This window comes from Shewanella sp. Shew256 (assembly GCF_002196695.1).
Lineage (GTDB): Bacteria > Pseudomonadota > Gammaproteobacteria > Enterobacterales > Shewanellaceae > Shewanella > Shewanella mangrovisoli.
This window is the reverse complement of the sequence record NZ_NAJR01000007.1, coordinates 57672-173014: the sequence shown is the minus strand read 5'-3', so window position 1 is coordinate 173014 and position 115343 is coordinate 57672. Positions and strand designations below refer to the sequence as shown.

105 protein-coding genes, 1 tRNA gene and 1 pseudogene (2 of these 107 cut by a window edge) are annotated in these 115343 nt (G+C 47.0%); 74 read left to right on the top strand and 33 right to left on the bottom strand.

Features of this window, described 5'->3' with window-relative positions; all coding sequences use genetic code 11:
• The 3 genes from B5P39_RS14830 to hemH all read left to right on the top strand — a co-directional run.
• Positions 1 to 1099 carry the 3' portion of a PilT/PilU family type 4a pilus ATPase gene (locus tag B5P39_RS14830; protein WP_011716283.1) on the top strand. Its footprint begins 14 nt before the window's first position, so the window shows 1099 of its 1113 coding nt (coding positions 15-1113); the start codon falls outside the window, past its left edge; it ends in the stop codon at positions 1097 to 1099.
• A 176-nt stretch (positions 1100 to 1275) separates the two neighbouring features.
• Positions 1276 to 1809, top strand: coding sequence for a glutathione peroxidase (locus tag B5P39_RS14825; RefSeq protein WP_086904528.1), 534 nt, complete (start codon positions 1276 to 1278; stop codon positions 1807 to 1809).
• A 69-nt stretch (positions 1810 to 1878) separates the two neighbouring features.
• Entirely contained in the window at positions 1879 to 2862 is a 984-nt protein-coding gene (gene hemH, locus B5P39_RS14820) for a ferrochelatase (RefSeq protein WP_088212067.1), read from the top strand.
• 61 nt (positions 2863 to 2923) lie between these two features.
• Here the strand turns inward: hemH and ruvX are convergent, their stop codons facing one another.
• From ruvX to B5P39_RS14800, 4 genes are all read right to left on the bottom strand, one after another.
• Positions 2924 to 3349: a Holliday junction resolvase RuvX gene (ruvX, locus tag B5P39_RS14815; RefSeq protein WP_011621986.1), complete on the bottom strand. Its 426-nt coding sequence runs from the start codon at positions 3347 to 3349 to the stop codon at positions 2924 to 2926.
• A gap of 30 nt (positions 3350 to 3379) precedes the next feature.
• A complete protein-coding gene (locus B5P39_RS14810) occupies positions 3380 to 3943 on the bottom strand; it encodes a YqgE/AlgH family protein (protein WP_088212066.1) in 564 nt (187 codons plus the stop codon).
• Positions 3944 to 4011: 68 nt separating this feature from the next.
• Positions 4012 to 4341: a stress response translation initiation inhibitor YciH gene (gene yciH / locus B5P39_RS14805; RefSeq protein WP_011625632.1), complete on the bottom strand. Its 330-nt coding sequence runs from the start codon at positions 4339 to 4341 to the stop codon at positions 4012 to 4014.
• A gap of 149 nt (positions 4342 to 4490) precedes the next feature.
• Positions 4491 to 4805 carry a hypothetical protein gene (locus B5P39_RS14800; RefSeq protein WP_088212065.1) on the bottom strand — a complete coding sequence of 105 codons (315 nt, stop codon included), beginning with the start codon at positions 4803 to 4805 and terminating at the stop codon, positions 4491 to 4493.
• A 179-nt stretch (positions 4806 to 4984) separates the two neighbouring features.
• Between B5P39_RS14800 and B5P39_RS14795 the strand changes: the two genes are divergently transcribed.
• Both B5P39_RS14795 and B5P39_RS14790 read left to right on the top strand, forming a co-directional pair.
• Entirely contained in the window at positions 4985 to 5545 is a 561-nt protein-coding gene (locus tag B5P39_RS14795; RefSeq protein ID WP_011621990.1) for a DUF4136 domain-containing protein, read from the top strand.
• Positions 5546 to 5897: 352 nt separating this feature from the next.
• On the top strand, positions 5898 to 6539 hold the full coding sequence (locus tag B5P39_RS14790; protein WP_023266508.1) for a trimeric intracellular cation channel family protein: 642 nt from the start codon (positions 5898 to 5900) through the stop codon (positions 6537 to 6539).
• A gap of 313 nt (positions 6540 to 6852) precedes the next feature.
• Here the strand turns inward: B5P39_RS14790 and tpx are convergent, their stop codons facing one another.
• From tpx to B5P39_RS14775, 3 genes are all read right to left on the bottom strand, one after another.
• Complete coding sequence (tpx, locus tag B5P39_RS14785) at positions 6853 to 7446, bottom strand: thiol peroxidase (RefSeq protein WP_011716290.1); 594 nt, start codon at positions 7444 to 7446, stop codon at positions 6853 to 6855.
• A 111-nt stretch (positions 7447 to 7557) separates the two neighbouring features.
• Positions 7558 to 8385 carry a mechanosensitive ion channel family protein gene (locus B5P39_RS14780; RefSeq protein WP_088212064.1) on the bottom strand — a complete coding sequence of 276 codons (828 nt, stop codon included), beginning with the start codon at positions 8383 to 8385 and terminating at the stop codon, positions 7558 to 7560.
• Positions 8386 to 8416: 31 nt separating this feature from the next.
• Positions 8417 to 9007, bottom strand: coding sequence for an OmpA family protein (locus tag B5P39_RS14775; protein ID WP_088212063.1), 591 nt, complete (start codon positions 9005 to 9007; stop codon positions 8417 to 8419).
• A gap of 287 nt (positions 9008 to 9294) precedes the next feature.
• Here B5P39_RS14775 and ltaE point away from each other — a divergent pair, with 287 nt between their 5' ends.
• Together ltaE and B5P39_RS14765 are read left to right on the top strand one after the other, a co-directional pair.
• Positions 9295 to 10308, top strand: a complete 1014-nt coding sequence (ltaE, locus tag B5P39_RS14770) for a low-specificity L-threonine aldolase (RefSeq protein WP_088212062.1) — start codon at positions 9295 to 9297, stop codon at positions 10306 to 10308.
• 164 nt (positions 10309 to 10472) lie between these two features.
• Positions 10473 to 11939: an HDOD domain-containing protein gene (locus tag B5P39_RS14765; RefSeq protein ID WP_088212061.1), complete on the top strand. Its 1467-nt coding sequence runs from the start codon at positions 10473 to 10475 to the stop codon at positions 11937 to 11939.
• A gap of 1 nt (position 11940) precedes the next feature.
• Here the strand turns inward: B5P39_RS14765 and B5P39_RS14760 are convergent, their stop codons facing one another.
• The 6 genes from B5P39_RS14760 to B5P39_RS14735 form a co-directional block, all read right to left on the bottom strand.
• Positions 11941 to 12396: a nuclear transport factor 2 family protein gene (locus B5P39_RS14760; protein WP_425383175.1), complete on the bottom strand. Its 456-nt coding sequence runs from the start codon at positions 12394 to 12396 to the stop codon at positions 11941 to 11943.
• 146 nt (positions 12397 to 12542) lie between these two features.
• Complete coding sequence (locus B5P39_RS14755) at positions 12543 to 13367, bottom strand: zinc-dependent peptidase (RefSeq protein ID WP_088212059.1); 825 nt, start codon at positions 13365 to 13367, stop codon at positions 12543 to 12545.
• A 103-nt stretch (positions 13368 to 13470) separates the two neighbouring features.
• Positions 13471 to 15207, bottom strand: coding sequence for a GGDEF domain-containing protein (locus B5P39_RS14750; RefSeq protein ID WP_088212058.1), 1737 nt, complete (start codon positions 15205 to 15207; stop codon positions 13471 to 13473).
• On the bottom strand, positions 15204 to 16697 hold the full coding sequence (locus B5P39_RS14745) for an ABC transporter substrate-binding protein (RefSeq protein ID WP_249554480.1): 1494 nt from the start codon (positions 16695 to 16697) through the stop codon (positions 15204 to 15206). Before B5P39_RS14745 ends, B5P39_RS14750 begins: the two co-directional genes overlap by 4 nt.
• 136 nt (positions 16698 to 16833) lie before the next feature.
• Entirely contained in the window at positions 16834 to 17316 is a 483-nt protein-coding gene (locus B5P39_RS14740) for a CopG family transcriptional regulator (RefSeq protein WP_176399947.1), read from the bottom strand.
• A complete protein-coding gene (locus B5P39_RS14735; protein ID WP_088212055.1) occupies positions 17276 to 18058 on the bottom strand; it encodes an AAA family ATPase in 783 nt (260 codons plus the stop codon). The genes B5P39_RS14740 and B5P39_RS14735 overlap by 41 nt, the downstream gene beginning before the upstream one ends.
• Positions 18059 to 18588: 530 nt before the next feature.
• On the opposite strand from B5P39_RS14735, the pseudogene B5P39_RS14730 reads away from it, so the two are divergent.
• From B5P39_RS14730 to B5P39_RS14710, 5 genes and pseudogenes are all read left to right on the top strand, one after another.
• Positions 18589 to 19046, top strand: a pseudogene (locus B5P39_RS14730) (GNAT family N-acetyltransferase).
• A gap of 147 nt (positions 19047 to 19193) precedes the next feature.
• On the top strand, positions 19194 to 19403 hold the full coding sequence (locus B5P39_RS14725; RefSeq protein WP_088212054.1) for a DUF3820 family protein: 210 nt from the start codon (positions 19194 to 19196) through the stop codon (positions 19401 to 19403).
• Between the two features lie 127 nt (positions 19404 to 19530).
• A complete protein-coding gene (locus B5P39_RS14720; RefSeq protein ID WP_011622005.1) occupies positions 19531 to 19833 on the top strand; it encodes a hypothetical protein in 303 nt (100 codons plus the stop codon).
• Positions 19834 to 19992: 159 nt separating this feature from the next.
• Complete coding sequence (locus tag B5P39_RS14715; protein ID WP_088212053.1) at positions 19993 to 20514, top strand: GNAT family N-acetyltransferase; 522 nt, start codon at positions 19993 to 19995, stop codon at positions 20512 to 20514.
• 63 nt (positions 20515 to 20577) lie between these two features.
• Positions 20578 to 21108, top strand: a complete 531-nt coding sequence (locus B5P39_RS14710) for a GNAT family N-acetyltransferase (RefSeq protein ID WP_088212052.1) — start codon at positions 20578 to 20580, stop codon at positions 21106 to 21108.
• Positions 21109 to 21202: 94 nt separating this feature from the next.
• On the opposite strand, the gene B5P39_RS14705 is transcribed toward B5P39_RS14710, so the two are convergent.
• Together B5P39_RS14705 and B5P39_RS14700 are read right to left on the bottom strand one after the other, a co-directional pair.
• On the bottom strand, positions 21203 to 21898 hold the full coding sequence (locus tag B5P39_RS14705; RefSeq protein ID WP_088212051.1) for a pirin family protein: 696 nt from the start codon (positions 21896 to 21898) through the stop codon (positions 21203 to 21205).
• Positions 21899 to 21908: 10 nt separating this feature from the next.
• Positions 21909 to 22352, bottom strand: a complete 444-nt coding sequence (locus B5P39_RS14700) for a DoxX family protein (RefSeq protein WP_088212050.1) — start codon at positions 22350 to 22352, stop codon at positions 21909 to 21911.
• Between the two features lie 164 nt (positions 22353 to 22516).
• Here B5P39_RS14700 and B5P39_RS14695 point away from each other — a divergent pair, with 164 nt between their 5' ends.
• On the top strand, positions 22517 to 23410 hold the full coding sequence (locus B5P39_RS14695; protein ID WP_088212049.1) for a LysR substrate-binding domain-containing protein: 894 nt from the start codon (positions 22517 to 22519) through the stop codon (positions 23408 to 23410).
• A 120-nt stretch (positions 23411 to 23530) separates the two neighbouring features.
• Here the strand turns inward: B5P39_RS14695 and B5P39_RS14690 are convergent, their stop codons facing one another.
• Both B5P39_RS14690 and B5P39_RS14685 read right to left on the bottom strand, forming a co-directional pair.
• Positions 23531 to 25282 carry a bifunctional metallophosphatase/5'-nucleotidase gene (locus B5P39_RS14690; protein WP_088212048.1) on the bottom strand — a complete coding sequence of 584 codons (1752 nt, stop codon included), beginning with the start codon at positions 25280 to 25282 and terminating at the stop codon, positions 23531 to 23533.
• A 97-nt stretch (positions 25283 to 25379) separates the two neighbouring features.
• On the bottom strand, positions 25380 to 26471 hold the full coding sequence (locus B5P39_RS14685) for a CNNM domain-containing protein (RefSeq protein WP_088212047.1): 1092 nt from the start codon (positions 26469 to 26471) through the stop codon (positions 25380 to 25382).
• 144 nt (positions 26472 to 26615) lie between these two features.
• Here B5P39_RS14685 and B5P39_RS14680 point away from each other — a divergent pair, with 144 nt between their 5' ends.
• From B5P39_RS14680 to der, 8 genes are all read left to right on the top strand, one after another.
• Positions 26616 to 27737: a bifunctional tRNA (adenosine(37)-C2)-methyltransferase TrmG/ribosomal RNA large subunit methyltransferase RlmN gene (locus B5P39_RS14680; RefSeq protein ID WP_011716310.1), complete on the top strand. Its 1122-nt coding sequence runs from the start codon at positions 26616 to 26618 to the stop codon at positions 27735 to 27737.
• A gap of 32 nt (positions 27738 to 27769) precedes the next feature.
• Positions 27770 to 28558, top strand: a complete 789-nt coding sequence (gene pilW / locus B5P39_RS14675) for a type IV pilus biogenesis/stability protein PilW (RefSeq protein ID WP_088212046.1) — start codon at positions 27770 to 27772, stop codon at positions 28556 to 28558.
• The gene (locus B5P39_RS14670; RefSeq protein WP_088212045.1) at positions 28555 to 29682 is read left to right on the top strand and encodes a RodZ domain-containing protein; all 1128 of its coding nucleotides are present in this window, start codon (positions 28555 to 28557) and stop codon (positions 29680 to 29682) included. The genes pilW and B5P39_RS14670 overlap by 4 nt, the downstream gene beginning before the upstream one ends.
• Positions 29683 to 29723: 41 nt before the next feature.
• Positions 29724 to 30839, top strand: a complete 1116-nt coding sequence (ispG, locus tag B5P39_RS14665) for a flavodoxin-dependent (E)-4-hydroxy-3-methylbut-2-enyl-diphosphate synthase (protein ID WP_011622016.1) — start codon at positions 29724 to 29726, stop codon at positions 30837 to 30839.
• 159 nt (positions 30840 to 30998) lie between these two features.
• A complete protein-coding gene (gene hisS / locus B5P39_RS14660) occupies positions 30999 to 32276 on the top strand; it encodes a histidine--tRNA ligase (protein ID WP_088212044.1) in 1278 nt (425 codons plus the stop codon).
• Between the two features lie 12 nt (positions 32277 to 32288).
• Positions 32289 to 32909 carry a tetratricopeptide repeat protein gene (locus B5P39_RS14655; RefSeq protein ID WP_011622018.1) on the top strand — a complete coding sequence of 207 codons (621 nt, stop codon included), beginning with the start codon at positions 32289 to 32291 and terminating at the stop codon, positions 32907 to 32909.
• Between the two features lie 11 nt (positions 32910 to 32920).
• Positions 32921 to 34108 carry an outer membrane protein assembly factor BamB gene (bamB, locus tag B5P39_RS14650; protein WP_088212043.1) on the top strand — a complete coding sequence of 396 codons (1188 nt, stop codon included), beginning with the start codon at positions 32921 to 32923 and terminating at the stop codon, positions 34106 to 34108.
• 79 nt (positions 34109 to 34187) lie between these two features.
• Entirely contained in the window at positions 34188 to 35654 is a 1467-nt protein-coding gene (der, locus tag B5P39_RS14645) for a ribosome biogenesis GTPase Der (RefSeq protein WP_088212042.1), read from the top strand.
• A gap of 156 nt (positions 35655 to 35810) precedes the next feature.
• Here the strand turns inward: der and xseA are convergent, their stop codons facing one another.
• Positions 35811 to 37157 (bottom strand): exodeoxyribonuclease VII large subunit, encoded by a 1347-nt coding sequence (gene xseA, locus B5P39_RS14640; protein ID WP_088212041.1) that lies wholly within the window; start codon positions 37155 to 37157, stop codon positions 35811 to 35813.
• Positions 37158 to 37279: 122 nt separating this feature from the next.
• On the opposite strand from xseA, the gene guaB reads away from it, so the two are divergent.
• Together guaB and guaA are read left to right on the top strand one after the other, a co-directional pair.
• Entirely contained in the window at positions 37280 to 38746 is a 1467-nt protein-coding gene (gene guaB, locus B5P39_RS14635; protein WP_011622022.1) for an IMP dehydrogenase, read from the top strand.
• 116 nt (positions 38747 to 38862) lie between these two features.
• Complete coding sequence (gene guaA / locus B5P39_RS14630) at positions 38863 to 40440, top strand: glutamine-hydrolyzing GMP synthase (RefSeq protein ID WP_011622023.1); 1578 nt, start codon at positions 38863 to 38865, stop codon at positions 40438 to 40440.
• Between the two features lie 71 nt (positions 40441 to 40511).
• Here guaA and B5P39_RS14625 read toward each other — a convergent pair whose 3' ends face one another.
• Positions 40512 to 45086 (bottom strand): hypothetical protein, encoded by a 4575-nt coding sequence (locus tag B5P39_RS14625; RefSeq protein WP_088212040.1) that lies wholly within the window; start codon positions 45084 to 45086, stop codon positions 40512 to 40514.
• Positions 45087 to 45408: 322 nt separating this feature from the next.
• Here B5P39_RS14625 and tadA point away from each other — a divergent pair, with 322 nt between their 5' ends.
• Complete coding sequence (tadA, locus tag B5P39_RS14620) at positions 45409 to 46047, top strand: tRNA adenosine(34) deaminase TadA (protein WP_088212039.1); 639 nt, start codon at positions 45409 to 45411, stop codon at positions 46045 to 46047.
• 440 nt (positions 46048 to 46487) lie between these two features.
• Here the strand turns inward: tadA and mltF are convergent, their stop codons facing one another.
• The gene (gene mltF, locus B5P39_RS14615) at positions 46488 to 47924 is read right to left on the bottom strand and encodes a membrane-bound lytic murein transglycosylase MltF (RefSeq protein ID WP_088212038.1); all 1437 of its coding nucleotides are present in this window, start codon (positions 47922 to 47924) and stop codon (positions 46488 to 46490) included.
• Between the two features lie 279 nt (positions 47925 to 48203).
• Between mltF and purL the strand changes: the two genes are divergently transcribed.
• From purL to cydX, 4 genes are all read left to right on the top strand, one after another.
• Complete coding sequence (purL, locus tag B5P39_RS14610; protein ID WP_088212037.1) at positions 48204 to 52085, top strand: phosphoribosylformylglycinamidine synthase; 3882 nt, start codon at positions 48204 to 48206, stop codon at positions 52083 to 52085.
• Positions 52086 to 53325: 1240 nt separating this feature from the next.
• Positions 53326 to 54882 carry a cytochrome ubiquinol oxidase subunit I gene (locus tag B5P39_RS14605; protein WP_088212036.1) on the top strand — a complete coding sequence of 519 codons (1557 nt, stop codon included), beginning with the start codon at positions 53326 to 53328 and terminating at the stop codon, positions 54880 to 54882.
• Between the two features lie 15 nt (positions 54883 to 54897).
• Positions 54898 to 56037: a cytochrome d ubiquinol oxidase subunit II gene (cydB, locus tag B5P39_RS14600; RefSeq protein ID WP_037420654.1), complete on the top strand. Its 1140-nt coding sequence runs from the start codon at positions 54898 to 54900 to the stop codon at positions 56035 to 56037.
• Between the two features lie 18 nt (positions 56038 to 56055).
• On the top strand, positions 56056 to 56172 hold the full coding sequence (cydX, locus tag B5P39_RS14595; RefSeq protein WP_011622029.1) for a cytochrome bd-I oxidase subunit CydX: 117 nt from the start codon (positions 56056 to 56058) through the stop codon (positions 56170 to 56172).
• A 460-nt stretch (positions 56173 to 56632) separates the two neighbouring features.
• Here cydX and B5P39_RS14590 read toward each other — a convergent pair whose 3' ends face one another.
• Positions 56633 to 58636: a methyl-accepting chemotaxis protein gene (locus B5P39_RS14590; protein WP_088212035.1), complete on the bottom strand. Its 2004-nt coding sequence runs from the start codon at positions 58634 to 58636 to the stop codon at positions 56633 to 56635.
• Positions 58637 to 58894: 258 nt separating this feature from the next.
• On the opposite strand from B5P39_RS14590, the gene B5P39_RS14585 reads away from it, so the two are divergent.
• Positions 58895 to 59128 carry a YdcH family protein gene (locus B5P39_RS14585; RefSeq protein WP_088212034.1) on the top strand — a complete coding sequence of 78 codons (234 nt, stop codon included), beginning with the start codon at positions 58895 to 58897 and terminating at the stop codon, positions 59126 to 59128.
• Here the strand turns inward: B5P39_RS14585 and B5P39_RS14580 are convergent.
• Both B5P39_RS14580 and B5P39_RS14575 read right to left on the bottom strand, forming a co-directional pair.
• A complete protein-coding gene (locus B5P39_RS14580) occupies positions 59125 to 62205 on the bottom strand; it encodes an efflux RND transporter permease subunit (RefSeq protein WP_088212033.1) in 3081 nt (1026 codons plus the stop codon). The two genes, B5P39_RS14585 and B5P39_RS14580, sit on opposite strands and share 4 nt — an antisense overlap.
• Positions 62206 to 62207: 2 nt before the next feature.
• Positions 62208 to 63329, bottom strand: a complete 1122-nt coding sequence (locus B5P39_RS14575) for an efflux RND transporter periplasmic adaptor subunit (protein ID WP_088212032.1) — start codon at positions 63327 to 63329, stop codon at positions 62208 to 62210.
• A 137-nt stretch (positions 63330 to 63466) separates the two neighbouring features.
• Between B5P39_RS14575 and B5P39_RS14570 the strand changes: the two genes are divergently transcribed.
• The gene (locus B5P39_RS14570; protein ID WP_088212031.1) at positions 63467 to 64087 is read left to right on the top strand and encodes a TetR/AcrR family transcriptional regulator; all 621 of its coding nucleotides are present in this window, start codon (positions 63467 to 63469) and stop codon (positions 64085 to 64087) included.
• 178 nt (positions 64088 to 64265) lie between these two features.
• Complete coding sequence (locus B5P39_RS14565) at positions 64266 to 65147, top strand: DUF6268 family outer membrane beta-barrel protein (RefSeq protein ID WP_254915794.1); 882 nt, start codon at positions 64266 to 64268, stop codon at positions 65145 to 65147.
• On the opposite strand, the gene B5P39_RS14560 is transcribed toward B5P39_RS14565, so the two are convergent.
• Positions 65148 to 65708, bottom strand: coding sequence for a chalcone isomerase family protein (locus B5P39_RS14560; protein ID WP_088212029.1), 561 nt, complete (start codon positions 65706 to 65708; stop codon positions 65148 to 65150). It abuts the gene before it with no gap.
• 246 nt (positions 65709 to 65954) lie between these two features.
• Positions 65955 to 66434, bottom strand: a complete 480-nt coding sequence (locus tag B5P39_RS14555; RefSeq protein WP_088212028.1) for a DUF2947 domain-containing protein — start codon at positions 66432 to 66434, stop codon at positions 65955 to 65957.
• Positions 66435 to 66937: 503 nt separating this feature from the next.
• Here B5P39_RS14555 and pseB point away from each other — a divergent pair.
• From pseB to B5P39_RS14520, 7 genes are all read left to right on the top strand, one after another.
• Entirely contained in the window at positions 66938 to 67933 is a 996-nt protein-coding gene (gene pseB, locus B5P39_RS14550; RefSeq protein WP_088212027.1) for a UDP-N-acetylglucosamine 4,6-dehydratase (inverting), read from the top strand.
• Entirely contained in the window at positions 67930 to 69081 is a 1152-nt protein-coding gene (gene pseC, locus B5P39_RS14545) for a UDP-4-amino-4,6-dideoxy-N-acetyl-beta-L-altrosamine transaminase (RefSeq protein ID WP_088212026.1), read from the top strand. The genes pseB and pseC overlap by 4 nt, the downstream gene beginning before the upstream one ends.
• A 291-nt stretch (positions 69082 to 69372) precedes the next feature.
• On the top strand, positions 69373 to 70065 hold the full coding sequence (pseF, locus tag B5P39_RS14540; protein ID WP_088212025.1) for a pseudaminic acid cytidylyltransferase: 693 nt from the start codon (positions 69373 to 69375) through the stop codon (positions 70063 to 70065).
• Positions 70062 to 71582: a UDP-2,4-diacetamido-2,4,6-trideoxy-beta-L-altropyranose hydrolase gene (gene pseG / locus B5P39_RS14535; RefSeq protein ID WP_088212024.1), complete on the top strand. Its 1521-nt coding sequence runs from the start codon at positions 70062 to 70064 to the stop codon at positions 71580 to 71582. Before pseF ends, pseG begins: the two co-directional genes overlap by 4 nt.
• 7 nt (positions 71583 to 71589) lie before the next feature.
• The gene (gene pseI / locus B5P39_RS14530) at positions 71590 to 72639 is read left to right on the top strand and encodes a pseudaminic acid synthase (RefSeq protein WP_088212023.1); all 1050 of its coding nucleotides are present in this window, start codon (positions 71590 to 71592) and stop codon (positions 72637 to 72639) included.
• A gap of 25 nt (positions 72640 to 72664) precedes the next feature.
• The gene (locus B5P39_RS14525; protein ID WP_088212022.1) at positions 72665 to 73297 is read left to right on the top strand and encodes a pseudaminic acid biosynthesis-associated methylase; all 633 of its coding nucleotides are present in this window, start codon (positions 72665 to 72667) and stop codon (positions 73295 to 73297) included.
• A 410-nt stretch (positions 73298 to 73707) separates the two neighbouring features.
• Positions 73708 to 74127 carry a transposase gene (locus B5P39_RS14520; protein ID WP_088212021.1) on the top strand — a complete coding sequence of 140 codons (420 nt, stop codon included), beginning with the start codon at positions 73708 to 73710 and terminating at the stop codon, positions 74125 to 74127.
• A 121-nt stretch (positions 74128 to 74248) separates the two neighbouring features.
• Here the strand turns inward: B5P39_RS14520 and B5P39_RS14515 are convergent, their stop codons facing one another.
• The 5 genes from B5P39_RS14515 to B5P39_RS14495 form a co-directional block, all read right to left on the bottom strand.
• Positions 74249 to 76750 carry a motility associated factor glycosyltransferase family protein gene (locus tag B5P39_RS14515; protein WP_088212020.1) on the bottom strand — a complete coding sequence of 834 codons (2502 nt, stop codon included), beginning with the start codon at positions 76748 to 76750 and terminating at the stop codon, positions 74249 to 74251.
• 55 nt (positions 76751 to 76805) lie between these two features.
• On the bottom strand, positions 76806 to 77057 hold the full coding sequence (locus B5P39_RS14510) for a hypothetical protein (RefSeq protein WP_088212019.1): 252 nt from the start codon (positions 77055 to 77057) through the stop codon (positions 76806 to 76808).
• Entirely contained in the window at positions 77057 to 78346 is a 1290-nt protein-coding gene (locus B5P39_RS14505) for a motility associated factor glycosyltransferase family protein (protein WP_088212018.1), read from the bottom strand. The genes B5P39_RS14510 and B5P39_RS14505 overlap by 1 nt, the downstream gene beginning before the upstream one ends.
• A gap of 48 nt (positions 78347 to 78394) precedes the next feature.
• Positions 78395 to 78470, bottom strand: a tRNA-Arg gene (locus B5P39_RS14500).
• Positions 78471 to 78525: 55 nt separating this feature from the next.
• Positions 78526 to 79692 carry a flagellar assembly protein FlgT gene (locus B5P39_RS14495; RefSeq protein ID WP_088212017.1) on the bottom strand — a complete coding sequence of 389 codons (1167 nt, stop codon included), beginning with the start codon at positions 79690 to 79692 and terminating at the stop codon, positions 78526 to 78528.
• A 239-nt stretch (positions 79693 to 79931) separates the two neighbouring features.
• Between B5P39_RS14495 and B5P39_RS14490 the strand changes: the two genes are divergently transcribed.
• Positions 79932 to 80564 carry a FlgO family outer membrane protein gene (locus B5P39_RS14490; protein WP_088212103.1) on the top strand — a complete coding sequence of 211 codons (633 nt, stop codon included), beginning with the start codon at positions 79932 to 79934 and terminating at the stop codon, positions 80562 to 80564.
• The gene (locus B5P39_RS14485) at positions 80561 to 81010 is read left to right on the top strand and encodes an LPP20 family lipoprotein (protein ID WP_088212016.1); all 450 of its coding nucleotides are present in this window, start codon (positions 80561 to 80563) and stop codon (positions 81008 to 81010) included. The genes B5P39_RS14490 and B5P39_RS14485 overlap by 4 nt, the downstream gene beginning before the upstream one ends.
• A gap of 134 nt (positions 81011 to 81144) precedes the next feature.
• On the opposite strand, the gene B5P39_RS14480 is transcribed toward B5P39_RS14485, so the two are convergent.
• From B5P39_RS14480 to flgA, 3 genes are all read right to left on the bottom strand, one after another.
• A complete protein-coding gene (locus B5P39_RS14480) occupies positions 81145 to 81570 on the bottom strand; it encodes a flagella synthesis protein FlgN (protein WP_088212015.1) in 426 nt (141 codons plus the stop codon).
• 2 nt (positions 81571 to 81572) lie between these two features.
• Entirely contained in the window at positions 81573 to 81899 is a 327-nt protein-coding gene (gene flgM / locus B5P39_RS14475) for a flagellar biosynthesis anti-sigma factor FlgM (protein WP_088212014.1), read from the bottom strand.
• Between the two features lie 76 nt (positions 81900 to 81975).
• Complete coding sequence (gene flgA / locus B5P39_RS14470; protein WP_088212013.1) at positions 81976 to 82683, bottom strand: flagellar basal body P-ring formation chaperone FlgA; 708 nt, start codon at positions 82681 to 82683, stop codon at positions 81976 to 81978.
• A 204-nt stretch (positions 82684 to 82887) separates the two neighbouring features.
• Between flgA and B5P39_RS14465 the strand changes: the two genes are divergently transcribed.
• The 34 genes from B5P39_RS14465 to fliP form a co-directional block, all read left to right on the top strand.
• Positions 82888 to 83808, top strand: coding sequence for a chemotaxis protein CheV (locus B5P39_RS14465; RefSeq protein WP_088212012.1), 921 nt, complete (start codon positions 82888 to 82890; stop codon positions 83806 to 83808).
• Between the two features lie 101 nt (positions 83809 to 83909).
• Positions 83910 to 84749, top strand: a complete 840-nt coding sequence (locus tag B5P39_RS14460) for a CheR family methyltransferase (protein WP_176399945.1) — start codon at positions 83910 to 83912, stop codon at positions 84747 to 84749.
• 144 nt (positions 84750 to 84893) lie between these two features.
• Entirely contained in the window at positions 84894 to 85298 is a 405-nt protein-coding gene (gene flgB / locus B5P39_RS14455) for a flagellar basal body rod protein FlgB (RefSeq protein ID WP_088212011.1), read from the top strand.
• Between the two features lie 2 nt (positions 85299 to 85300).
• Entirely contained in the window at positions 85301 to 85717 is a 417-nt protein-coding gene (flgC, locus tag B5P39_RS14450) for a flagellar basal body rod protein FlgC (protein WP_011622048.1), read from the top strand.
• A 24-nt stretch (positions 85718 to 85741) separates the two neighbouring features.
• On the top strand, positions 85742 to 86521 hold the full coding sequence (gene flgD / locus B5P39_RS14445; RefSeq protein WP_088212010.1) for a flagellar hook assembly protein FlgD: 780 nt from the start codon (positions 85742 to 85744) through the stop codon (positions 86519 to 86521).
• Positions 86522 to 86583: 62 nt separating this feature from the next.
• On the top strand, positions 86584 to 87945 hold the full coding sequence (gene flgE / locus B5P39_RS14440; protein ID WP_088212009.1) for a flagellar hook protein FlgE: 1362 nt from the start codon (positions 86584 to 86586) through the stop codon (positions 87943 to 87945).
• Between the two features lie 172 nt (positions 87946 to 88117).
• A complete protein-coding gene (gene flgF / locus B5P39_RS14435; RefSeq protein ID WP_088212008.1) occupies positions 88118 to 88861 on the top strand; it encodes a flagellar basal-body rod protein FlgF in 744 nt (247 codons plus the stop codon).
• 10 nt (positions 88862 to 88871) lie between these two features.
• On the top strand, positions 88872 to 89660 hold the full coding sequence (gene flgG / locus B5P39_RS14430) for a flagellar basal-body rod protein FlgG (RefSeq protein WP_011625678.1): 789 nt from the start codon (positions 88872 to 88874) through the stop codon (positions 89658 to 89660).
• Positions 89661 to 89672: 12 nt separating this feature from the next.
• The gene (flgH, locus tag B5P39_RS14425; protein WP_088212007.1) at positions 89673 to 90347 is read left to right on the top strand and encodes a flagellar basal body L-ring protein FlgH; all 675 of its coding nucleotides are present in this window, start codon (positions 89673 to 89675) and stop codon (positions 90345 to 90347) included.
• Positions 90348 to 90358: 11 nt separating this feature from the next.
• Entirely contained in the window at positions 90359 to 91450 is a 1092-nt protein-coding gene (locus B5P39_RS14420) for a flagellar basal body P-ring protein FlgI (RefSeq protein ID WP_088212006.1), read from the top strand.
• Positions 91451 to 91467: 17 nt separating this feature from the next.
• Positions 91468 to 92622, top strand: a complete 1155-nt coding sequence (gene flgJ, locus B5P39_RS14415) for a flagellar assembly peptidoglycan hydrolase FlgJ (protein WP_088212005.1) — start codon at positions 91468 to 91470, stop codon at positions 92620 to 92622.
• Between the two features lie 40 nt (positions 92623 to 92662).
• Positions 92663 to 94588 carry a flagellar hook-associated protein FlgK gene (flgK, locus tag B5P39_RS14410; RefSeq protein WP_088212004.1) on the top strand — a complete coding sequence of 642 codons (1926 nt, stop codon included), beginning with the start codon at positions 92663 to 92665 and terminating at the stop codon, positions 94586 to 94588.
• Between the two features lie 11 nt (positions 94589 to 94599).
• Positions 94600 to 95811: a flagellar hook-associated protein FlgL gene (gene flgL / locus B5P39_RS14405; protein WP_088212003.1), complete on the top strand. Its 1212-nt coding sequence runs from the start codon at positions 94600 to 94602 to the stop codon at positions 95809 to 95811.
• Between the two features lie 94 nt (positions 95812 to 95905).
• On the top strand, positions 95906 to 96727 hold the full coding sequence (locus B5P39_RS14400) for a flagellin N-terminal helical domain-containing protein (RefSeq protein ID WP_088212002.1): 822 nt from the start codon (positions 95906 to 95908) through the stop codon (positions 96725 to 96727).
• A gap of 260 nt (positions 96728 to 96987) precedes the next feature.
• Entirely contained in the window at positions 96988 to 97806 is an 819-nt protein-coding gene (locus B5P39_RS14395) for a flagellin N-terminal helical domain-containing protein (protein WP_088212001.1), read from the top strand.
• Between the two features lie 131 nt (positions 97807 to 97937).
• Entirely contained in the window at positions 97938 to 98324 is a 387-nt protein-coding gene (locus B5P39_RS14390) for a flagellar protein FlaG (RefSeq protein WP_088212000.1), read from the top strand.
• A gap of 42 nt (positions 98325 to 98366) precedes the next feature.
• Positions 98367 to 99737: a flagellar filament capping protein FliD gene (fliD, locus tag B5P39_RS14385; RefSeq protein ID WP_088211999.1), complete on the top strand. Its 1371-nt coding sequence runs from the start codon at positions 98367 to 98369 to the stop codon at positions 99735 to 99737.
• Positions 99738 to 99766: 29 nt separating this feature from the next.
• Complete coding sequence (locus B5P39_RS14380; RefSeq protein ID WP_088211998.1) at positions 99767 to 100087, top strand: flagella biosynthesis chaperone for FliD, FliT; 321 nt, start codon at positions 99767 to 99769, stop codon at positions 100085 to 100087.
• Positions 100088 to 100093: 6 nt separating this feature from the next.
• On the top strand, positions 100094 to 100504 hold the full coding sequence (gene fliS / locus B5P39_RS14375; protein ID WP_088211997.1) for a flagellar export chaperone FliS: 411 nt from the start codon (positions 100094 to 100096) through the stop codon (positions 100502 to 100504).
• 288 nt (positions 100505 to 100792) lie between these two features.
• Positions 100793 to 102226 carry a sigma-54 dependent transcriptional regulator gene (locus B5P39_RS14370; protein ID WP_088211996.1) on the top strand — a complete coding sequence of 478 codons (1434 nt, stop codon included), beginning with the start codon at positions 100793 to 100795 and terminating at the stop codon, positions 102224 to 102226.
• 108 nt (positions 102227 to 102334) lie between these two features.
• Complete coding sequence (locus B5P39_RS14365) at positions 102335 to 103417, top strand: sensor histidine kinase (RefSeq protein WP_088211995.1); 1083 nt, start codon at positions 102335 to 102337, stop codon at positions 103415 to 103417.
• A complete protein-coding gene (locus tag B5P39_RS14360; protein WP_088211994.1) occupies positions 103410 to 104750 on the top strand; it encodes a sigma-54-dependent transcriptional regulator in 1341 nt (446 codons plus the stop codon). The genes B5P39_RS14365 and B5P39_RS14360 overlap by 8 nt, the downstream gene beginning before the upstream one ends.
• Positions 104751 to 104927: 177 nt before the next feature.
• The gene (gene fliE / locus B5P39_RS14355; RefSeq protein WP_011625692.1) at positions 104928 to 105266 is read left to right on the top strand and encodes a flagellar hook-basal body complex protein FliE; all 339 of its coding nucleotides are present in this window, start codon (positions 104928 to 104930) and stop codon (positions 105264 to 105266) included.
• A gap of 45 nt (positions 105267 to 105311) precedes the next feature.
• Complete coding sequence (fliF, locus tag B5P39_RS14350) at positions 105312 to 106997, top strand: flagellar basal-body MS-ring/collar protein FliF (protein ID WP_176399950.1); 1686 nt, start codon at positions 105312 to 105314, stop codon at positions 106995 to 106997.
• Positions 106990 to 108036, top strand: a complete 1047-nt coding sequence (gene fliG / locus B5P39_RS14345; protein WP_088211992.1) for a flagellar motor switch protein FliG — start codon at positions 106990 to 106992, stop codon at positions 108034 to 108036. Before fliF ends, fliG begins: the two co-directional genes overlap by 8 nt.
• Positions 108023 to 108970 (top strand): flagellar assembly protein FliH, encoded by a 948-nt coding sequence (gene fliH / locus B5P39_RS14340; RefSeq protein WP_088212101.1) that lies wholly within the window; start codon positions 108023 to 108025, stop codon positions 108968 to 108970. Before fliG ends, fliH begins: the two co-directional genes overlap by 14 nt.
• Positions 108939 to 110276: a flagellar protein export ATPase FliI gene (gene fliI, locus B5P39_RS14335; RefSeq protein WP_088211991.1), complete on the top strand. Its 1338-nt coding sequence runs from the start codon at positions 108939 to 108941 to the stop codon at positions 110274 to 110276. The genes fliH and fliI overlap by 32 nt, the downstream gene beginning before the upstream one ends.
• 11 nt (positions 110277 to 110287) lie before the next feature.
• The gene (gene fliJ / locus B5P39_RS14330; protein ID WP_088211990.1) at positions 110288 to 110734 is read left to right on the top strand and encodes a flagellar export protein FliJ; all 447 of its coding nucleotides are present in this window, start codon (positions 110288 to 110290) and stop codon (positions 110732 to 110734) included.
• Positions 110735 to 110893: 159 nt separating this feature from the next.
• The gene (locus tag B5P39_RS14325; RefSeq protein ID WP_088211989.1) at positions 110894 to 112645 is read left to right on the top strand and encodes a flagellar hook-length control protein FliK; all 1752 of its coding nucleotides are present in this window, start codon (positions 110894 to 110896) and stop codon (positions 112643 to 112645) included.
• A gap of 82 nt (positions 112646 to 112727) precedes the next feature.
• Entirely contained in the window at positions 112728 to 113252 is a 525-nt protein-coding gene (fliL, locus tag B5P39_RS14320) for a flagellar basal body-associated protein FliL (protein ID WP_088211988.1), read from the top strand.
• A 40-nt stretch (positions 113253 to 113292) separates the two neighbouring features.
• Positions 113293 to 114324, top strand: a complete 1032-nt coding sequence (gene fliM, locus B5P39_RS14315; protein WP_011716423.1) for a flagellar motor switch protein FliM — start codon at positions 113293 to 113295, stop codon at positions 114322 to 114324.
• A 12-nt stretch (positions 114325 to 114336) separates the two neighbouring features.
• Entirely contained in the window at positions 114337 to 114711 is a 375-nt protein-coding gene (gene fliN / locus B5P39_RS14310) for a flagellar motor switch protein FliN (protein ID WP_011716424.1), read from the top strand.
• Between the two features lie 33 nt (positions 114712 to 114744).
• Positions 114745 to 115152 (top strand): flagellar biosynthetic protein FliO, encoded by a 408-nt coding sequence (gene fliO / locus B5P39_RS14305; RefSeq protein ID WP_088211987.1) that lies wholly within the window; start codon positions 114745 to 114747, stop codon positions 115150 to 115152.
• On the top strand, positions 115149 to 115343 hold the 5' portion of the coding sequence (gene fliP / locus B5P39_RS14300) for a flagellar type III secretion system pore protein FliP (protein WP_011622079.1). It continues 552 nt past the right edge of the window; 195 of the gene's 747 nt are visible here — the first part of the coding sequence; it begins with the start codon at positions 115149 to 115151; the stop codon falls past the right edge of the window. Before fliO ends, fliP begins: the two co-directional genes overlap by 4 nt.

Below are 115343 nucleotides of genomic sequence, written 5' to 3'. Positions count from 1 at the left end.
GTTTTTAAAAGTCATGGTGGAGCGTAAAGCCTCGGACTTGTTTATTACCGCTGGTTTTCCGCCAAGCGCCAAAATCGATGGCGAGTTACGCCCATTAGCCGAGAGTGCCTTCACGCCCGCGCAGTCTTTGGATTTTGTTGAATCCGTAATGACTGAGGCGCAAAAGAAGGAGTTTCATAGCACTCGCGAGTGTAACTTTGCTTTTGCGGTGAAGGATTTAGGGCGTTTTCGCGTTAGCGCATTCTGGCAGCGTGAATCTCCGGGATGCGTTATGCGCCGGATTGAGACCAAAATCCCAGAGGTGGAAGACTTAAAACTGCCACCGATTTTAAAAGATCTGGTGATGAGTAAACGGGGTCTTATCATCATGGTTGGGGGAACGGGAACCGGTAAGTCGACCTCCTTGGCGGCGTTAGTGGGTTATCGTAATGCCCATGCCCGTGGTCATATCCTCACCATCGAAGACCCGGTGGAATTTGTGCACGACCATCGCAAAAGCATCATCACTCAACGTGAAGTGGGTATAGATACCGAATCCTTTGATGCGGCGCTGAAGAGTTCGCTGCGTCAAGCACCCGATGTGATTTTGATTGGTGAGATCCGTACTCAAGAAACCATGGAGTTTGCGCTTTCTTTCGCCGAAACGGGTCACCTCTGTATGGCGACATTGCACGCGAACAACGCTAACCAAGCGTTAGACCGGATCATGCACTTAGTGCCTGAGAGTAAACACCAGCAGTTGCTATTCGACTTGTCACTCAACCTGCGCGGCATTGTGGCGCAGCAACTGGTGCCCAAAGTCGATGGCACAGGACGACGGGCGGCGATTGAAGTCTTGATCAATACGCCACGTGTCGCGAGTTTGATTGCTAAAAACGAGCTGCATTTGCTCAAAGAAACCATGGCCAAATCGAATGAGCAGGGTATGCAGACCTTCGACCAAGCCTTGCTGCAACTCTATATCGATGGGGAAATCAGCTATGCCGATGCGCTTCACCATGCTGACTCGCCAAACGACTTACGTTTAATGATCAAACTGCAAAATAAAGAGCCTACCAGTTCCAGCTTTATGGAAGGCGTGACCTTGGATATGGATTAATCCTATCTGCGGTGATGTTAAAGCAGCTCCCTTGAGCTGCTTTTTTTATCGCTTAAGCCAATCGATAACTCGCTGTAGCTTTTATTTTTTTATTCAATATGATCTCTATATTAGTGAGTGACGTAATAGAGAATAACGAGTTTGCCAATCTTGGCGCGCCCAATGAGAAGGACATTATGATGAAACTCCCCTTAGTTATCTTTGCTAGCCTGTTAAGCACTAGCGCATTTGCGGCAACTTGCCCGAGTTATCTTGATGTTGAAGTGCGTAAATTGCACTCGGATGAGAAGATTAATCTGTGTGAATTGACTCAGGGCAAGCCAGTGTTACTGGTCAACACCGCGAGTAACTGTGGTTACACTCCGCAATTTAAGGCTCTCGAAGCGCTTCATAAAGAATACAAAGACAAAGGCTTAGTGGTGATTGGTTTCCCTTCCGATGACTTTTTCCAAGAAGAAAATGATGAAAAAGACACGGCTAAGGTGTGCTACATCAACTATGGTGTTACCTTCACTATGCTCGCGACATCGCCCGTGAGAGGCAGCGATGCTAACAGTGTATTCAAATACTTAGGAGATAAAGCAGGCTCGCCTAAGTGGAATTTCTACAAATATGTCGTCAGTGGTGATGGCAATACTGTGCAGCAGTTTAATTCTAAGGTGAAACCCGATAGTGCCGAGCTTAAGCAGGCAATAGAATCAGTGCTTTAATGCCCAATTTATTCATTTTACTCATGTTAAGAGGCTACTTTGGCTAGGTTTTCAGGATTATCAAAAGAGATGGGTCACGCAAAGCGTGGCAAAGTGGGTGTGTTGTTACTTAACCTTGGCACACCCGATGCGCCAACAGCATCGGCGGTGAGGCGTTACCTTGCCGAGTTTTTATCCGATCCTCGGGTGGTCGAAATTCCAAAACTCCTGTGGATGCTAATTTTACATGGCATAGTGCTGCGCGTTCGCCCAGCCAAGTCTGCGGCGCTCTATCAGAAGGTCTGGACTGAAGCGGGTTCACCACTGATGGATATCAGCTTGCGCCAAACCGCTAAATTATCAGAAAAATTAACGGCCGATGGACATCAAGTATCAGTATATTTAGCCATGCGTTATGGCAATCCTTCTGTGGCGAGCACCTTACAAACGATGCATCAACAGGGGATTGATAAGCTGGTGGTGTTACCGCTCTATCCGCAATATGCGGCGCCGACAACCGGCTCGGCTTTTGACGCTATTGCAAGGGAATTAACCCAGTGGCGCTATCTACCATCGCTGCATTTTATTCACACGTATCATGATAACCCCGACTTTATTACCGCATTGGTGAACTCAATTCGTGCCGACTTTGAGCAACAGGGTAAGCCGCAAAAGTTAGTGCTTTCTTACCATGGTATGCCGGAGCGTAATCTGCACTTAGGCGATCCTTATTATTGCTTTTGCATGAAGACCACCCGTCTGGTGGCCGAGCAATTAGGGCTTACAGCGGATGAGTTTGTGATGACTTTCCAATCTCGCTTTGGTAAGGCTAAATGGTTACAACCTTATACGGATGCAACCATGCAGGCGTTACCAAGCGAAGGTGTACGTGACGTGGCGATTGTGTGCCCAGCGTTTAGTGCCGATTGCTTAGAGACCTTAGAAGAGATCGTGGGTGAGAATGGCCATATCTTTGCTAATGCCGGCGGGGAGAAGTTCCGTTACATTCCTGCACTGAACGATAATGATGACCATATCAGCATGATGGCGAACTTAGTTAAGCCTTATCTGTAAGCTTTATAACCGTAGAAATAAAAAAGGATAGCTCAGGCTATCCTTTTGTTTTTATGACTTTTCATTCACCGAAATGATTTTCAAAATAGCTTTCGACAATCAACACGGCAGACACGGCATCGACTTGACCTTTGGTGAGGGCTTTAAAGCCGCCGAGTTCAAATAGCCGAGCTTTTGCATCTGTGGTGGTCAATCTTTCATCCTGAGTGACAATTTTGACCCCAAACTTAGCGTTTAGGCGGTTGGCGAATTTTCTTGCCCTGTGGGTCATCTCTTGCTCTGTACCATCCATATTGAGCGGTAAACCTACGACGACTAAATCGGGTTGCCACTCTTTAATGAGCTTGCCGATTTCATCCCAATTGGGAATACCATCGACGGCTTTTAGGGATAACAGCGGGGTGGCGCTGGCGGTGATTTGTTGCCCTATGGCGACACCAATACTTTTTGTTCCAAAATCAAAACCTAAAACGGTTTTTGCGTTCATCTCTATATTCACTCGTCACAATAAAATCGGCTAGGCGTGGCCCGCCTGTGATGACAATTGCCAAGCATCAAAGCCGAGTGCGCGGCTGGCTTGTTGCCATCTATTCTCGTGTTTGACATCGAAGAGCAGGGCCTGATCGGCAGGGATAGTCAGCCATGAGTTATCGGCCAGTTCTTGCTCCAGCTGGTTTTTGCTCCAACCCGCATAACCTAATGCCACGATAAATTTTTCCGGCGAGCGCTCGCTGCCAATCGCCGTTAATACATCCCTTGAGGTGGTGAGCATGAGGCCAGAGCTTAATTCTGTACTGTTGGCCCAATAAGGCTGGGATGTATGCAGGACAAAGCCTCTATCTTGGGACACGGGGCCGCCCATTAAAACCTGCGCGCCTAATGCTAGGTCGGTAGAAACTTGCTCAGCGGGTAAATCCATCTGCTCGAGCAATGAGTTCACTTCAATGCCCAGCGGTTTATTAATCACGAGTCCCATAGCGCCTTTTTCATCGTGCTCACATAGATAGATGACGGTGCGCTCAAAAAAAGTGTCATCGAGCGACGGCATGGCGATTAAAAAATGGTTCTGCAAACTCTCCATTAAATGCTCCGTTCAGCCCACAGGCGTTGACCAATAGATTAAATCCAGCGGCTTAGGTTGGTGGCGTATCAACCGCCGGCTAATTTGACTTTGTAGTTTTGTTTTTCAAGCAGTAGTTTTAGTTGTTCGCGATTATCGGTTTGCACTTCGATAGTGAAATCTTTGACTGTGCCACCACAACCACATTGTTTTTTAAGGGTTTGTGCCAGGGCTTTTAAGCCCGCTTCATCAAGTCCTAGGCCTGAAATGACCGAGACACCTTTACCTTTGCGGCCTTTGCTGTCTCTGTGAATACGCACAATTCCATCGGATGCGGGGATAGCTTTGGCTTCTGGCTCGGCAGTAATGCGGCCTTTATCTGTGCTGTACACTAAGGAAACGTTGGGATCTACTCTCATAAGTCATCTTTTATCTGAATATACGCCGCTTAAGTTTACCAAACTCAACGTCTTTCGGGGAGGTAAAAAAAGGCCACTGACAGAGACTGAAAGTGGCCGAAGGTCAATGCTAGCTCTTTGCAGGGAAGTAGCATGTTTAAAAAGCAGACTTAGAGATGCTGCAATACCATAGCGATTAATGCCAATGCGGTGAGTAGGGCGCAGGGCATGATAAAACGATGCAATTTAGGCAGGGCGATTAAGCAAGCGGTGGCAACAAACCCAAAGGCGGCAACCGTGGTGTAATTCACCCCGTTCGACACAGTCTCAAACACGAGCCAACTCAATACGACTAAAGGTAAAAACAGCAACATCATGGGGAGATGAGGTGTGAGCTTACTGTTATGGGGATCGGCTGAGACTTTTTGCGGTGCAAACCAGAAAATCGCCGATGCCACAATCAATGCGCTAATGAACCAGTACATGTTATTTATCCCTTAATCGCCTTAAGTGATAATCATTATCATTTAAAGTGATTGCTGAAGTCAAGCTGAATAACACACTGCTTTTTCATCATATTGAGTTGTAGAACCGTCCATTGCTCTGTAAGCTAAATTTATTTTCGGCTTATTTGTGTTCGATAAGAACGACCAAGGAAATCATCATGAAAAATATAATTGTAGGTTTAGCCGTACTGGCACTGAGTGCCTGTAGTTCGCTGAAGTCGGGTTGGGATTTTGACCCTAGCGCCAATTTTACTCAGTACAAGACCTATGCGTGGGTCGCACAAAAGACCGATGCTTCGGGTTACCACCTCGATGGTTTAATGGATCAGCGCGTGCGGGATGCGGTGAACTCACAGCTTTCATCTAAGGGCATGACTTTGGTCGATGCAAAGGATGCCGATGTATTAGTAAACTATCTGACCAAAATCGATAAGAAGATTAATGTCGATACCTTCAATACCAATTTTGGTTATAACCCTTACTATGGCCCAGGTTGGGGCTGGGGCGGTAACATGCAAACCCAGACCACGGTCAGAGAATATGAAGTGGGCACCCTGATCATTGATTTAGTTGATAATAAAACCGCTAAGTTAATTTGGCGCGGCTCAGTGGCAGACACTATCCGTGATAAAAATACCCCTTCGGAAAGAGTGCAGCTTATCAACGAAGCGGTCGGCAGTGTGATGGCGAATTTCCCGCCAAAGCCTGAAAACAAATAATTTACTTTTAGTCTAAAAAAGCGGCCCTTTGGCCGCTTTTTTGTGGCAAAAATTTAGGCTGAGTGGCATTAAGATGAATTTTCTACAAATTTTAAAGTTTTAATTGATTATGCTTTATTAAAACTTATCAAAAAATAAGCTTAATTGAAAATGGGGAATAGCTCGTTATTAGTTAATGTATTGTTATTGAAGGGTTGTGATGTTACGTGGTATTGAAAAGTAGAAATGACTAATGCACAAATGCTTCCAATAGATTAAATATTCTAATGACAGAATTTAAATAATCTCATTATCCAGTCCGTGGATTATCAGGCAAAATCCGTTCTTTATGCATGGGTAATAAGTAGTTTAAATGCAAGAAGCGCAATTTATCGGATTATTATGGCTGATTGGGATTTTAGCCGAAGCCATGACAGGGGCATTAGCGGCGGGTCGTAAGCAGATGGACCTATTCGGCGTGGTTATCATTGGCTGCGCGACGGCGATTGGTGGTGGAACCCTAAGAGACATGCTGCTCGGAAATTACCCTTTGATTTGGGTCGAGAATGTCCATTACCTGCTGGCGATTGCATTTGCGTCTTTATTAACGGTCGCCATTGCGCCTGTGATGCGTTACCTGTCTAAGTTATTCTTGGCCATTGATGCCTTAGGCCTAGCCGTATTCTCGATTGTTGGCGCACAAAAAACGCTAATGTTAGGCTTTAGTCCAACGATTGCGGTGGTGATGGGGCTCGTCACAGGGGTCTTTGGTGGGGTGATCCGCGATATTCTCTGTAATCAAGTGCCTTTGATTTTTAAGAAAGAACTCTATGCGGTGATTTCGCTCTTTACCGCAGGCTTATATATCACCCTCAATGCTTACCAATTGGCTGAGTGGATAAACCTAGTGATCTGTTTAACGCTGGGCTTTAGCTTACGAATGTTAGCGCTGCGTTATCATTGGTCTATGCCGACCTTTGACTATCAAGCCAGCGGCGACCAACATACGCACTAGGGCGTGTTGACGTTTCAGGGTTGTTTTTGCAGCAATGTGGCTGGCTTTTATGCAAGGCAAAGTTCGTGCAGGTGTAGTTATTCTACATAAACGGACGATAACGCGGCAGAAAAGCCAGCCAAATGCTGCCCGAAGGGTTCGTCTCGCAAGCCCTTGCTCTTACTTTCAGTCATAAGAGCCGCTCGTCATTTGAGTAAATTACACATCATTCCTCGTTTCGCGAGCATGTGCTTGCCAGAAAGAACAAAATTTAATCTCGAAACGTCAACACGCCCTAATAAAAATGGGGCATTTAATGCCCCATTTTTTTATGTTATTGCTGTGCTTGAATGGTTTTTAACGCTTCAAGCGCGGCGTCATAATTGGGGTGTTCAGTAATATTGGGGACCAGCTCTTGGTACTTAAGCTGACCTTCGGCATCGATAATAAAGATAGCCCGAGCGAGTAAGCCGTAATCCTCAATCAATAAACCGTATTTCTCGCCAAAATCACGCCACACTGAGTCGGAAAGCACTTTGATTTTGTCGACATTCTCAACCTTACAGAAACGTTTTTGCGCGAAGGGCAAATCTGTACTGATGGTCAACATGACGACATCATCGGAGAAGTGACTGACTTCACTGTTAAAGCGCTTAGTTTGCAGCGCACAGACGCCCGTATCTAAACTGGGCACGGCACTGATCAGCACGGTTTTCCCTTTAAAGTCACTCAGGCTGATAGGGGTAAATTTTTCATCGACAACTTTAAATCGTGGCGCCATTTGCTCAAGCTTGGGTAATTTCCCTGCGAGAGTGACAGTCTTGTCGCCCATCATCACTTGGGTTTTATCATTGGCGATAGCGGTGGGGCTGAGAACCATTAAACTAAAAACACAGCCAGCGGCTAGAAATGAAACATACTTTTGCATTTTCTCTCCCTTACTCAGGTATGTTGTGCACATTGGCTTAAGGTACGACAAAACCTAAACTATCACCATAAAAAAGGCCGGTATTCACCGGCCTTTTAATATGCTTGCTGATTATTTGCTCTCAGGCAATTGCTTCACATGAATATCCATTTGTGGGAATGGAATTTCAATGTTCGCTGCATCGAGTGCATTCTTGATTTGTTCTAAAATTTGGAAACGCGCAGTCCAGTAGTCGGCGGTTTTAACCCAAGGACGAACCACAAAGTTGATTGAAGAATTTGCCAATTCAGAAAGACCTACGGTGTAACCAGGCTCTTTCAGCACGTATTGGTTGTTATCTAAGATATCTGTTAATACTTTTTTGGTTTGCGCAATATCCGCAGAATAAGACACGCCAATCACTAAGTCGATACGACGATTTTCAGAGGCTGAGTAGTTTGTGATAGTACCATTCATGATTGAAGAGTTTGGCGCCACAATCACTTTATTATCTGGGGTGCGTAATTTGGTTGAGAAAATTGTGATTTCATCAACAGTACCGGCAATACCCGCCGCTTCAATATAATCACCTACGCGGCATGGACGGAATAGCACCATTAATACGCCTGAGGCAAAGTTAGACAGAGAACCTTGCAGTGCTAAACCTACGGCTAAACCGGCGGCACCGATAACGGCGACTAAAGAGGCGGTTTGTACGCCAATTTGGCCTAAGGTGGCGATAATAGTGAACACAAACACCACTGCCCAAGCTAAGTTAGCCACAAAAGACACCACAGTTGGGTCAATCTTGCGGCTGTTGAGTACCTTGCGTACTAACTTTTGTGCGACGCCAGAAAAATATTTACCGACGAAGAAAATAATGAGGGCAAATAAGATTTTTAAGCCATAGGTCATGACCAAATCTGGCGCCTGCTTTAATAAACCTTCGAGGTTTTCCATTAAATTACTCCCTAAAAATACGCTAACAAAACTAGTTATTATTGACGATAAATTGTACTCGTCGATTTAATCTGCGACCTTCGCTGGAATGATTATCCGCAACAGGTTCAGATATACCTTTACCGATAACGGTAAAGCGATTTGGATTGAAGCCATAGTCTTCAACCAAAATGCGTTTCACATTTTGAGCCCGTCGTAGTGATAACTGATAATTAAACTCTGGCGTACCGACAATATCCGTATGCCCAACTAGAGTTAATCGAGTCTCAGGATTCGCGTCTAAAAAAGCTTTCACTAAGGCTAAAGCTTTCCATTGCGATAAATCTACTTCGGCAATCGCAAACTCAAAATACACAATCGCGGTCTCAATATTATGACAATCAGCGGCTGAATAAGTACTGGGGTCATTGAGATCACATTGAATACTGCTGGATTTTACTTCGGCTTGGTAAACACAGCCATTGGCCATCACAGTGGTGTTTGCTGGTGTGTTTGGACAGGCATCTTTAATATCCGGGACGCCGTCTTGATCTGTATCTTGCCATGCATACGCGGGCAATATCAGGATTAAGCTCAAGGCTAAACACGTTAATTTAATCCATTGCATTACGGATGTTTTCACCACAAATCACCTTGTATTTTATCTTGAGTAGCTAAAACCACTAAGAGATTTGCACTGCATTAGCATGAGCATCTTAGTCGGGTATTCTATCTTTTTTATCGGCCTAACGCCAAGTTTTGCCCGTTATTTGATGCAAATCAATCGCATCAGCCTAGATAACATTGGCTCCTTGTTGATTTTATCGGCAGACATAAAGGCAAACTATACAAATTTTTCCTTTGAGGCTAGAGTCGCACTTACGCGATGAATATCCGCGTCGGGGATAGGCAGAAGAAGTCGAGGACAAGATGATAGATTTACGCAGTGATACCGTGACCCAGCCAACAGAGGCGATGCGCTTAGCCATGTCGAGGGCTGAAGTGGGTGATGATGTTTATGGTGATGATCCGACCGTCAACAGCTTACAAGATATGGCCGCCGAGATGTTTGGTTTTGAGAGTGCGCTGTTTACGGCATCGGGCACTCAGGCCAATTTACTCGCATTGATGGCACATTGTGAGCGCGGGGATGAATACCTGTGCGGCCAGCAGGCGCATAACTATAAATTTGAGGGCGGTGGCGCTGCGGTTCTCGGCAGCATTCAGCCACAACCGCTGACCAATCAGCTGGATGGCACTATCGCCTTGACCGATATTGAAGCGGCGATTAAACCCGATGATATTCACTTCGCGCGCACGCGCTTATTGAGCCTAGAAAACACTATTGGCGGTAAAGTCTTGCCCCAGACTTATCTTGCCAATGCGCAGGCACTGGCATTTCAGCGTGGCTTAAAAATTCATTTAGATGGCGCTAGGGTTGCTAATGCCGCCGTGGCACAGGGGATAGGGATTGCCGATATTGCGGGGCATTTTGATTCGGTTTCCATCTGTTTATCCAAGGGATTGTGCGCGCCTGTTGGCTCGCTGCTCCTAGGTGATGAACGCCTAATTAAAAAGGCCACGCGCTGGCGTAAAATGCTGGGCGGCGGCATGCGCCAGGCGGGGATTTTAGCGGCGGCGGGTAAATTAGCGCTCACAGAGCAGGTTGAAAGGCTTGAGGAAGACCATGAAAATGCTGCGTATCTTGCCCAGCAATTGAGTCAGTTAAGTGAGTTTGAAATCGATTTAGCCGCCGTTCAAACCAATATGGTATTTGCAACGCTTGCACCCCATGTCGATGAGAAAGCGCTGGCGAAACGTTGCCGTGAGGCGGGCATTCTCATCAGCCCTGGCCGCACGCTACGCTTTGTGACCCATAAAGATGTGTCGCGTCAGGATATTGATAAAGTGCTACAAGTGTTTAAGTTACATCTGCAGGCATAATCGGCTTTGAGCCCAAGTGAAAACTTGGGCTTTTTTATACATCTTACTTACTATATCGCGGATTTTAAAATCAAAAGTCGAATTGTGAGCCAGATGCTAGGCGAATTTTTTTAAGCCTATCTATACTAAAAACAATAAGTTCACATCATTGAGGTCGAGCAGGGTTGAAACCTAACAATAATACTAATAAAGGGGTCGATTATTGGACAAAACGGATCAGTGAATTGGAAATGCCAGCGCTCTGTTCCACCGTCCAGACGTTAGAAAAGCTTGCCAAGGATGACGTATCGTCTCTCGCCTTACTCGGGCGAAGCGTGATGCACGATAACGCCCTCACATCCCGTATCTTACGTGTCGCTAACAGCGCGATTTACCATAAGGGCAGTACCCAAATTTCGACCGTCAGCCGAGCCGCAATAGTGTTAGGGTTTGATGCGGTGCGTAATATCTGCATTACGGCTCAACTGTTATCGAGTTTGTTAGAGAGCAAAAATCTTGCCCCCGCCGTGTATCAGCGCTTAATCAAATTAATGGCGAAGGCATTCCAAGCCGCCATGTTAGCGCGGATGATGCTCAGTGATTACGATGAGGATATTCAGGAAGAAGCCTTTATCGCCTCTTTGCTTTACCACATTGGTGAGAGTGCATTTTGGAGTATTGGCGGTGAGTTTACCGAAACCTTAGACAGCCAATTAACCGAGTGTGAAAATCCCGTCGAAGAGCGTAGTGTTATACGTGAAGCCTTGGGTACCTCATTCTCGCAACTGACGCAGAGTATTGCGCGTCACTGGGGATTAGGGGAGTTATTGATCCAAGCGGTGAATTATCCCGATGATCAACGCCCTGAAATTCGCTCTATTTTTCTCGCCGATAAGCTCTGTGAGATTCTCTCCCAAGAGGTGATTGATAAAACCGAACTGGAAAAGCGTATCAGCCAAGCCGCCAATTTTACTGGGCTGGATGAGAAAGAATTAACCCTGAGAATGCAGCGCTGCACTAAGGCGACCCATAAATTAGCCGAAGCCTATGGCGCTAAAGTGTTGATCGATTATCTGCCCGATCCTAAGCGCATCAATAAGGTTGAGCCCAGCGCACCTGTGGTTGAGCTGCCCGTATTTGAGGCCAACTTGAATGTGCAATTGGCCAAACTGCGCGAGCTCACCGCCTTTGCGATCAATAAAGCCGATTTTAACCAAATTATGCAGACCGTACTCGAAGGGATTTTAGAAGGCGTCGGCGTGGACCGCTGCGGGGTGTTACTCCTATCGCCCAGTCGTAAACAGTTGCAGCCTAGGATTATGCTCGGTCGAGATGCTGAAGAGATGAAGCAACTGTTCATTATCGATCTTGGCGATAGAAAGGGCTTATTTTCACTGGCGATGGAACATAAGGAATGCCAGTGGATTGATAACCCCAATGCTAAAAAGTGGCTCGAGCAATGCAAAGAACTTAAGACTCAGTTGCCAGAGTCGGGTTTTTTGATGGCGCCACTCTTGGTCGATAGTAAAGTGATTGGCTTTTATTATGCTGACCGTGGGCCATCGGAAAGAACCTTTAGCGAAGTGGACTTTCAAGCTTTTATCCACTTCTCGCAGCTGGCCAATGTGTGTTTTACCGTGTCGTTAAAATAGTTTACTGAGCGTTTTTAATTTCAGCGGTAATCTGTTTGGCAATCGAATTTGGGATGGGAAAGCTCAAATGATATTGAGCAATTTTCCATTCCCCATTGGTTTTAATTAGGGTGCCTGTCCCTCGGCTTACGCCATAACTCGGGCTGTTAAGCAGTTCATCAAACAGGATCACATCACCATGCTGCACTAAATGGCGGCTGGTTAAATCGTAGCGCCAACCTTTGGTCGGGCGTGAATAGCGTTCAAACTCGGCCATACCCCAGCGCTCAGTCGCATCCGTTCCAATAAAAATACCATCCTGACGATAGAGGGCAAAATACTTGTCCCAATCGGCACTACTCGAATATTGATTCAATTTATCCAGCACTTGAGCGGCCGCTTGTTCATCGCTAAGCGTGGTTGCTACTTGTTCGTCAGCAATGGCGGTTTGTGGATGAAAGCATAGGGTGCCAAGCATTAACAGGCTGGCGCTGAACAGTGCGAGATGCTGGCGAGTGCGAGCTGAATTGGAGTTGCGCTCCGTGCGAGTGAAAATTGTCATCGTGGATTCCTTATCGTTATGGTTATTCGGTCTGATGGTTTCTAGAACATATGCTAATTAGATCAGTGCCAGTTTATCGGATCGAGTTGATAAAAATGGCTCAACTCGCGATAAAGGGCTGGATGCTCAAGATTAAGTGCTTCTGGCTTTTCAAAAAAGACCTCAGTCACTACGGCAAAAAATTCTGCGGGATTGGTGGCACCATAGTAATTAAACAGGGACGGGCGGCCAAGGGCGGCAGCTTGAACTAACTCATTATAGGCCTGACTAAATACGCTCGACCACGACAGATAATCCTGACGGCGCTGTAAAATCGGCGCGCCATTGGCGTGACCATCCTCTTGATCTAATTGATGGGCAAACTCGTGGATCACTACGTTATTACCATCGTGGGGATTGGCTGCGCCCTCTAAAGTATTTTTCCACGACAGTATCACTTGGCCTTGCTCCCAGGATTCCCCTGCCAGCACATTGCGTTGCTCCCAGATTAAACCCGCGGGATCTTGGCGTTGGCTATCGACAATAAAAGCATCGGGATAGACCAATATCTGTCTCAGATTGGGGTAAAAATCGGTATTGCGGTTTAGCAGAAGCAAGCAGGCTTGGGCGGCGATGGTGACGCGAATTTCGTCGGTTATTTGCAAACCGTCGCAACCGACGAATCGTTTCTCATCCAAAAAGACTTGGATATGGCGTTTGAGTTGCAGCTGAAGATCCGCTGGCAAGGCGTGGAAATAAGGCAATCTTTTCTTCAAAATTGTTCGCCAAGCCTTAGGAAAGGCGCTAGCCATTACGCGTTTACGGTGGAGCGTCTTGCGCCAGCGGCTCGAGGCTAACCAAGCGATTGCACCGAGGCCAAGCGTTAGGGTAATGAAAACTGCGAGCATGAATTCCTCAGTGCACTATTTCCTTAGGTATATTAGCTAATGGGGATTCAGCGAGGCGAACTCAATCCTTTGCTTAAAAATAAAACGCTCTAGGATGTGCTTCTTACGGATAAAGTGAGGGAGCGTTGAGCAAAACTTCGGTGCGGTTTCGGCCATTTTGTTTGGCTTGATAAAGTGCTTCATCGGCCTGGCAAAGGAGTCTATTGGTGTCGATTAATTGTGACGGTTGCCAGCAGGCAACACCTAAGCTGATAGTCACTAATCCCGAATGGGAGGAGTCCTCATGGGGAATATGCAGGGCGATGATGGCTTTGCGCAGACGTTCGGCAATTTTGTAGGCATCCTCTAGATGGCTCGAGGGCAGTAACAGCATAAATTCCTCCCCCCCATAGCGGGCGAGGATATCCGTCGGCCGTTGCAGAATCGATTTGGCGGCATTGACGATTTGCTTTAAGCATTGATCGCCCAGTACATGGCCGTATCTGTCGTTAAATTGCTTAAAGTTATCGATATCGAACATCACTATGCTGAGGGGCATATTATGATCGTTAGCGTAAATCAATTCCTTCTGAATTTGGCTGTCTAAATAGCGGCGATTATAACAGCCGGTTAATCCGTCAGTTTCGGCCATGGCTTTAACCTGAGCCGCATAGGTTTTAAGGGTTTCGAGCGAACTCACCATCTGTTGTAGCTCGAGGTTATCGGTAATGGGCATTTGGGTGTCGAGTTTTTCATTGGCGATGGCATTCATGGCATCACGGGTGGCGATAACAGGCTTAATGATGCCTTTAGCGATAAAATGCCAACTGGTGAGCCAGATAAAGAAACAATAGAGAATGCCGCCACAAAAGATCAAAATCACGAAGGATGTGCTGTCACTCTTCAGATTTGCGCCCGCGAGTTGTATTTCTTCTTCTACATGGTTGACTAATTCTTGGGTAAAGGAGGCGATTTCCTGCGCCGCACCAGCCTGATAGCCAAAATGTGCATTGGCAATTTGGGTGCTTTTTAGCGCGTTGCGGGAGAGGTCAAAAAGGTTGTCTTTACCCACCATGTTTTGCCTGATTTGCGATAACCAGTCGATATAAATCGCGCTGTCTTGATTAAATGAGCGCGAGATGTTGTCCATGGTTATCAGTCGGCGCATCCCATCCCGTTGTAATTGGTTAAGCTCGACTAGGCTTGTCACATTTTTTACGTTGTCGAGGAGCACAAACAGATGCTCGCCCTGATGAAGAAATGCTGAAAGTTTTTGATCTTCAGATAGATTCTCTGCAATTGCATTCAACTGCTTTTGGGCGATTAAGCGGTTATAGTGACCATGAATTTGCTGCAACTGAGTTTGCATGCTATCGGAAAATGCTATTGCCATCCCCGAGAGATTCGCCTGAATATTCTGGGCTTGGAATTTGGCTTGCAGCGCCGTGTCGGTCAAAGTGTTGAGCAGGGGCAACTGCTGCTGATAATAAAGTTGAGTGTCTATGGCATGGTTAAGTGCCTCATGCATATGCGGCGAGGTTTCCATGCTGGCGAGGGTTTTGGTATCCCTAAGCAAATGTTCCCATTGGCTTGTGAGTTCTTGCAACAAGCGTAGGCGCTGCTCCTCGGTATCATAATGGTTTAACTCAGTGGTGATGATTTGCAGTCTTTCACTGTTTTTTGCCAGTTGCAGCGCGGTTGTCACTTTCACTACATCGCTATTAACCAATAGTTCGATTTCCGATCTTAGCTGTTGTGACAATAGGATAGCGATAACGCCATTAAGCAACGCCATGCCCAGAATGATATAAAAGGCCAGCGTAATTTTATGTTTTAGACTGGTGAGTCGTTTAGCATTCATTGGCTATTGTTCTTATCAATTGCAGGCACTTCCCCATAGGTATTCTGCAGATGCTTAATTTTGGCACTCAATTCAATAAAAATATCGGCGCTGTCCGCTTCATGCCGACTTGCGGCGTAACACGCATGGCTTAATTCCGGGTAAATTTGTCCCATTGCGGTCGTGGTAAAGTGCCCGACATCCAAGACTTTAGTTGACCAAAATAAATTTGCGATATGGCTTGCCTCGAATGCGCCAGCAATGGCTCTTTTTGAGGCTTGTTTAAACTCGGGCGCCGTTACTACGTCCATTCGGCAGGGATTGCCGCCACCGAGGGCATAGGCGTATTGGGCTTCATAGGTGCCCATGTATTTAAGTAACCAATAGGCGGCTTGCGGATTTTTGCTGTCGTAGCTCACGGCAAAGGCGTAGGCGCCGTTATAAGGGGTACTGCCTGGCACTTGAGCTACGCCAAGTCGAGCACCTGGCACATTGGCCTCGACTTTAAAGGAGGCCGACCATAGATTGTTGTAGGCAAAAGGCCAAATAGCCACTTGCCCTGAAGCCATTGCATTGGCCGCTTCGTTAAAGGCAAATTTGTCATCGGCAGGGATAGCGTAGGGCATCAGTTTACGGTAAATAATGGCCGCTTTTAGCGCCTCTTGATTGACAGCGGGCACCTCAAAATGCGTCAGCTGTTTTTGTTGATTATAGATGGGCCACATCCAAGCACCACCTAAGCTCCAGATAATGCTAGAAAACTCATCGTTAATATGGGGCTTATTGCCAGACATTAAGGCAAGACCATAAAAGTTGTGACTTAGCGGTTTATCGGCGAGGAGTTCACCAGTCTTTCGAGTAAAAAATACCGCTTGATCCTGCAGTTCATCAAAATTGGTCGCAGGTTTGAGTGGATAACCGAAACGTTGCTCAAAGTGGGTTTGCTCAGTCTTATTTTCAAACAGATCGGCACGGTAGTGGCTGCCCATCACATAGTTATTGTAGGGAATGGCGTGCAACTCTCCGTGATAAGACAAAATGTTAAGAAGTGATGGATAATAAGGTTCGAGATACCTTTCCATCGCTTTTTCGCCATCGGGGTCGTAGAGTTTGGCTAATTCTGGTAGTGGCACTGTATAGCCATTGGCTGCCCACTCTTTTGCCCAACCCGCCTCCATAGTGAGCAAATCGTACTTACCTTCACCTTGCAGCAACGCTTGGGTCTGAAGCTCAAACATGCTCTCAAGCTCGGTGCTAACCACATTGACTTTGACACCGGTTTTTTCGGTGAATTTAGGCAGCATTTCGCGGGTCAGATAGTCGGTCCAAAAGCCTTTTTCGGCGACTAAGGTGATGGGGGTTTTATTCGATAGCGGGGGAATTTGAGCCAAGGAAAATTCCGCTAAAGCGGGTTTTGTTAGCGTTAATCCAAGTCCAATAAATAGGAGCGATAAAGGTCTAAACAAGAATGACTCCTCAGATACAAGGGTTAACATGCTAATAAATAGCATTAATAAACTTAGCTGTACATTAAGGATAGGCTTGATACAAATTATAACTTAATTTTTGTAAGGTTTTTTTGAGGCAAAAAAAACCGGTGACCTAATCAATGTGGATCACCGGAAAAGGGTGGGAGATTGCGCGGTACTAAGATTTTTTTATCTGTTGCTCGCGCATCTGCCGCAAGGCGGTTGGCAAAGCATAGTGTTGTTCAATTAAAAAACGGATCAATTTAGATTTGGAAATGTCACTTTCTTCAGAGAGCTTGGCTAAATGGCTGATTGCCGCTTCACTCAACGAAAACGTGGCTTTACGGTAATGCGGCCGTTCCTCCTCATGGCTTGCATCCAGTTGCATCGATGCCGTTTTAGGACGATGTAAAGTCACCACGTTGGAAGTATCTAATATGACTTCAAGTGGTGCGACTTCAAGTGACGTGACGTCAAGCGGCGCCGCTTGAAGCGGTAATTCTTTCACTAATTCCATCGCTGCCAATGAGCCGCCCGTACTTGGGAGACGGTTTTCTCCCATGGCATAGAGGGTCGCGGCATCAATAAACTCATCGAGGGAGAGGGGCTGTGCGCCTCCCCTAGATGGCATAGCGTTTTTCTTGAGGTCGCTGAGTCCCATATTGTCCTCTCAGATGATTCGGCTGAGGTTGATTCATCGCGGCGCGATGCGCGGCCATTGGTGTACTTGGTCTGAGTAAGGCCATTAATGAGGCGGCGCAGTCCACTTGGAACATTTCACAGGCGATAGCACGGATTTCGGTGGCGGCTTTACCCTTAGGTTCTATCTCGATAACAGATAACCCTGACTCTTCGCTGTCATCATAGATATTACGGCTATAGGTAATCGCATCTAATACATTGATATCGTAGGTTTTGCAGACCTCTTTGGCCTCTAAAATACGGTTCGCTTGATTCGGCAGGTTAGGGCATTGGGTGATAACGAAGGAGGCGTGCAATTTGGGGTTAATCATCTTACAAGTCGCGACGATATCATCCATATGACTCACGGTTTTTAAGTCGCGGCGTTTTGGTCGCAGTGGCATTAAGATATGGGATGCCACCGACATGGTCGCCCTTAACGCTAGGTTGTCTTGGCCGCCACAGTCAACAATCACAAAGTCATAATGCTGCTCTAAGCTCAAGAGATCATTTCGGATTTTTCCATAGAGCTGTACGCAGTTGATGCTGGCAAGTTTGGGGTTGTTGTTTCTGGCTTGGATCCAATCGGATGTGGTTCGCTGTGGATCGCAATCCACCATGATGACAGAGGCACCACATTCAGTGGTAAGAAATACTGCGATATTTTGTGCGAGGCAACTCTTACCGCTGCCGCCTTTTTCGCCGCCGACTAACACTATCATGACGAATTCCTCAATGCTTAGGGTATCACTTGGGCGGCTGTTATATGTGTTGAGCTTTACCGCACCTTGTTGTCATAAATGAATGTAAACCCTATGTTAATTGCGGTCAATTAGCTGATTTTTGACACTTTTTTATAAACTGTCGCACGATTATTATTTGACGTTACAGTGCCGTGTGCCGTTAATTTGACTCTTATCAGACGAAAGAATGAATAAGGCTGATTGTTAGTTAATGTGATGATTTTTAATGTTTTTATGCTTTTTAGGCTTGAAAAATATTGAGGTGAGCTAGGTCAGTTTAGCAGTATTGAGCTATCTGGCTGATGGCCCATATTTCATTTTTGAAGATATTTTTCAATTTTTATTCTTAAATATTATTGAGACGCAGACTCTTGGTTGCTGTTTTTCAGTCGAAAGTTGTCTTGCTGCTGTGCTTTATGTCATCAAATTGCCACCTAATTCGGTTAGGATTTTCCTATTATGCCGTCTAATCACCTTGATTTTTCTACCATTCGTGAAGGGATGCCAAAGTGGATATTAAAATGCTAATGCCTATTGAATTTGAGTTGGTTGAATCTGCGCCTTTATTTCATGAGTTGCTCAATTTACGCGATGCGGCGGGGCATCCTTCTATCGGCGTTGAGATGGCGGATGGGCATCCGTTACAGCCTTTATATTGGGTCTCTATTCGCCTAACGGGTGAGCAACAAAAAATACCTCCGCCTTAGTGGCAGCCGCCTGCGTATATGGTGATAAGGCTAACCATCTGGCGATTGAGGATTTTATTGTCTTACCTGAATATCGCCATGTGGGGCTGGCCAAAATAATGTTAGAGCGAGTCATGGCCTTTGTGGATGAACATGCTAGTCAAGGGACTTGTGTGAGCATTAACGCCCATGGAGAAGAAGAACGGCTTTGTATTGAATATGGTTTTGAGCATTCACATTGTGCCAATCTTGGGCCGAATCTGCGTAAACTCTACGCCTAATGCATTGCCAATAGGGTGAGTCTATGACTTGCACTTATTCTATTTAGCCATCGTCGTACTTCAGGCGACATTAGCCATAGGCATTCATTGGGCAATAGGGTAGCATCCTGCATCTAGTCCACTGTTTAAGTTCAAGCTAATACCTTCATGGATCAACAACAGCTTATCGATGCCATAAATCAGGTCATGCCCTTTGGCAAATATGCTGGCCGCCGCTTACTCGAATTGCCCGAACCCTATTTAGTCTGGTTCCATCAGCAGGGATTTCCAAAGGGAAAATTAGGGGAGCAGTTAGCGCTGATTTATGAGGTAAAACTCAATGGCCTCGAGGGCATGTTAAAACCGCTGTTGAAATGAGTTCCCCTGTGTGCGATAAAAATCCTACTTTTGCGATAAGTGTTGTATTTCGTGATAGAGATTGGCGATTTATTACCTATGGCATGTTTTAATGCCGCATATTAGTAAAACACAAGGAACAAAAGGCATGATGGCAAAATTGGTAAAATTAGCGGCTGTAGCAACATTAGCGTTAGGTATGTCAAGTGCTTGGGCACAGGGCGTCGTTCATGAAGGTACAGTTGTGGATACCATGAATGGTGGCGGCTACACCTATGTTCAAATTAAAGAAGCTGACAACACGTTTTGGGCAGCCGGCCCAGAAGCTGAAGTCAAGAAAGGCGACAAAGTGGCCGTGGTTGAGCAAATGTGGATGAATCAATTCACCAGCAAAACCTTAAACCGCACCTTCGACAAGCTGCTGTTTGTTGGCCAAATCGAGAAGAAATAATCTCGGTCTGCATAGTAGATGACCCAGAATCATTAAACCGCCTCGCCTTGTCGAGGCGGTTTTGTTTTCAGCATTTACTATTCCATACATATCTAGGCTATCACTCGTTGGTAAAGCGCGGCAAAATAGGCTGATAAGTCCAAGCTTGGTCGATAAATCGTGTCCGTTCCTTTACAAGCCAATAAGCAAATTGAAGTTGTGCCTTATCGGCGCCGTTATGCCCGCGCGGTGAGTGAACTCTTTCATCACAGCGTGCATCAAATACAACATGAGCGATATAACGCCGCGCAGCTTAACGCTTGGTCGCAGGCGCCCCGTTCGAGTCAACATTGGCATTTACGCTTAAGTCGTTCCCAAGCTTGGATTATTTTGGTGACAGATGCCGTGAGCTTATCTAAGATTTGTGCAGGTTTTATCAATGTCGAAACGGATTTTCACCATCAAGGATATATAGATAGCCTCTATATTCATCCCGATTGGCAACGGCAAGGGCTGGGGGAGCGAGCTTATCGACAGCTCGAACAGTGGGCAAAAGAGCAGGGCTATTGTCAATTGAGTGCCGATGCGTCTTATCTTTCCCGCGGGCTGTTTATTAAGCTCGGATTTGTCCAACAGCAACGCAGCTACCAACAAAAACTGGGCCAAGTGTTGCCGAGTTTTTATATGACTAAAAAACTGTAACTGAATGGGAATACATTGCCTGTGTGCCCATTGGTCATGATTAACCCATAGGAGTGGACTCCAATGCAGATACGCTTATTTTCTCCTGCGGATGTGGCACAGGTGGCGGCGGTATTTAACGCCAGTGTGATGGAGGGCGCGCAGGAATATTACTCGCTTACCGAACGATTAGCTTGGGCGCAAAACCAAGGTGAGGCACGAAGTGATGCCTACTGGCTGGCTAAGTTAGAAGATACCACCACTTGGGTGGCGCAGGAAGGCAGTAAGTTGGTTGGCTTTACCAACTTAAGGCTATGCTCCGATAAAGAGCTCAATTGTATGGTCGGCGAAGTCGATTGCCTGTTTGTCCACCCAGAATACAGCCGTGCCGGAGTGGCGACGCATCTCTATTTAGCCCTACTCGAAGAGGCAAAAAGCCGTAATCTTAAACGGCTTACCGTTGAAGCCTCCTATCAGGCGCGTCCTTTCTTTGAGAAACAGGGTTTTAATTGCATTCGCCGTAATGAACTACGTCGCTATCTCACTGCCGAAGATAAACAAAACGACAGGGCGCAGGTGTTAGTGAACTTTAGTTTGATTATGTCCTTAACATAGGTTTGCGCTCGAAGGGGATCCCTTTAGGCATACGCAGACCAATAAAAAAACCGCCTCGTTTCCTCGGCGGTTTTTTTATTGGTCACAATATTCATCAGGCTAAGTCAAACACCAGTGCGGTGACATAGCTGTCGGCGACGCTAAATCGAACCACTTCTTCGGCGGTGATATGTGCGCCATCCCCTGGGGTGAGCACTTGGTCATTGACCTTAAGTGTACCTTCCACCAATTGCACATAGAGCTGACGCTGTGGCTTAAGCTGCGGCATATGCACTTGCTCTTGCGGTGCCAGCATTAGGCGATACAGGGTCGCATCCTGCTGTACTTTCAAGGTGCCATTTTCACCCGTTGGGGTGACCACGGCGGTCAGCGCCGAGGTTTGCTCGAAGGCCTTTTGCTGATAACCCGCATCAATCCCTAAGGTGTCTGGTTGGATCCAGATCTGCAAAAAGTGCAGTGACTCAGTGTTTGATGCATTGAACTCGCTGTGGTAAATCCCTTTACCGGCGGACATTAGCTGAAACTCTCCCGCTGGTAAGGTCTTAACATTACCAAAACTGTCCTTATGGGCTATGGTGCCTGAAATCACATAACTGATGATTTCCATGTCTTTATGACCATGGGTTTCAAACCCAGCGCCCGGCGCGACTCTGTCATCGTTAATGACTCGTAGGGAAGACACGCCCATATGCTGCGGATCGTAGTAGCTTGCAAACGAGAAGGTATGTTGGCTCTTTAACCAGCCTAAATCAGCCTGCCCACGGTCCTGCGCTTTACGTATATGGATCATCATTTCCTCCTTATTTTAAGCGTGCGACTAACAGGTTGTCGGCGCTCAGTTTACCTGCACCTGACACGGCCAGAGACACAGTGGCGGCTAACAGGGCTAAACCAAACTCATAACCGTTATTGCTGAGGAATAGACCATTACCAATGTGGACCGAGAAAATCGCGACCACCATAGTAAAGGACAATACCAGTGCCGTTGGGCGAGTCAGTAAACCGATAATGAGCAGCAAACCACCAAAGAATTCGCTTGAGCCTGCCATCAGTGCCATTAAGTAGCCAGGGGTTAAGCCGATGGAGGCCATCCATTGTCCAGTGCCTTCTAGGCCGTAGCCGCCAAACCAGCCGAAGAGTTTTTGTGAACCGTGGGCCATGAGGATGATCCCGATAGGAATACGCAGGGCCAATGGGGCGAAGCTTGGGGCAGAGGTCAGTAATTTTGTGATAAGTGCTTTCATGGGATGTTCCTTAATTCAAATTTTTTAACTATGTCGTTAATGGGTTAATCGGTTGAGGCTTAACGTTAATCTCTCCATTGGTTTAAAGTTTAGTCTTGACCTTGTAGAAAGAAAATCTGAACATTTTCAAATTGTATTTCAAAAAATTTGAACAAGAGGTTGCTATGTTACCTGTGATGAGTCTCGATGGCTTGATAGTGCTCGATGCTATTGATAAAAAAGGCAGTTTTTCGGCAGCAGCCGAATCCTTATTCCGGGTGCCATCGGCGCTGACCTACACAGTGCAGAAATTAGAGAGCGACTTAGGGGTAAAATTATTTGAACGTAAGGGCCAGCGCGCCGAACTGACCTTAGTTGGCCAGATGGTATTACGCCAAGGGCGGGAGATTTTAGCCGCCACCGCAAGGCTTGAAGAGGCGGTTCGGCAACTCGAAACGGGCTGGGAGTCGGCGTTAACCTTAGCTATTGATACTGTGGTGCCCGATTTACCACTGTTAAAACTGATTGCTGAATTTACCGAGTTAGGTAAACAGGTGACTATTAATATCACCGAGGAATCATTGGGTGGCGGTTGGGATGCTCTGTATTCGGGCCGCGCCGATATTGCCATTGGGGTTACGGGAGAGTTGCCTAAGGGACAATATCACTTAGTCGAAATCGGCATGCTTGAATTCGTGTTTGCCCTAGCGCCTCACCATCCCTTAGCGCAGTTTGACCATCCCATCCCGACCGAAGCCTTGTTGCAATTTCCTTCCGTGGTGGTGGCCGATAGCTCGACGGCGCTCGCGCAGCGCTCCAGTGGATTATTTGATAGTCGCCAAGTTATTCGTGTGCCGAACATGCAGACCAAGATTAAAGCCCAGCAACTTGGGCTGGGTGTGGGTTATCTTCCCAAGCATTTGATCCGCGAAGAACTCGCTTCAGGCGCATTAGTCGCGTGTCAGGTTGAGATCCCAAGACCGGCGCAGCCAGTGTTTCTCGCGTGGCGCAAGGGAAATCAAGGCAAAGCGCAGGCGTGGTTTGCCGAACGTTTACCCCATTGCGACTGGTTGTTTTAGTGAGATGTAAAGTGAACGTGCTGCTAGTGGATGGAGTGAATCACAGTACTTAACCCATTGCTAAGTACTGTGATCAATTAAGAGGATAAAGTTTTGAGGCAAATCCCTGACACAGGGCGCTTACACTGAACGCTTCAAATGGCTGGTGTAATGCACATGGGGCGAGAGCAAATCCGCTAAATTGGGGTTGGGCGCCCGATTGAGGAAGCGAATAAAGGCCTGAGGTAGAGTGAGCGTCTCAATCGATTCCTGCCAGCGCGCCTGTAACAGTGGGTGATAACCTTCTTTCCCTGCGGCGGTATAGGAGGTCGAAACTCCCACATAGAGTGCATCGGGTTGCACTGGATACCAGAGTGATAAGCCATCCTGCTGCATCATTTCAAGCTTGAACAAACGCTCCCCCATTGGGCGTCTGCCGTCGTAGTAATAACGCAATCCATAGGTATAAGGGAAGCTGCCCGCCCCCGTGCCGCGCACACTATTGTTTGTCGCGGCGTTAATCGCCGACTCCAGCGCTTGGTATAAATACTGGCCTTGGATTTCGTATTTGACTAATGGCAATTCGAAGGGCAGCAATTGGCCCAACACATCGGCGAGGGTGAGCCTGCCTTGGGCGACCGATTGCCTTACGCCACCCGCGTTATGCAGGGCAAAGTGGATGCGAGGATCTTCAAGTTTGGCCTCTTGGAACATACTGCGGCTCACCCAAGGGGCGATTTCACTGCCATGGGGTAATGCCTTAGACGGCAGTCTGGTATGCACTAGATTCTTAGGCACAAGGGCTAAGACTTTGTTTTCCATCTCGGCAATCGCGGGGCGATAGATATCGTGGATCACGCCATGAATGTCTTCATCGGCATCATCCCACAATACATAGGGATGCTCATTAAAGCGTTGCTGCACGGCTTGATAGTCGGTGTCATCCACTTGCTCACTCGAACTCAACATAAACTGCTTATCGAGCATAAAGTAGTTGCCACCCTTGAGGCTTATCGCGCGGCCAGTTGCATCAAATTCAATCTCGGCCAAGCCTAAGGTTTCGGCGTATTTCCCCGCATGAACGATAGGAGTGCCATGGATGGTTTCACCATAGGGTATATTGCTTAACCCCAAGGCACTAAAATCGCCCTGCAATGTATGGGTATGGCCACCGACGATAAGGCTGATGCCATCGACTTGTTCGGCAAGCCTTCTATCCTGATCTAAACCTAAGTGACTCAGTACGATAATGTGCTTGATGCCTTTGGCATGTAGATGCTCGACGGTGCGCGCCGTGGTGGCAATCGCATCGACAAAGTGGGTATCGGGATCGGGTCTGGCGATGTCTTTCATCTGATCCAGAGTAATGCCGATGACGGCGAGCTTTTTGTCGTAGAAGGGCTTTTCGAGGTAGCTGGCAAGCTGGTTTTTTTCATCATAGGCCAGAATATTCGCCACAGTACGCAGGTTACCTGGCTTGCGGATATCCTCTTGGCTCAAGTCCATATTCCCTGCCAGCAGAGGAAAATCGATTTGCTTGGCAAATTCGGCGAGCCGCGCATTGCCTTCATCAATATCGTGATTACCAATCACCATGGCATCGGGTGCGAGTAAATTTAGCAGATGGGCGTTGGCCTTGCCCTTAAAATGGCTGAAATACAACGTGCCTTGGAAACTGTCGCCCCCATGCAAAAATAAAAACGGCATCTGGCTTTGTGCAGCTCGGTCACGTGCCTGACTGATCTGATACCCCAGGCGCGCATAGCCACCGCTGTGACTGGTGATATCTAAGGCTTTAAGCCCGAGATTGAAAGAAAATTGTACGCGGCTGGGCTCAAAATTCGAATGGGTATCGTTGATGTGCGCGAGTGAGAGTGTGTATCCCTGTGTCATAACCTACCTCTTTTACGGCGGGAGATTATAACCTTCTCCCCAAAAACAAGAAAGGGAGCCAAGCTCCCTTTACTTTAACAATGACTAAATAATGTCATTAACCCGAACGCGCCTCGTCATCTTCGGCGGCGGCTTCGAAGTCGCCATCATCGGAGAGTCGAATGCCTTTTTGCTTCATGCGCTTGGTCCAGAGTTTACGGGCCAATTGCTGCATGTCGGTCGCAGGGTCATTCACATCGACAATCTCAAGGCCAAGTAGCGACTCGATAATGTCTTCTTGGGTCACAATACCTTGGCTACTGCCGTATTCGTCAACCACCATCGCAATTTGGGTATTGCGTTTAATCATCCGCTCGAATAACGGCAGAATTTTAGCCGTCTCGGGCACCACAAATAGGCTACGCTTAAGCTCACCAATCGGTGCATCAGGGGTGTAACGTTCCGCCAGCAACACATCGGTACGGGTGATATAACCGATAATATCGTCGTGGTCCTGATCGTATACCGGAATACGGGTAAAAGGCTTGTCGCGATATTCCTGCACAAACTCATTTTGCGTCAGTGAAACGGGCAGGGAGAACATCACGGTACGCGGCGTCATAATCGCTGTCACGGGCACGTCACGCACCTTGAGCATTTGGGTCAAAATTTTAGACTCTTGCTCGTCTAACTCACCGGATTCTTGACCAATCTTGGCCATGGCGCTCATTTCTTGGCGAATGTACTGACCTTCTTCCCCTTTACCTAGCAGGCGAGTCACCTGTTGCGACATCCAAATCAGCGGCTTAGTGACACGCTTCATCCAAGTGATGGCAATCGATACACTCGGGGCTAAACGGCGCCAGTGATTGGCTCCCACAGATTTCGGAATAATCTCTGAGAAGAATAGGATGATAAAAGTTAACACTCCGGAGAACACGCCGAGCATGTCATCACCAAAGACCTTGGCCGCTTGCGCACCGGCAACGGCGGCACCCACAGTGTGGGCAATGGTGTTTAGGGTCAAAATAGACACGAGAGGCGCTTCGATGTTTTCTTTTAGTTTACGCAACCGGGCGGCCGCGGCACTGTCAGTTTGTTCGAGCGAGGCGATATAACTAGGGGTAACCGAGAGCAACACTGCTTCGAATACACTGCACAGAAAAGAAACTCCGACAGCGACAAGCACTATAATGATGAGGGTTAACATATAGGTGGTATTACAACTCCATAATTTAGGCCAACATTGACCCTCGCCGATTCTAGCATAGGAGTGTGGAGTTGCTGGCTAAAATTTTTCTGCGTCTGTATAATTCGCCGCCCTGTTGCAGGTTTTGGTGTTGAGGTTAGTCCTATGAGTGAAAAAAAGATCAATTTATTAGACCTTGATCGTAAGGCGATGCGCGCATTATTTGCGGATCTGGGTGAGAAGCCTTTCCGTGCCGATCAGCTGATGAAGTGGATCTATCATTTCGGTGTCAGTGACTTCGAAGAGATGACTAACATCAACAAAGTGTTACGCCAAAAGCTGGCGGCGCGCTGTGAGATTGTGGCGCCTGAGATTTCTAGCTATCAAAAATCCACCGATGGCACAATTAAGTTCGCCATCCATGTCGGCGAAGGCCAAGAAGTCGAAACCGTATATATTCCTGAAGATGACCGCGCCACCCTGTGTGTGTCGTCTCAAGTGGGCTGCGCCCTCGAATGTACTTTCTGCTCGACCGCACAGCAAGGCTTTAACCGCAACTTAACTGTCTCTGAAATCGTCGGTCAAATTTGGCGTGTTTCCCACTTCTTAGGGTTCGCCAAAGAAACTGGCGAGCGCCCAATCACCAACGTGGTGATGATGGGCATGGGTGAACCTCTGCTTAATCTTGCCAACGTGATCCCTGCGATGGATATCATGCTGGACGACTTCGGCTTCAGCCTGTCAAAACGCCGTGTGACCCTGTCAACTTCGGGCGTAGTGCCAGCGTTAGATAAACTCGGTGATGCCCTCGATGTGGCGCTGGCTGTGAGTATCCATGCGCCAAACGATGAACTGCGCGATATTCTGGTTCCCGTGAATAAAAAGTATCCATTGCAAGAGTTCCTTGCGGGAATTCGCCGTTATATCGCTAAATCTAATGCTAACCGTGGCCGCGTGACGGTGGAGTATGTGATGCTCGATCACATCAATGACAGCACTGAACAAGCCCATGAATTAGCACAATTAATGAAGGATACGCCCTGCAAGGTTAACCTGATCCCATTCAACCCATACCCAGGCTCGCCCTATGGTCGCTCGTCAAACTCGCGCATCGACCGTTTTTCTAAGGTATTGATGGAATATGGCTTAACTGTGATTGTACGCAAAACCCGTGGTGATGATATTGACGCGGCCTGTGGACAGTTAGCGGGGGATATTCGCGATCGAACCAAGCGTTTAGCAAAAAAACGCATGCAAGAAAATCAGATTTCGGTCACAATGAATTAACTCTTTGTTTGCACAGATTTATAGGCTTGCCCATGAAGCATGGATTGTCAGGGTTATCATTAGCAATTGCCCTGTCATTATTAGTGACAGGATGCGTAACTGAGCGTACCTATTCAGGGACTGATATTCCCGTGTCGGAGCGAAAACTCGATAAAGTTGCCGCCGCACGGGAGCGTATGCAGCTCGGTTTAACCTACCTTAATCGAGGTAACTCGGAACAAGCCAAATACAATCTTGATAAAGCCGTTGAATATGCGCCAGAGCTCGAAGATGTGCATGTGGCCATGGCCTATTACTATCAAACCGTTGGCGATTTAGTACGTACCGAACAGGCGTATCAAGACGCTATCAATACTAAGGACGCCTCTGGCGATTCCATGAATAACTTTGGGGTGTTTTTGTGCCAACAAAAGCGATACGACAAAGCTGAAAAAATGTTTTTGGCCGCGATAGAAATGCCCAAATATACGCGTACCGCGTCCAGTTATGAAAACTTAGGCATTTGCAGCCGAGACGCGGGACAAACAGAAAAGGCACGACAGTATTTTCAGATGGCGTTAAAGTATGACCCGAGACGCTCGGTGTCTTTACTGGAGCTGGCTCAGCTTGGGGTAGATAAAGGTGATTATGTCGATGCGCAAAACCAATTAGCGCGCTATCACCAAGTGGCAGCCCAGACTCCAGAGAGTTTAACGCTCGGAATAAAAATTGAGCAGGCGTTGAATGATGATGCTGCTATGAAGCGATTTGGCATTTTATTGCTCGCCAAATTCCCAGCATCGCCTCAAGCCAAGCAATACAGAGTTAATTTGCATCAATGAAAGATAACGAAATAAACGCGTCAGTAGAACCAGTAGCAGCGAGTGAAGCTGAGTCGACGCCTGATGTAACGCTCGGCACTGTACTCAGAACGGCTCGTGAGCAGATGGGCTTAAGCATTGCGGATACCGCGGTGAAGTTACATCTGCGCCCAGGGATTGTTGAAAATCTTGAAGCCGACGATTTTTCTAATATTTCTTCTTCGACTTATGTTCGCGGATATGTCAAAAACTATGCTCGCATGCTGGGGGTGGATAACGCCCTGATTGAGGCATGCCTAGCGCGGCAGGTGCCGTTAGTGACGCAGCCTGCCATGCAAAGCTTTTCCCGCAAGACGACCTATCAAGCTCGTGACACTAAATTAAAGTGGCTGAGCTTTTTTATTGTCATCGTGTTACTGGGCCTGTTCGTTCTATGGTGGATGCAACGAACCACGCTAGTGACCCATGTTGATGTGTCTCAACCGACGGCGGAAGAGTTAGCGGCGGCGAATCAAACCTTGCCGGGGGATGTGCTGCTAACAGAAACCGATGCTAGTGAACGCTTAAGCGAGATTGCGGTCAATGGTTCAATGGCGACCGATGGTCCGGTAAAAGATACCGACGAGAGCACTATCGACCCGAATATGAACGATACGGCAGCGATGGAAGCGGAACAAACGCCTGCCAATTCGGCTGTGAATCCGAGCGAATCTAACAACGCTCTGACTAGCAATGCTTCGAACACTGCACCGAACTCAGCAGCGAGTAATGTCGTTGGTGTTCCAAGCGCTACGCAAAACGTTGCGACCAATACCGCCCCAGTGCAGAACCCAACCGCATCGAATGCACCCGCAACTAATACTGCTTCGACAGCGCAAGCCATGCCAGTGACCGCAGGGCAGTCGAGCATTACCATTGAGCTCACGGGCGATTGCTGGATCAACATAGTCGATGCCAAGGGCAAAGCGATTGTTGACGGCGTCCGTGGTGCGGGTGCGAATATTCAAGCCAGTGGTGTGCCTCCGTTTAAAGTGATCCTAGGCGCTCCCACTGTCGTGTCCACGTTTACGGTCGATGGTAAAGCCATCAGCCTTGCTGAATTTCCTAAGGGTCGTGTTGCGCGTTTGACTATCCCACAGGTTTAAGTCTGGCGCCTACGCAGAGTACCGAAAAGAGCGTATTGAGTATGTATAACGAAACACCCATAAAGAGACGTCCTTCTACCCGCATTTATGTGGGCAATGTGCCGATTGGTGATGGTGCGCCGATTGCCGTACAGTCGATGACTAACACTAAGACCACAGATGTTGAGGCTACCGTTGCCCAAATCCGTGCCCTAGAGAAAGTGGGTGCCGATATTGTGCGTGTCTCTGTGCCGACGATGGACGCCGCAGAAGCCTTTAAAGTGATTAAGCAATCGGTATCTGTGCCCTTGGTTGCGGATATCCACTTCGATTACCGTATCGCCTTAAAAGTGGCGGAATATGGTGTGGACTGTTTGCGTATCAACCCGGGTAATATCGGTAACGAAGAGCGTATCCGCAGTGTGGTGGAGTGCGCCCGCGATAAAAATATTCCTATCCGTATTGGGGTGAACGGCGGTTCATTAGAAAAAGATCTGATGGACAAATACAAAGAGCCCACGCCAGAAGCCTTACTCGAATCGGCCATGCGCCATGTGGACATTCTCGACCGTTTGAACTTCGACCAGTTTAAGGTCAGCGTAAAAGCCTCCGATGTGTTCTTAGCGGTGGAATCCTATCGTTTATTGGCTAAGCAAATTCGCCAGCCTTTGCATTTAGGCATTACCGAAGCGGGCGGTGCCCGTGCGGGTGCGGTGAAGTCTGCTGTTGGCTTAGGCATGCTGCTTGCCGAAGGCATTGGTGATACCCTGCGTATTTCGTTAGCGGCCGATCCGGTAGAAGAAATCAAAGTTGGCTTTGATATCCTAAAGTCACTGCGTATTCGTAGCCGTGGCATTAACTTTATTGCCTGTCCTTCTTGCTCGCGCCAAGAGTTCGATGTGATCAGCACGGTAAATGAATTAGAGCGCCGCCTCGAAGATGTGACGACTGCGATGGATGTGTCTATCATCGGCTGTGTGGTCAATGGCCCAGGCGAAGCCTTAGTGTCACACATTGGCTTAACCGGTGGACATCGTAAGAGTGGATACTACGATGAAGGCGAGCGTCAAAAAGAGCGTTTCGACAATGATAACCTAGTCGATTCCCTCGAAGCGAAAATTCGCGCTAAGGCGAGCCAAATGGCCAATCGCATCCAAGTGAAAGACACGACTGAGTAATAGACACAGCCGAATCAACCCATAGGTTAAGCGTTATAAAAACACTCAAGCCTTGAGCTAGACCCCGAAACCGACGGGGTCATTTTACGTTTAGTGTTGAACAGCCTATAATGCCTGACATTTTTTATTAATTTAGCGAAAATCGGACGAGTCGATACAGTGGCAAAACAGATCCAAGCGATTCGCGGAATGAACGACATTCTGCCAACTCAAAGTCCTCTATGGCAAAAAGTGGAAGCGGTACTACGTGCGAGCGTGGCTGCTTATGGTTACAGTGAGATCCGCACTCCAATAGTGGAAAATACCGATCTTTTTAAACGCTCTATCGGTGAAGTGACTGATATTGTTGAAAAAGAAATGTATACCTTCGAGGACCGTAACGGTGACAGTTTAACCCTACGTCCAGAAGGCACCGCCTCAACCGTGCGTGCGGGTAATGAGCATGGTCTGCTCTATAACCAAGAACAACGCTTGTGGTACATGGGCCCAATGTTCCGCCACGAACGTCCGCAAAAAGGTCGTTATCGCCAGTTCCACCAGTTTGGTGTGGAAGTCTACGGCATTGGTAGCGCCGATATTGACGCTGAAGTGTTGATGTTATCGGCCCGCCTATGGGAAAAACTCGGCATTAGCGAGCATGTGACGCTTGAGTTGAACACCTTAGGCGACCCCGCTGAGCGCGCCGCTTACCGTGAAGCCTTGATTGCCTTCTTAGAGCAACACAAGGACAAATTAGACGAAGATAGCCAGCGCCGTATGTACAGCAATCCGCTGCGCGTACTGGACTCGAAAGATCCCCAAGTGCAAAGCATTTTAGCTGATGCGCCTGCGCTGATGGATTACTTAGGTGAAGAATCTTCACAACATTTTGCACAATTGCGTGAACTCCTAGACGCGGTTGGCATCCAATACCGAGTTAACCCGCGCTTAGTCCGTGGTTTGGATTACTATAATCGCACGGTTTTTGAATGGGTTACCAATAGCTTAGGCTCTCAAGGCACTGTACTTGCGGGCGGTCGCTACGACGGTTTAGTCGCTCAATTGGGCGGTAAAGATACGCCAGCCGTCGGTTTTGCGATGGGATTAGAGCGCATTGTGTTGCTGCTTGAAACCTTAGAACTGACCCGAGATATCCCTGCGGCTGTCGATGTGTATGTCGCGGCTATGGGGGATAGCTGCTTGGTTGAAGCCATTAAAGTGGCTCAGGAGTTACGCTCAACCTTACCGACTCTGCGTGTTATGAGCCACTGCGGCGGCGGTAACTTCAAGAAGCAAATTAAGCGTGCCGATAAAAGCGGCGCACAAGTAGCCTTACTCATCGGTGAAGAAGAACTCGCCGAAGGTGTGGTTACCGTTAAATATTTACGCAATGACAACGAACAACAACGGGTCGCTCGAAATGCATTAAGCGCATTTTTAGCTGAACTTACCAAATAAGGGGACGTGCGCGTGGAAATTTATAGCACAGAAGAACAACAAGTTGATGCTATCAAGCAGTTCTGGAAAGACTATGGAACCTCGATTGTTATCGGGGCGGTCGTTGGTTTAGGCGGCCTGTACGGTTGGAACTATTACTCCGACATGAAAATCGTGAAGGCCGAAGAAGCATCACAGGCTTTCCAAACCTTAACCACCAAATCAAGTGACGAAGCGGCCATGCTGGCTGGCGTTGCTGAGTTTTCCAAAAATCACGACCAAAAGGGCTATCAAGCACTGCTGGACTTGATCGTTGCGAAAACTGCGGTTGAAGCGAAAGATTTCCCTAAGGCCGAAGAAGCGCTGAAGAAAGTGATTGCCGCTAAGCCGGGCGCCGGATTAGACACAGTGGCAACACTGCGTTTAGCGCGCATTCAAGCAGAGCAAGGCCAAATCGGCACAGCACTCGCTACTTTAGATCAAGTGACTGATAAAGCTTTCTTAGCGCAACGTGAAGAACTCAAAGGCGATTTCTTTGTACGCCAAGGCGAAGCTGATAAAGCGAAAACCGCTTATCAAGCGGCAATGGACAATGGCGGTGTTGTGACCAGCCCTGCACTTAAAATCAAACTTGATAACCTAAATCAAGCATAAGGGACCCCTTGATGAAGTCTTGGTGCAAGAACCTGCTAGCCGCTGGGTTAAGCCTAGCCATGTTATCCGCCTGTTCTTCTAGCGATGTGGAAGAAGAACCGGTAAGTGAGTTAACTGCGATTCAGGCGACAGTGTTTCCTGAAGTAAGTTGGAGCGCCTCTGTAGGTGACGGTGTCGGTGATTATTATTCTCGCCTCACTCCTGCAGTTCGTTACGGTAAAATTTTTGCAGCCGACCGTTACGGCGAAGTCGTGGCCTTTGATGAAGCCACGGGTGAGCGCGTTTGGAAAAAAGATTTTAGTGAAGAGTTTCGTGATAACGCCTTAGCCAAAAACAAGGGCGCACGCTTAGCCGCGGGTGTCACTGCCGCGCGCAATAAAATCTTTGTCGGTGGTGAGAGTGGTCTATTGGCCGCGCTGAATGCCGAAGATGGTCAAGTGCTGTGGCATGTTGTGGCTGGGGGCGAATTACTCTCTAAGCCAACCGTTGCTGACGATGTGGTAGTGGTGAGTACTAGCTCTGGCGCGCTCGAAGCCTTTAACGTCGATACGGGCGCTAAGCTGTGGGCCTATGAGATGCAGTTGCCTAATCTGACCTTACGTGGCACGGGTTCTGCGGCCTATGAGGCGGGTGGTTTCTTTATCGGTACTGCCGATGGCAAAGTCGCCGTTGTGGTGAAAAACAACGGTCAAGCCGCATGGGAACAAGCGATTTATAATCCAACCGGTGGCAATGAGTTTACTCGTATGGCCGATGTGGATATGACGCCGCTGATCTTAGGTGACAACCTGTATGCGGTGAGTTACAACGGTAACTTGGTTTCGATGGAGCTGCGTAGCGGACGTGTGATTTGGACCCGTAAGTACTCCAGCTTCAATGAGCTAGCGTCTGCAGGTTTAAGCTTATTCCTAGTGGATGATCACAGCCGTATCTACTCTGTGGACAGACGTAACGGCTTAGAATTGTGGAGTAACTCTGAGCTGGCGAACCGTACACTCACGTCACCAGCCGTGTATCGCGACTATCTGGTCGTGGGCGATTTTGAAGGTTATCTGCACTTTATTGACCGCAGCACAGGCAGTATTGCCGGTCGTATCCAAGTGGACAGTTCTGGATTATTCAGCCAGCCATTAGTGGTGGATGATAAAATCTACGTGCAAGGTCGCAGCGGAAAGTTAGCTGTTGTAACACTTCCTTAGTTAAAAGTGTTATCCTTGTAGAGCCCCTGGAAGTGTGTTCCGGGGGCTTTTTATTGAAAAGTTTTTTAGAGGCAAAATCATGATCCCTGTAGTGGCCCTTGTTGGTCGGCCGAACGTCGGTAAATCCACCTTATTTAACCGCCTTACGCGTACGCGTGATGCGCTGGTTGCTGACTTTCCTGGCCTAACACGTGACCGTAAATATGGTCGAGCATTCCTATCCGGCTATGAGTTTATCGTGGTGGATACCGGCGGTATCGACGGCACCGAAGAGGGGATCGAAACTAAGATGGCCGAGCAGTCCCTCGCCGCTATCGAAGAAGCCGATGTTGTCTTATTTATGACCGATGCGCGCGCGGGCTTAACCGCCGCAGATTTGTCTATCGCTCAGCATTTGCGTAGCCGCCAAAAAACCACTTTCGTGGTCGCAAACAAGATTGACGGTATCGATGCCGATTCTGCCTGCGCCGAGTTTTGGTCGTTAGGTTTAGGTGAAGTCTATCAAATGGCTGCCGCCCAAGGTCGCGGCGTGACCAACATGATTGAGTACGCCTTAACGCCTTATGCCGAAGCTATGGGCCTTGAACGCCAAGGCGAAGAGGAAGAAGTCGACGAGCGTCAGTACACCGAAGAAGAAGCCGAAGCCGAGCAGAAGCGTCTGCAGGATTTACCGATCAAGCTTGCGATTATCGGTAAGCCGAACGTGGGTAAATCGACACTGACTAACCGTATCTTAGGTGAAGAGCGTGTGGTGGTTTACGATGAGCCGGGCACCACCCGCGACAGTATTTACATTCCGATGGAACGCGATGGCCGCGAATACGTGATTATCGATACTGCTGGTGTGCGTCGCCGCAGTAAAGTCCATGAAGTGATTGAAAAATTCTCGGTGATCAAAACCCTAAAAGCGGTAGAAGATGCCAACGTGGTACTGCTGATCATCGATGCCCGTGAAGGGATTGCCGAGCAGGATTTAGGTCTATTAGGTTTTGCCCTAAACGCGGGCCGCGCCTTAGTCATCGCCGTCAACAAGTGGGACGGTATCGACCAGGGCATTAAAGACCGCGTTAAGAGTGAACTCGACCGCCGCTTAGGCTTCATCGATTTTGCTCGCATTCACTTTATTTCGGCGCTACATGGCACAGGTGTTGGCCATCTGTTTGAGTCGATTGAAGAAGCTTACGACAGTGCGACTCGCCGCGTGAGCACCTCGATGCTGACCCGCATCATGCAAATGTCGCAGGATGACCATCAGCCACCATTGGTGAACGGTCGCCGTGTGAAACTGAAATACGCCCACGCCGGTGGTTATAACCCGCCAATCGTGGTTATTCACGGTAACCAAGTCAGCAAGCTACCGGATTCTTACAAGCGCTACATGATGAACTACTTCCGTCGTTCATTGAAAGTGGTCGGTACGCCAATTCAGCTACGTTTCCAAGAGGGTGATAACCCGTTTGAAAACAAGGTTGAAAAGCTGACCATGAGCCAAGAGCGTCGCCGTAAGCGCGCCCTGAGCCATATTAAAGATCGCAAGACAAAGTAAATCTGCGCTTTGGGCTTAAGCTGAACATAAAAAAGGAACCCTAGGGTTCCTTTTTTGTTGGCGCATTTTAGGGGGAAATCTTAAGTCTTGTTTCGATCAAATGCTTTATTGCTATGGGCTTGAGCGTTGAGTGTTGAGCCTTAAGGCTGTTGTGTCTTAGCTTTCATCTGTTATGTGCGTCACTGTCGACTGCACCTGCCCATGGAGTAGGCGAGTGTTTATCCTATCGCCAATACTCAGCTGAGCGGCATTGTCTATGACTTGGTTATTTGCATCTGTGGTGATGCTGTACCCCCGGCTCAAGGTGGCTAATGGACTGACCGTTTCTAATTGATGGGCGGCATATTTAATTCGCTGCTCACTTTGGTTGAGGGTATCTTGCATAGCGTCCTGCAAACGTGTTGCGAAATAGCTCAACCTATTGGTCTCGAGCGCGAGTTTGTGCTTTGGAGATTGCTGCTCGAGGCGATTTGCCAGTTGCTGCTGACGGCGACTTAAACCGTGCAGTTTGTTAGACAATGCGGCTTCGAGCCGTAATTGCATCTCATCGAAACGCTGCTCGAATTGCTGTAGGGTGCGCTTAGGATCTAAGCGTTGCAGCCTATGCTCGAGCAAACTTAAGCGTCTTTCCTGCTTGAGCTGATAGTGACTCGCGCTCTGTTTGAGGCGTGAGAGTACTGTGGCTAAGCGTTGGCTCTTATTATCGCTATCCTGAGACAGTAGTTCTGCGCCTGCAGAGGGCGTCGGGGCGCGAACGTCGGCCACATAGTCACTGATGGTGGTGTCGACCTCATGGCCTACGGCGCTGACAACGGGTAGGGCACTGTTGTAAATGGTGTGGGCGAGTGCTTCGCTATTAAAACACCATAAATCTTCGAGTGAGCCGCCGCCACGGGTGAGCAGTAATACATCGACCTCGAGCCGTTGGTTGGCGATATTGATGGCTTGGCAGATAGTGAGATCCGCGCTCTCGCCTTGTACCTGAGTGGGATAAATAATCACTTCGATGGAAGGGTCACGGCGGGCAAGCACATGCAACACATCGCGAATAGCCGCGCCCGTAGGGGAGGTGATGACCCCAATACGTTGAATATTTTTCGGTAACTGACGTTTAGTGTCGGCGGCAAATAACCCCTGCGCCGCGAGCTTCATCTTGAGCGCTTCAAATTGTTGTGCCAGTAAGCCATCCCCGGCGGGGAGCATAGACTCAATCAATAGTTGATAGTCGCCTCTAGGCTCGTACACACTAATCGCGCCTTTTACTAGCACTTGCTGACCATTCACTGGTTTAAAGCTCACGCTTTGGTTGCGTCCCTTAAACATGGCGCAGCGAATTTGTGAATAATGATCCTTAAGGGTTAAATACCAATGGCCCGAACTGGGGGCGGAAAAGTTGGAAATTTCACCGTTTAGCCAGACTTTTCCCAGTTGCCCCTCGAGAATTTGCCTGACTTCACCATTAAGGCGTGAGACGGTATAAATATTATTTTTAGGGACTTGCATGTGTTTTCTCGTGCAAATGGGATTTTTTCACTATTTTCCATTTACCGCTCCCCAGATGCAAGGTATAATCCCGCCGCAATATTTCACCTCTAAAATCCTACTCAACTGGGGAGATGTTGCCTATGCTACGTTTAATTAAAGAAGCGCTAACCTTTGACGATGTGTTACTTGTTCCTGCGCATTCGACTGTACTCCCAAATACCGCCATCCTTAAAACTCGCCTGACCAATACCATTGAACTGAATATTCCGCTTGTGTCTGCCGCTATGGACACTGTGACCGAAGCGCGTCTTGCGATCGCCATGGCACAGGAAGGTGGCTTAGGTTTTATTCATAAAAACATGAGCATAGAAAAGCAGGCCGAAGAAGTTCGTAAAGTAAAAATTTACGAAGCGGGTGTGGTTCAACAACCTGTGACGGTAACGCCTTCAACTACGCTGGCGGATCTTAAAGTACTGACCGCGAAGAATGGTTTTGCGGGTTACCCTGTGGTAAACGAAGCCAATGAATTGGTGGGTATTATCACTGGCCGTGACGTACGCTTCGTGACTGATTGGAGCAAAACCGTAGAAGAAGTGATGACGCCAAAGGCGCGTTTAGTCACGGTTGCGGAAGGCACTAAGTTAGATGAAGTGCAAAAATTAATGCACTCAAATCGTATCGAAAAAGTGTTAGTTGTCGATGATAACTTCAAGCTGAAAGGCTTAATCACAGTAAAAGACTTCGAAAAAGCCGAGCGTAAGCCTAATGCCTGTAAAGACGAATTAGGTCGTTTACGTGTAGGCGCCGCCGTGGGTGCAGGTGCCGGTAACGAAGAGCGTGTCGATGCGCTGGTGAAAGCCGGTGTTGACGTGCTGCTGATTGACTCTTCTCACGGCCACTCTGAAGGCGTGTTGCAACGTATCCGTGAAACCCGCGCTAAATACCCAGATTTACAAATCATTGGTGGTAACGTGGCAACAGCTGAAGGCGCATTAGCCCTAGTTGAAGCCGGTGTTAACGCGGTTAAAGTCGGTATTGGCCCTGGTTCTATCTGTACCACACGTATCGTGACGGGTGTGGGCGTGCCACAAATTACCGCAGTGTCTGACGCTGCCGAAGCCGTAAAAGGTTTAGGGATCCCAGTTATTGCCGACGGCGGTGTACGTTTCTCCGGTGACTTAGCCAAAGCCTTAGCCGCAGGTGCATCGTGCATCATGGCGGGTTCAATGTTCGCGGGTACTGACGAAGCGCCGGGCGAAACTGAACTCTACCAAGGCCGTGCCTATAAGTCATACCGCGGTATGGGTTCTTTAGGCGCCATGTCTCAAGGTTCTTCTGACCGTTATTTCCAATCTGACAATGCTGCCGACAAGCTGGTGCCAGAAGGCATCGAAGGCCGTGTACCTTACAAAGGCAAGCTCAAGGAAATCATCCATCAACATATGGGTGGTCTGCGTTCATGCATGGGCCTAACGGGCTGTGCCACGATCCAAGAACTGAACGAAAAAGCGCAATTTGTGAAAGTGACTTCTGCTGGCATGGGCGAGTCCCACGTTCACGATGTGACTATCACTAAAGAAGCGCCAAACTACCGTTCAGGTGCGTAAACGTTTGTGATAACGGGGCGGCGATAGCCGCCCCGTTATTAAGATTTGTATGCCCTCAAGATTGAACCTCGCAGTCTTGAGCTAAGTTAAAACAATAGATGAGATAAAGGTTATCCATGAGCGATATTCATGAGCATAAGATACTGATCCTCGACTTTGGATCTCAGTACACCCAGCTAATTGCCCGTCGTATCCGTGAAATTGGTGTTTACTGTGAGTTATGGGCGTGGGATGTGACCGAAGCCCAAATCCGTGAGTTTGCCCCTAACGGGATTATCCTCGCTGGCGGCCCTGAAAGTGTGACTGCCGACAATTCTCCCCGCGCACCTGAATATGTGTTCAATGCTGGCGTGCCTGTATTAGGGATCTGCTACGGCATGCAAACCATGTCTGAGCAGCTTGGCGGTAAAGTGATTCAAGGCGTTGGCGAAGGCGAGTTCGGCTACGCTCAAATCGAAATGTTAGCGCAATCGGCCCTGTTTAAAGATATCGAAGACGCAGTCAGTGCCGACGGCAAATCTCTGCTCGATGTGTGGATGAGCCATGGCGATAAAGTTTCGGCTATCCCTGAAGGTTTCGTGGCCGTTGCTAAAACTGACACTTGCCCATTTGCGGCCATGTCTTGTGAGGAAAAACGTTTCTACGGCGTGCAGTTCCACCCTGAAGTCACTCATACCCGCCAAGGTATGCGTATGCTGTCGCACTTTGCCTTGGATATCTGCGGCTGTGCGGCTAACTGGAAACCTTCTTCAATCATCGAAGACGCTATCGAACGCTTGAAAAAACAAGTAGGCGACGATGAAGTTATTTTAGGTCTGTCTGGTGGTGTGGATTCATCGGTAGTGGCCATGCTGCTGCACCGCGCCATTGGCAAAAAACTGACCTGCGTATTCGTTGATAACGGCTTACTGCGTTTAAACGAAGCGAAGCAAGTCATGGAAATGTTTGGTGACCATTTCGGTCTGAACATTGTTCACGTCGATGCGGAAAACCGCTTCCTTGACGCGCTGAAAGGCGAAGCCGATCCAGAAGCGAAACGTAAGATCATTGGCCGTGTGTTCGTTGAAATTTTCGACGAAGAAGCCAAGAAATGCGTTAATGCTAAATGGTTAGCCCAAGGCACTATCTACCCAGACGTTATTGAATCTGCGGGTAGCGCGACCGGTAAAGCCCATGTGATTAAGTCGCACCATAACGTTGGCGGTCTGCCAGACGATATGGAGCTAGGTCTGGTTGAGCCACTGCGCGAACTCTTTAAAGACGAAGTGCGTAAGATTGGCCTTGAGCTAGGTCTGCCTTACAACATGCTTTACCGCCACCCGTTCCCAGGCCCTGGCTTAGGCGTGCGTGTACTAGGCGAAGTGAAGAAAGAATACTGTGATTTGCTGCGCCGCGCCGATGCCATTTTCATCGAAGAGCTGCACAAAGCTGATCTTTATAACAAAGTCAGCCAAGCCTTTACCGTGTTCTTACCGGTTCGTTCTGTAGGTGTGATGGGCGATGGCCGTAAATACGATTGGGTGGTGTCACTACGCGCCGTTGAAACCATCGACTTTATGACCGCTCACTGGGCACACTTGCCATACGATTTCTTAGGTCGTGTGTCTAACCGTATCATCAACGAAATCGACGGTATCTCCCGCGTGGTTTACGATATTTCAGGTAAGCCACCTGCAACTATCGAGTGGGAATAAGTTAATTACGGCTCATCGATTCGATGAAGGGCCCCGCCAAAAGGCGGGGTTCTTGTTTATGGAGGTAATGCTTAAAATATTTTTTCTACAGAAGTGACAAAGATTGGATCAGGCTTTTCCTGTCCAACAAGTCTCTTCTTACGTTCCTTGTCTCTTTCTTTGATGGCTTTTTCCCTTGCTTGGTTAAACACAGAGGAATAATGTGACCATTTACAAGCTATCGGAGGTTGTGTACTAATGCGTGCATCCATGCAGGTTTTGGCAATGATTAGATTTAGCCAGAATTCGTCTTGTGTTGGTGCGTCCCACATATTTTGAACCCATTTTTGTGCCCATAGAGCATTCTCATATTCTGTAAATGCATGTTTAGCTGCTTTGGCACACATACCTTTACCATTGATGTGTTTATCAATTATGCCAACGAGTTTATCAGACTGAGTCGAGTATCCTGCAATCGTTATGGCGTATGCTTGATCTAAACTATCTTCGCTGGAAGCAAATTTTTGAATCAATGATGTAATAAAGTCAGCCGCACCAAAACGCTCTGCTGCGAGTATTTCTCGGGCAAGAACAGCGTCATTTTCGGCACCTAACAGTCTTTGATACCACAACTTTTCTATTGGTTTAGACACTTTGCTTCCCCAAATGGCTTGATGCTCAAGGGTAAGTTCGTCTCCCAAAACAAGTGTTACGAAACCTTGTGACGTTACTGCTCGGTTTAGCAGGAGGGCAGCTTTTTCTGGATGTTTCGAAGAAAGCAGGTTCGCAACGGCAAAGGCCAAGTTCTGGAGCCAAACGAATTTAGTGTCGCCTGTTTGCTCTATAATGCTGTACAGTTCATCGAGCAAAGAGGGCACTTCAAAAACTAGGCGTTGGAGATTGTCTATAGTAATTTCTTTAACTAAGAGTTCAGCATCAGAGCCTTTCAGTTTTGCGAAAAAAGCCTCTGCTACTGCATTGAGTCTGCTTTGTTTTTTGTCGAAATAATCATCGTTATTTAGAATTTCCTTTAAGCTCTTTTGCTTGGGGAAGCGTCCATCTTCTCGAGCTGTATCTTCAATAGATATGAAGGCAAATGGAGCTGGTTCAGTTCTTGACAGTTCAAAGTCTGCAAGTGGAAGTTGTATCCTACTGGTGGCAGTAATCCCGCAACTAAGTCGTTGTACAAAGCAATCTATCATTGGTTTAGCAAATGATTTTCCTAATCTATCTGCAGATGCGAACCAAGTCTTATGGCTGATCCGATTTAGAAGATCTTCAATCGATAATTCCTTTCGAAAGCATGCCTCAACCAACAGCATAGAGCCGAACCACTCCTCATAGGTTTTCTGATTTATTGAAGTTGCGTTCCATTGTTCTACCGTATGGACTTGCCGAACACGCTTCAAATCATTGAACACTGCTAATTGGTAGATAATTGCGCGAATCATAGAGGAATCATAAATAAAACACTTTAATATCAGATCTTCGAGTTCACTATTTATCTCGGTATGCCCATATAGTGCAGCTGCAAGAGTTCCATAAACAGCTTCTTCATCGTTAATTTCGAGTGATTTTTGAAGTGCTGTGACGATTGCTTCTGTTGGTTGGCGTTTAAGGCTTGGGATGGTTTTTAGTAAATATTTTGTCCCTACGATTTTGCTCGTCATGCATTTGAGCTGTTCTTCTGCTGAAATTTGTGCGGCTGCATAGTAAAACACAAACATCTTACAAATCTCCCGATCATTTTCTGGCAGTGTCTCAAAGGCATCGCTTTCTACCATTCTATTGAGCATGCCTTTTGCCAAGTCAGGGGTGACCAATGGCATGTCATGTTCACAGTTCAGAATGACCTGCCGCAGAGGAAGTCCTGTTCTTGTCAACAACCCTGTAAGAAGACTTCGAGTTTTTTTAATAGCGACTGTGGGTTCAAATCGGCATGCAACTGGCAGGAATTGTATGAAGCTGTGGTCTTCGCTGCTTTGCCCCATCATTGTCTGTAACATCATATCGGGAGCAAGAGCTGTGAATTGTTGGATTCCTTGCTCCATATCTGTTGGTCGAGCTGCATCAGGATTTGCCACTTTAACTTGACGCCATTTGTAGGGTGATGGTTGGTCAAAGCGATACCAATCTTTTCGTAGTTCTTCTGCAATGGCATTTGCTTCTGCTGCATTTGTTTCTTCACCGGTTGCATTAAGCATTCGAACAACCGTCCACTTAGCTCCTTTCGAAGTAGTATTATTACGTAGTGGCTCAATCGCTCTAAGGAAGGAATGTCTGGTTGCGGCGCGCTCCACCCTATTAAATGTCGTAAGTTGCTGAAATGCTTTTTGTGCAAAAGAGATATCTTTATTCAATGAAAAAGCTAAGCCCATTGCAACAAAGCTATCAGCGAAGTCAACGAGGGAGCGTCCCGCCAGTAGCCGAAGTGCAAATGTAAATAACTCGTCAGGCGAGCCTGATACTTCGGTCATCTGCGTCAGTAGTTGCTTTTCAAAAGAGGATAAAGAAGACAAGGTCTCTTCAATTTCAGATTTCTTTCTCTCAAGCTGTTTTTCGTACTCTGAGTCATTTCGCCTGTGATAACGATTAGTCTGCTCAACAGGATCTTTGTTGTAGCAGTGAAGCCACTGATGTATGGCTGCTTCTACTGTTTGCCACCCAGATTCAGAACGTCCAACCTCAAGTGCGGCCTGGGTTAACCAGTCTTGATTGATTCTCCTTCCATTTTCGAGACAATGAATCTTTAAAACATCGAAAAGCGTTTCTGGTTGAAGCTTGACGATCTCAACGAATTCTTCAAATCGACAGTCGTCCACGTTTTGAAGGTTGGCAAACTCATTTAGTAGACCTGATAAGATTTTATTATCAAATCTAATGTCGTCGTCGAGTGCGCAGATCATTAAAGATGCAAAGAGCACATCAGCGGTTCGGTCCATAGCCTGTATCGGCTCGATAAGCTGGCATATCCGAGTGGCTAAATTCTGTTTTGCCCGAAGCGTTTGCCAAAGTTGGTCAACCAGCGTGAAGCCGAGTGCGAGAGTCAAACCCTCTTCACGTAGTTCGTATTGATCACCTGGCCCAGGGAGAGTTAGGAAGAAACGTGTCTCAATGACGGCGCTGGAGTCTGCCTGAAAATTCTGAGGTGGTTCGTTTATAGATGCCTGCACTCGTTTTAACACCTCTGCAGCGTGCTGACTGAGGCGGTTGGTCAAATCCGCGAAGGTTTCGTTTTCGTAGTTTTCAAGCTGTGACGCGCGAAGGTGCTCCATTAGCAACCTATCGGTTGTCAACCCTTTCCAAGCCATTGCCTCCTTATGAGGAAGTATCGCAATGGCAATGCTGAGTAACCTTGGATTTTGGAGTGTTGTCAGTGTTTGTTGGTCGAGCCAATCAAGAGAAATGCCATGGTATGTAAGCAGCGTATCGCGCTCTACTGATGACCATTCAGGGACTTCAATGACTGTGGGGGTAAATGCTATTCCTCTTGCTATTATTTTCCGCCAAAAGTGAGGCCTGACAGTCACAATTAGCCTACCTCCAATTTGGGATAGTTGGGATTGTATAGCGTTAATCAGCTTGTCCCAGCGGAGGTTTTGACGTTGGTTTAAACCATCAATAACGACTAAAAATTGAGCTTTTGGTGGTGTAATCCTCCAAGCCTGAAGGCGACGTCTCCATCGACTCTTAAGTGCTTCAGTAGCCACTTCATTGGTTTGCTTAATCAAAATTTCAATAAGGAAGTCATCAAGTTCTTCTACTGACGTTCTCTCAAGTTGCTCTGCACTGACGAATAACGCCAAGCCCTTAGTCTCAGAACACAATTGCGCTGAAAGCCATGATTTGCCGTGGCCCTCATCACCCAACAGAATGACTTCTTTGCCAGCTTGAATTTCTCCTGCGATCTGGTCTCGCAGTTCAGTGCGCATTAACGGGAAGGATTTATCTTTTAATACCGCTAGCCCTTGCCCTAAACGCTCCTGAGCTAAACGCTTGTCGTAAAATGTTTCAATTCGCCATTCATGGTTCAACTCAATCGCGCGTTGTAAGGCCAGCTTCGAAACATTGAGGTTCGACTTGAGTCTTTGAAGGAGATTTTCGAATTCTGGATGGTTTGAGATTGTTTGGAATGACGACTTGAGTTCACTATCAGTTAGCTTTGGTTGGCACGTTTTCTCTAAGTAATTTTTGACGATGAAATCGATGGCAGGCTCGCCAGCTGCAACCACGGCTATAGCTAGAAGCGGCAGTGGGACAGAGGTCCAATCCAAAATAAACGTAGAAATTGCATTTTTGTCACCATCTTCCTGGATATCCCTTGCAATCTGTGAACTTATCTCTGTTGTCGCACCAAGAATCCACAAACGATCTGCGGCACTTTGGCTGCGAGCTAAATCCGCTATTTTCGGCAAGACGTCATTTCTATGAATATCACCAGAGTATCGCTTGGCTTCGAAGATAACGGAGTCTAGCGGCATAGCTGCATCTCCGTCCATACCACCTTGTAGTCCACTTGCCGCAAGGCGGAACGGGATGCCAGTCAAATTCGTTAGGACAATGCGAAGGAGCCCTTCAAATCCATCAGGTCCAGCTGCCTTGATAGATAAGATGCTGTTTCGGATGTTCTCAAGGCTTTGTGAGTACTGGCAAACAGATTCGCTCATGTTTTTTCTCGTTTAGTTTGAATGGATCATTACCCTATTAATAACGCTATATCTTTCATGATTAAATTACTGATACTGGAGCACCTCAATTGAAAGAGATATCTATAGTGCTCAGTCTTCTAAACATAGTAATTCCTGTATCTGTGACTTACCACACCAGATTTTTTGTAACTGGTTTTTTTTAAAGGTATTTATACTCATTTCATTCTTTGAGTAAATAGTATCTAAGTCATCGTTTTTGTAAGCAAAAGGCGCCAAGTGCGCCTTTTTTTATTGGTTATGGGTATAATTGCCCAAATTGTTGATTAATGAGAATCCTTAAGTGGAGCAGATAAAACTGGATCCCAATACCCTGCATGGGAAGACACCTAGCCCTAATGAACTTGGTTGTGATGAAGTTAGTGCTGATGTGCTAACTGGCGAGCAACTTTGCCTCAATCAAGTGGATGTTGAACAAACTCGAGTCGATGAACATTGGATGCGTGTCGCGATGAGTATGGCTGAAAAGGCCGAGGTTGCGGGTGAAGTACCAGTGGGGGCGGTTTTAGTCAAAGGTGGTCAGCAAATCGCGGCCGGATATAACTTGTCTATCAGTGAGCACGACCCCTGCGCCCATGCTGAAATTCAGTGTTTGCGAGCTGCGGGTCAAACGATTGAAAACTATCGCCTCCTCGATACCACTCTTTACGTTACCCTCGAGCCTTGTGCCATGTGCGCCGGAGCTATGGTGCATAGCCGAATTGCCCGCGTGGTATTTGGGGCAAAGGATGAGAAGACGGGCGCTGCAGGAACCGTGCTTAATCTCTTGCAGCATCCCGCCTTTAATCATCAAGTTGAAGTGGTGTCAGGGGTGTTAGCGCAGGACTGTGCTGACCAATTGAGCCGCTTTTTTAAACGTCGCAGGGAGGAAAAGAAGGCTTTAAAACAGGCTCAAAAGGCGCAGCAGGGGACGCTATCCTAAGGAGTTTAGGGACTCGCTTAAGTGTTAGTCTTGGGCTTGGATAAACGTAAAAAACAGTTTGTGGCGATTCAGCACCCGGCGATGGCGAATTTTGAGTGTTGTACGACGGCGTGATGCACTGTTATTGATGGTTTTTCTTCTCATATAGACCCCGTTTTCAATCTTGTTATTGTCTAGGTTAAGGCTATTTTTGCTTTGGTTAACGGCTATGGGTTAACTCGCAATGATTATTATATTGACCTGTCACTATGACAGTATCAGCAGAGATCTCAGGCGGCAATCCCCCTCGATGCATCTGCTCTATAAAGCAGCGTTTTTAGCCCTAAGCTAGCTCACTTTAGCCTGTATTGGCTTAATCTAAGATTAAAATCGTGGTTTGATGGCCGCAAAAAAGCAAGGCTGCGGCACAAGTCAAGTGATTGAGGGGGAAGCGGTTAGGGCTATTTCGGCTTATCTGGGCTGAGGGTGCCTGGCACTGGCGCTGGGCCATCTTCCGAGGCGAGGTCGCTCGGCTCTTCATCATCGCTATTTTGTTGTTTAGATTGATTATCGACCCAGACTAAGGTGTCGTAATAGCGGCGAATGCTGTCGACGTAATGCACGGCTTCGCTACCACGGGCATAGCCATAGCGGGTCTTCTGGTAATATTTACGCTTTTGCAGCAGTGGTAATACCTTTTTAAGATCCCGCCAGGCGTTTGGATTAAGCTCCATAGATTCGGCGAGTTTACGGGCGTCTTCCACATGGGCATAACCGATATTGTAAGAGGCCAGCGCAAACCACATGCGTTGACTCTCGGGGATAGACTCGGGCAGACGATTGATCATATCCCGTAAATAAGCGGCGCCGCCGCGAATACTTTCTTCCGCATCGAGTCGGTTTGTAATGCCAATTTCTTTGGCGGTCGGCTGCGTGAGCATCATCATGCCGCGCACCCCAGTCGGCGAGCGAGCATTAGGATTCCAATGGGACTCTTGATAACTGGTCGCCGCCAATTTACGCCAATCTAAGTCTCCGGCGTGGGTTTCGAAAAGCTGACGATAACGAGGCAATACGGTTTCGATGGCGCGCAGGAAGGCGCGGGTGTCGATATAGTCGAAACGTTTTACGTGACCAAAGTATTTTTCATTAAGATGATCGAGTGTACCAGCGAGTTTCTCTTGGTGCCAAAACGCCAATAACTGACTCATCAAGCCGTCACTGTGTGCGGGTGGCAGCAACCAAACCACATCGAGCTTTTCTTCTAGCACGAGCCCTGAGCGCAGATCCGGTAAATAGCGGCGGTTAATTTGCACGCTGCTCGAGTCGGCGATGGTGTAGTCAATTTCCTTGTTGGCGATCATCGCCAGCAGCTCTTCGCTGTCTTTATCTGTGACTTGATCCCACACGAGCGTCGGATGGCGTTTCTGTAATTGCGTCAAGGTTTCCACAAAAGAAGAGTCGGCAATTACGGTAATTTTGCCTTTTAAGTCAGTGATATCTTTAGGTGTTGGCATGCCTTCACGGTAAACCAGTACTTGATTGACGCGATACAGCGGCGGGCCTAAACGGAATTGTTCGCGCCGCGCTGGGGTTTCTGTCATCCCCGCGGCAATGATATCAATCTCGTTTTTTTTCAGTGCATCATAGAGTTCGGCGCGGTTGGTATAAGGCACCATTTTTAAGGGCACATCGAGATACTCGGCAAAGAGCACCGCCATATCGTAATCGAAGCCGCTGTTGCCTTGGCCCGAGGTCATATAAATTTGTGGGCCATATAGGGTGCCGACCCTTAATTCGGTGAGTTTATGGGGGACATATTCTGTTTCTTCCACGGTCACTTGCTGACAAGCCGTCAGTAAGAAACCTAAGATAATCGCGAACAGAAATCGAGTCATTAAACACACTTTATTAAATAAAATCAAAATGATGAACAGTAGAAGGTCAGTGAGGTAACAAGGATAAACTGGCTGACATTGCTGTGATTATATCCGTTTGTCGCCAATTACGTAAAAAAATCGTACCGCATGGAATACGAAGGAGGGGAAAAGGGCCGCTTTTTATCTTAATAGGAAACACTGTTTTACGTAAGGTCACAGGTGATTTGTGACAGACATTTCCTTATAATAGCGCCATCTCTGACCCCTGCAATTATAAATATAAGGTGAATTGACGTGATGGAGATCATCCGCGGAGCCCCAGCACTCTCGACGTTTAGAGTGCAAAAGCTAATGGAGGCCTGCGTAAACGCTGCGCTTCCGGTACGCCAAATCTATGCTGAGTATGTTCATTTAGCGGATTTGAGCGAGTTGCTTGAGACCAATGAGCGCGAGCAACTTGAAAAAATTCTCACCTATGGACCTGCTATCGAAGCCCATACCCCCCAAGGTTCACTCCTGTTTGTTACTCCCCGCCCCGGCACAATTTCCCCATGGTCTTCTAAAGCCACTGATATCGCCCACAATTGTGGTTTAGGTAAAGTGAAGCGCTTAGAGCGTGGTGTTGCCTATTATGTGGAGTCAGACACTTTGACTGTCGAGCAGCAACAAACCCTTAAAGGGTTATTGCATGACCGTATGGTTGAAGTGGTACTGGACGATTTTGCTAAGGCCGATGTGCTGTTTAAGCGCACTGAACCTGCGCCGTTCAAGAGTGTGAACGTGTTGGCCGAAGGTCGCCGTGCCCTTGAAGTGGCCAACGTCGAAATGGGTCTGGCGCTCGCCGAAGATGAAATCGATTATTTAGTCGAAAACTTTGTGCGTTTGAACCGCAATCCAAACGATATTGAACTGATGATGTTTGCTCAGGCCAACTCTGAGCACTGCCGTCACAAGATTTTTAACGCAGATTGGACAATTGATGGCGCGGTGCAGCCTAAGTCTCTGTTCAAGATGATTAAAAACACCTTCGAAACCACACCTGACCACGTGTTATCTGCCTATAAAGATAACGCCGCTGTGATGGAAGGTTCGGTTGCGGGACGTTTCTTCCCCGATCCAAACGGTGTTTACAGCTATCACACTGAACCAATGCACGTACTGATGAAAGTGGAAACTCACAACCATCCTACGGCAATCAGCCCATACCCAGGTGCGGCGACAGGTTCGGGTGGTGAGATCCGCGACGAAGGTGCAACTGGTCGTGGCTCTAAACCTAAAGCGGGTTTAACTGGTTTTAGCGTATCGAATTTAAAAATCCCAGGTTTTGTACAACCTTGGGAAGGTAACTACGGTAAGCCTGAGCGTATCGTCAGTGCACTGGACATTATGACCGAAGGCCCACTTGGCGGCGCGGCGTTTAACAACGAGTTTGGTCGTCCAGCCCTGTTAGGTTACTTCCGTACCTATGAGCAAGAAGTCTCTAGCCACAACGGTGTAGAAGTCCGTGGTTATCACAAGCCCATCATGTTAGCCGGTGGTTTAGGTAACATCCGCGAAGAGCACGTACAAAAAGGCGAAATCACCGTCGGTGCTAAGCTGATCGTACTCGGTGGCCCTGCGATGAACATTGGTCTTGGCGGCGGCGCTGCCTCTTCGATGGCGTCGGGTCAATCGAGCGAAGATTTAGACTTTGCGTCGGTACAGCGTGAAAACCCAGAAATGGAGCGTCGCTGTCAGGAAGTGATCGACCGCTGCTGGCAATTAGGCGATAAAAACCCAATCCAATTTATCCACGACGTGGGCGCGGGTGGTTTATCTAACGCTTTCCCTGAGTTAGTGAACGATGGCGGCCGTGGTGGTATCTTCAATCTGCGCAACGTGCCATCGGACGAGCCGGGCATGAGCCCGTTGGAGATCTGGTGTAACGAATCGCAGGAGCGTTATGTGCTTTCGGTTGCTGCCGAAGACTTGCCTTTATTTACGGCGATTTGTGAGCGTGAGCGCGCACCGTTTGCGGTAGTGGGCGAGGCGACGCAAGAGCGGCATTTAACCCTAGCCGACAGCCATTTCGATAACAATCCTATCGATTTACCACTCGAGGTGTTATTAGGTAAAGCACCTAAGATGAGCCGTAATGTGGTATCAGCTAAGGCAGTTTCACCCGCACTTGAGCAAAGCAACATCGATGTGAAAGAAGCGGTTAAACGCATTCTTAGCCTGCCAACTGTGGCGGACAAAACTTTCCTTATCACCATTGGTGACCGCACGGTAACGGGCTTAGTGAACCGTGACCAAATGGTTGGCCCATGGCAAGTCCCCGTTGCAGATTGCGCGGTAACGGCGGCAAGTTTTGATACCTATGCCGGTGAAGCCATGTCTATGGGCGAACGTACGCCGCTAGCACTGCTCGATTTTGGCGCCTCTGCCCGCATGGCAGTGGCCGAATCGATTATGAACATCGCGGGTGCGGATATTGGTTCGTTCAAACGTATCAAACTGTCGGCTAACTGGATGTCTGCCGCGGGTCACCCAGGCGAAGATGCGGGTCTTTATGAAGCGGTTAAGGCCGTGGGTGAAGAGCTGTGTCCAGAACTGAGCCTGACCATTCCTGTCGGTAAAGACTCCATGTCGATGAAAACCGCATGGCAGCAAGACGGCGCGAACAAAACCGTGACGGCACCTATGTCACTGGTGATTTCTGCCTTCGGTGTGGTGCAGGATATCCGTAACACGGTAACGCCAGAGCTTCGCAGTGATAAAGGCGAAACCTCGCTGTTATTAGTCGACTTAGGCGCTGGTAAAAACCGTTTAGGCGGTTCTTGTTTGGCACAGGTTTACGGTGAGTTAGGCGATATCGCGCCAGACTTAGACGATGCTGCTCTGTTACGTGGTTTCTTCGAAACGATGCAAAAACTGGTGGCGAAGAAGTCGGTTATTGCATACCACGACCGAAGTGACGGTGGTTTATTCACGACGTTAGTGGAAATGGCCTTTGCCGGTAACACGGGTCTTGCTATCGACTTAAGTGCACTGCAAGGTACTGACGTTGAACGTCTATTCAATGAGGAACTCGGTGGCGTATTGCAAGTAAACTGTGCGGATGCCGAGCTTATCACTGCGCAATTCGCCCAAGCAGGCGTGCCTTGCCATGTGATTGGTACTCTGGCGAACGATCAACGTGTGACCATTAAAGATGGTGCGCGTGAAGTGTTTAGCGAGACACGTGTTGCACTGCGTACCTTATGGTCTGAAACCACTTACCGTATGCAAGCGCTGCGTGATAACCCAGCCTGTGCATTAGAAGAATTTAAGCTTAAGCAGGATGAAACCGACTTAGGTTTAACGGTTAACTTAAGCTTCAATCCAAGTGAAGACGTTGCTGCGCCGTACATCCTCAAAGGTGCTGCACCTAAGATGGCGATTCTGCGTGAGCAGGGCGTTAACTCCCATGTAGAAATGGCAGCAGCATTCGACCGCGCAGGTTTTGAGAGCCGCGACGTGCATATGTCTGACATTTTGTCGGGCCGCATTAGCCTCGAAGAGTTCCAAGGTCTGGTGGCCTGTGGTGGCTTCTCCTACGGTGACGTATTAGGTGCGGGTGAAGGTTGGGCTAAGTCTATCCTGTTCAACGCCCGTGCCCGCGATGAGTTCTCACGCTTCTTTGAGCGTGATTCAAGCTTTGCCCTCGGTGTGTGTAACGGTTGCCAAATGCTGTCTAACCTGAAGGAAATCATCCCAGGTAGCGAGCACTGGCCACGTTTCGTGCGTAACCGCTCTGAGCGTTTTGAAGCGCGTTTCAGCTTAGTTGAAGTGCAGCAAAGTCCATCACTGTTCTTCCAAGGTATGGCGGGTTCACGTATGCCTATCGCCGTATCCCACGGTGAAGGACACGCAGAGTTTGCCAGCGCGCAGGCGCTCGCGTTAGCTGAGGCCTCTGGCACTATCGCGCTGCGTTTTGTGAATGGTAAAGGTGAAATTGCCACCCAATACCCGCAAAACCCGAACGGCTCGCCAAACGGTTTAACCGGTATCTGTACTACCGATGGCCGTGTGACCCTGATGATGCCACACCCTGAGCGTGTATTTAGAACGGTTGCGAATTCTTGGCATCCAGATAACTGGGGTGAAGACAGCCCATGGATGCGCATGTTCCGCAATGCGCGAGTCAACTTAGGTTAAGGTTTTTATTGAGAAAACCACGACTTAAGTGAGCCAAAAAAGGAGCGAAATTTTTCGCTCCTTTTTTATATATAAAACGCATCTTTTAAAAAGATAAGGTATTTTAAGATCTTAGCCTTACATTTGTTAAATCTAATAAAATGAAGTTTAAAAATATCAATTTTAAAGACTAATTACCCCTTAATAAGTAGTTCACACAAGTGAAACAAAACTGACTTGCCTTAATTTAGTCGCTGTACTTGCCTGTATTCTCGAGAGATAAAAACAAAAAGCCCCCAACTCATCGAGAAGGGGGCTCGTTTTGCGCTAACAAAACTTCAAATCAAATCAGTATTATTTCAGAGTAAGCGGTGAACGATTACAGCTCACGAGCTGTATAAAGTTCAACAAAAACACGCTTATAGCTGTTAACCAGACGTTCAAATAAGTTTGTCATATCTCTTTCTCCACACCAAAGTTATACCTATGTGCGCGGAGTTTGGCTTGCCTGGGGCGCTTCACCAGTCACATCAAACCGTCTCCTTAACACAGGAGATATATTAACCAGTTCAATCTATCTTCTCAAACGAGAAAAAATACATTTAACAATTAGAAAAACTAATCAATATATGTGGTGATTTTATTGCTTTAAGTGGTTTCACTTATTTATGTAGTTGAATTTAATTGTGTATTTTTAATTTCCTTAAATCGAATAGATGATGTTTTATTAGTGTGAATATTGTTTTTAATTTGTTTTTATCGGTTTTTGGCGGTTGTAGTGCAGTTTTTCAATCAAACGGTCAAAAATGGACTTTTTAATTCGGTATGAATCGCTCTCTACCCCATAATTGTGACTCTGTCAACTGTGGGTAAAAGTGAAGTGTGTGCCCCGTAGCAAAACCCATCTAAAGCCCTGAGTTTGATTGATTTGAATCAAAGGCGGGTGGTATAAAATACTCACAAATGAAAGCGATTAAATATCTTAACTATCTGATATTTATATCGATGGGATCATTTGTAGGATTGGGTGGTGAGGTGGAAGTCTCAAAGCCGAGCGATAGTGTGACTAGGGTCTCAGTATGCGAGGAAAAAGGGGATTTTTAAGCCTTGCTGCTTCGATGTAATGAAAAAGATGAAATTTAACGGTTTATACTGAATCCAGCTATAAACACAAAATGAAAACTCACTATCCTACAAAGGCACTTGCTACGAATGGCTCAAGTAGTCGTAGCAATTGGACGCACCACGTAAGGAGTCACCGATGATTGTTGAAGAGGTTGTTGAGCTATCACGGTTGCAGTTTGCGCTGACAGCCATGTATCACTTCCTGTTTGTTCCCTTAACCTTGGGGTTAGCATTTTTGCTGGCTATCATGGAATCACTCTATGTGATGACGGATAAACAAATTTATAAAGATATGACTAAGTTCTGGGGTAAGTTGTTTGGTATCAACTTTGCCTTGGGTGTTTCAACGGGTTTAGCGATGGAATTCCAGTTTGGTACTAACTGGTCTTACTATTCGCACTATGTGGGCGACATCTTTGGTGCACCACTGGCCATTGAAGGATTAATGGCGTTCTTCTTAGAATCGACCTTCGTGGGTATGTTCTTCTTCGGTTGGGATCGTTTCTCTAAACGTCAACACTTAGCGACAACCTGGTTGGTCGCCTTTGGTTCCAACTTCTCCGCATTGTGGATCCTGGTGGCAAACGGTTGGATGCAAAACCCTGTGGGTAGCGTGTTCAATTACGAAACCATGCGTATGGAAATGACCAGCTTTGCTGATGTTATCTTCAACCCTGTTGCACAGGTGAAATTTGTTCACACTGTGGCTTCTGGCTATGTGACTGGCGCAATGTTCGTATTAGCGATCAGCTCTTACTACATTCTGAAGAAACGTGACTTACCTTTTGCTCGTCGTTCATTTGCGATTGCAGCCAGCTTCGGTATGGCGTCTATCCTGTCTGTTATCGTTCTGGGTGACGAATCAGGCTATAAAGTGGGTGAAGCGCAGCGCGTTAAGTTAGCGGCAATTGAAGCTGAGTGGCACACAGAGCCAGCTCCTGCAGCCTTTACTGCAGTTGGTTTCCCAAATCAAGAAACCATGCACACCGATTTCGCGGTGAAGATCCCTTACGCTATGGGTATCGTGGCAACACGTTCTTTAGATGAAGAAGTGACTGGTCTACGTGACTTAGTGGCTGAACACGAAGTACGTATCCGCAACGGTATGAAAGCTTACGAGATGCTGGTGAAACTGCGCGCTGGTGATAAGTCTCCAGAGTTACGTGAAGCGTTCGAAGCGGCGAAAGTTGACTTAGGTTATGGCTTACTACTGAAGCGTTACACCGACAATGTTGTGGATGCGACAGAAGAGCAAATCAAAGCGGCTGCGAAGGATTCTATCCCGAATGTGGCGCCGATTTTCTGGAGCTTCCGCGTGATGGTTGGCTTAGGCTTTGTGATGTTGTTTGTGTTCGCGGCGGCCTTCTGGCAAAGCACACGTCATCAGATCGAAGAGAAGAAATGGGTACTTAAAGCTGCACTCTTTAGCTTGCCATTACCTTGGATTGCGATCGAGTGTGGTTGGTTTGTGGCGGAATATGGCCGTCAACCTTGGACCATCTCTGAGGTACTGCCGACCTTTATGTCTGCTTCGAGTTTAACGACTGGGGACCTGTGGTTCAGTATTCTTTCGATTTCACTGTTCTACACTGTGCTGCTGGTGATCGAGATATTCTTGATGCTTAAGTTTGCCCGTCTTGGCCCTAGCAGTTTAAAGACTGGTCGTTATCACTTCGAGAAACTAGAAGCCTAAGCAGAGGATTTCATTATGTTTGATTATGAAATATTGAGAGTTATCTGGTGGGCTCTGATCGGCGTACTGTTCATCGGATTTGCGGTCACTGACGGTTTTGACATGGGCGTGGGTGCACTTTTACCGATTATCGGTAAAGACGATACTGAGCGCCGTATTATGGTCAATACTATTGCTCCCCATTGGGACGGTAACCAAGTATGGTTAATCACCGCAGGTGGTGCCTTATTTGCGGCATGGCCTATGGTGTATGCAGTGTCTTTCTCTGGCTTCTATGTAGCCATGATGTTAGTGCTGTTTGCCTTGTACACTCGTCCAGTTGGATTTGACTATCGCTCTAAGATTGAAAATCCAAAATGGCGTAAATCGTGGGACTGGGCCTTGTTCTGTGGTGGCTTTATTCCACCGCTGATCATCGGTGTAGCCTTCGGTAACTTACTCCAAGGCGTGCCATTTAACTTCGATGAGTTCCTGCGTGCGACTTATCACGGTGGTTTATTTGGCCTGTTGAACCCATTCGGTTTACTGGCGGGCTTAGTGAGCGTGAGCATGTTTATGATGCAAGGCGCTGCTTGGTTACAAATGAAGACCGACGGTGAGCTGCGTGTGCGTGCCGCGAATGCGACTCAACTATGTGCACTGTTAGTAGCAGTATTATTTGCCGCAGCGGGTGTGTGGTTAGCCAATGGTATTGATGGTTATGTTATCACTTCAACCCTTGACCACCATGCACTGTCAAACCCAACGCTGAAAACCGTTGCGGTTGAGTCTGGCGCTTGGTTAGCCAACTACGATAAGTATCCTATTACCATGCTGTTCCCAGTATTAGGTGTGGCATTACCACTGCTGGTTATCGTCGTGAGCCGCTTAAATCGCTCAGGTTTTGCGTTCTTATTTAGCTCGCTGACTGTGGCTATGGTGATCTTAACTTGTGGTGCAGCAATGTTCCCATTCGTTATGCCATCTTCATTAGATCCTAACGTGAGCTTAACCATGTGGGATGCGACTGCGAGTGAAATGACATTAACAGTGATGACTTGGGCCGCGATTATCTTCGTTCCAATCGTGTTAAGTTACACTGTATGGACTTACTTCAAAATGTTTGGCCGCTTAAACCGCAAACATATTGAAGATAACAAAGCCTCACTCTATTAGAATTAAGGAGCATCTACTATGTGGTATTTCACGTGGATATTAGGGGTTTTGTTAGCCTGTTCTTTTGGTGTGATCAACGCCCTGTGGCTTGAAAACACGGAGAACATGGATCGCTCAAGCGATGACGCTGAGTAATAGCTAACCTCCTATAGCTGAACCCTTTAAAACCCCGCAATTGCGGGGTTTTTTATTACCTGATTACTCAGTTCAAAGGATTCGCTAAGGTGGTTTAATTTGCTGATATATCGAATGTAATAAGCAACAAGCAAGAAGTTCGTTACGGGTTCCATAAGAGGCATGGCTCAATATGATTTAGCCGCACTGTATCTATAAGCACACAGCTTATTAAAGTGTTAGCTCAAGCCTATTTGAAAGCTAATGCTCAATTGCCAAAGCCAACAGGTGGTTTCGAGCATTAGGCTGTGCAGCACCGACTTGATAAACATTACGCGAGGTTGTTTATTCTGCGGTGTTGCTGAGTCGATTCAGCTGTGTGATTTACCCATGGCGACTTAACTGAATTGATTTAACTTAAGTTGAAAAGTCAAAAAATACCGCCCAAGCGGGCGGTATCTTAGCAAACCAATGGTTTGAGTCAGGCTTTAAATTGGCTGATTTGTTGTTTAAGCGCGACGGCGAGAGAGGATAGGTCATTCGCCGAGTTCACTGTTTCGGCCGCTCTGTGCTCACCTTCATTAGCCAGTTCGCTTATCTGGTGCAGATTATGGGTGATCTCTTGGGCAACACTGCTCTGCTGCTCGGTCGCCGAGGCAATATTGCGTGAGCTAATCGCCAATTCGCCAATTCTACGGGTGATTTCCTCTAGCTGCTTGCCGGTTTCTTCCCCTTGATTAGCCGATGCGATACCCAGCTGGTGGCTCTGTGCCATTTGGCTGGTGGTCGTTTTCACTTGAGATTGCAGCTTATCAATGGTTTGCGAAATTTCTAGAATGGAGGATTGTGTCCGCTGCGCTAAGGTTCGCACCTCATCGGCGACCACGGCAAAGCCTCGGCCCTGTTCCCCTGCTCGGGCCGCTTCAATGGCCGCGTTGAGGGCGAGCAGGTTGGTTTGTTCGGCGATGCTGTTAATCACCTCGGTGACTTTACTGATGGCCTCACTCTCTTGGCTGACTTTTTCGACGGCCTGATGGCTGCTACTGAGTTGTTGGCTCAGTTTCAACAGATCCTGCACCACTTGGGTTTGTTGCTGTTGGCCTTCTTTGGCGGCGATATCCACTTGATGACTCTGATTCGCACCATCTTGAGCATGGTTGGCTACATCGCGGATGGAGGTGGACATTTCTTCAATCGCGGTGGCGATTTGATCCGTTTGTTGCATCAAAGCCTGAGCTTCTTCGCCATTTTGCTTGGCAACCCGCTGTGCCTTAGACGCTTGTTGTTCAATGCTTTGCACTGAGGCTTGCAGTGCACTGATTAATTGTCGCAATTCCGATGACATGGTCGACACGCTAGTGGTGATCTTATCGACTTCGTTGTTGCTATCTGAGGCGGATGGGGGAAGCGGATGACTAAAGTCCCCTCTGCCGAGAATTTCCATATGCTGCTGAAGTGTATGTAAAGGTTTCAGCGAACGCAGCAGCACTAAGGATAACAGCACTGTGATGAGTACTATGCCTGTGACCGCCACTATGGCGTTGATGGTCAGTAACATCAGGCTCTCTTCATTGAGTTCGTTCGCATTCACTTGACCAATCAGCATCCAGTTCCAACCATTCACCGTTTGGGTGTAGGCGAACATAGGTTGGTTTTTACTGTTGCTGTAGCGCCACTCCGATTTATCCTGTGTGGCTTGGCTAAGGGTTAATCCATCGAGCATGGACTCAGTGACTGGCTCGCCCGCATTAAATTTAGGATTCGCGACCAACACATTGTCGGCTTTGCGCATCAGCAGGAAGCTACCGGATTCTTCTAGGGTGATTTTATTTACCGCAGCTTGTAACTGTGTGAGGGATTGAGTGATTTCAAAGCCGATATATAAGATCCCAATCACTTGCCCTTGGGCATCCTTAATTGGGCGATAGACTGTCATATAGTCTTTGCCAAAGAGTTTGGCGTAGCCTTCGTAAACCTCACCTTTGATAAGCGTTGGATAACCGGGATGAGTTTTACCGAGGAAGGTGCCGAGGGCCCGGCTACCATCGGCCTTTTTTAACGAGGTTGCAATCCGCACAAAGTCATCGCCATCGCGCACAAACACGGTAGCGGTCCCGCCCGTGAGGTTGGCAAAGCGGTCAACTTTACTCTTTGACGAGTTAATTTGCTCTTTTTCATGCAGTAGTGCTGGGGTGTTGACGCCGAGCACATTCACGTTTTTATCTGGGCGACTAAATTGGCCGGGGTACATTTCCTTAAAGACGTCGGCATTGCGTCTTGCCAGTTGCAGCAAGCTATCGTATTGCAGCTCCAGCATGTCGGAAACGGCGTGCATCTCGGCTTTCATGGCACTGATGCCTTTATCTTCGAGCACGTTGGACGCGGATTTGTAGGAGAGGGTACTCAGTATGCAGAAAATGATCAGGGTAAGGACAAAAGCGAGGGCACCAATCTGTTTTGCAATAGGCCAATTTTTATAGTTCATTGTGCGATCCTATAGGGTAAAGGTTAACGCTAATGTAACCGAACTTTTACGTGGTGGTCTTGATATGGGTCTAAGATTTTCTATTATTTATAAATAGTTCGCTCACAGATACCAGTGTAGACCAGTCTTTACTTTAGTCGATAGAAATATACGTTTGAGTGGTAGGAAGAGTGGCGTAAGGCGAGCGTTGAGGGACTAAATGGAAGTATCCCTAGGTTTACTGCGATTAAGTCGATACCAGAAACAAGGAGTGACACTATGCTTGGCGAGAATCACGCATTAATTTATGAATTTCCCGATTTTGTTGACCATATACAGCATCTCAAAACGACCAATACCACCTTTGCTACTATGGCGGAGCGCTACCATGAGCTGGACCATAAAATCCGCGCCCTAGAGTTAACCAAAGTGCCCACCGATGATGAGCACTTCGTGGCGTTAAAATTAGAGCGACTTCACCTAAAAGATAAGTTGTATCAATATCTCGTTTAGGATGCCGTCTGGGCTGGCAAGGCCGCTGTTTGTGCCTTGCGCCGTGTTTTCATCAGCAACAGATACATGGTTGGCACCCAAACGAGTGACAGCAGCGTCGTGAGTAAGGTGCCGCCGGCAATGGCGATGGCAAAGGGGGGCCAGAAGCCACCACCCGCAATAATAAGCGGAATAAAGCCGCCGACCGTGGTGATAGTGGTCGAGCTGATATGACGGCCGCAGCTGCTGACCGTGGTAATAATCACCTCTTTATCACCCGCACGGGCATTCTCGGTATCTTCCAGCTCGGCCAAGATCACAATCGCCGCGTTGATCGCAAGACCCATTAAGCCGAGTAGCGCGATGATGACTGGAAAGCCAAAGGGATAGCCAAACACATACACCGCAAGTAACCCAAGCCCCGCCGACTGTAATGCGCTCAGTAAAATAATTGCTGTGAGCCTAAAGGAGTTAAAGGACAAGACGACTGTTGCAAGCAGCAGGGTGACGACCAAAATCAGATTAGAGAGCAGATTGCCGACCGCCTCATTACGTTTAGCGCTTTCGCCGCCGATTTCGATTCGATAACCCGCAGGCAGTGAAATCGCTGCGATTTTATCTTTTACATCATTTAATACTTGAGCGGGCAAGACGCCGCTGACGATATAGGCTTCAATCGTATTGACGCGTTGGCCATTTCGCCGCGGGATCGCCCCTCGACTCACTTGTACCTCATTGTGGGACAGCGCAGATAAAGGCACGGCTGTGCCAGAGGGGGTCACTAGCTGAATTTCAGAGAGGCGGCTGGCTTGTTCACGACTGGTGTCACCCAAACGCACACGGATCGGCAGCGATTCTGTCTGTTCGAGCACACTGCCGCCAATAACACCCGTCGTGGCCATTTGCACTTGTCGGGCGATATCCGTCAGGGTTAAACCACTGATCAAACTCGCATCTTCATTCACCTGCAACCACACTTTAGGGGCGCCAGCGCTCAACGTTGCGCGGGTATGAAGTACATCGGGCGTGGCGGCTAAGATATTGCGCACTTCATCACCGAGTGAGCGTAAGGTTTCAAGGTTAGGGCCAAAAATCATTAACTCGACCGGCGCATTAAAGGGCGGGCCTTGCTCGAGTTTACGCACTAACACCTGCGCTTCGGGAAATGCCTTATCTAAGGTTTGCTGTAACTCAGGAATAAGCGCATTGGCGCGCTCAAAGTCACTGGCTTTCACCATGGCCTGAGCATAGTTGGTGGCTCCCTGTTGGCGCTGAGTCAAGTTGTAATAAAACGAAGGGGTATTGCCACCCACAACCCAATCGACTTGGGTGATACCCTCGATTTGATGCAACTGCTTATCCATCAACTGCACTTGGTTTAAGGTATTTTCGAGGCTGACATGGGGGGCGAGATACAGTTCAATTTGGAACATATCCCGATCCGACGGCGGGAAAAACTGCTCAGTCATTTTGCCTGAAGCATAAAAACCTAGCAGGGGAATTATCCCGATAAGCGTTGCGCTTAGCAGTGGTCGATTTAGCGCAAACCTTAGGCTTGCTTGAAAGTAACCACTCACTAAAGGCACATTGATGCCATGTTGATACCAGACAGGATGTTTACCTTCGAGGCTAAAGCGTCCTGCAAGACCGGCGATCAAAGTATGGGAAATCACATAAGACCCCAGCAGGGCAAACATTACTGACATGGCGATGCCACCGACAAATTCTCCTGCGGCGCCCGGCATCAGTACGATAGGGGCGAAGGCTAAAATGGTGGTAATGGTTGATCCGGCCAAGGGCAACCAGAGGTGATGTAAGGTCTCAGTTACCGCGCTTAAGCGACTCATCCCCTGTTGGCGGCGCTGGGCGATGGCATCGACGATCACAATGGCATTGTCCACCATGATCCCCAGGGCAACGACTAAACCTGTGACCGACATTTGATGAATGGGTAGGCCGATATACTTCATACAGGCCAAGGTGAAGAGGGCGGTCAGGGGGAGCGACAGGGCTACGATAATCGCGTTTCTTAAGCCCAAGGTCAGCAGTAGGACCGCCAGAATAATCACAAACCCTTGCAATAGGTTGACGATTAATCCGCCGAGGCGTTCGCTGGTGTAGCTGTTTTGCTCAAATAGCCATTGCACTTTGATATTGGCCGGCAGCTCCTGATTGAACTCATCGACCAGCTGTTTGACTTGCCCCTGCCAGATATCGACGCGGGTATTGTTGAGCATGCGTGCAGCAACAAACACGCCCTGCTCACCATCGACAAGGGCGATGCTGTCAGCGGGGGTCTTAGGTTGGCGGCTGATGTGGGCGATATCCCCTAAACGAATAATTTGCCCCTGCGCATCCACCTTGAGTGGCACTTGGCGAATACGGCTTTGGGAATCGAGCTCACCCGAGACTTCGACGAGGGCACGAAAGTGATTGTTATTGATCTCGCCCGCGGCAATTTTACTGTCGGCGCTGCTTAAGATTTTCGCTATGGTTCCCGGCGTTAATTGCAACTGGCTCATCTTATAGCCATCGAGTTGGACCAAGATTTCCTCCTCGGGCGCGCCGTAGAGTTTAACGAAATCGGTGCCGGATAAGAGTCTGAGCCTGCTTTGTAATTCCTTGGCGTAGCGGTTGAGCATATCCACTCGAGGTTGACTGCTATCGTTCCACACTAGGCTTAAAATAGCGGTGTAGGCGTAGCCGACTTGATCGTCTAAGGTAGGTGTTTGTATACCATCGGGGAGGGTGTTTCTGGCATCGGCTAATAGATCCCGCGCTCTGGACCAGACGGGATCTGTGTCAGTGACAGTATCTTTAAGCTCTAACTGGATCACCGAAATACCGGGTCTTGAGGTGGATTGAATAAGCTTAATTTCCTCAAGGCGACGTAATTGATTCTCTAATACTTCGGTGACAAGCGCCTCGACCCGCTCGGCGGAGGCGCCGGGATAAGGGGTGATGACAGACGCAAATCGGTTGGTGATATGCGGATCTTCTGTGCGTGGCAAACTGGACATAGCGCCAAATCCCGCGACCAGGAGTAGGGCTATTACTAGGCTGACTAAGCGACCATTTTCGACGAAGGCTTTAATCATGATTACCTCGTCGACGCGATGGAAGAAACGGCTTGGCCCACCACTAACTTATGCAAGCCTTGAGTCACATACTGTTCGTCGGCCTTAATGGCGCCTTGGATGTAGGCCATATCTTGAGTGGTGTAGAGGATATCGACATCGCGACGCTCTATCTGAGTTGAAGCGCTATCGGTTGTTGATTGTGAAGGCGCCGTGGTTACATAGATATTCCAGCGACCACGGATCCCATCGATAAGTGCCGATACTGGCACCCAATAGCCCGCTTGCTCGACGGTTTGTTGTTGATGTAAATAGGCGATTTCACCGTTGATCACATTGGCATGCGCAGGCAGGCTGATCCGTAGCTGCAGGGTGCGACTAATGGGGTTGACTTCGGCGCTGATCCCAGCAATCTTGGCGGTAAATTGCTGATTATGGACGCTCACAGTCACATTCTGCCCATTGACGAATTGCTGGGCGACCGCGACTGGGACACCGATATAGGCTTCGGTATTCACACTGCCGACTAAGGTAAACACTGGGCTGCCTGCGGCGACCACTTCCCCTAGATTGTGTTGCCGCTGGCTGATGATGCCATCGAAGGGCGCGAGTAGTTGTGATTTATCGCGTTTAAGTTGGTTGGCCTGCTGCGAGGCCAATAACCGTTTTTTGGCGGCTTCGAGACTCGCCAGTTGCGTGCGGTTCTCGTCGAGCAACTGCTCAGAAACATAACCCGATTTTTTAAGCTCAAGATTGCGGTTGAGGGTGCTGGTGGCAAGGTCAACATCGGCTTGGGTTTGCGCCAGACTGGCTTGGATCTCCTGATGCTCGGCATCGAGCAAGCGGGTATCGAGCTTGGCCAATACTTGCCCTTGCGTCACCTTAGCGCCGCTATCGACAGTTAACTCACTGAGCTTACCCGATAATTCGAAGCCGACGCCCGTGGTATTGCCCGCGCGGATCGTGCCAGTGAATACTTGCTCACTCTGATAGCTAGCCGACAAGCGCAATGACGCCGTCGTTACGGTTTGCAATTGCGTGGCATTGCTATGCTCTGTCACTTCCTTTTGACAGGCCGTTAAGGTGGTGACGGCAATCACGCAAACGTAAAATGCACGCCAAGAACGTCGGGCAGCTCGATCCATTTGAATCCTTCCGTTGTAAGCTTAAGGTTAAGTTTATGTAACTAGACTTGCTAGTCTAGTTGCGCAGAACTGGACTGTCTAGTCTATTTTATGCTTAACTAATACGAATTAATTATGTTACTACCTTGAGTGAAGATATGACTCTGTCCTCCGATATCCCGATGAGCCGCAGTGAACAAAAGAAACAGCAAGTGCTGGTGGCGGCCATTGACTTGTTTTGCCGCCAGGGATTTCCCCATACCAGCATGGATGAAGTGGCGAAACAGGCGGGCGTGTCCAAACAAACGGTATACTCCCACTACGGCAGTAAAGATGATTTGTTTGTGGCGGCGATTGAATCCAAGTGCGTTGGCCATAATCTAAATGCCGACTTACTCAGCGATCCAAGTCAACCCGAAGCGATCCTCACCGAATTTGCGCTGCAATTTGGTGAGATGATTGTTAGCCCTGAGGCGATTACCGTATTTAAAGCCTGTGTGGCGCAATCGGAGAGCCACCCTGAAGTGTCGCGATTGTTTTTTGAGGCGGGGCCACAGCATATGCTTGCGATGTTGACAAAGTATTTAGTGGCGGTTGAAGCGCTTGGCGTGTATCGCTTTCCGCAGCCGCATCATTGTGCGGTTCGTTTATGTTTAATGCTGTTTGGTGAATTGAAACTCAGGTTAGAGTTGGGGCTAGAAACCGAGAGTTTATTGGGAGAACGTGAGCAGTATATTCGGGGTTGTGCCGAGATGTTTTTGAAAGCCTACCGAGTGTAACGGCGTTAAGCAGTTAGTATCAGTTTGTATCTTCTTCGAAAAGAGTGAACTTTTGGTTTAAATCGAGCGTATTATTCGCGACAAATTACTCACAGTAACGCAAGGAGCAGGCGTGACTACATCACTTGATTCTCGAGTCAGCATAAAACCCGGTTTAGTTTGCATGGGATTGGGGCTGATGGCTTTTTTAAGCAACTCCGTATCCGCGGCTGAGGCGCGCCAACAAGCGCAATATAAACCGTTCAAGCTGAGCGTATCGCAGATTAGTACCCAGAGTGCGTCGGTCGCCAATGGCGATACAGAATTGCAGCGGGACAGCTTATTGCTCAACGCCAGCGTCAATATTCCCTTGGACAAACAGTGGTCTATTGGCATGCGTGTCGGTTACGATAGGCTTGATTACGATTGGCGCAATATCCGTTTAACGGGGGCGAATAACGCCGCTGGCCTGTTTAGTGATGCGGGTGAAACCTGGGAAAATATCGACCGTTATCGCGCGGGCCTATCCCTTAGCTATCGGATGGATAAGCATTGGTCCTTTATGTTGTCGCCACAACTTCAATATGCCTATGCCGATACCGCATCGGCGAGCCATGCGCAGAGTTATGGTGTGGTTGCGTCGGCCATGTATGCCTTCGAGTCGGGCAATATGCTCGGTTTTGGCGTTGCGTATTTAAACGATATTGATGAAGTACGCACTATGCCTTATCTGGCGGTGAGTTGGCAGATTAATGATCGTTGGCGGTTAGCGAACCCATCCCAAGCGGGATTTAGTGGCCCTGCGGGTTTGGAGCTGAGTTATCAAATGAGCCCGGCATGGAATGTTGGCTTTGGTCATTCACGTCGCACCGAGCGATTTTTAGTCGCCGATAAAGATACCGTAGTAGAGACTAACGAGTGGGTGAGTTATTTGCGTGCTGGTTGGCAAGCTACGCCGGCCATTGCGCTGAATCTTTACGCGGGTTACTACTTCAATGGCGAATTAGAAGTCACCGATCAAACGGCGCTCGACATTGATAACCAAGGCGCTGCCGCCTTGGATCTCGAGTTCCGATTTTAATTACTGGCCCAGCATGGCCTCTTTGAGGCTCTTCTGGGCAGGTTTTTCCCCTAGCCAAATTTTGAGTAAGGCTTGGCGGAACATTTCCCCTTCAATCGTGGCTTGTTCTTGACCATTTTTATAGGCGGTAACGCCACGGCTCTTGTTGGCGACTAAGGTAAATTGGTCACCTTGTTTAGTTTCGTCCTTAAATAGCGCCATAAACGCATCAATTTGTGGCTGAATATCAGTCGTATTATCGGCGGTTGCGTGCTCAAAACCTTCGGTTATCGCATCACGCATTTTCTCGGACGTAATCATTCCAGACGTAATATTAAGGCGAATCGCCGCAACCGGGGCATTGATCACCTCGGTCATGGTTTTGCTCGGGGTGGGGACATACAGGCTACCCACATACAAATCCATAAAGAACTTGCTGCGAACACCAACGCCATTCAATTGTAGCGCCTGAGCGTTGAGCGTGATGCTGTCGGCAACTTGGACACCAGAGACTTCTTTTGCTTGGGTGAATAGCGGGAAAAGCAAAGCGGTAGATAGTGTCAGGGTTGAGAGTAACTTCATCATACACCTCATGTTTTTTAGTTATGGTCGTTGAGCGTATCCATGGGATTGACGGCTCAAACGAAGATTAATCTGTTGATTGCCAAGCGATACTAATCGAAACCAAAGAGGAGCGATAGCCTGATCTGTGACAAGCTATCGCTAAAGAGGTAAATCAAGTTGGACGGCTTTCTTTTGATGGACACCCTAAGAAAGCAAAAAGTCGGAATGATTGGTTCGACCCATTCGACTTATTGGCAGGCGGGATTAGCCTCGAACGCCTAATTTATATTGGCCGTTTTGCTCAAACATCACTGCTTGTTTCTGTTTAGGGGAGATCAGGATTGGGCCATCATCAAAAAACAGAAAGCACTTCCAATTGCGAACAAAGACATCCCAACGGGTCTCAATCACTTGATATTTTTCGTAGCAAAAATAGATCTGAGTATCATCTGGCCACTGGATAAACTCGGCCAACATCTCGGGTAGACTGTTATCCTCACTGTCCCACGCACTCTGCCAATGATCCGTTTTGACCCATGCGTTGGCTTTAGCGGCCCAATCCCCTTTAGTAAACTGCTCAGCGCGGCTACTTTTATTGCTAATCCACTGATTCCAAACCAACATGGCGCTTTTATCCGTCAGCGGCAGAATGCCAGTCTTGTCTTCATCGCTCACAGGCAAGTCTTTGTGGTTAAAAATCCACTTACGGCGATATTCATCGAGAGAAATATAACTATTGGACAAACAAAATCTCCAAACCGGAAGTTGCTTTGATAAGGCATTATAGTTTGATTGCCTTTGTAGGCAAAACATATGTAATATGCTTTGTCAGTAATTTGAACTATTGCCTTTTCACTTGCTCTACTAAAGCTTCAACAGTTGAAAAAATTTCTAGTACGATATTACCGATTGTGAGCACGTCGACTTATGTATAGCATATCAAATCTATGTATAGTCCGAAATGCTCTTAAGTTATAGCTTGTGGCTTCTATTACTAGGAAAGATTCACTTTCCTTATAGGTTTTCGATACCAAACTGTCATTATTATGAGTCGTTTGGTTATTCTGTTGCCCATTGACTACACAATAATAATTATTGTTATGAGAAAATAAGTTCATCATTCCCCTGTCTGTCACTAATCTGTGTAGTGTAGACATTTTCGATGACCAAATTATGCTACTATAATGTTATGAATTAATGTAACATTTCGTTTGTCAATGATTATTGGCCGTTGTAAGGGAGTTTATATGTTTAATGATAAGACTATTTTGATAACAGGTGGCACAGGATCCTTCGGTCATAAATATGTCAAAACGCTCCTAGATGAGTATCGACCTAAGCGGCTTATTATATTTTCGCGGGACGAGCTCAAGCAATTCGAAATGCAGCAACGCTTCAATGCCCCCTGCATGCGTTATTTTCTTGGTGATGTACGTGATGTTGACCGCCTTATGCAGGCTTTTCGCGATGTCGATTTTGTCATTCATGCCGCCGCCATCAAACAGGTTCCCGCAGCTGAATATAACCCCATGGAATGCATCAAAACCAATATCCATGGTGCGGAAAATGTGATTAAGGCGGCCATAGCCAACAATGTTGAAAAGGTGATAGCGCTGTCTACAGATAAAGCGGCGAATCCTATCAATCTGTACGGGGCAACCAAACTGGCGTCCGATAAGCTGTTCACTGCTGCCAATAACATAGTGGGTGGTGGACGAACCCGCTTCGCGGCTGTGCGCTATGGCAATGTTGTCGGTTCACGGGGTTCTGTGGTGCCTTTCTTCAAAGGCCTGGTTGCCCAAGGCGCGACATCTTTGCCAATTACACATCCGGATATGACCCGCTTCTGGATCACCCTGCAGGACGGGGTCAATTTTGTGCTAAAAAATTTCGCCAGAATGCAGGGCGGGGAAATCTTCATTCCCAAGATCCCTTCTATCAGAGTCGTTGATCTGGCAACCGCCTATGGCCCGGATTTGAAACAAGAGATTGTGGGGATCAGACCTGGGGAAAAGATGCACGAAATTATGTGTCCAAGTGATGATTCTCACCACACCCTGGAGTTTGATGATCATTTCGTGATCACCCCCAGCATACAGTTTTTCAGTGGCAACAATGACTACAGTCAAAACCGGTTGGGTGAGAAGGGCACATTGGTGAAGGCCGGGTATGAATATAACTCAGGTACCAACACCCATTTTCTGTCGCCAAGTGAAATTCTCAGTATGGACGCCAAGGCATGATTTTATATGGCAGACAGGACATTTCCTCACAGGACATAGCAGCCGTTGTTGAGGTTCTCAATTCTGATTACCTGACTCAAGGGCCCTGTGTACCCGCTTTTGAAAAGGCAATTTGTGAATTGACTCATGCGGACCATGCCGTGGCGGTGAACAGCGCCACCTCGGCGCTGCATATTGCCTGTCTGGCCCTAGGGGTGGGGGCCGGGGATCTGGTGTGGACCTCGCCCATTACCTTTGTTGCATCGGCCAACTGCGCATTGTATTGCGGCGCTGTGGTGGATTTTGTTGATGTGGAGTCAAGCACAGGCAACATGAGCCCCGCGGCACTCAAGGCCAAACTGGAAACGGCAAAGGCCCGGGGACGATTGCCCAAGGTCATTATTCCCGTGCACCTGGCCGGGCATAGTTGCGATATGAAAACAATCGGCGCGCTTGCCAGACAGTATGGTGTGAGCCTGGTTGAGGATGCCTCCCACTGCGTTGGGGGGAGTCATGACGGGGATAAGATAGGTGCATGTCGCTATTCGAATATCACGGTATTCAGTTTTCATCCTGTCAAGATAATTACCACGGCCGAAGGGGGCGTGGCGACGACCAAAGATGCCCGGTTAGCGGAGAAAATGGCCCTTTTTCGCAGTCATGGCATCACTAAAGCGGTCGAGAAACTGCAGCGGTCCGATGAGGGGCCCTGGTACTATGAACAACAGGAGTTGGGCTTTAACTACCGGATGACGGAATTGCAGGCTGCCCTGGGGCTGAGTCAGTTGGAGCGTTTGCAGACCTTTGTTGAAATCCGCAACAGGCTGGCGGAGCAATACCAGCGTGCGTTGGCTGATTCTGTAGTAACGACTGTCGATCCCTTGGCCGGCAGCCTGAGTGCCTATCATCTGCAAATAGTTCGGCTCCCCGATCCCGCAAAGCGCCGTGCCGTCTTTGAGAAGATGCAAGCCGATGGCATTCAGGTGCATGTACATTATTTTCCGGTGCACCTGCAGCCCTATTATCAGGGCCTAGGATTCGCCAAAGGTCATTTCCCAAATGCGGAGCGGTTTTACAGTGAAATCATGACCTTGCCTCTGCATCCCGGAGTCTCGCAAGAACAGGTTGAGTTTATTGTCCAGCGCTTATTGGTCCATGTGTTGGCCTGACTGGAAGATGTCGGGGCTTTGAGGATCTCAAGCGGCCAGGCCCCGGCAGGGCGTGGCAAATAGCAATAGCCAAATGGTGATGGCTTTGTTCTTGTCCCGTGGCCTGGGTAACAGTACGCCAAATATAAATATCTGGTTGTTTAATCGTCGGCCTATTCAGCCGACTCAAGTGCCGGGATCAGGAAGAATACTTGTTTCGAACGGACCATAGTCTCAAACGATAACAGTAACTTGGGGATATTGAATGGTTTCACTATGAAAATACCCTGAGTCACTATCAGGAGCTAAACAGTGAAAGTTGCGATTATTCCTGCAAGGGGGGGCAGTAAACGTATTCCCCGTAAAAATATCAGGTTGTTCCACGGTAAGCCCATCATTGCCTATTCTATTGAGGCTGCCCTTGCATCCGCTTGCTTTGACAAGGTTATAGTGTCTACCGACGATGAGGCCATTGCCGAAATCGCAAGGCAATATGGGGCAGAGGTGCCTTTTATCAGGCCACAACATATCGCCGATGATCACGCAACTACCCTCGACGTCATTCAGCATGCCATTGACTGGTGTGAACAGCAGAGTTGGAACCTGAGTTACGTTTGCTGCCTGTATGCAACGGCTCCTTTTATTCAACTGAGTGATCTGCAAATGGGGCTGGCCCGGGTACAACAACCCGGTGTCGAGTACGTTTTCAGCGCAACCAGTTTCCCCTTCCCGATCCAAAGAGCGATAAAATTATCCAATTCGGGTGAGGTGAGCATGTTTTTTCCCGAATTTGAGCAGAGGCGATCGCAGGATTTGGAGGAAGCCTATCATGATGCGGGACAGTTTTACTGGGGCCGGGCCGAAGCCTTTAAACAGCAACTCGCCATATTTGCTCCGCATTCCAGGGTGGTTATGCTGCCGCGAATCCAGGTTCAGGACATAGACACCCATGAAGACTGGGAATGTGCTGAAGCCTTATATGCTGTGTTAAAGGGACGGCCATGAATATCCTGATTAGAGCCGACGCATCCGTTCTGATTGGCAGCGGCCATATCATGCGTTGTCTGGTGTTGGCGCAGGCATTGATGAAGCAAGGTCATGAGGTCAGCTTCGCCTGCCGTCGCCAACCGGGAGATCTGGTTGAACTTATCCAAAAACGCGGGTTCAGGGTTATGGCCTTGATTGCCCCCGGGCAGGCGCCTTCCCTTGGTTCAACCCTGGATTATTCGTCCTGGTTGGGTGTCCCATGGCAGCAGGACGCGGAAAGCCTGGTCACCCAGGCTGGAAAGATAGAGCTGCTGATAGTCGATCATTACGGTATCAATATCGAATGGGAGAGATGGGTTAAAGGTGCACTGGGGTGTAAGTTATTCGTCATAGACGATTTGGTGCGATCGCACGCTGCCGACCTGCTGTTGGACCAAACTTTATTGCGTGAGAAACAAGCCTATGTATCCCTTGGCGTCGCCAAACGGGTACTTGTTGGCAGCGACTACGCCTTGCTGGCAGAGCACTTTCCTGCGGCAAGAGAAGCTATGTTAAGTAAACCAGCCACCCTGAACCGTCCCAGAGTACTGCTGTTTATGGGGGCGATGGACTTGCCGAATGTCACACTCAGGGTGATAGAGGCCTTTGCCCTAAGTGGCGCCGACAAACGTCCATTGTTGACTGTGTTACTGGGCAAACATGCGCGCCATTATCAGCAGGTGCGCGAGGCATGCATACGGGCTGGTGGCTGGGTGAACCACATTGAGCATGTCGACAACATGGCCGAACTTATGTGTCAACATGATCTGGCCATAGGTGCTGCCGGCACTACAGCCCTGGAGAGAGCCTGCGTGGGTTTGCCGAGCATCATTATTCCCCTGGCGGATAACCAGAAAGACATCTGTCAGAACCTCGTTGCGACAAACGCGGTCATCAGTCTTGAAATTGACAAGATTGAAGCTGAGTTGATTGTAAAGTATGAACTTCTGCTTGCAGATTACCGTGACTTCAGAAACAGAAATTTCGCTCTGTGTGATGGACTGGGGACCAGAAGAGTGATGCTGGAACTGAATCATTTGCTTAACGATACGTCCTCGTCATTGACCCTGCGCAAGGCGACGGTTGCCGATATAAAACAAGTTTATGGATGGCAGATCCATCCAAGCACCCGCCAATACGCCAACAATCCCCAAAGCCCCGGTTGGCAAGAGCATCAGACCTGGATGCGAAAACAACTGGCCAATCCGGAACACTTTTTTTATTTCATAGTCAATTGTGAAAGCCACAGTGATCTGGGCGTGGTGCGATTGGACAGGGTTGCCCGGGCTGAATATGTCATTTCGATTTTTATTGATCCCTCCCAATATGGAAAGAAAATTGCGGGCAAGGCATTAGCCCTGATAGACACCCTGCATGGGGATGTGACAATTATTGCCAAGGTTTTGAAAGAGAATGTGGTTTCACAGAGATTGTTTTCCTCGGCAAACTACAGGCAAGTCTCTGACGACACCTTCATTCGCGAGCCCTTAAAGTGAGGTTGGAATGAAATCCGAAATTTGTATCGACGGCCGTCTTATCGGTGCGTCCCATGCACCCTATGTGATTGCCGAATTGTCTGCCAATCATAATGGCAAAATAGAAAACGCAATTGAGATCCTGATCCAGGCAAAGCGTGCCGGCGCAGACGCGGTCAAATTACAGACCTATACGCCTGACACCATCACACTTGATTCCGAAGACGATGCTTTCATGGTGCACGGTGGGCTCTGGGATGGTCAGTCGCTCTATCAGTTGTATAAAAGTGCCTACATGCCATGGGAATGGCATAAACCCTTATTTGACAAGGCCAAAGAGCTGGGCATCACCATATTTAGTTCACCGTTTGACTTCAGCGCTGTTGAATTGCTCGAGTCCCTGAATGCGCCTGCCTATAAAATTGCCTCGTTTGAGCTGGTGGATCTGCCCTTGATAAAGCGCGTTGCGCAGGCCGGCAAGCCCATGATCATGTCCACCGGCATGGCAAATGAGGCCGAAATTCAAGAGGCAATTGCGACAGCCAAAAACAACGGTTGTAAGGAATTGGTTATTCTGCACTGTGTCAGCGGCTATCCGGCCCCGGCAGCAGAATATAACCTGCGGACCATTCCGGACATGGCCCGACGATTTGATGTGTTAACCGGCCTTTCGGATCACACCATAGATAACGCGACGGCGGTAGCCGCGGTGGCGCTGGGCGCCTGCGTGATAGAAAAGCATGTCACTCTGGATCGCAACGGCGGTGGACCGGATGACAGCTTTTCATTGGAGCCCCAAGAGCTGGCGGCACTGTGCCGTGATGCGAAAACCGCGTGGTCGGCGCTCGGCCAGGTCAACTACCAAAAGACCACGACGGAGCTGGGTAATGTGAAGTTTCGCCGCTCCTTGTATGTGGTGAAAGACATAGCCAAAGGTGAGCTGTTGAGCGCCGACAATATCCGAAGCATTCGCCCGGGTTTTGGCTTGGCACCCAAGCATTATGAAGCCGTGCTTGGAAGAAAGGCTAAGCATGACCTTGCAAAAGGAACGGCCTTAAGTTTTGAGTTAATAGAATAAGCATATCATTTGCGGGGAATTAAAGGTGACTTACAAGACTGAACATGAAAGATTTTGGGCAGGGGAATTTGGTGATGAATACCTGAAACGCAACCAAGGGGCCAGGGCGGTTGCCGCCAACATCGCTTTCTTTGCCAAGGTATTGCAACGGACGCAAAACATCGGAAGCTTTATCGAGTTTGGGGCCAATATAGGTTTGAATATTGCCGCTTTCGACTCAATCATGCCGCAGGTAAAAATGTCAGCAATTGAGATCAATGAGAAGGCGGTTGCACAGCTTAAGCAGTTCCAGGATCTCACCGTATATCATTCGTCGATACTGGATTTCGTACCTGAAACTCGTTATGACTTCGTGCTGATAAAAGGGGTACTGATCCATATCAACCCCGATGAGTTGCAGGGGGTATATGACAAGCTGTACAACAGTAGCCAACGTTATATTTGCATCGCCGAATACTACAACCCAGCACCGGTGGAAGTGTCCTATCGTGGACACAGTGGCAAGTTGTTCAAGCGGGATTTCGCTGGCGAGATGCTGGACAAGTACCCCGACTTACAATTGGTGGATTATGGCTTCATGTATCACAGGGACAATAATTTTCCTCAAGATGATATTAATTGGTTCCTAATTGAAAAGGGGGGTAGAAAGATTGGATAATAGTAAGTTACTACCAATTTTTCTTACAAAACGTTGTTTCCTTAGAGGGTAACCGAGTATAATAGGCTTATTATAGATATTAAAAAGTTCTATAATGTTTAAATGTTTATTGTCTTTAAATGGGTACCATTTCGCATTATTGTTATACTTTTTCTCCGTTAGGAAACATAGTCCTTATAAAATTTAGATTTTAAATTTTGTCTTTTTTCAATTGTCAATATCGATGTTGATATTTAAATTCAATATAAAGTGTCTAAGATTTTATTTCCAAAAAGTATGACTGAATAGTTTAACGGTTATTTATTGGTATCCCAAAACCACCGCCTCTGGCGGTGGTGATTGTCCGGCTATAGCCTGAATAACGTCCATGTTAAAAGAGATTTTATTATTAACCACAAATAAGAGAAAACATGGGCGATAACAGACGTTCATCTGATGTTTACTGGCGTTGTAAATATCATCTCGTTTGGACGCCTAAGAACAGATTCAACATTCTAAAAGGTAAACTTGTAAAAGAGCTATACAGGTTGATTTATATTCTATGCAATATGAAACGTTGTGAGCTCTTAGAATTAAATTATCCAGATAGATCGCGTGCATCTAGTTGTGATAATATTCAAAAAGTTGTAAGTATCCACATTAATGGGGTATTGAAGGGCGGAGTTTTTAACGAATTCCCTCATGTTCGCAAAAAAATATGGGGAAATATCTTTTGCGCGAGGGCTTATTTTGTTGATACGGTAGGTGTAAATGAGGAAATCATAGACGCTATGTTTGCCATCAAGATAAGCAAGATCCAGAGCATGAGGCTCAATTGTCGCTACCGATGAAGTTGCTGAAAGGAAATAGCCCTTTGATGGCTGCTTAATCTCTACTTTTAACTACGGTTAAAAATCGGAGGATTACCCTTTCAGAGGAAAATCAAAGTTGACTTCTAAGAAAGTGGATTCTTTACTTCAATAAATGGGTATTAATTTTTTCAATAAACTCAATAGCAATTATATTTTTGGGATCCGCTATTAAAGCTTGTGAAAAAGCAAACCTAGCTGATTCTATTTGTTCTAAATCTAACATGAAAGTGCCAAGCTTTAACCAAATTGGTACATCTGAAGGATACTCCTCTAAATAATCTAAATACACATTTAAAGACTCTTTTAGTCTTCCTTCAACCTGTAATAGATGAGCATATTGCGGCATAAATTCTTTTGAGATTTTTAGTGTTTCAACTAGATATCTCTCAGCGATAGGTAAGTTTGAGTTTTTAAGTGCAAGCTTTATAGTGAGCTTAAGCTCATATTCTGTACATTGATTGATAGGGATTTCTAAAATTTTATTTAATGCTAAGTTGAATTTATTTTCCAGCTCTAAAGCTTTAGCTTCTATATAAGTGGATAATTTTCTTATTTCTTTATTTTTGTTTTTAACAGGATTTAAGCATGATAATAAATAATATAGACCTGAGATGTCCTTGTTTTCAATAAAATATGATGCCTTTCTGAATATGCTTTCAAGTTTATTAGAATTTTTTATTTTGTTCTCATAATTTAAATTTTTTTTATTGACTTGGTTTTTGTAATCGTTTTTTAGTAATTCTATTAATTTCATCTCACTCTTGGTAAGTTTGATTTCTTTATTAGAGACATTCTTTAACCATATAAGAACCCGACCAGGTTGATTGTCATTTTTCCATTGTGGAAAGAGCCTGGATAATTCAGCCCCCTCAGATTCAATCATTCTAGATTTAAGCCTTTCCAAAGAGTCAGATGACAATTTAATTAATGCGTTAATCGATTCTTTTAATGCTGAGAAATAAATTCTATGCATTGAGTTCACTGTATTCTGATCCCAGTCATCACTATCCTGTAATGATAAGGATTTTGAGATTTCATATAATCCATAGTTTTTTGCTAAACTAATCAGTTCTGGGAATTTAAATTGAATATTTTTTTCGATTTTACTTATTTCTCTTGAATGAAGCATGAGTTCTTTGTGGGAGATTTCAGTGCGGTCCATTTTTTTTACTAATTCTATAGCGCTATTGATCTTTTCAAGTAATGTGGAGAGCTTATTTAATGAATTTTGCACATTATTTATTGTTTTTGAAATAACATCCATCCGGTTTTCAGATAGATGTATATTGCTTATGATATTGGAAATATTATTTGTATCTTTAAGGATAATGTTTTCTATTGGGCAGTATCGTACGCCGTTTATTTTTGCAGCGTTTATAGATAAATTTACAAAATCGACATCATTATATAATGCAACCTCACTCTGAAGCGCATCAAGTGCATATAGAAGCTGTATTGGAGTTTCAGCTTTCAAGCCCCCATTTGTCTCGACCCATTCACCAATTTGACCCAGATTGGGACCAAGGTTTGCTTCAAGAGTTCCTTTTACATGCGTATATCCAGATTGCGAATAGCAAAAATCAACGCCAGATAATAATATCTGCGTGCATCCCATTTCTAATGCAATTCTAATCGAACTATTGCTCACGGTTGGGCCAATTGTTGGAATATTACCCTCTTCTTCCCATGGGTACTTATTGCCCAAATACATACATTTACCTTGCCATTGGTTAACAATTCTTGGGCAAGCGTGATAAGAAAAAATCAAGATGAATTTATCAAAATGTTTCATTAATTCACTATTAACATCAAAGCTAATATCTTGAGGGTCAACAGTGATTACAAAATCAGGTATAATATCATTTAAAATTAGTTTATCAGCAATGCGTGATACTGCTAAAATTACCAAGTTAGCTCTATTTATCTTAATCCAGTCAATATGTTCATCCATTGACGGACCACCACCAATAATTATTGCCGTTCTATTTGGGAGGATTGATTTCAAGATTTTTGCAGGGTGTATCATTTCACTAATATTTTCAAATTGAGCCTTTGTAAATATTTGTTGTGAAAAACTTATTTGATGTTCACTGATTATTGATTCTATTATTTTCTTTACTTTATTATAAAGGTGTGTGTAATTTTCTATATGTTCATGAGATACTGCGATAGAAGGGTGTAGAGTACATTTGTTTTTTAAGAAATAAATGTCAAAACTATCTTTCTTGAAATACTTAATAAAGTTATTTTCATTGCAAATGGTGATTGTTTTTTTATATTTATTAGGTATTTCTATTGATAGGATATTTAATACTTCATGAAGTTCTATGAAAATAAATTTACTTCCCTTTGGTATCGATTTTTCCATTATGTATTTAATAAGTAATCCGGAGTCAGAGCCGATAATGATATTTAGGTTATCATTAATCTCAAATTCTTCTTTAAATTTTTTGTTATATAAAGTTCTTGAGTCAATAACTTCAAAGCTCTTACGGTTAACGCTGGCTAAATAATATTCTCCAAATCTACTGGTGGTTAATTTAGGTGATATGATAAGGTCGCTATTTTTAGTGTCAGTATTTTTTTCTTTGTTTAAAATCATATTTTCACCTTAAGTTTAAATAAATTTACTGAATTTAGTTCTTAAATGTAAAAAGTTATTTTATTAACATAGACAACTCGTACTCAATGTCATCCGCAAGACTTAGCCAATCATGCCTTTCCATTGCAGTAAGCATAGAATATTGTAAAATTTCAAATTCTTCTTTCATCATATAAAATTGTTTTTTTTCTATTTCATCGATGCAAAGCTTAAAATGATCTAAACCTTCAGCCTCTCTAGCAAGACGGAACTGATGAGCGGTGAAAATCAATAGCTGGATTAATTCAGTTTTTTCTTGATTATCCATCAGGAACACTCCTTGAAATGAGTGCCTTGGATATATGCACCATCTAAACTAGATTGATAGAATTTAACACTAGGCTTAGTTTTTATATAACTTTCTAAACTGCGTAAGTATCCTCTGAAATTTAGGTCTGTTGGTACACGTTTTCCATAGCCATTAATGACCCAATGCTTAGCATTTTTCGAAGTCGGTCCGAGTTGCCCATCTTCCCAGTATGCATGTGTCTTGTTGTTGGGGTAGCTGAAATCACAACCAAAAAGTGTAATGTCACGAATATCTAAAGACACTGCAAGATCTATAGCAGGATGAATAACACTTCCATTAGTATATAATCTAATTTTGGGGTTTTTAAAGTTAAAATTGTCATAAATACCTCCCTTAGAGTAAGCATTAAATCTTGGACCTGGCCATGAACGAATAACACTTGGAGATGTTGTAGGAAAATAAACTAATTTAATGTTATCTGGGATGTAAGTTGGAAAATGCTCATTGGTTATATTCTTATCTATACTAATTACAATATCGGGGAATATATTTTGACTTTCTAATGCTTTAAATGCTGTGTCAACTGATATTATTAATGGTTTTTCGCTTTCATTTTTTAACTGCCATTTCTTTAGGTAATTGTATTTTTTTTCAAGAGATGGACCAGATCCTATTATAAATGCTGATTTTTTATTGTATTTTGACTTTAGAAGTTCAGCGCTAGGATCTGTTCTTAAAAATATACTATTTTCTTCAAAGCGAATCTGTAACTTGGGGTAGTCTATTTGATGTTTTTTATTCGAAAATTCGATGCACTTTTCGAAAATTAATAAATCGCGTAATGTTGCATTTTCATCACTGACAAGTGAGAGATCAGGTGTAATCGCGATATTTGGAAAATTAACTGTTTGGCTAAGGTTTTCGAGCAATTCTACTTGTGGATGACTCAGCCATTCACTCTGATCTGTGTAGCTAATCAGTAGTGCAAAGACAGCAAGATTGAGAATGCATACATTGATTGTTTGATATTGCGGATTATCGATTAATAAACTTGGAACATCACCCATACCTACACCGTAGACAGTTACTTGGGTCGCATCGAGGGGCAGTGTACTGATAAAGAGTTGGGCCTCAGCAATACGATCGTGACGGCTACTTAATTGGATGCCATTTACACTTATGGTTTGATTGCGTCCAGTAACTAGGAAGGCATCCAGGTGTTCTATCGATTGACTTTGTAGGGCTGCAGCCACAATTGGCCAGCGTTTAGTAATGATACTCAAATTAGTGGCAAATAGTTCAGTCATCCGTTTCCTCGGAAGCTTTGGTCAATTGATATCACCGACATCACTATCTGGTCTCTCCACAGGGACTCGAACCCCGATCGGCCGCTTAGGAGGCGGCTGCTCTATCCTGTTGAGCTATGAAGAGACGCCTGTGATTATACTGGTTTTATCTTTGATTAAAAGGCTTATGATTTAGTTGCTTAAATCTTAAGCGCGATGTCGTTTATCTGTACATTGTAAGCCGCATTTTGGTCAACGAGGACTGCCGTTGCACTTTCTTCGCTGACTTGTTCAATTTTTACCGTTGCTCGGCTCTTGGTGGCGACGGCACGCATTTCGTTGAGTCTATCGGGTAAGTTTTGTTGTAACACGACCTGGAATTTATCGCCAACTCGAATGCCGTGTTTGCGACCTAAGTTGAGGATAATCCTGTCACCTTGACGGCTGACGACTTGCCCTAGCAGTGGCCTGCAATTGAGCGTGTTGTCTATATCTCGAGTTGCTTCTTGCATGATTTGGCTGATATTTCTGCCATAGGATGAACGCCAAAATCGGTCGCTATTAGGGGCTATGATGGCCTGTTCTTCAAACTCCCACGGGGCAGAGGTACTGTAGGTTTTGCTCCACACTTCCTCACCGCTAATGCCGTGATAGAGACTGAGTTTAAATTGAAATTGTCTGAGTGGCGCTTCATCCCACCATCCCATAAAGGTAGATTGCACAGGCTCAGTCGATATATCGATGATTTGTGGCAATAAAATATATTGGCTATCGGTGATTTCACTTAACCAACTGGGGAGTCGATAGCCGCGGATATCGACAAGTTCCTGTGCGATATCAAGCCGTTCTTTGGCATGGATATGGCTAAAACCAGTGGATGAGTAGCCATCGATGCTATTACCCAGTTTCTCGGAGATGACTTCTTCAAATCCAGAGAGTTGTCCGTAGCGTAACTGTGCACGGTCTTTTATTTGCGCTTGGGGGATTAAGATGGCGGCTTTTAACTGCCCAGCAGGGCATTGCTGGGTGGGGTCATCATTAAGATCGAGCCTGAGGGAAACATAAATTTTGCTGCCTTCAATACGCTCGCTCACTAATTGGATGCTAATCGCCTGGGCATAACGATTAATCGCAAAGCTGTTTTGCGTCAGATTGCCGTTAGTCGTTTGCTGCTCACTGCTGATTTGGATACCCGTACTGAGCGTGGCATAACTCACTGCTTGATTGATGGCTTCTTCACGCGCTTGGGCGATGTTGCCATTAGTGATCACCGCTTCGCCGCTGGCCTCGACCCATTCGGCGTTTGCCTGTGCAGCAAATAGCAGTAGGCTGCTGATTATGAGCAAGTTCTTTCTTAGTATGTTCATCAATAAGCCCTTAACTAAATTTGCTGGGATGAGTCAGTTTACTGGCAGTGCTTTATGGCTCTAAGCAAATTTTATGCCTGATTTATCGAGGTATAGGGATAAAGTTATCAATGGATTTGTCGATAATCTGGGGAGTTCATTAAGCGCAATATTTTGACTTGGTCTAATACTTGCTTGCTTTATGGCAAAGATTGCGGCTCCCACTGGGCCACATTGATATTGATGACGAGGTTACTCTTATGCTGAAGCGTGCATTCATTCCGCTGGCACTGTTAGTGCTGGTTGGGTGTGCGACTAAACCCGTGGCACCGCCCAAACCTAGCTTAGCTGACGGCAATGGTTTGCCGCCTACGGCGACGATTAATCATCTCGCGCAGCGAATTGTGACTGAGTTAGTCAAGCAGAATGATGCACTGCGTCCCGACCAGCCTATCGTTGTTGCCACGCCTGTGTTAGTTGGGAATTTGAGTAGCACCAATGCACTGGCGCAGCAGCTGCAGCAAGGGCTGATGACGTCTTTGCATAGCTTTATGTTCAATGTGGTGGATTTGAATTTAGGTGATGGGCTGAGAGTGACGGCTGATGGCGATTTTATTTTGACGCGCGATTGGCAAAAGCTTTCGACCAATTTACCCGTTGACCATATCGTCGTATCGACCATGAGCCCGACAACCAATGGCATGGCAATCAATACTCGGATTGTCACTCTAAGTAACAATCGTGTGGTATCGGCATCGCAGACTTTTGTGACTCAAAAAGAATTGAGTAATTACATGCAGCCCTCCGAGCAAGTTATCTCTCAGGATGGGATTTTATATCGCCAGTCGAGCCCTGGTATGAATGAGGTTCGGGTACTAGGAGATGGAAAATGAAACGCTACTTACTAATTGTTGCGGCGCTCCTTCTTACTGGGTGTGCAACTAAAGATAGATATGTTCAGTGGGAAGATGTGCCCCCAAGTAGTTTTCCTAAACTGACGGCAATAGGTTACGCCCCGCTAGCGACTCAACCGGCCAAAGAGCAGTCCCAACGAGTTTTAATGGCGATGCAGGCGTCAAAAATCGTGGCCTACCGTGAACTGGCTGAACAAGTGTATGGACAGAAGATCACCGCCAACAGTAGTGTCAGTGATTGGATGCTGACAGATGATAATGTTAAAGCGTCTGTGACTGGGGTGATCCGCGGCGCGAAAGTGGTAAAAAGCTATCCGGCAGGGGACCACTATGTGACTGAGTTAGAACTTGATTTTGCCAAGGTATGGCAGATTTACCAACAGCAGAGCCGCCCACAAAGAATTAAAGATGTTACCTATTTTTAGTGCTAGGGTTGGTGCTAGGGTTGGTTTTAGAGCTAGGTCTGGATGACTGCTCGTCGTGCTGTACCAATAAACAAAAGCCGCGCTAAGTTTTAGCGCGGCTTTTGTTTATATCCCGTTTACTTATGATGCATGATTTACGCTTTTAAATCATTGCCTAAGCTAGAAAGGGTCGAGGTTCTGCCTTTATCGTTATAAGTCAGAGTAGTTGCGTTTCGGCTCGCCTGTAAGGCTTGGGCAAAACGGTTTAGACTCGCTAGATTCATCTCGATCAGACTGGCATTTTGAGCGTTTAGATCCTTACATTCGGCAAGGGCCTCTTTTACGGCGGCCATTTTATGGGATAGTTCTACTTGCGAGGTGAGTAAGGATTTATCGCTGTGATTGGCCAGTAAGTCATCATTGGCCTTAAGTTCTTGCAGGCATGATGATTTTTGCTCCGCAAGCGATAAAAGCAAATCGGCGTTTTGGTCAACCAAAGCGCCTTTTTCCTTAAGAATAATCTGTTTAAGAACAGCCAAATGGGCGTGTTGTTGATCTACCAGTTTAGCTATTTCTGTCATAGTTACTCTTTATTGAGGTCATTCAATTCAGCTTCGAAGCTGGCAATGTTGGCCGCCAACATTTCGGGGTCAATTTTATAGCGACCTTCGGCAATCGCTTGTTTAATCTCAGCGACTTTCTTTTGGTCTACTTCAGGTAGGCTGGCCATTTTGGTTTGAGCTCCTTGTAGCTGTTGAGCTTGAGCCGTAATGACAACTGAGTCACCTTTCTGTTGAGTCGATTTAGCCGCAACCTGAGTCGATTGCTCACTTTCGCTGCTTTTCTTTGTTGTGTTTGAACGGACTTGGGCGGCCGCTCCGGCGTTAAATTTGCTAATATCAATTGCCATTTTAGGCTCCAGCGTCGTGTATACGGGGATTTCTTAACTGGGGTATCGGCAGCTCATCGAAAAGCTTTAGTTTATTTTACATTCTAACTTCGACTTCGCCAATGGCCGTGACTATGGCATCTAGTTCTTTGTTTGAACTGCTATTTTTGACCCTAATTTGGTCACCAATATTACCATCCTGTAGCGCTTCGCCTACGGTTTTTAGCACAAAATTGCTGGAACGCACATAAATTGATACTGAATCATTCTTACAAACAAAACAAAGGTTATTGGCAAAAATAGGGAAGTTTTTGGCGACACGCCGTTTAACCCGTACTCCTGAAAGTTGGCTGGTATCGCTAAATTGCATACCGCGTAAACTGTTTTGGTCGACGTAACGGATTTCAACTTGTGTTGGGCTGATCAGTTCGCCGGGCGCCAGTGTTTCGCTGGCGACCACAACTGGGAAAAGAATATCGACCCGCACCGACATAAAAATCTGCCAAGGGTAGGCTAAATCGGGTGTATCACAACTGACTTTTACCGTGTTATTGCGGCTGATCTCTCGGTCGGAGGCGAGCTCGACTCGAATGGGGGAGGCACATTGAGAAGGGAGCAAACGACTGTCTATCGTTTGCGGAAGGATTTCAACTTTAGCGTTAGATGGCACTGAAATCTTTTCATTAATAAGAGCTTTAGCTAATTCGGATATCGCCGATATGCTAGGTACCACGGGCTCGGCATTGGCCTTAGTGGCGAAGGAAAGGGCGATGATACTCAAAAAATAGACTAAATTTACTTTCATAATGAAGAGACTAGCTTGTAACGCCAGAATGCACCTATACTTTTATCAAGTTTGAAACTGTTACATGCCATAACGGCTAAGATTTAGTGTCAGAAGTTTGACTCAGTTTCAACTATGGTTATCGATGACAAGACGTAAGCAATTAATATGCCTATACTCAAACGAGTTTAGGGCCGTACATAAACAGAACAACAAGGCAGAGTTATGTCGAGTATTCTTGATTCAGTCAACAAACGAACCCAACTCGTAGGTCAAAACCGACTAGAACTATTGCTATTTAAGTTGAATGGTCGTCAACGTTTTGGGATTAACGTATTCAAAGTAAAAGAAGTTTTGCAATGTCCACCGTTAACGACTTTGCCTAAACTTAATCCTTACGTCAAAGGTGTCGCCCATATTCGCGGCACGACTATTTCGGTAATCGATCTGAGTGCTGCAACCGGCGGACGTCCGTTAGCCAGCACTGAAAATTGCTTTATCATCATTTCAGAATATAACCGCAGCGTACAAGGTTTCTTAGTCAGTTCAGTTGAACGTATCATCAACATGAATTGGGAAGCCATTATGCCGCCACCACAAGGGGCTGGTCGCTATTCCTACTTAACTGCAGTCACTGAAATCGAAGGTGAACTAGTTGAAATTCTTGATGTTGAAAAGATCCTAGATGAAATTTCACCAGTCAAAACCGCAATCAGTGAAGAAGTGAATGAGCAACTGACAATCGATAGAAGTCAGCATTACCATATTATGGTGATTGATGATTCGGCGGTGGCTCGTAAACAAATTATTCGCGCGCTAGAGTCGTTAAACTTACAGATTGATACGGCAAAAGATGGCCGTGAAGCGCTCGATAAGTTAAAAGCTATTGCGGGTGAAATGAACAATGTTGCCGAGGAAATCCCGCTGATTATCTCGGATATTGAAATGCCAGAAATGGATGGTTATACCTTAACGGCTGAGATCCGTGACGATCCAAAGCTTAAGCATATCAAGGTTGTACTACATACCTCGTTAAGCGGCGTGTTTAATCAGGCTATGGTACAAAAAGTAGGCGCTAATGATTTTATCGCTAAATTCAACCCAGACGAATTAGCTGCGGCAGTGAACAAGCATTTAAGTTTGTAGTGAAAGTGTGGGTTAGTGCCTAGTGGTGCTTTACGCTATAATCTAGCCCTTATTACATGATTGTTGGCACTTATTTGGGTGCTTGCTATAGGATCTAGGACGTGAATGTGCCTGACAAATCACTCGCAGAAGCCGAATATAATCAATTTAGGTTGTTCTTAGAACAACACAGCGGCATCGTACTGGGGGAAAATAAACAGTACCTAGTGCGTAGCCGTCTCGCGCCTTTGATGGGCAAATATAATCTGCCTTCGTTATCCGATGTGGTGAAACATTCGATGAAGCCAACGGAGCGCGCGTTGCGGGCGGAAGTCATTGATGCGATGACGACCAATGAAACGCTTTGGTTCCGTGACCGCTATCCGTTTGAGTTACTAGGCAATGTATTGCTACCTGAATACAGTAAGTTGGGCCGTCCATTAAAGATATGGTCGGCTGCCTGTTCTTCTGGCCAAGAGCCTTATTCGTTGGCAATGACGATTTTAGAATATCAACAGAAGAAGCCGGGAGCTTTGCCGGGAGGCGCTTCAATTCAAGCGACCGATCTTTCGCCTTCGATGTTGGAACGTTGCAAAAATGCCGAGTACGACAGTTTGGCATTGGCACGTGGCCTATCGGAGGAACGTAAGCGCCAGTTTTTTGATGCTTTGCCCTCTGGCAACATGCGGGTAAAGGACAACGTTAAGCGTTTAGTCAATTTTCGCGCCCACAATCTGCTTGAGAGTTACACTTTGCTAGGCAAGTTCGACATTATTTTCTGCCGAAATGTGCTGATCTATTTTGCCCCTGAGGCAAAAGCAAAAATTTTGCGGCAATTTGCTGCCGCATTAAATCCGAAGGGCATACTTTTTCTCGGTGCGTCAGAATCCATTGCGGGCCTGACAGATGAGTTTGACATGGTGCGTTGCAACCCTGGTATTTATTACCAGAAGAAAACCTAATTAAATGATATTAAATAAAAATTACCGACATTAGTCGGTAATTTTTTACCTCGCAAAACCTCATATCTACACATTTCGATTAGTTATTACTTTTTGGCACATGAATTGCTTTGTTCCCGTGAGAGTCACGATGGAGGCAATTTTATGGCGATTAGTTTTGATAAGGCATTAGGGGTACACCAATTTACGTTGGGGATCCGTGCTGAGCGTGCCGAAGTGATTTCTAGCAATATCGCAAACGCCGATACGCCACATTATAAAGCCCGTGACGTCGATTTTTCTGCGGCCTTAAATGTTGCTAAAACCCAGCAACAGCAGCGCAATAGCCTTGAGATGACAGGCGATGAGCAGCATTTTGGCCTTGCACAATTAACGGGACAATACGTGAAGTTCCGTGTGCCAAATCAGCCAGATACTGGGGATGGCAATACTGTTGATATTCAACAGGAACAGTCGGCATTTATGCAAAATGCGCTTGAATATCAAATGTCTCTAGGATTTTTGGACAGTAAGTTTAGTGGCATGAAGAAAGCGTTGAGAGGGGATTGATCATGAGTTTATTTAGTATTTTTGATGTGGCGGGTTCTGGCATGTCAGCTCAGTCTGTCCGCCTCAATACCACCGCGAGTAACATTGCCAACGCCGACTCCGTTTCCAGCAGCATAGATAAAACTTACCGCTCTCGTCATCCGATTTTTGAAGCGGAAATGGCCAAGGCGCAAAGTCAGCAACAAGCCTCTCAAGGTGTGGCGGTAAAAGGCATAGTTGAGAGTGATAAACCCCTATTAAAAGAGTATTCGCCGGATCACCCGATGGCGGATGCGGATGGCTTTATCTACAAGCCGAATGTGAATGTCATGGAAGAAATGGCGGATATGATTTCTGCCTCTCGCTCATATCAGATGAATGTTCAAGTCGCTGAAGCCGCAAAATCTATGCTGCAACAAACACTTGGGATGGGTAAATAATATGCGCTATTTAGGAGGTAAGCTGTGAGCCTCATTAACCAACTTAGCCAGACCTCGGCTCAGACGACTCAAACTAAGAGTCAATCGAATACGGTGGCGACTAATACTACGAGCACAACGAGTACATCAACGGGCAATCCTTTTTTAGATGGCATCCGTTTGCCTAGCGAATCCATTGTCCCTGAAGCCAAGAGCCAGCAGCTGACACAGGAAGATTTTTTCTCGTTACTCAGTCAGCAGTTGTCGATGCAGGATCCGTTTAAGCCCGTCGACAACGATCAGATGATTGCGCAAATGGCATCCTTTTCGACCGTGGATGGTATTTCGAAGCTTAACGATGAAATCGTCAATTTAAACAGTGTGATGACCTCGAGTCAGGCGCTGCAAGCATCGGGATTAGTTGGACGTAAGGTATTGATCCCAACCGATACCGGCAATGTGTCGACCGAAAGCCCTACCTTGAGTGGTGTGGTGAGTACGCCAGATAAAATTCCTGTGATTAACGTGCGTGTACTGGATGATAAAGGCCAAGTGGTCAGTACCTTTAACATCGATGGCAGTGATGGCGGCAACATCCCTGTGACATGGGATGGCCTGAATAAGAATGGCGAGCCTGTCAGTGCCGGTAATTACACCATTAAGGCCAGTGGACTTGTCGATGGTAAATCTCAAGAGCTTGCCGTCTCGACCTATGCCCATGTGACCAGTGTTTCGTTAGGCACTGCAAGCACTGGGGCGATTCTGAATCTTCGCGGTGGTGCAGGTATTAAGCTCTCTGATGTACTCGCGGTATCAGAAACCTAATTTGTCAGTATTAAGTTGGACCTGAGTCCTTAATTGAATTGAGTGAAATGTAGAGGTGAATTATGTCGTTTAACATTGCATTGAGTGGCATTTCTGCTGCACAGAAAGACTTAAACACTACAGCGAACAACATCGCGAATGCTAATACCATTGGCTTTAAAGAATCGCGTGCTGAATTTGCGGATGTTTACGCTAATTCAATTTTCTCTAACTCTAAAACTGCCGTTGGTGGTGGTGTGGCAACGAGCCAAGTGGCGCAGCAATTCCACCAAGGTAGTTTGCAGCTAACCAATAACTCTTTAGATTTAGCGATCAAAGGGGGCGGTTTTTTTGTGACCGCATCAGAGATTGGTACTTTAGATCATCAGTTTACCCGTGCTGGTGCATTTAAAGTCGACAAAAATAATTATATGGTTGATTCAGCTGGTAATTATTTACAAACCTTCCCTGTAGATAAAGACGGTAACTCGACATCAGTCAGTTTAACCACCGCTAAGCCAGTACAAATTCCTGATACTGCTGGTAGCCCTGTTCAAACCGAAAACGTGACTATGCAGATGAACTTGAACGCGAAAGAAGGTTCACTCGATCCTGCTGCCTTTGACCCGCTGGACTCCAAAACCTATAACAGCGTGACCTCGATGACGATTTACGACTCACTCGGTGAGCCGCATATCATGACCACCTATTTTGTGAAGCCAAATAACGGCTCTTACAACGGTGAAAACAACTGGGTTGCCTACTACGCGATTGATGGTAAGCAAGTGGATGTATCTGGCCCTGCGGGGACTTATCAGACAGATACCAATGGTGACGGTACGGCCGATGGTACTGGGACAGCCCAAACCACTGGCGGTTGGAAAGGTTCAGTGTTGAAGTTTAACTCTGTCGGCGTGTATACCGGCAGCGATCCAGCGGTCGTGACGACCGAAGCATTAGGCGTGGGTGGTGCTGGCGTGTTAGGCCCTGGTGCCGATGGTACTCAAGATGTGACCATTAAGTTTAATGCACCGACTCAGTATTCGGCGCCGTTTGCGGCAACCGAATTAACGCAGGATGGTACGACAGTAGGCCGTTTAACAAACGTTGAAATCGGTGAAGATGGTTTGATCACCGCCAGCTACTCTAACGGTTCAACCGTGCCATTATCCCGCGTTGCCTTAGTTCGCTTTGCCAACGAGCAAGGTTTGACCCAAGTAGGTAATACTTCATGGAAAGCCAGCCTTGAGTCGGGTCCTGCGCTTGCGGGTGAACCAAACAGCGGTACATTCGGTAGCATCAGTTCTTCGGCGTTAGAGCAATCTAACATCGACTTAACGACTGAGCTGGTGGATTTGATTTCGGCGCAACGTAACTTCCAGGCCAACTCCCGTACCCTCGAAGTGAACAACACCCTGCAACAAACTGTACTGCAAATTCGTTAAACTGATTTCTCCCTTTTCTAAGTGTTGCCGCTGGCGGCAACACTTAGCCTCTTTTGGCCTTGTAGCTATTCCCTCATAATCTTCTCCCAATTTATCAGTAAATTAGCCGTTAATTTTATTGGCATGATGCTTGCTTTGCTATTGTCAGGTTGAAAATTTGACGGAGCAGTCTGTGGACAAATTCCTCTACATATCCATGAGCGGAGCTAAGCAAAACATGAATGAGTTGGCATTGCGTGCCAACAACTTAGCTAACGCCAATACCGATGGATTTAAGTCGGATATGGCGCAAGCCAGATCGATGCAAGCCTTTGGTGAAGGATTGCCATCGAGGGTTTTTGCCATGGTCGAAACCCCCTCCGCCAATTTTCGAGCAGGCCCCATCAAAACCACAGGGCGTGATCTTGACGTTGCCATTAAAGGTGATGGTTGGTTCGCAGTGCAGGCAAAGGATGGTAGTGAGGCCTATACCCGTTCAGGAAGCTTAAGTTTCGACTCAACAGGGTTATTGCATAACGACCGCGGTAATCCTGTGATGGGCGATGCGGGGCCGATTGTATTACCGTTGCCGATTGAAAAAGTCACCATTTCACAGGATGGCATTATCTCGGTACGTCCTCAGGGCGCGACAACGGAAGTGATCGAAGAGGTGGGGCGATTAAAGCTGGTGAATCCTGGCAATGCGCAAATGATGCGTGGTGAGGATGGGTTGTTCCGTTTGGTATCGGGGAATCCGGCGCCAACCGATCCAAACGTGTTTGTTGAGAGTGGTGCTGTAGAGGGCAGTAACGTCAATCCAGTGGATGAGATGGTGTCCTTAATCGACCTACAGCGACAATTTGAATTGCAAGTGAAGATGATGAAAACCGCGGAAGAAAACGACCGCGCGGCTTCTTCATTAATGCGGATTAGTTAGGAGATAAATTATGCATCCAGCCTTATGGATTAGTAAAACTGGCTTAGACGCACAGCAAACCGATATTGCGGTGATTTCAAACAACGTCGCGAACGCCAGCACCGTCGGCTACAAAAAGAGCCGCGCCGTCTTTGAAGACTTACTCTATCAAACTGTTAACCAAGCGGGGGGCATTAGCGCCTCGAACACTAAGTTGCCAAATGGTTTAAATATCGGTGCGGGTACCAAAGTGGTGGCCACCCAAAAGATGTTTACCCAAGGCAATATGTTGACCACGGATAACTCACTCGATCTGATGATCGAAGGCCCTGGCTTTTTTGAAGTGCAGTTACCCGACGGCACCACGGCTTATACCCGTAATGGTCAATTTACCTTAGATGACACTGGGCAAATTGTAACGCCAGGTTCGGGTTATGTACTGCAACCTGCGATCACCATTCCTGAAGATGCGACCAGTATTACCGTATCTGCTGAAGGTGAGGTTTCTGTTAAGACGCCGGGCGCCGCAGAAAACCAAGTGGTGGGGCAGCTCAGCATGTCCGACTTTATTAACCCATCGGGTTTAGATCCTATGGGACAAAACCTGTACACCGAAACCGGTGCCAGTGGCACGCCTATCCAAGGCACAGCATCACTCGATGGTATGGGGGCGATTCGTCAAGGCGCGTTAGAAACCTCTAACGTAAACGTGACCGAAGAGCTGGTGAATCTTATTGAAAGTCAGCGGATCTACGAGATGAACTCCAAAGTGATTTCGGCGGTCGATCAAATGCTGGCTTATGTGAATCAGAATCTATAGAGGCACATTATCATGGCTAGATATTTTATATTGGCCGCTGCGCTCTTGCTTACGGCATGTAGCTCTACCCCCAAGAAGCCGATTGCAGATGATCCTTTCTATGCGCCGGTATATCCCGAAGCGCCGCCAACCAAAATTGCCGCGACAGGGTCAATTTACCAAGACAGCCAAGCGGCCAGTCTCTATTCGGATATTCGCGCCCATAAAGTGGGTGACATCATCACTATCGTGTTGAAGGAAGCGACTCAAGCGAAAAAGAGCGCGGGTAATCAGATCAAAAAAGGTTCTGACATGTCGCTCGACCCCATTTATGCCGGTGGCAGCAATGTGTCGATTGGCGGGGTCCCTCTCGATTTACGTTACAAAGACAGCATGAACACTAAGCGGGAATCCGATGCCGATCAAAGCAACAGCTTAGATGGCAGTATCTCCGCCAACGTGATGCAAGTGCTCAACAACGGCAACTTAGTAGTGCGCGGCGAAAAATGGATCTCTATCAATAACGGCGATGAGTTTATCCGAGTGACGGGGATTGTGCGTTCGCAGGATATCAAACCGGATAACACTATCGATTCAACCCGTATGGCCAATGCGCGTATTCAATACAGCGGTACTGGTACCTTCGCCGAAGCGCAAAAAGTGGGCTGGTTAAGCCAGTTCTTTATGAGCGATTGGTGGCCCTTCTAAGGAGTCGTATCATGAAATTGAAACTGATTTTAGCGGTTGCCATGCTGGTGTTTTCACTGCCTAGCCAAGCCGAGCGCATTAAAGATATTGCCAATGTTCAAGGGGTACGTAGTAACCAATTGATTGGTTACGGCTTGGTTGTCGGTTTACCCGGTACGGGCGAAAAGACCCGTTACACCGAACAAACCTTTATGACCATGCTGAAAAACTTTGGGATTAACTTGCCCGATAATTTCAGACCCAAAATTAAGAACGTGGCTGTGGTGGCGGTGCATGCGGATATGCCGGCCTTTATCAAACCCGGTCAAGAATTGGATGTCACCGTATCTAGCCTAGGTGAAGCCAAAAGCTTACGCGGTGGCACTTTATTGCAAACATTCCTTAAAGGGGTCGATGGCAATGTGTACGCGATTGCCCAAGGCAGTTTAGTGGTCAGCGGCTTTAGTGCCGATGGTTTGGATGGCTCTAAAGTCATTCAAAATACGCCAACCGTGGGTCGTATTCCTAACGGTGCGATTGTTGAACGTAGCGTCGCAACGCCATTTTCGACTGGCGATTATTTGACGTTCAACCTACGTCGCTCGGATTTTTCTACCGCGCAGCGTATGGCCGATGCCATCAATGACTTGCTTGGTCCCGATATGGCGCGGCCATTGGATGCGACCTCTGTGCAGGTTAGTGCGCCAAGGGATGTGTCACAACGGGTGTCTTTTTTAGCCACGCTCGAGAATATCGAAGTGGAGCCTGCTGAAGAGTCTGCCAAAGTGATCGTGAACTCCCGTACTGGCACTATTGTGGTTGGGCAGAACGTCAAGTTATTGCCAGCCGCGGTAACGCATGGTGGCTTGACTGTGACTATTGCTGAAGCAACTCAGGTGTCACAACCTAATGCCTTAGCGAATGGTCAAACAACAGTGACGAGCAACAGCACGATCAATGCGAGCGAAAGCAATCGCCGGATGTTTATGTTCAATCCTGGCACGACCTTAGATGAGTTAGTGCGAGCCGTAAACTTGGTGGGCGCGGCCCCTTCAGATGTACTTGCTATCCTCGAAGCGTTAAAAGTGGCAGGTGCTTTGCATGGTGAACTTATCATCATCTAATTTCTGTCGGGAAAATCATGGAAAAGCTTTCAAGTTCATCACATTTTCTTGATCTGGGCGGGCTCGACTCCCTGCGCGCCCAGGCTCAGAAAGATGAGAAGGGCGCCTTGAAAAAAGTCGCCCAACAATTTGAAGGCGTGTTTGTGCAAATGCTGATGAAGAGCATGCGTGATGCGAACGCAGTATTTGAATCCGATAGCCCACTCAACAGCCAATACACTAAGTTTTATGAGCAAATGCGGGATCAGCAGTTATCCGTCGATTTATCGGATAAAGGTGTGCTGGGACTTGCAGACATGATGGTGCAGCAATTATCCCCCGAGTCGAGCCAGTTTACGCCCGCATCCGTGTTGCGTAATGACGGCGGCATGAAGCTGCAACATGATGCCAAAGCGTTCAACATTCCCGCGCAAAGCTCATCAACTGCAGAAAACCAAAGCGCTGCTGCGCCAGTCGTTGCAGCCCAAGGCGTGCCAGTCTCGATTGCGCGCCCAAGTGTTGAGATGGATAACGCCGATGGCGTGACGTCTTCCTTAGATATTGATAGACCCGAGCGTTTGTTGGCCATAGATACGCCAAGGCCTACTTGGTCAGAACAGCCCTTATCGCCAATCGAACCTGTGATCAGCGGCCAAATCTTGCCGACGGCGGCATTTAGGGAGACGCAAAAGACCCTTAAGTTTGGTAGCCGTGAAGAATTTTTGGCGACGCTCTACCCCCATGCGGAAAAAGCCGCCAAAGCCCTTGGCACTAAACCCGAAGTGTTATTGGCACAATCGGCCCTTGAGACGGGCTGGGGTCAAAAAATTGTCCGCGGCAATAATGGCGCGCCTAGCCATAACCTATTCAACATTAAAGCCGACCGTCGTTGGCAAGGTGATAAGGCTAACGTGAGTACCTTGGAATTTGAGCAGGGTATTGCCGTTAGACAAAAAGCCGATTTTAGGGTGTATGCCGATTTCGAGCACAGTTTTAACGATTTCGTATCCTTTATTGCTGACGGTGAGCGTTATCAAGATGCCAAGAAAGTGGCGGCGTCACCGACTCAGTTTATTCGCGCATTGCAGGATGCTGGCTATGCCACCGATCCTAAATATGCTGAAAAAGTCATTAAAGTCATGCAGTCCATCAGTGAAGAGCTGAAGTCGATACTGCCAGGAGAAGACAAATGATCATTCTTCATAGGATGTTAGTGTTGGGGAGTATCGGCTGATGGCTATCGATCTATTAAATATTGCCCGTACCGGCGTGCTCGCATCTCAGTCGCAACTGGGGGTGACCAGTAATAACATCGCCAACGCCAACACCGCGGGTTATCACAGACAAGTGGCGACACAAACCACCTTAGAGTCTCAACGTCTTGGCAATAGTTTTTACGGTACAGGTACTTATGTTTCTGACGTTAAACGTATTTATAACGACTACGCCGCCCGCGAACTGCGGATTGGCCAAACCACGCTGAGTGCGGCCGAAGCGAGCTATGGCAAGTTGAGCGAACTTGACCAAGTTTTCTCGCAAATCGGCAAAGTGGTGCCGCAGAGTTTGAACGATCTGTTTTCTGGCCTTAACAGTTTAGCGGACTTACCTGGTGATTTAGGTATTCGTAGCTCGACTTTAAACGATGCCAAACAATTGGCAAACAGTTTGAACCAGATGCAGTCGACGCTAAATGGGCAACTCAGTCAAACCAATGATCAAATCACTGGCATGACCAAGCGTATCAATGAGATCAGCACTGAACTTGCCAATCTTAACCTCGAGTTGATGAAGTCACCCAACCAAGACGCCATGTTACTGGACAAGCAAGATGCATTGGTGCAGGAGCTGAGTCAGTACGCGCAGGTGAATGTGATCCCCTTAGAAAATGGCGCCAAAAGCATCATGCTCGGCGGCTCTATTATGTTGGTTTCGGGCGAAGTCGCTATGTCAATGAATACAGCGACAGGCGATCCATTCCCCAACGAATTACAGTTGATGTCGACTATTGGCTCGCAGAGTGTAAAGGCTGATCCGAGTAAGTTAGGTGGCCAGCTTGGTGCCTTGTTTGAGTATCGTGAACAAACCTTAGTGCCTGCGAGTTTAGAACTCGACCAACTGGCCCTCGGGGTTGCCGATAACTTTAACAAGTTGCAGGCCCAAGGATTCGACCTTAACGGCCAAGTGGGCGGCAATATCTTTAAGGATATCAACGATCCTCTGATGTCTCTGGGTCGTGTTGGTGGATTATCAGGTAACACTGGCAATGCAACTTTAGGCGTGAATATTGACGATACCAGCGCCTTATCGGGTGGCTCATACGAGCTGTCTTTTACAGCGCCAGCCACCTATGAACTCAGAGATACACAAACTGGCGCTATTACGCCACTGACTTTAAACGGCACTAAGCTCGAAGGCGGCGCGGGATTCTCGATTGATATTAAAGCCGGAGCCATGGCTTCGGGTGACCGATTTGCTATTCGACCCACAGCAGGTGCGGCGAATGGTATTGAAGTGGTGATGACAGATCCGAAAGGCATTGCCGCGGCTGCGCCCAAAATCACCCCTGATGCGGCAAACTCAGGCAATACTCAAGTGAAGGTAACGCAAATTACCAACCGTAATGCGGCAAACTTCCCGACAACGGGTAGCGAATTAACGATTCAATTAGATACCACTGCCGTACCGCCAACCTTTGAGGCCTTCGATGCCAATGGCACATCCCTTGGCGCGCCAGCGGCGTACACACCACCGAGCATTAGTGCGTTTGGCTTTACCTTTGAAGTCGATAGCAGTGCGGCGGCCGCGGGTGACAAGTTTACCTTCGATTTATCCTTTGCCGAAGGGGATAACACTAACGCCTTGGCAATGGCCAAACTCAGTGAAACCAAAGTGATGAATGGCGGTAAATCAACGCTTGCCGATGTGTTTGAACAGACCAAGCAAGATATTGGTAGTCAAACCAAGGCGGCGAGCGTGCGAGTCGATTCCGCCGAGGCCATTTATCAACAAGCTTATGCAAGAGTCGAGAGCGAATCGGGCGTGAACTTAGATGAAGAAGCGGCCAACTTGATGCGTTTTCAACAGGCCTATCAAGCGTCTGCGCGGATCATGTCAACCGCTCAGCAAATTTTTGACACCCTACTGACCTCAGTGCGTTAGGAGAAGTGACGATGAGACTATCAAGTGCGCAGCTCTTTAATCAAAGCATTAGTAGTGTGCTGCAAAAACAAACAGCCACGAGCAAAATTTTAGAGCAACTCAGCAGTGGCAAAAAGGTGAGTACTTCAGGGGATGACCCTGTTGCGGCTTTAGGTATCGATAACCTGAATCAACGCAATGCCTTAGTCGATCAATTTATGAAGAATATCGACTATGCCAATAACCGTCTCGCGGTGACCGAAAGCAAACTAGGCAGTGCCGAAGATTTAACGGCATCTATTCGTGAACAAGTGATGCGTGCAGTGAACGGCACCTTATCCGACTCAGAGCGGCAAATGATTGCCGATGAGATGAAAGATAGCCTCGAAGAGTTGCTTTCTATTGCCAATAGTAAGGATGAATCAGGCAATTATCTGTTTTCAGGATATAGCACAGACAAACAACCTTTTGCTTTTGATAATTCTACGCCGCCAAAGATCGTTTACAGCGGTGATTCTGGCGTGCGTGATAGCTTAGTTCAGTCCGGTGTGGCCCTCGGCACCAATGTACCTGGCGATCTCGCGTTTATGAAAGCGCCTAATGGGGTTGGCGATTATAGCGTCAATTATTTGGCCAGCCAGCAAGGTGGATTTAACGTTGATACAGCCAAAATAGTCGATCAGTCAACTTATGTTGCTGATACTTATACCTTTAATTTCTCTGACAATGGTTCTGGTGGTGTCAATCTACAGGTACTTGATTCTGCAAACAATCCTGTTGCAAACGTCGCTAACTTCGATGCCACTAACCCTGTAAGTTTTAATGGTATTGAAGTCAAGATCGACGGTAAACCCAGTGCTGGCGATAGTTTCAGCATGGCGCCACAGGCTGAAATCAGTATTTTCGATACGATCAATAATGCGATCGCTTTGATCGAAGATCCCAGTTCTGCAAATACACCTCAAGGTAAGGCGAAGTTGGCACAGATATTGAATAATATCGATAGTGGCGTCAATCAGATCAGTTCTGCCAGAAGTGTGGCGGGTAATAATCTGAAAGTCGTCGAGCGTTACAAGGATACTCATACAGAAGAGAAGGTGGTGAATACTTCAGCCCTTTCACTACTGGAAGATCTGGATTATGCGTCAGCGATTACGGAATTTGAAAAGCAGCAGCTTGCATTGAACGCAGTCTCTAACGTGTTTAGTAAGGTGGGTTCTGTTTCCCTGTTTGACTTTATTTAACAGAAAGCAAAGACCTAACCCTCTGTAAGATAAATTGTTAAAAATTTAGCCAAGCTCCAAGCCTTGGCAGTATAACTAGGAAGAGGAACTCAACATGGCTATTACCGTTAATACTAACGTGACTTCAATGAAGGCACAGAAAAATTTAAATACCTCCAATAGTGGTTTATCTACCTCTATGGAACGTCTATCGAGCGGTCTGCGTATTAACAGTGCTAAAGATGACGCGGCTGGTTTAGCAATTTCTAACCGTTTAAACAGCCAAGTACGTGGTCTGGAAGTCGGTATGCGTAACGCCAACGATGCAATTTCTATCGCACAGATTGCAGAAGGTGCAATGCAAGAACAAACCAACATGTTACAGCGTATGAGGGACTTAACTATTCAAGGAACGAATGGTGCCAATAGTACTGCTGATTTAGCTTCGATATCTGCAGAGATTTCACAATTGGCTAATGAAATTGAACAAATTGGTAAAACAACTGCTTTTGGTAATACAAAACTATTAAGTGGTGGATTTGCTGCTGGGAAGACGTTTCAAGTTGGGCATCAAAATGGTGAAAATATTAAAATCTCTGTAGGAAAAGTAGACGCAACTTCGTTATCGGTTCTTACATTATCTGCCGGTACATCTGCAGCCCGTAGTACAGCGTTAACTAAGATTGATGCTGCAATTAAAACTATCGATGGTCAGCGAGGTAAGTTAGGTGCAATTCAGAACCGCCTAGCGCACAATATTAGTAATAGCGCTAATACTCAAGCAAACGTAGCTGATGCAAAGAGCCGTATTGTGGATGTCGATTTTGCGAAAGAAACGTCAGTTATGACTAAGAATCAGGTATTACAACAGACCGGATCTGCGATGCTTGCTCAAGCTAACCAACTGCCGCAAGTGGCGTTGTCACTATTGGGCTAAGCTTAAGTTAGTGTATTTTTGTCGAGTACTTTTGCCTACTTTTTCTAGTTCTAGCCAAGGTTAGAAAAGTAGGCAAAGTTTTGTAATGGTAAATTTTTATCTATATGAAAAAAAAGATTTTTTATATAGATAAAAATTTTTGAAAAATAATTCTAAAGATAAAAAAGGTGCGGCCGTTAAATATACTGTAACCACTAAGACCCGCCTGGCTTATGTAGACAGGCAAGTTTAGACAAGCCAGGTATAAAGAGGAAACGATCATGGCCATTACAGTAAACACAAACGTTACATCTTTAAAAGCACAGAAAAACCTAAATACTTCAGCTAGCGGTTTGGCCACTTCAATGGAACGTTTATCCAGTGGTCTTCGCATCAACGGCGCAAAAGATGATGCTGCTGGTCTCGCTATTTCTAACCGTCTAAATAGCCAAGTTCGTGGTCTCGAAGTTGGCATGCGTAATGCGAATGATGCAATATCGATTGCGCAAATCGCTGAAGGCGCGATGCAAGAACAAACTAATATGTTGCAACGGATGCGTGATCTAACTATTCAAGGAACGAACGGTGCGAATAGTACTGCAGATTTAGCTTCAATCACAGCAGAGCTTACTCAGTTAGCTAATGAGATTGAAGAAATTGGTAAAACTACTGCGTTCGGTAATACCAAGCTATTGAGTGGTGGTTTTGGTTCAGGGAAGAAATTTCAAGTTGGCGCTCAAAATGGTGAAACCATCAGTATCTCTGTATCTAAAACTGACGCAACAGCATTATCGGTTAAGACGCTATCAGCGGGAACTTCTGCTGCTCGCAGTACTGCATTAACTAAGATCGATGCAGCGATAAAATCTATTGACACTCAACGTGGTAAGTTAGGTGCTATTCAAAACCGTTTAGCTCACAACATTAGCAACAGTGCTAACACTCAAGCTAACGTAGCCGATGCTAAGAGTCGTATTGTAGACGTCGACTTTGCCAAAGAAACGTCTCAAATGACTAAGAACCAAGTGTTGCAACAAACAGGCTCAGCAATGTTGGCGCAAGCTAACCAATTACCTCAAGTAGCCTTATCACTACTTTAATAACACACTGAAGTATAAGGTTATAAGGGAGGTTCGGTGACGGATCTCCCTTTGCCGCATAAATGGTCATTAAAGTTATAGTGTTTGTTTAGCTGTTATAAGACAAATGCTCCTGATGGTGAGGTATAGCTATGGATATCAATATAGCCAGTACATCAGCTCCGCTTCAAAGCAGGGTTGATTTAGCTCAAGTACCACTGAAAGCACCGACGGCGGATGTTGAAGTAAAAAGTGATGCTGCCGTATCCGTGGTTGAACAGTCTACAGAGCAAAGTGCTACAGAAAATGAACAAGAGCCAGGAAAGTTAACCCAAGTCGCGACTGAGCTTTCTGATATGATGTCAATGATGCGTAAAGGCTTGGCATTTAAAGTGGATGAAAACTCGGGGCAAGCAGTAGTAACAGTCCTAGATAGAGATACAGGTGATGTCATTAGACAGATGCCTAGTGAGGAAGCGCTTAAATTAGCTGAGAAACTGTCAGAAGTGACAGGTCTTCTAATGAAAACCGAGGCTTAAAGCTCGCACAGTAATTTACCCGTTGATGAGTGAGAGGTTTGTATGGCATTAACAGCGACAGGTATGGGTTCTGGTTTAGATATCACTAATATCGTAAAAGTGCTAGTCGATGCAGAGAAAACACCCAAAGAAGCGATGTTTAATAAAACTGAAGACAGCATTAAAGCTAAAGTTTCTGCGATGGGAACATTAAAAAGTGCACTGTCTACTTTTCAGGATGCCGTAAAAAAGCTTCAAACAGGCGATGCATTAAATCAACGGAAAATTTCTGTTAGTAGCGACTCTTTCCTAAGTGCTACAGCTGATAAAACGGCCCAAACGGGTAGCTATGGGATTAAAGTTGAGCAATTGGCTGTCAATCATAAGATAGCGGGAACCAATGTTACCGATCCCACTCTGTCTGTGGGTGAGGGAAGTTTAGCTTTTGATATTAATGGCGAAAGTTTTTCGGTCGACATTGCCGCAACAGACTCCTTAGCTGCTATAGCCAAAAAAGTGAATGAAGCTTCGGATAATGTTGGTGTCACAGCTACAGTGATTACCAGTGATGCAGGCAGTCGCTTAGTGTTTAGTTCAAATAAAACCGGTGAAGATAACCAGATAAACCTCACTGCCACGGATACGTCTGGCACAGGGCTCACAGATATGTTTGGTACTGGTAATACAACTACACTGCAAGATGCTAAAAATGCCGTGCTTTATATTGATAATCAAAAAGTTACTTCGCAAACCAATGAAGTGAAAAATGCGATTACGGGTGTGACATTGAATTTAACAGATGCCGATGTTGCTAAAACCACAACGGTAAAAATCGAACAAGATAACGACGCTGTTAAAACCAATGTGCAAGCCTTTGTTGACGCTTATAATAGTTTAGCGACAGCAATTGATAAAATGTCTTCTTACGATAAAGACAAGAAGACTGCAGCAGCACTGCAAGGTGATTCAATGATCCGTTCCATTGAATCTCAACTTCGAAGTATTGCCAGTGAGCGAATTCCTACTGAGGATGGTGGTTCCATCGCACTTTATGATATTGGTATTAAAACGGATAGATATGGAAAAATGTCTATTGATGATACTAAGCTGACTAAAGCGCTTTCTGAAGATATGCCTAACATCGAAGCATTGTTTTCAACGCCAGAACAAGGGCTTGCAAACCGTTTTTATGATCTTGCTGATAGCTATGTTAAATCTCGCGGTTTGATTGCCGATCGGGAAACAAGTTATACCAATCAACAGAATCGCTTAGATGACCAACGTGAAGCTTTTTCGCTTAAAATGGACCAGCTGACTGCTCGCTTAACTAAACAGTTTAATGCTATGGACCTTGTAGTTGGTCAACTAAATCAACAGAGTAGCGGTTTAGTTGATCGTCTAAACTCATTACCTGGCGCGGTTAAAAAGAGCTAAATCGATTTATGTAAGTTAAGGGGTCGTTTGTGAAGCAACTCGATGAGCTGAATGTGGCACTGGAGCAAGTGCTAGAACAGTTAAGACGAATTCCTGCAGAAGATGTTCGAACCGATGACTTGGTCTCAAACTTGCTAAGCATGGTAGAAGAGCGTCAACTTTTACTCAATGTATTAGTCGCCGATACCAATATGACGGATGCTAATTATCTTCATAGTCAGCTTGCTCATACTCAGGCCTTTTCAAAAAAGGCGAGTATTATCATGGCTGACAGGCAAGCATTATTACATGCAAGCAGTAAGAATAAGCGCCAGATAAGTGTTTATGAGACTATAGATTCAAATAGGTAGGTGTTTATGAGAGGGTCACTGCAATCATATCGTAAGGTTTCACTAGAAAGTGAAATTACCGTTGCTTCCCCACATCGAATCATTCAGTTAATGTTTGCTGGTGCGTTACAACGTTTAGCACAGAGTCGCTATGCAATTGAACAAAACGACTTACCAAGTAAAGGCATTTACATTAACAAGGCCATTGGTATTATTACTGGATTAAATAACAGCTTGGATATGGATGCAGGCGGGCAAATTGCTAAAAATCTCAGCGATCTTTATGATTTTATGCTGCGTAAGATTTCCGAAGCTAACCTCAATAATGATGTAAAAGCGATTGATGATGTGTGCGATATTTTACGTACCATCAAAGAAGGCTGGGATGCCATTCCTGCCGATAAACACAATATGTCTTCGCATTCAGAAGCTCGTTAATTGTGTTATAGATCAACAGGAAAAAGGACGCACAGAGTGCGTCTTTTTTTTGGCTTTCGTCAATTTATTGACATAATTGACTAGAATCATGGGATAAATGAACTAAAATCAATTCAGTTTGGCATAATCCGCATTCGAAGCTTGCTTCTCGACTGCTGATAATACAATATTCATCACAGTAGTGATGGTGGCACAGATTGTTACATTGAATTTGTTAAGCTTTTACAGCAACTAATCATAAATAATTAATGCGAATTGATACCTAATTAGCGCTTTACGGCCTACTGAATGATGCAAACAGATCAACGAATTTTACTTGTCGGAACCCCATCAGAGCGATTAAATCGCCTGTGTTGCATTTTTGAATTTTTGGGCGAGCAAATCGAGATTGTCGCCATCGAAAAATTAAGCACTAGCCTCCAAGATACCCGTTATCGCGCTTTGGTGATCAGCACAGAGACTGTGTCCGTTGACGAATTAAAGTCGATCGCGAATCAGTATCCATGGCAACCTATCTTGTCCTTTGGCAATGTGGGCGAGTTACAGGCTGCAAATATCCTAGGTCAAATCGAAGAGCCATTAAACTATCCGCAACTCACTGAGCTGCTGCATTTTTGCCAAGTGTATGGCCAGGTTAAGCGTCCACAAGTCCCAACGAGTGCGAATCAAACCAAATTATTCCGTAGTTTAGTGGGCCGCAGTGAAGGCATCGCGAATGTTCGTCATTTGATCAGTCAGGTTGCGACGTCTGATGCGACGGTGTTGGTGCTCGGGCAGTCAGGCACGGGTAAGGAAGTGGTTGCTCGTAATATCCATTACTTGTCTGAACGTCGTGATGGTCCCTTTATTCCGGTTAACTGTGGCGCGATTCCGCCAGAACTACTCGAAAGCGAATTGTTCGGTCATGAGAAGGGCTCTTTTACGGGGGCTATTAGCTCACGTAAGGGCCGTTTCGAGCTTGCCGAAGGTGGCACACTGTTTCTCGATGAGATCGGTGATATGCCTTTGCAGATGCAGGTCAAGTTACTGCGTGTGTTGCAGGAGCGTGTTTTTGAGCGTGTTGGTGGCACTAAGACTATTAATGCCGATGTCCGCGTTGTAGCTGCAACCCACAGAGATCTTGAAAGTATGATCACGGGTAATGAGTTCCGTGAAGATCTGTATTATCGTCTCAACGTCTTTCCGATCGAGATGCCAGCACTAAGCGATCGCAAGGATGACGTTCCCTTACTGTTGCAAGAGCTGGTAAGCCGAGTCTATAACGAAGGCCGTGGCAAAGTTCGCTTTACTCAACGGGCGATTGAATCGTTAAAAGAACACGCTTGGTCGGGTAACGTGCGAGAACTGTCTAACCTTGTCGAGCGTTTAACGATTTTATATCCGGGCGGGTTAGTCGATGTGAATGACTTGCCTATTAAGTATCGTCATATCGATGTGCCCGAATACAGTATCGAACTCAGTGAAGAACAACAGGAGCGTGATGCATTAGCATCCATCTTCACCAGTGAAGAGCCGGTTGAAATCCCTGAAACCCGTTTCCCGAGCGAGTTACCGCCGGAAGGGGTCAACCTTAAGGATCTGTTGGCTGAGCTTGAAATCGACATGATACGCCAAGCGTTAGAACAACAGGATAACGTGGTTGCGCGCGCCGCCGAGATGCTAGGTATTCGCCGCACGACCTTAGTTGAGAAAATGCGTAAGTACGGAATGACGAAAGAATAGTCATATTCCAGTTGTTTATCCTATTGTTTTACCTATCTAAATTCATTTCTTAATTTGGCATAGAATCTGCAAACACTCCGTCAGAAGCAATTTTTTGACGGAGTGACTATGTCAGCCCATCCACTAGCGCAACTTGAAACATTCAAGCACACTAGCAAACAATGGAACCAACTGCGTGAGGCCGCCAATATGTCCAATCGAATGGAGCATATTTTACAGGCTATGCCCTCTGGCGTGGTGATTTTGAACGGTGATGGTATTGTCACCGATGCAAACCCTGTTGCCGTGGAATTGCTGGAGCAGTCGTTATGCGGCGTGCGCTGGATTGATGTGATCCATACGGCGTTTGCACCGCAGGACGATGACGGCCATGAGGTGTCATTACGTAATGGCCGCCGAGTCAAATTAGCTATTACCCCATTAACGCCGGAACCAGGCCAATTAATTGTGCTGACGGATCTGACCGAAACCCGTCTACTGCAAAAAAATCTGTCCCATCTGCAGCGCTTATCAGCCCTCGGAAAAATGGTCGCGACGCTGGCGCATCAGGTGCGTACGCCACTGTCGGCTGCACTGCTCTATGCTGCGAATCTGGCCAGTCCCAAATTATCTGAATCTGCTAAGGCAAAATTTCAGCAAAAATTAGTCGATAGACTCAATGAGCTTGAACGCCAAGTTAACGATATGCTGTTGATGGCTAAAGGGCGGCAGGATGAATTGGGCGAGTTAGTTAACCTTGATGAGGTGATTAATACTGTTATGGCGAACTGTGAGCCGATTGTGGCTCAGCGCGGCGCAGCATTGACCGTCACCAATGCGTCCAATGGCCTAATGCTGGCGAATGTGAACGCGCTCAGTTCCGCCGTGAATAATCTGGTGATGAATAGCCTTGAAGCCGGAGCAACGCAGATCCAAATCGTCGCTAATGATATCGGCGAGCAGCTAGCCCTCAATGTGGTCGACAATGGTAAAGGGCTGGATGCCAAGATGCAACAAAAAGTGTTGGAGCCTTTCTTTACCACCAAAGCGCAAGGAACGGGCCTAGGCTTAGCCGTTGTGCAGTCGGTGGTGCGCAATCATGGCGGACAAATCCAATTGAGTTGTATGCCTAATAAAGGTTGTACTGTGTCGCTGACGTTCCCGCAGGCGAAATCGGCGACTGTATTGCCGCTGGAGAAACCCTATGTCTGAAGCCAAATTACTCTTAGTCGAAGACGATGCATCCCTGCGTGAGGCTTTGCTCGATACCTTGATGTTGGCGCAATACGACTGTATCGATGTGGCCTCCGGCGAGGAAGCCATTATCGCCTTGAAGCAACATCAGTTTGATTTAGTGATCAGCGATGTGCAGATGCAGGGTATTGGCGGCTTAGGCTTATTAAATTACTTACAGCAGCATCACCCTAAGCTGCCAGTGTTATTGATGACGGCATATGCCACCATTGGCAGTGCGGTGAGTGCAATTAAATTGGGCGCCGTCGATTATTTGGCTAAGCCCTTTGCTCCAGAGGTGTTGCTCAACCAAGTTTCCCGCTATTTACCGCTCAAACAAAATAGTGATAAGCCAGTCGTTGCCGATGAAAAGAGTCTCGCGCTCTTGTCTCTGGCGCAGCGAGTGGCGGCATCCGATGCCTCAGTGATGATCCTTGGGCCAAGCGGCTCAGGTAAAGAAGTGTTAGCCCGTTATATTCATCAGCACAGCAGCCGTGCCGATCAAGCATTTGTGGCCATTAACTGTGCGGCTATCCCCGAGAATATGCTTGAGGCGACCTTATTTGGTTATGAAAAGGGCGCCTTTACCGGTGCTTATCAGGCGTGTCCTGGTAAATTTGAGCAGGCGCAGGGCGGCACCTTATTACTCGATGAAATTTCAGAGATGGATTTGGGACTTCAGGCCAAACTGCTGCGTGTGCTGCAAGAGCGTGAAGTAGAGCGTTTAGGCGGTCGCAAAACCATTAAGTTAGATGTTCGGGTGCTTGCCACCTCGAATCGCGATTTAAAGGCCGTCGTTGCTGCGGGGCAATTTCGGGAGGATCTCTATTATCGTATTAACGTGTTTCCACTGACATGGCCAGCTTTGAATCAACGCCCTGCGGATATTTTGCCCTTAGCTCGGCATTTGCTAGCCAAGCACGCGAAGGCGCTCAATGTGCTTGATTTGCCTGAGTTTGATGAGGCAGCTTGTCGTCGTTTACTCAGCCACCGCTGGCCGGGGAATGTGCGCGAGTTGGATAACGTTGTCCAACGCGCGTTAATTTTACGTGCTGGAGCTGTGATTAGCGCCAACGATATTATTATCGATGCCCAAGATGTGCCTCTGTTATCCGATGAAGCCGAATTCGCCAGTGAGCCTGAAGGTTTAGGTGAAGAGTTGAAGGCGCAGGAGCATGTGATCATTCTCGAAACCCTAGCGCAATGCCAGGGTAGCCGTAAGTTGGTTGCCGAGAAACTCGGGATCAGTGCGCGTACTTTAAGATACAAGATGGCCAGAATGCGCGATATGGGGATTCAATTGCCCAACTAAGTCGGTTTTTGCAACCTAACTTGCACCTTTGCCACTGGGTTACCCTGTGGCAATTTCATATCTGACGATTCCCTCAATTCTTTTTAGCACGGCTAAGTGAAAACTTGGCCGTGCTTTTGCATATCCTGTTTATCTAGAGAGTTTAATCGTCAATAACTCGACGATGGGGAGCACGACATGCAAATTGGCGCGAATTCATTACTGCAAGAAATGCAGTCACTTCAAGGTGAAATTAAACCTTCTTTTGGGATTTCACCCAATAACATTGTGCAGCAAGTGAATAACACCAGCGGTGCTGACTTTGGACAACTCCTCTCCCAAGCCATTGGCAATGTTAGTGGTTTGCAATCAACCTCATCGAATCTTGCGACCCGACTCGAAATGGGTGACACCACTGTGAGCCTTTCTGATACAGTTATCGCCCGCGAAAAGGCCAGTGTTGCCTTTGAAGCCACAGTCCAAGTGCGCAATAAGCTCGTTGAAGCTTATAAAGAAATAATGAGCATGCCTGTTTAGGCCAGTGAATAACGCAATTAGCAGGTACGAATCGTGAGCACAGAAATGATTGTCGGATCAAACGCCGGCGCAGTGGACCAAGGGGTCCAACAGGAAAATAAATCCGGCGTGCTGGGGAGTCTCGGTGGCGTCGATATGATGCGTCAAATCACCATGATTTTAGCCCTTGCCATTTGTTTGGCATTAGCCGTGTTCGTCATGATCTGGGCACAGGAACCTGAGTATCGTCCATTGGGTAAAATGGAGACTCAGGAAATGGTGCAAGTGCTCGATGTACTCGATAAAAACAAGATCAAATATCAAATCGATGTCGACGTTGTTAAGGTGCCCGAAGACAAATATCAAGAAGTTAAAATGATGCTGAGCCGTGCGGGTATCGATAGTGCCGCAGCCTCAAGCAAAGACTTCTTGACCCAAGACAGTGGTTTTGGCGTGAGCCAACGCATGGAGCAGGCTCGTCTCAAGCATAGCCAAGAAGAAAATCTCGCCCGCGCAATCGAACAATTACAAAGTGTTAGCCGCGCCAAGGTGATTTTAGCGCTCCCGAAAGAAAACGTGTTTGCCCGCAATACCTCGCAACCCAGTGCGACCGTTGTCATTAACACTCGCCGTGGTGGTTTAGGCCAAGGTGAAGTCGATGCGATTGTGGATATCGTCGCTTCTGCGGTTCAGGGCTTAGAGCCATCTCGCGTCACAGTTACAGATTCTAATGGCCGTTTACTCAATTCAGGCAGTCAAGATGGTGTGTCTGCAAGGGCACGCCGTGAGCTTGAACTAGTACAACAAAAAGAAGCCGAATACCGCACTAAAATTGACTCCATTCTGACGCCCATCCTTGGTCCTGATAACTTCACTTCCCAAGTTGATGTGAGCATGGATTTCACCGCGGTCGAGCAAACGGCAAAACGTTTTAACCCCGATTTACCGTCGCTGCGCAGCGAAATGACGGTCGAGAATAATTCGACTGGCGGTTCGACTGGTGGTATTCCTGGCGCGTTATCGAACCAGCCACCGATGGAGTCTAATATTCCACAGGAAGCGGCTAAGGCGACTGAAAGCGTAACGGCGGGTAACTCGCACCGCGAAGCAACCCGTAATTTTGAATTAGACACCACTATCAGCCATACCCGTCAGCAAATTGGCGTTGTGCGCCGCGTCAGTGTATCGGTTGCCGTGGACTTTAAACCGGGCGCCGCCGGTGAAAATGGCCAAGTGGCGCGCGTTGCTCGTACCGAGCAAGAGCTCACCAATATCCGCCGTTTACTGGAAGGTGCGGTAGGTTTTAGCGCCCAGCGTGGTGATGTTTTAGAGGTGGTCACTGTTCCCTTTATGGATCAATTGGTTGAAGATGTTCCTGCGCCTGAGCTTTGGGAGCAACCTTGGTTCTGGCGTGCGGTCAAGTTAGGTGTTGGTGCCTTAGTGATCTTAGTGCTCATTCTTGCTGTAGTGCGTCCAATGTTGAAACGCTTAATCTATCCTGACAATGTGAACATGCCAGAAGATTCAAGACTGGGTAATGAGCTGGCCGAGATTGAAGACCAATACGCCGCCGATACCTTAGGGATGCTCAATACCAAAGAAGCAGAGTATAGTTATGCCGACGATGGCTCAATTCTTATCCCTAATCTGCATAAAGATGATGATATGATTAAAGCTATCCGTGCGCTTGTGGCCAATGAGCCCGAGCTTTCTACCCAAGTCGTGAAAAACTGGTTACAAGACAATGGCTGAGAATAAATCAAAAGACGCCGCTGAAACTTCTGGCTTTAATGTAAAGGATCTCAGCGGTATCGAAAAAACGGCAATTTTACTGTTAAGTTTGAGTGAAGCCGATGCCGCCTCCATTTTAAAGCACTTAGAACCTAAACAAGTGCAAAAGGTGGGGATGGCGATGGCGGCCATGGAAGACTTTGGGCAGGAAAAAGTCATCGGGGTGCATAAGCTGTTTCTCGATGATATTCAAAAGTATTCTTCTATTGGTTTTAACAGTGAAGAGTTCGTCCGTAAGGCGTTAACCGCGGCTTTAGGTGAAGACAAAGCCGGTAATTTGATTGAACAAATTATCATGGGCAGCGGCGCCAAAGGCTTAGACTCACTCAAATGGATGGATGCGCGCCAAGTGGCAACTATCATCCAAAACGAACATCCTCAGATCCAAACCATTGTTTTATCGTATTTAGAGCCAGATCAAGCGGCGGAGATTTTCGGCCAGTTCCCTGAGAACACGCGCTTAGACTTAATGATGCGTATTGCTAACCTTGAAGAAGTGCAGCCTGCGGCATTGCAGGAATTGAACGATATCATGGAGAAACAATTCGCCGGCCAAGGTGGCGCACAGGCGGCGAAGATGGGCGGTTTAAAAGCGGCTGCCAACATCATGAACTACCTCGATACCGGTATCGAAAGCCAGTTGATGGAAACCATGCGCGAAACCGACGAGGAAATGGCGCAGCAAATCCAAGACTTAATGTTCGTGTTCGAAAACCTGATCGATGTAGACGACCGCGGTATCCAAACCTTGCTGCGTGAAGTGCAGCAGGATGTGTTGATGAAGGCACTTAAAGGTACCGACGATCAACTTAAAGATAAAATTCTGGGCAATATGTCAAAACGGGCCGCCGAATTGCTGCGTGACGATTTAGAGGCCATGGGCCCGATCCGGATCAGCGAAGTGGAGATTGCTCAAAAAGAAATTCTGTCAATTGCACGTCGTTTAAGTGACAGCGGTGAAATCATGTTAGGCGGCGGTGGTGGCGATGAGTTCCTCTAATCGGAGTGACAATAGCGACAATAAATTGTCCCACAGGGTCGTCAGCGACGCCGATATTGAGTTCAGTCATTGGTCATTACCCGATGTCACCGAAGCCGAGGAAGAGGGTGTCTCCAACCTGTTTGGTTATGCAGGGCAACTATCGCCGAAGGCCGTGGCCGTTGAAACGGTTGCTCCACCAACCTTGGCCGAGATTGAAGACATTCGCGCTCAAGCCGAGGAGGAAGGCTTTAACGAAGGCAAGACCCAAGGTTATGCCGAAGGGCTAGAGCAGGGCAGACTCGAAGGATTAGAGCAAGGCCATACCGAGGGCCTAGCCCAAGGGCATGAGCAGGGGCTCGAAGCTGGGCTTGCCGAAGCGAAGGCATTAGTCACTCGCTTCGAAGGACTGCTGAGTCAGTTTGAAAAGCCATTGCAATTACTCGATGGCGATATTGAACATTCTTTAATGACGCTAACCATGGCGCTGGCTAAATCTGTGATTGGTCATGAACTTAAAACCCATCCAGAGCAAATTTTATCTGCACTGCGTTTAGGGGTTGAATCATTGCCGATCAAGGAGCAAAGCGTCAGTATTCGTCTCCATCCCGACGATGTCACTTTAGTCGAGAAGCTATATTCCAGTACTCAATTGAACCTTAATCAGTGGCAATTAGAGGCGGATCCTACCCTCTCTGTCGGCGACTGCATCATTAGTAGCCAACGCTCGTTGGTGGATTTAACCCTATCCTCGCGCATTGATGCGGTATTTGAATCCTTACGTAATCAACAATCCCATTTGAGTCATCAGCAGCAACAGCGCCAAGCGGTCCTCGATGAGGAAAACGCCGCAAAAGTTGCCTCGACTACCGAGCTAGGTGACGAGGCGCAAAGTAGCCAGCCACAACATGATGGAGAGCAAGATGCAAAATCGCCGCCATCAACTGCTGAATAAGCTGAATCATTGCATCGATAAAGTCCCGCCATTCCGTGCTGTCGCCAGTGGCCAACTGGTGCGCGTGGTTGGCTTAACCTTAGAAGCTAGTGGTTGTCGCGCCCCCGTTGGCAGCTTGTGTTCTATCGAAACCATGGCGGGAGAGTTGATCGCCGAAGTTGTTGGCTTCGACGATGAACTGCTGTATCTGATGCCGATTGAGGAATTGCGCGGTGTGTTACCCGGCGCACGGGTTATTCCCCTCGGTGAGCAGGCGGGGCTCAATGTGGGCTTATCCCTGTTGGGGCGCGTACTCGACGGTAATGGTGTGCCATTAGATGGTCTTGGCGCTTTATCGACTGAGCAACAGGCGCCGAGGCACAGTAACGCCATCAATCCACTTTCTCGCCGAGCGATCACCGAACCACTCGATGTGGGCGTACGCGCCATCAATGCCATGCTCACCGTTGGTAAGGGCCAACGTATGGGCCTATTTGCAGGCTCTGGCGTGGGTAAGAGTGTGCTACTCGGCATGATGACGCGAGGCTCTACCGCTGACATTATTGTGGTGGGATTAGTGGGGGAGCGTGGTCGCGAAGTTAAAGAATTTATTGAAGAAATCCTTGGTGAAAAGGGCAGAGCACGCTCGGTTGTGGTGGCGGCGCCCGCCGATACTTCACCATTAATGCGCCTTCGCGCCTGTGAAACCTCTACTCGTATTGCCGAGTATTTTCGGGATTTAGGCTATAACGTATTGTTATTAATGGACAGTTTGACTCGTTATGCCCAGGCGCAGCGGGAGATTGCCCTAGCCGTAGGTGAGCCACCGGCGACGAAAGGTTATCCACCTTCGGTATTTGCGAAATTGCCACGTTTGGTTGAGCGGGCAGGCAATGGTGGTCCCGGGCAAGGTTCTATAACCGCATTTTATACTGTACTGACCGAGGGCGATGACCAACAGGATCCTATTGCCGATGCATCTCGGGCTATCCTCGACGGCCATATTGTGCTCTCCCGTGCATTAGCTGATTCCGGGCACTATCCCGCAATCGATATTGAGGCTTCCATTAGCCGTGTGGCCCCAATGGTGATTTCGAACGAGCACTTAGAAGCCATGCGCCGCGTCAAACAGACCTATTCCCTTTACCAGCAGAATAAGGACCTGATTTCGATCGGGGCTTATGCCCAAGGCAGCGATCCGCGAATCGATAACGCCATACGCCTGCAACCTGCGATGAATGCCTTCTTACGCCAAACCATGCGTGATGCCTTTAGTTTTGCCGATAGCCAAGTCATGCTTGGGCAACTCGCGGCGCAATGTAAATAATCGAGACTGTTATGGCGAATGCCGATCCTTTATTGCTGGTGTTAAAATTAGCCCTCGATGCAGAGGAACAGGCTGCGTTGTTGCTAAAGTCGGCACAATTAGAGTGTCAAAAGCGTCAAAATCAGTTGGATGCACTCAACAATTATCGCTTGGACTACATGAAGCAGATGCAGTCTCAGCAGGGACAAGCCATCAGCGCCAGCCATTATCACCAATTCCACCGTTTTATCCGCCAAATCGATGAGGCCATTGCGCAGCAAAATCGTGTGGTCGCCGATGGGGAGAAGCAAAAAAATTATCGTCAGCAGCATTGGCTCGAGAAGCAGAAGAAACGTAAGGCAGTAGAACTACTCTTAGAGAATAAAGAGAAAAAACGCCAAGCACTTGAGTTGAAGAAAGAGCAAAAGATGACAGATGAATTTGCCTCTCAGCAGTTTTTTCGCCGCAATAAACCCTAACCCAAGCTAGCCATTGCTTGTTTAAGTTGTTTCTTCAATCAGTAAGCTCCATTTGTTGGCATTTTATTTGCTAGCTTTATGCAAGATATGGCCAAAGCCGCATAAATTGACGTTTGCCCGCATGTTTTTATGTCTTGGGGTGAATGTTTAGGAGCTGATATGCAACAAATGAACAACATCCTATTAGCGTCAAGCGCGAAAAACAGCGCTAGCTCGAGTAAAGCATTGACTCAAGATGCTAATAGTGAAGACTTTTCTGCAGCGTTGGCTTCAGTTACATCCGTATCATCCCCCTCGACTAAAACCCCTATATCTCAGGATGTGGCCGTCAAATCTGCTAAAGCGGAAGCCAGCACTGACGATACCAATACCGATGATGAAGCCGATATCAGCTTGATTTTCGCCCAGATTGGTATGGCAAATGAGATGAAGAAAGCGGCAGCTCCGGGCGAGTCTTTGCCGCTTGAGGCCGATATCACGGCAACGGTGGACGCAGACTCTACATCTTCATTATTAGTCGATGACCCATCTCAGACCGACAGTTCTATTGTTGACGGCACTTTTTCCGATGAAATGGCTAAGTTTGTCGAGGTCTCCAACATAAGCATTGGCAATACAAAAGTGGATGTGAGTTCTGAAACACCAGACTCTGAGTCAGTCACCTCAAAGGCGACCGGACAAAATACTGCGCAAGTCACCGCAAAGTTTATACAGCAGCAAGCCTCACAACAGAACGCGGCTGATGTTGCTGCTACTGAGAGTGTAGAACCACAGATCCCAGCTGTTGATGTTGATGCTTTGGTTGCGGCCGCGACAGTGGCGGAAACGGATACTCAAGGTGCTTTAGTTGATGATTCGCTTTTGATTGATGATGCTGCGCTACTTTCAGGTCTGCGCAGCGAAAAGTTCGTTAAACCGCCCGAAAATCATATTTTACCCATTGAGGGTGAACCTTTGTTAGGGGCAAAAGAGCCTGGTACAACAGAGCTTGGTGCAACAATTGGCGCTAAGGCAATAAATGTGTCGACGCAGCCAGCAGATAAAGCTCTAGCACCCCAAAGTATGGTGTCCCAAGTCGTTGATAATCAAACACCAATTAAAGCGGCCAATGCCTCTGCGAGTGATGTATTAACGACGAATGCAGCCACAGCCGCTAATGCTAACGATCTTAATACCTTAGGCACTAATGCCGCGACTAATGTATCAGGTACCACAGCCATAGATCCGAGTCTTACTGCCGACAACCCATCCCGCGCCGAGATTTCAGCAGGCTTTTTGCTAAAAGACGCTAAGCTAGCGGTTACTCTCGATGCGCAGCAAGATAGCCAAGTTGCTGCTTTAAGTCCTGGCAGCGAAGAGGCGGGCAGCGAGTTTAAGCCTGTGGAGTTTAAAGCAGTATCTTCACTGCATTCTTTGGCAACGCCAGCAACCCAGCGTCAAGATATTCCGCAAGTGCAGCTTTCCTTGCGCCAAGGTGTAGAAACTCAAAACCAAATGCAGGAGATGATCCAGCGCTTTTCACCTGTGATGAAGCAGCAATTGGTGACTATGGTAAGCCAGGGTATCCAACAGGCGGAAATCCGTTTAGATCCGCCAGAACTTGGGCATATGTTGGTTAAAGTGCAAGTCCATGGCGACCAGACACAAGTGCAGTTCCATGTCACACAATCGCAAACCCGCGATGTGGTCGAACAAGCCATTCCCCGCCTGCGTGAATTATTACAGGAACAAGGCATGCAATTGGCCGACAGTCATGTTTCTCAAGGTGACCAAGGTCAACGCCGTGAGGGGGGATTTGGTGAAGCGGGTGGTTCGAGTGGTGGAAATGTGGATGATTTCTCGGCAGAAGAGCTAGATTTAGGTTTAAATCAAGCAACTAGTTTAAATTCAGGTATAGATTATTACGCTTAAGAAGGTAACCTATAGTAATAATGCGGATTATAATCCGCATCCTAATCCATTCCCGCATTTAGCCAATTAAAGAGTATATAAAATGGCCAAGGAAGAATCACTAGAACTTGAAAGCACCGAAGCGCCTAAAAGTAAGAAGAAGTTTATTTTTATCGGTGCGGGCGTCTTAGTGGCACTATTAATAGGTGGTGCGCTGTGGTTTTTCCTCGGTAGCAGTGATGAAGCCCCTGCAGCAGCGGCCGAAGGGACTGCGCCTACTGAGGCAACCACTCCTGCCGCCGATGCGGCAATGGCGGCCTACGTACCAATGCCACGACCCTTTTTATTTAATCTCCCTGGGCCAGATCGCGCTCGTCTCGTTGAAATTAAAGTGCAATTGATGGTTAGAGGCCAAGACGATGATGTTTTGACTCAAAAGCATATTCCGTTGATTGAAGATGCGCTGTTAACCACCTTTAGTGGCGCCGATGTACAAAAATTGAGTACTCAGGCGGGTAAAGATGAATTGCGGCAATTAGCGCTGCTGAGCGTGCAAAATACCTTGCAATCCGTGACCGGACGTAAAGTGGTTGAGAAAGTACTCTTTACCGGTTTTGTAATGCAATAACCTTTTATCTTCAGCACCTTAAAGAGGCGAAGACAATACTGTGAGTGATTTATTAAGCCAAGACGAAATTGATGCGCTCTTACACGGAGTCGATGACGTCGAAGAGGATAATGAGCTTGATGCCGCGGGGCTGGAAGCTCGCTCCTACGACTTTTCCTCCCAAGACCGTATCGTGCGTGGCCGTATGCCCACGCTCGAGATTGTGAATGAGCGTTTTGCCCGTCACCTGCGGATCAGCATGTTCAACATGATGCGTCGTGCGGCCGAAGTGTCGATTAACGGCGTGCAAATGCTGAAATTTGGTGAGTACGTACACACCTTATTCGTCCCGACCAGCTTGAACATGGTGCGCTTTCATCCCTTAAAAGGTACGGCACTGATCACCATGGAAGCGCGTTTAGTGTTTATTCTGGTGGACAACTTTTTTGGCGGCGATGGCCGTTTCCATGCCAAGATTGAAGGGCGGGAATTTACCCCGACCGAACGTCGCATCGTGCAACTTTTGCTTAAGATTATCTTTGAAGACTATAAAGATGCGTGGGCGCCGGTGATGGATGTGGAGTTTGATTATTTAGACTCCGAAGTCAACCCCGCTATGGCGAACATCGTCAGTCCCACTGAAGTGGTGGTGATTAACTCCTTCCATATCGAAGTGGATGGCGGCGGCGGTGACTTCCATATCACTATGCCGTATTCGATGATTGAACCTATCCGTGAACTACTCGATGCCGGTGTGCAGAGTGATAAACAAGACACGGACATGCGTTGGTCACAGGCGCTGCATGACGAAATTATGGATGTGAAAGTCGGATTTGATGCCAGTGTGGTTGAGCATGAACTCACACTCAAAGACGTCATGAACTTCAAGGCCGGGGATATTATTCCAATCGAGCTGCCTGAATACATTATGATGAAAATCGAAGACTTACCGACGTATCGCTGTAAAATGGGGCGTTCACGCGATAATCTAGCACTTAAAATTTACGAAAAAATCCCACGTCCTGAAACGGTCAAATCCGAACTGCAATTAGTGACACGTAAAGGCAAAGCCAGAGACATATCCGAATTATAAAGGTGAAGTGAGATGAGTACAGATGATGATTGGGCAGCAGCCATGGCCGAGCAGGCATTGGAAGAGGCTAATGCCATTGACCTTGACGAGCTGGTAGACGAGTCGCAGCCAATTAGTAAGGCCGAAGCCGCCAAACTAGACACTATTTTAGATATCCCTGTGACGATCTCGATGGAGGTCGGTCGCAGCTATATCAGCATTCGTAACCTGCTGCAGTTGAACCAAGGTTCTGTCGTAGAGTTGGACAGGGTCGCGGGTGAGCCGCTAGATGTGATGGTCAATGGCACGCTTATCGCCCATGGCGAAGTGGTTGTGGTTAACGATAAGTTTGGTATCCGCCTAACGGATGTGATCAGTCAAACTGAGCGGATTAAAAAGCTTAAGTAATTCACCGATAAACACGAAGCCTGAAGGAGCGAGATGAGCACATCGGTAATTCTCAGTCTAGTAGCAGCGACTCAGGCGAGTGTTGCTGGCGTTGCTAACGAAAGTACCGCGACAGCAACGAAAGTGGCAGAACCCTCGCAAATGGCCGCCGCAGCGAGCATGCTTGGCGGTCTTATTTTAGTGTTATTGCTTATCTTCGCCTTAGCCTACCTGCTGCGGCGATTTAATTTAGTGCCGACTAATCACAGTGTACTGAAAACCCTCGCGGTAACATCGCTTGGGCAGAAGGAGCGTTTGGTACTCGTTCAGGTTGGTGAACAGCAGTATTTGTTGGGCGTTAGCGGGCAACAGGTTAATTTAATTGATAAATTAGCTGAGCCTATCGAAATTGAGTCCACTTCCTTTGCGGACAAGCTACGGCAGGCGAAATTAAAACAATGATGAAGTACATACTCACCTTAATTGGGGTCAGTACCCTGTTGTTTGCCGCATCGGTGGGCGCGGCCGATGGTGTATTGCCTGCGGTAACCGTAAAAACCGCCGCCGATGGTTCGACCGAATATTCGGTGACCATGCAAATCCTGTTACTAATGACTTCGCTGAGCTTTATCCCTGCGATGGTCATTATGTTG

Bases quoted from the DNA above. Each gene is read 5' to 3' on its own strand.
- yciH (WP_011625632.1), bottom strand. From the start codon at position 4,341: ATGAGAGTAGATCCCAACGTTTCCTTAGTGTACAGCACAGATAAAGGC.
- B5P39_RS14575 (WP_088212032.1), bottom strand. From the start codon at position 63,329: ATGGATCGAGCTGCCCGACGTTCTTGGCGTGCATTTTACGTTTGCGTG.
- flgG (WP_011625678.1), top strand. From the start codon at position 88,872: ATGCATCCAGCCTTATGGATTAGTAAAACTGGCTTAGACGCACAGCAA.
- flgB (WP_088212011.1), top strand. From the start codon at position 84,894: ATGGCGATTAGTTTTGATAAGGCATTAGGGGTACACCAATTTACGTTG.
- pseG (WP_088212024.1), top strand. From the start codon at position 70,062: ATGAATATCCTGATTAGAGCCGACGCATCCGTTCTGATTGGCAGCGGC.
- pilW (WP_088212046.1), top strand. From the start codon at position 27,770: ATGAAGCATGGATTGTCAGGGTTATCATTAGCAATTGCCCTGTCATTA.
- B5P39_RS14360 (WP_088211994.1), top strand. From the start codon at position 103,410: ATGTCTGAAGCCAAATTACTCTTAGTCGAAGACGATGCATCCCTGCGT.
- cydB (WP_037420654.1), top strand. From the start codon at position 54,898: ATGTTTGATTATGAAATATTGAGAGTTATCTGGTGGGCTCTGATCGGC.
- fliH (WP_088212101.1), top strand. From the start codon at position 108,023: ATGAGTTCCTCTAATCGGAGTGACAATAGCGACAATAAATTGTCCCAC.
- B5P39_RS14495 (WP_088212017.1), bottom strand. From the start codon at position 79,692: ATGAACATACTAAGAAAGAACTTGCTCATAATCAGCAGCCTACTGCTA.
- B5P39_RS14760 (WP_425383175.1), bottom strand. From the start codon at position 12,396: ATGCTTGGCACCCTATGCTTTCATCCACAAACCGCCATTGCTGACGAA.
- B5P39_RS14400 (WP_088212002.1), top strand. From the start codon at position 95,906: ATGGCTATTACCGTTAATACTAACGTGACTTCAATGAAGGCACAGAAA.
- B5P39_RS14560 (WP_088212029.1), bottom strand. From the start codon at position 65,708: ATGAAGTTACTCTCAACCCTGACACTATCTACCGCTTTGCTTTTCCCG.
- B5P39_RS14625 (WP_088212040.1), bottom strand. From the start codon at position 45,086: ATGAGCGAATCTGTTTGCCAGTACTCACAAAGCCTTGAGAACATCCGA.
- flgJ (WP_088212005.1), top strand. From the start codon at position 91,468: ATGGAAAAGCTTTCAAGTTCATCACATTTTCTTGATCTGGGCGGGCTC.
- pseB (WP_088212027.1), top strand. From the start codon at position 66,938: ATGTTTAATGATAAGACTATTTTGATAACAGGTGGCACAGGATCCTTC.
- pseI (WP_088212023.1), top strand. From the start codon at position 71,590: ATGAAATCCGAAATTTGTATCGACGGCCGTCTTATCGGTGCGTCCCAT.
- B5P39_RS14395 (WP_088212001.1), top strand. From the start codon at position 96,988: ATGGCCATTACAGTAAACACAAACGTTACATCTTTAAAAGCACAGAAA.
- fliD (WP_088211999.1), top strand. From the start codon at position 98,367: ATGGCATTAACAGCGACAGGTATGGGTTCTGGTTTAGATATCACTAAT.
- B5P39_RS14510 (WP_088212019.1), bottom strand. From the start codon at position 77,057: ATGGATAATCAAGAAAAAACTGAATTAATCCAGCTATTGATTTTCACC.
- fliG (WP_088211992.1), top strand. From the start codon at position 106,990: ATGGCTGAGAATAAATCAAAAGACGCCGCTGAAACTTCTGGCTTTAAT.
- fliE (WP_011625692.1), top strand. From the start codon at position 104,928: ATGCAAATTGGCGCGAATTCATTACTGCAAGAAATGCAGTCACTTCAA.
- B5P39_RS14700 (WP_088212050.1), bottom strand. From the start codon at position 22,352: ATGAAAGCACTTATCACAAAATTACTGACCTCTGCCCCAAGCTTCGCC.
- B5P39_RS14795 (WP_011621990.1), top strand. From the start codon at position 4,985: ATGAAAAATATAATTGTAGGTTTAGCCGTACTGGCACTGAGTGCCTGT.
- B5P39_RS14570 (WP_088212031.1), top strand. From the start codon at position 63,467: ATGACTCTGTCCTCCGATATCCCGATGAGCCGCAGTGAACAAAAGAAA.
- flgL (WP_088212003.1), top strand. From the start codon at position 94,600: ATGAGACTATCAAGTGCGCAGCTCTTTAATCAAAGCATTAGTAGTGTG.
- hemH (WP_088212067.1), top strand. From the start codon at position 1,879: ATGGGTCACGCAAAGCGTGGCAAAGTGGGTGTGTTGTTACTTAACCTT.
- B5P39_RS14810 (WP_088212066.1), bottom strand. From the start codon at position 3,943: ATGGAGAGTTTGCAGAACCATTTTTTAATCGCCATGCCGTCGCTCGAT.
- B5P39_RS14735 (WP_088212055.1), bottom strand. From the start codon at position 18,058: ATGATAGTGTTAGTCGGCGGCGAAAAAGGCGGCAGCGGTAAGAGTTGC.
- flgH (WP_088212007.1), top strand. From the start codon at position 89,673: ATGGCTAGATATTTTATATTGGCCGCTGCGCTCTTGCTTACGGCATGT.
- flgE (WP_088212009.1), top strand. From the start codon at position 86,584: ATGTCGTTTAACATTGCATTGAGTGGCATTTCTGCTGCACAGAAAGAC.
- B5P39_RS14680 (WP_011716310.1), top strand. From the start codon at position 26,616: ATGAGTGAAAAAAAGATCAATTTATTAGACCTTGATCGTAAGGCGATG.
- B5P39_RS14590 (WP_088212035.1), bottom strand. From the start codon at position 58,636: ATGAACTATAAAAATTGGCCTATTGCAAAACAGATTGGTGCCCTCGCT.
- cydX (WP_011622029.1), top strand. From the start codon at position 56,056: ATGTGGTATTTCACGTGGATATTAGGGGTTTTGTTAGCCTGTTCTTTT.
- B5P39_RS14565 (WP_254915794.1), top strand. From the start codon at position 64,266: ATGGCTTTTTTAAGCAACTCCGTATCCGCGGCTGAGGCGCGCCAACAA.
- B5P39_RS14585 (WP_088212034.1), top strand. From the start codon at position 58,895: ATGCTTGGCGAGAATCACGCATTAATTTATGAATTTCCCGATTTTGTT.
- B5P39_RS14505 (WP_088212018.1), bottom strand. From the start codon at position 78,346: ATGACTGAACTATTTGCCACTAATTTGAGTATCATTACTAAACGCTGG.
- B5P39_RS14515 (WP_088212020.1), bottom strand. From the start codon at position 76,750: ATGATTTTAAACAAAGAAAAAAATACTGACACTAAAAATAGCGACCTT.
- B5P39_RS14750 (WP_088212058.1), bottom strand. From the start codon at position 15,207: ATGAATGCTAAACGACTCACCAGTCTAAAACATAAAATTACGCTGGCC.
- B5P39_RS14710 (WP_088212052.1), top strand. From the start codon at position 20,578: ATGCAGATACGCTTATTTTCTCCTGCGGATGTGGCACAGGTGGCGGCG.
- B5P39_RS14685 (WP_088212047.1), bottom strand. From the start codon at position 26,471: ATGTTAACCCTCATCATTATAGTGCTTGTCGCTGTCGGAGTTTCTTTT.
- fliO (WP_088211987.1), top strand. From the start codon at position 114,745: ATGAGCACATCGGTAATTCTCAGTCTAGTAGCAGCGACTCAGGCGAGT.
- B5P39_RS14755 (WP_088212059.1), bottom strand. From the start codon at position 13,367: ATGCTCGCAGTTTTCATTACCCTAACGCTTGGCCTCGGTGCAATCGCT.
- B5P39_RS14790 (WP_023266508.1), top strand. From the start codon at position 5,898: ATGCAAGAAGCGCAATTTATCGGATTATTATGGCTGATTGGGATTTTA.
- B5P39_RS14705 (WP_088212051.1), bottom strand. From the start codon at position 21,898: ATGATCCATATACGTAAAGCGCAGGACCGTGGGCAGGCTGATTTAGGC.
- B5P39_RS14670 (WP_088212045.1), top strand. From the start codon at position 28,555: ATGAAAGATAACGAAATAAACGCGTCAGTAGAACCAGTAGCAGCGAGT.
- bamB (WP_088212043.1), top strand. From the start codon at position 32,921: ATGAAGTCTTGGTGCAAGAACCTGCTAGCCGCTGGGTTAAGCCTAGCC.
- B5P39_RS14690 (WP_088212048.1), bottom strand. From the start codon at position 25,282: ATGACACAGGGATACACACTCTCACTCGCGCACATCAACGATACCCAT.
- B5P39_RS14800 (WP_088212065.1), bottom strand. From the start codon at position 4,805: ATGTACTGGTTCATTAGCGCATTGATTGTGGCATCGGCGATTTTCTGG.
- fliJ (WP_088211990.1), top strand. From the start codon at position 110,288: ATGGCGAATGCCGATCCTTTATTGCTGGTGTTAAAATTAGCCCTCGAT.
- B5P39_RS14580 (WP_088212033.1), bottom strand. From the start codon at position 62,205: ATGATTAAAGCCTTCGTCGAAAATGGTCGCTTAGTCAGCCTAGTAATA.
- flgM (WP_088212014.1), bottom strand. From the start codon at position 81,899: ATGGCAATTGATATTAGCAAATTTAACGCCGGAGCGGCCGCCCAAGTC.
- flgC (WP_011622048.1), top strand. From the start codon at position 85,301: ATGAGTTTATTTAGTATTTTTGATGTGGCGGGTTCTGGCATGTCAGCT.
- ltaE (WP_088212062.1), top strand. From the start codon at position 9,295: ATGATAGATTTACGCAGTGATACCGTGACCCAGCCAACAGAGGCGATG.
- B5P39_RS14490 (WP_088212103.1), top strand. From the start codon at position 79,932: ATGCTGAAGCGTGCATTCATTCCGCTGGCACTGTTAGTGCTGGTTGGG.
- B5P39_RS14480 (WP_088212015.1), bottom strand. From the start codon at position 81,570: ATGACAGAAATAGCTAAACTGGTAGATCAACAACACGCCCATTTGGCT.
- purL (WP_088212037.1), top strand. From the start codon at position 48,204: ATGGAGATCATCCGCGGAGCCCCAGCACTCTCGACGTTTAGAGTGCAA.
- B5P39_RS14420 (WP_088212006.1), top strand. From the start codon at position 90,359: ATGAAATTGAAACTGATTTTAGCGGTTGCCATGCTGGTGTTTTCACTG.
- flgK (WP_088212004.1), top strand. From the start codon at position 92,663: ATGGCTATCGATCTATTAAATATTGCCCGTACCGGCGTGCTCGCATCT.
- der (WP_088212042.1), top strand. From the start codon at position 34,188: ATGATCCCTGTAGTGGCCCTTGTTGGTCGGCCGAACGTCGGTAAATCC.
- B5P39_RS14720 (WP_011622005.1), top strand. From the start codon at position 19,531: ATGATGGCAAAATTGGTAAAATTAGCGGCTGTAGCAACATTAGCGTTA.
- fliI (WP_088211991.1), top strand. From the start codon at position 108,939: ATGCAAAATCGCCGCCATCAACTGCTGAATAAGCTGAATCATTGCATC.
- B5P39_RS14390 (WP_088212000.1), top strand. From the start codon at position 97,938: ATGGATATCAATATAGCCAGTACATCAGCTCCGCTTCAAAGCAGGGTT.
- tpx (WP_011716290.1), bottom strand. From the start codon at position 7,446: ATGCAAAAGTATGTTTCATTTCTAGCCGCTGGCTGTGTTTTTAGTTTA.
- fliS (WP_088211997.1), top strand. From the start codon at position 100,094: ATGAGAGGGTCACTGCAATCATATCGTAAGGTTTCACTAGAAAGTGAA.
- guaB (WP_011622022.1), top strand. From the start codon at position 37,280: ATGCTACGTTTAATTAAAGAAGCGCTAACCTTTGACGATGTGTTACTT.
- guaA (WP_011622023.1), top strand. From the start codon at position 38,863: ATGAGCGATATTCATGAGCATAAGATACTGATCCTCGACTTTGGATCT.
- B5P39_RS14485 (WP_088212016.1), top strand. From the start codon at position 80,561: ATGAAACGCTACTTACTAATTGTTGCGGCGCTCCTTCTTACTGGGTGT.
- ispG (WP_011622016.1), top strand. From the start codon at position 29,724: ATGTATAACGAAACACCCATAAAGAGACGTCCTTCTACCCGCATTTAT.
- B5P39_RS14695 (WP_088212049.1), top strand. From the start codon at position 22,517: ATGTTACCTGTGATGAGTCTCGATGGCTTGATAGTGCTCGATGCTATT.
- B5P39_RS14745 (WP_249554480.1), bottom strand. From the start codon at position 16,697: ATGCTATTTATTAGCATGTTAACCCTTGTATCTGAGGAGTCATTCTTG.
- B5P39_RS14725 (WP_088212054.1), top strand. From the start codon at position 19,194: ATGGATCAACAACAGCTTATCGATGCCATAAATCAGGTCATGCCCTTT.
- xseA (WP_088212041.1), bottom strand. From the start codon at position 37,157: ATGCAAGTCCCTAAAAATAATATTTATACCGTCTCACGCCTTAATGGT.
- B5P39_RS14520 (WP_088212021.1), top strand. From the start codon at position 73,708: ATGGGCGATAACAGACGTTCATCTGATGTTTACTGGCGTTGTAAATAT.
- B5P39_RS14825 (WP_086904528.1), top strand. From the start codon at position 1,276: ATGATGAAACTCCCCTTAGTTATCTTTGCTAGCCTGTTAAGCACTAGC.
- fliF (WP_176399950.1), top strand. From the start codon at position 105,312: ATGATTGTCGGATCAAACGCCGGCGCAGTGGACCAAGGGGTCCAACAG.
- mltF (WP_088212038.1), bottom strand. From the start codon at position 47,924: ATGACTCGATTTCTGTTCGCGATTATCTTAGGTTTCTTACTGACGGCT.
- flgA (WP_088212013.1), bottom strand. From the start codon at position 82,683: ATGAAAGTAAATTTAGTCTATTTTTTGAGTATCATCGCCCTTTCCTTC.
- fliN (WP_011716424.1), top strand. From the start codon at position 114,337: ATGAGTACAGATGATGATTGGGCAGCAGCCATGGCCGAGCAGGCATTG.
- B5P39_RS14325 (WP_088211989.1), top strand. From the start codon at position 110,894: ATGCAACAAATGAACAACATCCTATTAGCGTCAAGCGCGAAAAACAGC.
- B5P39_RS14740 (WP_176399947.1), bottom strand. From the start codon at position 17,316: ATGGGACTCAGCGACCTCAAGAAAAACGCTATGCCATCTAGGGGAGGC.
- B5P39_RS14780 (WP_088212064.1), bottom strand. From the start codon at position 8,385: ATGGAAAACCTCGAAGGTTTATTAAAGCAGGCGCCAGATTTGGTCATG.
- fliL (WP_088211988.1), top strand. From the start codon at position 112,728: ATGGCCAAGGAAGAATCACTAGAACTTGAAAGCACCGAAGCGCCTAAA.
- ruvX (WP_011621986.1), bottom strand. From the start codon at position 3,349: ATGAACGCAAAAACCGTTTTAGGTTTTGATTTTGGAACAAAAAGTATT.
- B5P39_RS14370 (WP_088211996.1), top strand. From the start codon at position 100,793: ATGATGCAAACAGATCAACGAATTTTACTTGTCGGAACCCCATCAGAG.
- B5P39_RS14365 (WP_088211995.1), top strand. From the start codon at position 102,335: ATGTCAGCCCATCCACTAGCGCAACTTGAAACATTCAAGCACACTAGC.
- pseC (WP_088212026.1), top strand. From the start codon at position 67,930: ATGATTTTATATGGCAGACAGGACATTTCCTCACAGGACATAGCAGCC.
- B5P39_RS14605 (WP_088212036.1), top strand. From the start codon at position 53,326: ATGATTGTTGAAGAGGTTGTTGAGCTATCACGGTTGCAGTTTGCGCTG.
- B5P39_RS14465 (WP_088212012.1), top strand. From the start codon at position 82,888: ATGTCGAGTATTCTTGATTCAGTCAACAAACGAACCCAACTCGTAGGT.